At 45.7% G+C, this 115,343-nt stretch carries 91 protein-coding genes, 1 tRNA gene, 1 other RNA gene and 1 pseudogene (1 of these 94 running past the window's edge); 32 read left to right on the top strand and 62 right to left on the bottom strand.

What is annotated here, in order from left to right; all coding sequences use genetic code 11:
* Together typA and B2P60_RS02315 are read right to left on the bottom strand one after the other, a co-directional pair.
* Positions 1-390: the start of a translational GTPase TypA gene (typA, locus tag B2P60_RS02320; protein WP_193006266.1), read on the bottom strand. Its footprint begins 1,461 nt before the window's first position; only the first 390 of its 1,851 coding nucleotides appear in the window; its start codon is at positions 388-390; its stop codon lies beyond the left edge, outside the window.
* Positions 391-743: 353 nt separating this feature from the next.
* Positions 744-1,928, bottom strand: a complete 1,185-nt coding sequence (locus B2P60_RS02315) for an OmpA family protein (RefSeq protein ID WP_286739227.1) — start codon at positions 1,926-1,928, stop codon at positions 744-746.
* 585 nt (positions 1,929-2,513) lie between these two features.
* Here B2P60_RS02315 and B2P60_RS02310 point away from each other — a divergent pair.
* The gene (locus B2P60_RS02310; RefSeq protein ID WP_286739224.1) at positions 2,514-3,242 is read left to right on the top strand and encodes a GspH/FimT family pseudopilin; all 729 of its coding nucleotides are present in this window, start codon (positions 2,514-2,516) and stop codon (positions 3,240-3,242) included.
* A 22-nt stretch (positions 3,243-3,264) separates the two neighbouring features.
* Here B2P60_RS02310 and pdxJ read toward each other — a convergent pair whose 3' ends face one another.
* The 13 genes from pdxJ to coaD all read right to left on the bottom strand — a co-directional run bounded on the left by pdxJ (position 3,265) and on the right by coaD (position 14,567).
* The gene (gene pdxJ, locus B2P60_RS02305) at positions 3,265-4,044 is read right to left on the bottom strand and encodes a pyridoxine 5'-phosphate synthase (protein ID WP_286739221.1); all 780 of its coding nucleotides are present in this window, start codon (positions 4,042-4,044) and stop codon (positions 3,265-3,267) included.
* A 108-nt stretch (positions 4,045-4,152) separates the two neighbouring features.
* On the bottom strand, positions 4,153-4,944 hold the full coding sequence (gene recO, locus B2P60_RS02300) for a DNA repair protein RecO (protein ID WP_286739219.1): 792 nt from the start codon (positions 4,942-4,944) through the stop codon (positions 4,153-4,155).
* Between the two features lie 61 nt (positions 4,945-5,005).
* Positions 5,006-5,971, bottom strand: coding sequence for a GTPase Era (gene era, locus B2P60_RS02295; RefSeq protein ID WP_226949498.1), 966 nt, complete (start codon positions 5,969-5,971; stop codon positions 5,006-5,008).
* A gap of 379 nt (positions 5,972-6,350) precedes the next feature.
* Entirely contained in the window at positions 6,351-7,145 is a 795-nt protein-coding gene (gene rnc / locus B2P60_RS02290; protein ID WP_193006261.1) for a ribonuclease III, read from the bottom strand.
* Between the two features lie 91 nt (positions 7,146-7,236).
* Positions 7,237-7,629, bottom strand: a complete 393-nt coding sequence (locus B2P60_RS02285) for a DUF4845 domain-containing protein (protein ID WP_286739217.1) — start codon at positions 7,627-7,629, stop codon at positions 7,237-7,239.
* Positions 7,630-7,757: 128 nt separating this feature from the next.
* A complete protein-coding gene (gene lepB / locus B2P60_RS02280) occupies positions 7,758-8,660 on the bottom strand; it encodes a signal peptidase I (RefSeq protein WP_286739215.1) in 903 nt (300 codons plus the stop codon).
* A gap of 103 nt (positions 8,661-8,763) precedes the next feature.
* Positions 8,764-10,563, bottom strand: coding sequence for a translation elongation factor 4 (gene lepA, locus B2P60_RS02275; protein WP_193006259.1), 1,800 nt, complete (start codon positions 10,561-10,563; stop codon positions 8,764-8,766).
* 253 nt (positions 10,564-10,816) lie between these two features.
* Positions 10,817-10,893: transfer RNA gene (locus B2P60_RS02270), tRNA-Met, on the bottom strand.
* A gap of 121 nt (positions 10,894-11,014) precedes the next feature.
* Positions 11,015-11,397, bottom strand: an RNA gene (rnpB, locus tag B2P60_RS02265) — RNase P RNA component class A.
* Positions 11,398-11,493: 96 nt separating this feature from the next.
* On the bottom strand, positions 11,494-12,219 hold the full coding sequence (gene bioD / locus B2P60_RS02260) for a dethiobiotin synthase (protein ID WP_349678342.1): 726 nt from the start codon (positions 12,217-12,219) through the stop codon (positions 11,494-11,496).
* On the bottom strand, positions 12,219-13,526 hold the full coding sequence (gene bioA, locus B2P60_RS02255) for an adenosylmethionine--8-amino-7-oxononanoate transaminase (protein WP_404672128.1): 1,308 nt from the start codon (positions 13,524-13,526) through the stop codon (positions 12,219-12,221). The genes bioD and bioA overlap by 1 nt, the downstream gene beginning before the upstream one ends.
* A gap of 199 nt (positions 13,527-13,725) precedes the next feature.
* Positions 13,726-13,974 carry a YfhL family 4Fe-4S dicluster ferredoxin gene (locus B2P60_RS02250; RefSeq protein ID WP_193006256.1) on the bottom strand — a complete coding sequence of 83 codons (249 nt, stop codon included), beginning with the start codon at positions 13,972-13,974 and terminating at the stop codon, positions 13,726-13,728.
* An 83-nt stretch (positions 13,975-14,057) separates the two neighbouring features.
* Positions 14,058-14,567: a pantetheine-phosphate adenylyltransferase gene (coaD, locus tag B2P60_RS02245; protein WP_193006255.1), complete on the bottom strand. Its 510-nt coding sequence runs from the start codon at positions 14,565-14,567 to the stop codon at positions 14,058-14,060.
* 253 nt (positions 14,568-14,820) lie between these two features.
* Here coaD and smpB point away from each other — a divergent pair, with 253 nt between their 5' ends.
* Complete coding sequence (gene smpB / locus B2P60_RS02240; protein ID WP_193006254.1) at positions 14,821-15,297, top strand: SsrA-binding protein SmpB; 477 nt, start codon at positions 14,821-14,823, stop codon at positions 15,295-15,297.
* Between the two features lie 91 nt (positions 15,298-15,388).
* On the opposite strand, the gene rarD is transcribed toward smpB, so the two are convergent.
* Positions 15,389-16,402 (bottom strand): EamA family transporter RarD, encoded by a 1,014-nt coding sequence (rarD, locus tag B2P60_RS02235; protein WP_286739210.1) that lies wholly within the window; start codon positions 16,400-16,402, stop codon positions 15,389-15,391.
* Between the two features lie 234 nt (positions 16,403-16,636).
* Between rarD and B2P60_RS02230 the strand changes: the two genes are divergently transcribed.
* The 4 genes from B2P60_RS02230 (at position 16,637) to B2P60_RS02215 (ending at position 21,415) form a co-directional block, all read left to right on the top strand.
* Entirely contained in the window at positions 16,637-17,104 is a 468-nt protein-coding gene (locus tag B2P60_RS02230) for an Lrp/AsnC family transcriptional regulator (protein ID WP_286739208.1), read from the top strand.
* 231 nt (positions 17,105-17,335) lie between these two features.
* Entirely contained in the window at positions 17,336-19,780 is a 2,445-nt protein-coding gene (locus B2P60_RS02225; RefSeq protein WP_193006398.1) for a YgiQ family radical SAM protein, read from the top strand.
* 287 nt (positions 19,781-20,067) lie between these two features.
* Positions 20,068-20,481, top strand: coding sequence for a hypothetical protein (locus B2P60_RS02220; RefSeq protein ID WP_193006399.1), 414 nt, complete (start codon positions 20,068-20,070; stop codon positions 20,479-20,481).
* A 370-nt stretch (positions 20,482-20,851) separates the two neighbouring features.
* Complete coding sequence (locus B2P60_RS02215) at positions 20,852-21,415, top strand: hypothetical protein (protein ID WP_286739205.1); 564 nt, start codon at positions 20,852-20,854, stop codon at positions 21,413-21,415.
* A gap of 97 nt (positions 21,416-21,512) precedes the next feature.
* On the opposite strand, the gene B2P60_RS02210 is transcribed toward B2P60_RS02215, so the two are convergent.
* From B2P60_RS02210 to B2P60_RS02185, 6 genes are all read right to left on the bottom strand, one after another.
* A complete protein-coding gene (locus tag B2P60_RS02210) occupies positions 21,513-22,367 on the bottom strand; it encodes a MauE/DoxX family redox-associated membrane protein (RefSeq protein ID WP_286739202.1) in 855 nt (284 codons plus the stop codon).
* A 184-nt stretch (positions 22,368-22,551) separates the two neighbouring features.
* On the bottom strand, positions 22,552-25,029 hold the full coding sequence (locus B2P60_RS02205) for a tetratricopeptide repeat protein (protein ID WP_286739200.1): 2,478 nt from the start codon (positions 25,027-25,029) through the stop codon (positions 22,552-22,554).
* A gap of 3 nt (positions 25,030-25,032) precedes the next feature.
* Positions 25,033-27,024 (bottom strand): NAD-dependent DNA ligase LigA, encoded by a 1,992-nt coding sequence (gene ligA / locus B2P60_RS02200; RefSeq protein WP_414706618.1) that lies wholly within the window; start codon positions 27,022-27,024, stop codon positions 25,033-25,035.
* A 461-nt stretch (positions 27,025-27,485) separates the two neighbouring features.
* Positions 27,486-28,499, bottom strand: a complete 1,014-nt coding sequence (locus tag B2P60_RS02195; RefSeq protein ID WP_193006810.1) for a cell division protein ZipA C-terminal FtsZ-binding domain-containing protein — start codon at positions 28,497-28,499, stop codon at positions 27,486-27,488.
* A gap of 206 nt (positions 28,500-28,705) precedes the next feature.
* Positions 28,706-32,653, bottom strand: coding sequence for an AAA family ATPase (locus B2P60_RS02190; RefSeq protein WP_286739192.1), 3,948 nt, complete (start codon positions 32,651-32,653; stop codon positions 28,706-28,708).
* An 80-nt stretch (positions 32,654-32,733) separates the two neighbouring features.
* Positions 32,734-33,537 carry a sulfite exporter TauE/SafE family protein gene (locus tag B2P60_RS02185; RefSeq protein WP_193006863.1) on the bottom strand — a complete coding sequence of 268 codons (804 nt, stop codon included), beginning with the start codon at positions 33,535-33,537 and terminating at the stop codon, positions 32,734-32,736.
* A 490-nt stretch (positions 33,538-34,027) separates the two neighbouring features.
* Between B2P60_RS02185 and B2P60_RS02180 the strand changes: the two genes are divergently transcribed.
* The gene (locus B2P60_RS02180; protein WP_286739189.1) at positions 34,028-34,984 is read left to right on the top strand and encodes a biotin--[acetyl-CoA-carboxylase] ligase; all 957 of its coding nucleotides are present in this window, start codon (positions 34,028-34,030) and stop codon (positions 34,982-34,984) included.
* 85 nt (positions 34,985-35,069) lie between these two features.
* The gene (locus tag B2P60_RS02175) at positions 35,070-35,798 is read left to right on the top strand and encodes a pantothenate kinase (protein ID WP_193006813.1); all 729 of its coding nucleotides are present in this window, start codon (positions 35,070-35,072) and stop codon (positions 35,796-35,798) included.
* A 201-nt stretch (positions 35,799-35,999) separates the two neighbouring features.
* Here B2P60_RS02175 and B2P60_RS02170 read toward each other — a convergent pair whose 3' ends face one another.
* From B2P60_RS02170 to B2P60_RS02115, 13 genes and pseudogenes are all read right to left on the bottom strand, one after another.
* Complete coding sequence (locus B2P60_RS02170) at positions 36,000-37,187, bottom strand: isovaleryl-CoA dehydrogenase (protein ID WP_193006814.1); 1,188 nt, start codon at positions 37,185-37,187, stop codon at positions 36,000-36,002.
* A gap of 43 nt (positions 37,188-37,230) precedes the next feature.
* The gene (locus B2P60_RS02165) at positions 37,231-38,151 is read right to left on the bottom strand and encodes a hydroxymethylglutaryl-CoA lyase (RefSeq protein WP_193006815.1); all 921 of its coding nucleotides are present in this window, start codon (positions 38,149-38,151) and stop codon (positions 37,231-37,233) included.
* Between the two features lie 49 nt (positions 38,152-38,200).
* Positions 38,201-38,401 (bottom strand): acetyl-CoA carboxylase biotin carboxyl carrier protein subunit, encoded by a 201-nt coding sequence (locus B2P60_RS12320; RefSeq protein WP_414706617.1) that lies wholly within the window; start codon positions 38,399-38,401, stop codon positions 38,201-38,203.
* Between the two features lie 339 nt (positions 38,402-38,740).
* A pseudogene (locus tag B2P60_RS02160) lies at positions 38,741-40,303 on the bottom strand (acetyl-CoA carboxylase biotin carboxylase subunit); the annotation flags it as partial.
* Between the two features lie 68 nt (positions 40,304-40,371).
* Positions 40,372-41,178: an enoyl-CoA hydratase/isomerase family protein gene (locus B2P60_RS02155; protein WP_286739183.1), complete on the bottom strand. Its 807-nt coding sequence runs from the start codon at positions 41,176-41,178 to the stop codon at positions 40,372-40,374.
* A 94-nt stretch (positions 41,179-41,272) separates the two neighbouring features.
* Complete coding sequence (locus tag B2P60_RS02150) at positions 41,273-42,883, bottom strand: carboxyl transferase domain-containing protein (RefSeq protein ID WP_286739180.1); 1,611 nt, start codon at positions 42,881-42,883, stop codon at positions 41,273-41,275.
* A gap of 123 nt (positions 42,884-43,006) precedes the next feature.
* On the bottom strand, positions 43,007-44,764 hold the full coding sequence (locus tag B2P60_RS02145) for an AMP-binding protein (RefSeq protein WP_286739178.1): 1,758 nt from the start codon (positions 44,762-44,764) through the stop codon (positions 43,007-43,009).
* 226 nt (positions 44,765-44,990) lie between these two features.
* Complete coding sequence (locus tag B2P60_RS02140; RefSeq protein ID WP_286739176.1) at positions 44,991-46,748, bottom strand: AMP-binding protein; 1,758 nt, start codon at positions 46,746-46,748, stop codon at positions 44,991-44,993.
* Positions 46,749-47,067: 319 nt separating this feature from the next.
* Positions 47,068-48,300 carry an FAD-dependent oxidoreductase gene (locus B2P60_RS02135; RefSeq protein ID WP_230710009.1) on the bottom strand — a complete coding sequence of 411 codons (1,233 nt, stop codon included), beginning with the start codon at positions 48,298-48,300 and terminating at the stop codon, positions 47,068-47,070.
* A gap of 182 nt (positions 48,301-48,482) precedes the next feature.
* Entirely contained in the window at positions 48,483-49,214 is a 732-nt protein-coding gene (locus tag B2P60_RS02130; protein ID WP_198334272.1) for an amino acid ABC transporter ATP-binding protein, read from the bottom strand.
* 177 nt (positions 49,215-49,391) lie between these two features.
* The gene (locus B2P60_RS02125; protein ID WP_193006822.1) at positions 49,392-50,063 is read right to left on the bottom strand and encodes an ABC transporter permease subunit; all 672 of its coding nucleotides are present in this window, start codon (positions 50,061-50,063) and stop codon (positions 49,392-49,394) included.
* Positions 50,060-50,806 (bottom strand): amino acid ABC transporter permease, encoded by a 747-nt coding sequence (locus B2P60_RS02120; RefSeq protein ID WP_193006823.1) that lies wholly within the window; start codon positions 50,804-50,806, stop codon positions 50,060-50,062. The genes B2P60_RS02125 and B2P60_RS02120 overlap by 4 nt, the downstream gene beginning before the upstream one ends.
* Positions 50,807-50,902: 96 nt before the next feature.
* On the bottom strand, positions 50,903-51,886 hold the full coding sequence (locus B2P60_RS02115; RefSeq protein WP_193006824.1) for a glutamate/aspartate ABC transporter substrate-binding protein: 984 nt from the start codon (positions 51,884-51,886) through the stop codon (positions 50,903-50,905).
* 368 nt (positions 51,887-52,254) lie between these two features.
* Here B2P60_RS02115 and B2P60_RS02110 point away from each other — a divergent pair, with 368 nt between their 5' ends.
* Complete coding sequence (locus B2P60_RS02110) at positions 52,255-53,235, top strand: Hsp33 family molecular chaperone HslO (RefSeq protein WP_193006825.1); 981 nt, start codon at positions 52,255-52,257, stop codon at positions 53,233-53,235.
* A gap of 164 nt (positions 53,236-53,399) precedes the next feature.
* Here B2P60_RS02110 and B2P60_RS02105 read toward each other — a convergent pair whose 3' ends face one another.
* The 10 genes from B2P60_RS02105 to B2P60_RS02060 all read right to left on the bottom strand — a co-directional run bounded on the left by B2P60_RS02105 (position 53,400) and on the right by B2P60_RS02060 (position 64,841).
* Positions 53,400-54,878 carry an alpha/beta fold hydrolase gene (locus tag B2P60_RS02105; protein WP_286739173.1) on the bottom strand — a complete coding sequence of 493 codons (1,479 nt, stop codon included), beginning with the start codon at positions 54,876-54,878 and terminating at the stop codon, positions 53,400-53,402.
* Between the two features lie 183 nt (positions 54,879-55,061).
* Positions 55,062-57,287: a PhoX family protein gene (locus tag B2P60_RS02100; protein WP_193006827.1), complete on the bottom strand. Its 2,226-nt coding sequence runs from the start codon at positions 57,285-57,287 to the stop codon at positions 55,062-55,064.
* 264 nt (positions 57,288-57,551) lie between these two features.
* Entirely contained in the window at positions 57,552-58,181 is a 630-nt protein-coding gene (locus B2P60_RS02095; protein ID WP_226949573.1) for a fumarylacetoacetate hydrolase family protein, read from the bottom strand.
* 181 nt (positions 58,182-58,362) lie between these two features.
* On the bottom strand, positions 58,363-59,088 hold the full coding sequence (locus B2P60_RS02090) for an ABC transporter permease (protein ID WP_193006829.1): 726 nt from the start codon (positions 59,086-59,088) through the stop codon (positions 58,363-58,365).
* A 12-nt stretch (positions 59,089-59,100) separates the two neighbouring features.
* Positions 59,101-59,835, bottom strand: coding sequence for an ABC transporter permease (locus B2P60_RS02085; protein WP_193006830.1), 735 nt, complete (start codon positions 59,833-59,835; stop codon positions 59,101-59,103).
* A 432-nt stretch (positions 59,836-60,267) separates the two neighbouring features.
* Positions 60,268-61,074, bottom strand: a complete 807-nt coding sequence (locus tag B2P60_RS02080) for a transporter substrate-binding domain-containing protein (protein WP_286739290.1) — start codon at positions 61,072-61,074, stop codon at positions 60,268-60,270.
* 188 nt (positions 61,075-61,262) lie between these two features.
* Positions 61,263-62,252, bottom strand: coding sequence for a transporter substrate-binding domain-containing protein (locus tag B2P60_RS02075; protein ID WP_414706616.1), 990 nt, complete (start codon positions 62,250-62,252; stop codon positions 61,263-61,265).
* 32 nt (positions 62,253-62,284) lie between these two features.
* The gene (locus B2P60_RS02070) at positions 62,285-63,085 is read right to left on the bottom strand and encodes a transporter substrate-binding domain-containing protein (protein ID WP_286739170.1); all 801 of its coding nucleotides are present in this window, start codon (positions 63,083-63,085) and stop codon (positions 62,285-62,287) included.
* Between the two features lie 310 nt (positions 63,086-63,395).
* Positions 63,396-64,187: an ABC transporter ATP-binding protein gene (locus B2P60_RS02065; RefSeq protein ID WP_193006832.1), complete on the bottom strand. Its 792-nt coding sequence runs from the start codon at positions 64,185-64,187 to the stop codon at positions 63,396-63,398.
* A 339-nt stretch (positions 64,188-64,526) separates the two neighbouring features.
* The gene (locus B2P60_RS02060; RefSeq protein WP_193006833.1) at positions 64,527-64,841 is read right to left on the bottom strand and encodes a hypothetical protein; all 315 of its coding nucleotides are present in this window, start codon (positions 64,839-64,841) and stop codon (positions 64,527-64,529) included.
* A 405-nt stretch (positions 64,842-65,246) separates the two neighbouring features.
* Between B2P60_RS02060 and B2P60_RS02055 the strand changes: the two genes are divergently transcribed.
* The 5 genes from B2P60_RS02055 (at position 65,247) to B2P60_RS02035 (ending at position 70,094) form a co-directional block, all read left to right on the top strand.
* A complete protein-coding gene (locus tag B2P60_RS02055) occupies positions 65,247-66,548 on the top strand; it encodes a glutamate-5-semialdehyde dehydrogenase (RefSeq protein ID WP_286739167.1) in 1,302 nt (433 codons plus the stop codon).
* Positions 66,549-66,702: 154 nt separating this feature from the next.
* On the top strand, positions 66,703-67,455 hold the full coding sequence (locus B2P60_RS02050; RefSeq protein ID WP_286739165.1) for a ribonuclease domain-containing protein: 753 nt from the start codon (positions 66,703-66,705) through the stop codon (positions 67,453-67,455).
* Between the two features lies 1 nt (position 67,456).
* Positions 67,457-67,801 carry a barstar family protein gene (locus B2P60_RS02045; RefSeq protein ID WP_193006836.1) on the top strand — a complete coding sequence of 115 codons (345 nt, stop codon included), beginning with the start codon at positions 67,457-67,459 and terminating at the stop codon, positions 67,799-67,801.
* A 123-nt stretch (positions 67,802-67,924) separates the two neighbouring features.
* Positions 67,925-69,199, top strand: a complete 1,275-nt coding sequence (gene gltS / locus B2P60_RS02040; protein WP_193006837.1) for a sodium/glutamate symporter — start codon at positions 67,925-67,927, stop codon at positions 69,197-69,199.
* Positions 69,200-69,395: 196 nt separating this feature from the next.
* On the top strand, positions 69,396-70,094 hold the full coding sequence (locus B2P60_RS02035; RefSeq protein ID WP_286739162.1) for a ZIP family metal transporter: 699 nt from the start codon (positions 69,396-69,398) through the stop codon (positions 70,092-70,094).
* A gap of 135 nt (positions 70,095-70,229) precedes the next feature.
* Here the strand turns inward: B2P60_RS02035 and glyA are convergent, their stop codons facing one another.
* The 3 genes from glyA to B2P60_RS02020 form a co-directional block, all read right to left on the bottom strand.
* The gene (gene glyA / locus B2P60_RS02030) at positions 70,230-71,486 is read right to left on the bottom strand and encodes a serine hydroxymethyltransferase (RefSeq protein ID WP_230710000.1); all 1,257 of its coding nucleotides are present in this window, start codon (positions 71,484-71,486) and stop codon (positions 70,230-70,232) included.
* Positions 71,487-71,948: 462 nt separating this feature from the next.
* On the bottom strand, positions 71,949-72,452 hold the full coding sequence (locus B2P60_RS02025) for a chorismate--pyruvate lyase family protein (RefSeq protein ID WP_286739161.1): 504 nt from the start codon (positions 72,450-72,452) through the stop codon (positions 71,949-71,951).
* A gap of 39 nt (positions 72,453-72,491) precedes the next feature.
* Complete coding sequence (locus B2P60_RS02020) at positions 72,492-73,871, bottom strand: GNAT family N-acetyltransferase (RefSeq protein ID WP_193006841.1); 1,380 nt, start codon at positions 73,869-73,871, stop codon at positions 72,492-72,494.
* 619 nt (positions 73,872-74,490) lie between these two features.
* Here B2P60_RS02020 and B2P60_RS02015 point away from each other — a divergent pair.
* The gene (locus tag B2P60_RS02015; RefSeq protein WP_193006842.1) at positions 74,491-76,710 is read left to right on the top strand and encodes an NADP-dependent isocitrate dehydrogenase; all 2,220 of its coding nucleotides are present in this window, start codon (positions 74,491-74,493) and stop codon (positions 76,708-76,710) included.
* A gap of 252 nt (positions 76,711-76,962) precedes the next feature.
* Here B2P60_RS02015 and icd read toward each other — a convergent pair whose 3' ends face one another.
* A complete protein-coding gene (icd, locus tag B2P60_RS02010) occupies positions 76,963-78,222 on the bottom strand; it encodes an NADP-dependent isocitrate dehydrogenase (RefSeq protein ID WP_193006843.1) in 1,260 nt (419 codons plus the stop codon).
* 549 nt (positions 78,223-78,771) lie between these two features.
* On the opposite strand from icd, the gene B2P60_RS02005 reads away from it, so the two are divergent.
* Positions 78,772-79,398, top strand: coding sequence for a pseudouridine synthase (locus tag B2P60_RS02005; protein ID WP_286739159.1), 627 nt, complete (start codon positions 78,772-78,774; stop codon positions 79,396-79,398).
* 190 nt (positions 79,399-79,588) lie between these two features.
* Positions 79,589-80,395 carry a CopM family metallochaperone gene (gene copM / locus B2P60_RS02000; protein WP_286739158.1) on the top strand — a complete coding sequence of 269 codons (807 nt, stop codon included), beginning with the start codon at positions 79,589-79,591 and terminating at the stop codon, positions 80,393-80,395.
* Between the two features lie 152 nt (positions 80,396-80,547).
* Here the strand turns inward: copM and B2P60_RS01995 are convergent, their stop codons facing one another.
* Positions 80,548-82,575 carry a M61 family metallopeptidase gene (locus B2P60_RS01995; protein WP_286739155.1) on the bottom strand — a complete coding sequence of 676 codons (2,028 nt, stop codon included), beginning with the start codon at positions 82,573-82,575 and terminating at the stop codon, positions 80,548-80,550.
* Positions 82,576-82,919: 344 nt separating this feature from the next.
* On the opposite strand from B2P60_RS01995, the gene B2P60_RS01990 reads away from it, so the two are divergent.
* Entirely contained in the window at positions 82,920-83,405 is a 486-nt protein-coding gene (locus B2P60_RS01990; protein WP_193006847.1) for an FKBP-type peptidyl-prolyl cis-trans isomerase, read from the top strand.
* Between the two features lie 521 nt (positions 83,406-83,926).
* On the opposite strand, the gene B2P60_RS01985 is transcribed toward B2P60_RS01990, so the two are convergent.
* The gene (locus B2P60_RS01985) at positions 83,927-86,137 is read right to left on the bottom strand and encodes a carboxy terminal-processing peptidase (protein WP_230709989.1); all 2,211 of its coding nucleotides are present in this window, start codon (positions 86,135-86,137) and stop codon (positions 83,927-83,929) included.
* A gap of 482 nt (positions 86,138-86,619) precedes the next feature.
* Here B2P60_RS01985 and nagZ point away from each other — a divergent pair, with 482 nt between their 5' ends.
* Positions 86,620-87,705, top strand: coding sequence for a beta-N-acetylhexosaminidase (gene nagZ / locus B2P60_RS01980; protein WP_286739152.1), 1,086 nt, complete (start codon positions 86,620-86,622; stop codon positions 87,703-87,705).
* 144 nt (positions 87,706-87,849) lie between these two features.
* Here the strand turns inward: nagZ and B2P60_RS01975 are convergent, their stop codons facing one another.
* Together B2P60_RS01975 and B2P60_RS01970 are read right to left on the bottom strand one after the other, a co-directional pair.
* Positions 87,850-89,478, bottom strand: coding sequence for an OmpA family protein (locus tag B2P60_RS01975; protein ID WP_286739150.1), 1,629 nt, complete (start codon positions 89,476-89,478; stop codon positions 87,850-87,852).
* A 400-nt stretch (positions 89,479-89,878) separates the two neighbouring features.
* On the bottom strand, positions 89,879-91,456 hold the full coding sequence (locus B2P60_RS01970; protein ID WP_286739148.1) for a hypothetical protein: 1,578 nt from the start codon (positions 91,454-91,456) through the stop codon (positions 89,879-89,881).
* Positions 91,457-91,836: 380 nt separating this feature from the next.
* Here B2P60_RS01970 and B2P60_RS01965 point away from each other — a divergent pair, with 380 nt between their 5' ends.
* The 6 genes from B2P60_RS01965 (at position 91,837) to B2P60_RS01940 (ending at position 97,290) form a co-directional block, all read left to right on the top strand.
* Entirely contained in the window at positions 91,837-92,445 is a 609-nt protein-coding gene (locus B2P60_RS01965) for a rhomboid family intramembrane serine protease (RefSeq protein ID WP_193006852.1), read from the top strand.
* A gap of 331 nt (positions 92,446-92,776) precedes the next feature.
* On the top strand, positions 92,777-93,742 hold the full coding sequence (locus tag B2P60_RS01960) for a metallophosphoesterase (protein ID WP_193006853.1): 966 nt from the start codon (positions 92,777-92,779) through the stop codon (positions 93,740-93,742).
* Between the two features lie 99 nt (positions 93,743-93,841).
* Positions 93,842-94,414: a 5-(carboxyamino)imidazole ribonucleotide mutase gene (purE, locus tag B2P60_RS01955; RefSeq protein WP_226949570.1), complete on the top strand. Its 573-nt coding sequence runs from the start codon at positions 93,842-93,844 to the stop codon at positions 94,412-94,414.
* A 209-nt stretch (positions 94,415-94,623) separates the two neighbouring features.
* Positions 94,624-95,976: a 5-(carboxyamino)imidazole ribonucleotide synthase gene (locus B2P60_RS01950; protein WP_286739145.1), complete on the top strand. Its 1,353-nt coding sequence runs from the start codon at positions 94,624-94,626 to the stop codon at positions 95,974-95,976.
* Positions 95,976-96,425 (top strand): YaiI/YqxD family protein, encoded by a 450-nt coding sequence (locus tag B2P60_RS01945; protein ID WP_286739143.1) that lies wholly within the window; start codon positions 95,976-95,978, stop codon positions 96,423-96,425. The genes B2P60_RS01950 and B2P60_RS01945 overlap by 1 nt, the downstream gene beginning before the upstream one ends.
* 226 nt (positions 96,426-96,651) lie before the next feature.
* A complete protein-coding gene (locus tag B2P60_RS01940; protein WP_193006856.1) occupies positions 96,652-97,290 on the top strand; it encodes an NAD(P)H-binding protein in 639 nt (212 codons plus the stop codon).
* Positions 97,291-97,465: 175 nt separating this feature from the next.
* Here the strand turns inward: B2P60_RS01940 and epmA are convergent, their stop codons facing one another.
* The 3 genes from epmA to B2P60_RS01925 form a co-directional block, all read right to left on the bottom strand.
* Positions 97,466-98,494, bottom strand: coding sequence for an EF-P lysine aminoacylase EpmA (epmA, locus tag B2P60_RS01935; protein ID WP_193006857.1), 1,029 nt, complete (start codon positions 98,492-98,494; stop codon positions 97,466-97,468).
* Positions 98,495-98,589: 95 nt separating this feature from the next.
* Positions 98,590-99,717: a 4-phosphoerythronate dehydrogenase gene (locus B2P60_RS01930; RefSeq protein ID WP_286739285.1), complete on the bottom strand. Its 1,128-nt coding sequence runs from the start codon at positions 99,715-99,717 to the stop codon at positions 98,590-98,592.
* A gap of 189 nt (positions 99,718-99,906) precedes the next feature.
* Positions 99,907-101,034 carry an AI-2E family transporter gene (locus B2P60_RS01925; protein WP_193006858.1) on the bottom strand — a complete coding sequence of 376 codons (1,128 nt, stop codon included), beginning with the start codon at positions 101,032-101,034 and terminating at the stop codon, positions 99,907-99,909.
* Between the two features lie 802 nt (positions 101,035-101,836).
* On the opposite strand from B2P60_RS01925, the gene B2P60_RS01920 reads away from it, so the two are divergent.
* The 3 genes from B2P60_RS01920 (at position 101,837) to B2P60_RS01910 (ending at position 106,001) form a co-directional block, all read left to right on the top strand.
* Complete coding sequence (locus B2P60_RS01920; RefSeq protein ID WP_286739139.1) at positions 101,837-103,528, top strand: NAD+ synthase; 1,692 nt, start codon at positions 101,837-101,839, stop codon at positions 103,526-103,528.
* Positions 103,529-103,808: 280 nt separating this feature from the next.
* The gene (locus B2P60_RS01915) at positions 103,809-105,083 is read left to right on the top strand and encodes a hemolysin family protein (RefSeq protein WP_193006860.1); all 1,275 of its coding nucleotides are present in this window, start codon (positions 103,809-103,811) and stop codon (positions 105,081-105,083) included.
* Between the two features lie 177 nt (positions 105,084-105,260).
* Positions 105,261-106,001 (top strand): phosphatase PAP2 family protein, encoded by a 741-nt coding sequence (locus B2P60_RS01910; RefSeq protein WP_286739136.1) that lies wholly within the window; start codon positions 105,261-105,263, stop codon positions 105,999-106,001.
* A 113-nt stretch (positions 106,002-106,114) separates the two neighbouring features.
* On the opposite strand, the gene B2P60_RS01905 is transcribed toward B2P60_RS01910, so the two are convergent.
* A complete protein-coding gene (locus B2P60_RS01905; RefSeq protein WP_286739134.1) occupies positions 106,115-106,831 on the bottom strand; it encodes a YggS family pyridoxal phosphate-dependent enzyme in 717 nt (238 codons plus the stop codon).
* A 468-nt stretch (positions 106,832-107,299) separates the two neighbouring features.
* Here B2P60_RS01905 and B2P60_RS01900 point away from each other — a divergent pair, with 468 nt between their 5' ends.
* On the top strand, positions 107,300-108,355 hold the full coding sequence (locus B2P60_RS01900) for a type IV pilus twitching motility protein PilT (RefSeq protein WP_198334255.1): 1,056 nt from the start codon (positions 107,300-107,302) through the stop codon (positions 108,353-108,355).
* A gap of 141 nt (positions 108,356-108,496) precedes the next feature.
* Positions 108,497-109,618, top strand: a complete 1,122-nt coding sequence (locus B2P60_RS01895) for a PilT/PilU family type 4a pilus ATPase (RefSeq protein ID WP_198334256.1) — start codon at positions 108,497-108,499, stop codon at positions 109,616-109,618.
* Positions 109,619-109,799: 181 nt separating this feature from the next.
* On the opposite strand, the gene fur is transcribed toward B2P60_RS01895, so the two are convergent.
* The gene (gene fur / locus B2P60_RS01890; protein ID WP_193005758.1) at positions 109,800-110,237 is read right to left on the bottom strand and encodes a ferric iron uptake transcriptional regulator; all 438 of its coding nucleotides are present in this window, start codon (positions 110,235-110,237) and stop codon (positions 109,800-109,802) included.
* Positions 110,238-110,563: 326 nt separating this feature from the next.
* Here fur and B2P60_RS01885 point away from each other — a divergent pair, with 326 nt between their 5' ends.
* Positions 110,564-110,983, top strand: coding sequence for an outer membrane protein assembly factor BamE (locus tag B2P60_RS01885; RefSeq protein ID WP_198334257.1), 420 nt, complete (start codon positions 110,564-110,566; stop codon positions 110,981-110,983).
* Between the two features lie 48 nt (positions 110,984-111,031).
* Here B2P60_RS01885 and B2P60_RS01880 read toward each other — a convergent pair whose 3' ends face one another.
* The 4 genes from B2P60_RS01880 to B2P60_RS01865 form a co-directional block, all read right to left on the bottom strand.
* The gene (locus B2P60_RS01880) at positions 111,032-111,415 is read right to left on the bottom strand and encodes an RnfH family protein (RefSeq protein ID WP_286739132.1); all 384 of its coding nucleotides are present in this window, start codon (positions 111,413-111,415) and stop codon (positions 111,032-111,034) included.
* Positions 111,403-112,545, bottom strand: coding sequence for a hypothetical protein (locus tag B2P60_RS01875; protein ID WP_286739131.1), 1,143 nt, complete (start codon positions 112,543-112,545; stop codon positions 111,403-111,405). Before B2P60_RS01875 ends, B2P60_RS01880 begins: the two co-directional genes overlap by 13 nt.
* A 239-nt stretch (positions 112,546-112,784) precedes the next feature.
* A complete protein-coding gene (locus B2P60_RS01870; protein ID WP_230709963.1) occupies positions 112,785-113,453 on the bottom strand; it encodes a c-type cytochrome in 669 nt (222 codons plus the stop codon).
* Between the two features lie 315 nt (positions 113,454-113,768).
* Positions 113,769-114,104 (bottom strand): c-type cytochrome, encoded by a 336-nt coding sequence (locus B2P60_RS01865; protein ID WP_193005762.1) that lies wholly within the window; start codon positions 114,102-114,104, stop codon positions 113,769-113,771.
* Between the two features lie 406 nt (positions 114,105-114,510).
* Between B2P60_RS01865 and yihA the strand changes: the two genes are divergently transcribed.
* Positions 114,511-115,281, top strand: coding sequence for a ribosome biogenesis GTP-binding protein YihA/YsxC (gene yihA / locus B2P60_RS01860; protein ID WP_230709960.1), 771 nt, complete (start codon positions 114,511-114,513; stop codon positions 115,279-115,281).
* The last annotated feature ends 62 nt before the right edge of the window (positions 115,282-115,343 follow it).

The raw sequence follows: 115,343 nt of genomic DNA, 5'->3' as shown, positions 1-115,343 counted from the left end.
TAGGCCTTGCTCGAATGCTTTTTGCGTGACAAAACGAGTTTGAGGCATTGGACCATCAACCGCATCAACCACTAGAAGTACGCAGTCAACCATCGACATAACACGCTCAACTTCACCACCGAAATCGGCGTGACCTGGGGTATCGACGATATTGATACGGTATTCAGTTTCTGAAGTTTGGTCTGTCCAGCGGATGGCTGTGTTTTTAGCCAAAATAGTAATACCACGTTCTTGCTCAATATCGCCTGAATCCATTGCACGTTCAGCAATGTTTGCACGGTCGCCAAAAGTACCAGACTGATGTAATAACTTATCAACCAAAGTTGTTTTACCGTGGTCAACGTGGGCAATAATTGCAATGTTACGCAGGTGTTTGATATCGTTCGCCATATAAAATGCTCGTTTCGTCTTAAAAAAATGCAGTAGCAGTAAGCGCCGCTGGATAAACTTTTATCATAAATCAGTTAGACGTTGAATACCTAAATTTGACAACGGCACAATAGGGCAGTTAATCAAACAACTTCAATATAATCAAGTATCTACACTGATAAATTCATCATACAGATAGCTATGCTAAAGTACATTCTGTCAGTTTACAGAATGTTTGGGCAGCTAGTATAACATTATTGCTTCATAAATTTATGTAATAACTTGCTTATATCAATACATAAATAAAAAAAGCCACCCAATGGGCAGCTTTTTTTGTAACTTCATGTTTGACTACATAACCAATTGGCTATTACTTACTGAACAACCATGTCTTTAGTTTGTTCAACAGTCATTGTTTTGTCACCAGTGATGATGGCATAAACACGACGGTTCATAGCACGGCCTTCTTCAGTGTCGTTTGGCGCGATTGGGTTGTCATAACCATAACCAACTGTTGATAGACGGTTTGGAGCAATACCGAATTCGTTAGTTAGCATAGATTTAACGGCAACGGCACGAGCTTCAGACAGACGTTGGTTGTAACGTGCTGAAGGACCAGTTTTAGAAGCATGACCTTCGATACGTGCGGTAGAGTTAGGATACTCGCGCATCTTCTCTGCTACTTTAGCGATTTCAGGCTTATATTGGTTTTTGATAGCTGATTTGTCGTTATCAAAGAACACACGTAGTTCCATTTTCAGCTCATCAGTAATATCTACTGGTACTGGGCAACCGCGCTCATCAACAACCACATTCATTGGAGTGCCTGGGCATGCATCGATGCTATCAGGTACGCCATCACCGTCAGAATCAAGATCAGACTCAACAACCACTACTGGCGTAGTGTCAACTACTGGCTCTTGCATTGGTGGTACTGCGACCGTAGGCGCTAAATGGCCACCTAGTACAACTTCTAGACCGGCCAAGGCCATGCCTTCCCACCAGTTGTTATCAAAGTTATGGATCGCACGAGCTTCACCACGTAGGCTTAGCGCGTCGTTGATGCGATACATAGCACCTAGACCTAGGTTACCGATAGTATCTTTAGTGCCACTAACTTTGTCACCTGAAGAGTCTTTAATCTCAAGTTTAGATTGGCCAGCACCAACTAATACATATGGCTTAAGAGCGCTATCAGTATAACCAGTGAACTCTTCGGTACCAATTAAGAAGTTACCAGAGATCATTTCTTGTTCTGCGTCGAAATTATCAGAACCGTCTTGGCGGATAGCATCAGTGTTTGATACACCATACTCCACTTGGAACTGAGTAGAAGGAGTAAGTTCGATACCTAACGCTGCACCAGTGTATAAACCATCTTCTTTATAGTAACTATCGCCTTGGCCATTGTAATTTTCTAGTAATTCAGCTTGATCATCATCAGCGCCTTCGCTGTAGTGATAACCTAATAATAGTGGGCTAATAGTAACACCAGCATTCGCTGCTAAAGGAGCAGCCGTTACGGCAACCAAAGCTAGAGCAATTTTATTCAATTTCATGGACTTCCTCCAAAGGATAATTTTAGTGATGCGTGAAGCAAAACCGATTTTCAAGATATTCTAAAGTAGACATCTTTTACGCATTTTAAGTTACAAAGCAAAACCAATTAAGAAGTAGCTTAGCGATTATCAATTCAGTTTACAACTTTTTTCGTTAACGAGCTACACATTATTACACGATAATGTTGTAACTAAAACACAATAACCTGCTGAAGTTACCTAGAACTAACACACCTTACGCTTTTTATCTTTTGTATGTCAGTTCACAAAAGATAGCAATCTTAACACTATCTATTGTCTGCGCTTATTTTAATATAGTTAGTAATTTTTCTCTATTACTAAAACCTTTCCTTCACTAATTGAAACATTTTTTGACAGTAGACATATATTCTGTTTATATTAGATCAGTCAACATTATTTCACCCTATAGCCTAGTTGTTTTTTTCTTTAGATCTACACATTGCTATGTCCTTACAAGTCTATTTCAAAATGTTTAGATGAAAAGATAACTAGAGAGACAACGCTAAAAAATGAGCTTGCTCTATTGTATGGCACCAAACTCCTTCTCATAGGTAATAAAACCTTATGACCCCGTTTGATAAGACATCGTTAAGTGATAGAAAACTCTCTACCTCTATCTTGCTCACATTAACTTTAGGTAAGAGTGGTTTGGTTCGTCACAGACTTTGGCAATGTAGGACTCAGGTCTATCGGGGCTTTCGCTATCATTTTACAGTGAGCCAAATTCTCTCAGTAGACAAAAGCGCTTATAGGTATAAAGGAAAGCAAGGTTTTACCTTGGTTGAGCTGATTGTCACCATAGCGGTATTGGCGATTATAATGACGATTGCAGCTCCCGCTATTCGTACACAGTTAGCGCGTATGGAAGCCAAACGTATTAAAAATCAGGTAGAAAACTCACTTACCTTGGCAAAAACGGAGAGTTATATCAGAAGACAGAATATCATTGTTTGTCTGTCTAACGCAGGCGGGCGCTGCCACAGAGACAGCGATAAGACACTTTTATTGTTTATAGACAAAAACGACAATAAAAATTTTGATGCTCAAACAGATCTTTTAATAAGGCAACGCACTTTGAACCCTAAATACGCGAAGCTAAGTTTGCGCGTAGGAGGCAGGCGTCACTACATCAAATTTTGGGGTGATAGTGGCAAACCGCGAGGGCACTTCGGCCATATCAAATACTGTCCAATCGTGGCTTATAATAGCGCAATGTATTTAATATCTTTTAGTCAATCGGGCAAGCTTACGCAAAAACTTAACGAAAACCATCCCACGCAATGTGATAAATAGTAAGATTGGCACGTATTATATTTTAGCTATCTTTGTACATCGCACTTTTCATCATAATGACCGCTTGCTCGATCCCCACGAATATAGCATCTGCAATGAGCGCATGACCGATGTTTAACTCATAAATGCCTTCAATTTGCGCAATAGCCCTGACATTATCACGTGTCAGACCATGACCGGCGTTAATTAAAAGTTTATTATTGATACGTTGGGCAGTGACGACGGCTTGTTTGATTCGTTTTAGCTCAGCATTTTGCACGTCTATGTTGCCTGCCAAGCCCGCCTCTGCATAAGCGCCTGTGTGCAACTCAATAGCATCTGCGCCGCAATCTACGGCGGCAGCAATTTGTGTTTCTTCAGGATCAATAAACAAAGACACTTTACTGCCTGCAGCTTGTAACTGGCTAATATATTCTGTTAACCAAGTTACCTGCCCTGCCACATCAAGCCCGCCTTCTGTCGTCAGCTCTGCACGCTTTTCAGGGACTAAGCACACCCAAAATGGTTTTACTTTATTAGCAATTGCCAGCATCTCATTGGTTGCCGCCATCTCTAGATTCATTCTGGTGGTCAACTGCGCCGCTATCTCATACACATCTGAATCTTGAATATGACGGCGATCTTCGCGCAAGTGTATGGTGATGCCATCTGCACCTGCCTGCTCACAGAGTAAAGCAGCATCCAAAGGACTGGGATAGTTGACCCCGCGTGCTTGACGCAAAGTGGCTACATGGTCAATATTCACCCCTAATAAAGGTTTTCGTGAGGTCTTTTCCGATAGAGATAACGAAGAGAGGGTCATAAGAAATCCTTTTGATAACGATACTCAGTTGACTTATATGTAATGATAAAAAGGTACTATTTCACATGACCTTAATTTAACAGCGGTGCTACTACGCAAATACCCTCTTTACTGTTGATAACGCTGCTGCTGCTGCCATAGCAAACGACTTTGTAGCGGTTGATACTCGAGCAAATGATCAATCAGCTGTCGATGTAGTTTTGACCAGTGATTTAACGTGGCTTCAGTAATGCCCAATTTAGCCATCTGGATAATGTCAGTACCCATCAGAACCGTTTGTCCAGTAGCACTCTCTAAATGCTCAGACTGTCTATTATTCTGAAAGACAGGTACTAAGCCCACGTCAGGCAAAAAACGATAACAACAATCGGGAGCAATAACATCCTCAGCACTGTCATGCGTGAGCGTGAGCGTAAAACCCAGCTCGTTAAATAAATGATGCTCAAACTGCCGTAAACACAACCGCAACTCATTGGCGCTTAAAGGCTGCCTAAGTTGTCGTAGACTGTTCTCATAATGCTGCCACAATACTGGCATTGGGTCTTCAGTAGGTAGCAGGCGCCATAATATTTCATTCAAATACAACGCTGAGTACTGCTGCTGACCAGTAATATTTTCATAAGGCCTAGCGCTTAATACCGCCCCTAATATGTAAGGCACACTGTCTTTTTGCGTCTCATCTGTTTGGGTAGTCGTTTGTGATGCGACACCAATTTGGCTGAATGTCTTTAAATCACGTTGACCCGTGGCAAAGAGCTGTAAAGGCATAAACAGTGGTGCGCCCTTTTTTCCCACGCCATGTATCACACCATGCTGCTGAGAAAAAAGATAATACAAGGCACGCTTTTCTTGGTAGGGGCGCTGATGTAATAAATAACCGACTAACGCTTCATTACGCATTTTTTATTACCTCAGCACCGAGCCTTTATACGATCGTAAAAAGGCGGTTATTCAATCGCTATCAGTATCCTAGACTGGTCAAGGCACGTTCGTCATCAGACCAACCGCGCTTCACTTTCACCCACAGTGTTAGCATGATTTTTTTATCGAAAAGTTGTTCCATATCTTTACGAGCGTCCATCCCGACTTGTTTAATACGCTGGCCTTTATCACCAATGACGATGGCTTTTTGACCACTGCGCTCGACGTAAATAGTCGCGTCAATAAACGTACAAGCCTTACGTGGACGACCTGTTTTTGGATCAGTATGGGCAGGCTCATCCTTGAACGCATCAATCTGTACCGTTAAATCATAGGGCACTTCATCACCGGCACTACGCATGATTTTTTCGCGGATGATCTCACTGGCCAAGAAACGCTCTGAGCGATCAGTGATCTGTTCGGTATCGTAGATAGGTGCCGCAACTGGTAGATGAGACGCAATCACCTCTTGCAGGCGATCGAGGTTTTGGTTTTTTAACGCAGATACTGGCACGATATCGGCAAAGTCAAAACTGTCGTTAAAGGTCTCAATCAGCGGCAATACGCTGCCTTTATCTTTTAAGGTATCTGATTTATTAATCACCAGCACCACGGTTAAGTCAGTATCGCCAAGCTTTTGTAACGTTAGTAAATCATCATCACGCCACTGATCTGAGTCGACAACGAACAACACCAAATCCACGTCTACTAGGGCTGATACGGCGGCTTTATTCATGCGCTCATTAATAGCTCGCACTTCATTACGGTGGATACCAGGTGTATCAACAAACACAGCCTGCATCTCATGGTTTGACAAAATACCATGGATACGATGACGAGTCGTTTGCGGTTTACGTGAAGTGATAGATAGCTTTTGACCCAGTAAGTGATTCATCAAAGTCGACTTGCCAACGTTTGGTCGCCCAACAATGGCAACATAGCCAGACTTAAAATCATCAGCCATACGCGTATGACCGCTTGGGGCAAAGAACTCTTCAATTGCCATGTCATTTTCTAGCGATATATCTTCTGACTGATCGATACTCTTATTCGTTAGAGCAGCATTCGTTAGAGTCGCGTCATCTTGGTTTGGATGCGTCTCTGTGTTGTTGATCATATCGTTGGTACTGTCTTCATTATTTGATGGCACATCAGTACGATTGCTCATAGGTTAATCCTGTAGAGTTTATAACCAGCCAAACGGCACTTCATAGTGGATTGGGTATATCCGCACTAAAAAAATGACATCGTTATCGGCTGGGAAATATTTGAGGTTTTAAAATAAGTAACATTTAATATAAATAGAATAAGTGCTTACTAAAGTAAAAACCACTTAGAAAGATATCGTAAATGTAAAGTGAGGTTTGCCGCCAAATTCATACCCATTAAGAGCGCTTTTTGGCTGAACCTGGCAGTTTGTGTAATTGATTGATCATAAGCTCTGCCGCTTTTTGTTCGGCGATGCGGCGGCTCTCACCAGATTCAGTAATGTCAGGGCAGTTATTGATATTAACATGGCAACGTACGACAAAAATTTGATGCGGCGCGTTACCACGCGTTTCCATCAGCTCATAATGGGGCAAATCAAACTGCTTAGATTGTAGCCATTCTTGCAGTCGACTCTTGGCATCTTTTAATGCTTTTTGATCATTCACGCTATCAATTAAATCCCCGTACCATGAGAGCACACAGTGACGCGTAATCTCCATATCTTGGCTGTCTAAATAGATCGCTCCGATTAACGACTCCACAGCGTCCGCCAATATAGAGGCACGATTGCGACCACCGCCCTTGCGCTCCCCTATCCCCAATATGAGGTGGTTAGAAAGCTCGAGGTTTTGGGCAATAATAACCAATGACTCCTGACGCACCAAAGTCGCGCGCATGCGAGTGAGCCGCCCTTCATTTTGGCTAGGATAACGATGGTATAAAGCTTCACCCACAATCATCCCTAAAAGCGCATCTCCCAAAAACTCTAAGCGCTCATAGTTTTTTTTGCTATCAAATGAGCGGTGTGTCAATGCAAGTTTTGGGAGACTCACATCATTAAACACATAGCCTAACTTGCGTGTTAATACCGTTAAACGCTGAATAAATTCTGCGCTAACAAGCGTATCGACAGACGTGCTATTTTTTTGGGAAGTAGGAACCGCTTGGGAGTGCTGCGAAGTTGGTTTCATGCGAGGCTTATGGTTATCCCTTCTGTTTTACTGGTTTAATAAGTAATCGTAGTTAGTGGTTGGTTACGAAAAAAATGAACGCTCTCTTTCGTTATTCTGCTGTTGCCATCTCGATGTCACCTTCAAAACGATTGACGATATCAACATTGCCAAAAAAGGTATTGGTGACGGCGTACTGTTTATGAATCGCCAATTGTCCCGTTTTTTTATCAGTAAAAGTAAAGACGTCTTCTGCCTTGGTGTCATAGTCACCATTGATAGATAACTGCTTATTGACCCGTTCAACGAACTGCTTGGCCGTCTCATTGTTTTTATTTGACTCTTTAAGCTGGGCGCTTAAGGTCTTGCTCAATTGATAATCGCCAATCTGAGCCGGTACGATAGCAATGATTAATTTGGCAGCAACACCCAAAACGATAATGATTAAAACGATGCTCGTCACACTAGCACCACGCTGCGTGGACAAACCAGATAATTGCTGCATTATAGTCTCTCTCTACTGGTAAATGACTGTTTTTGGATACCTAGGTGCTAGGTAATCTTTGATTAAACAGCAACAATATTAGCACAAAATTATTATCGTTAACTCAACCAATAGAGCTTCTTATACACTTAATCAATCGTGCCATTACGGGTAAAGGTCGGTAAATTTAGCCCAGGTGGTTTATGCATCCAAATATATACCGCCTTACCAGCCAAATTCTCATCAGGCACAAAGCCCCAGAAACGACCATCGGCACTGCGATCACGGTTATCACCCATGACAAAATACTGGCCTTCTGGCACACGAATGCGCCAACTCGTCCCTTCTGAAATCACCACTTCTGGCGATTGCTGTTGTAAAAACGGCGCGTACTGCGAGCTATTCATACTATCTAAGTAGCGCACCAGATGCTTGTTGTCACCTTGCGTCTCTTCAAAGTACCTCGCTTCTTTCTCTTCTTGCTGCCCCAGCGCGGCAGCGCTTTCTTCTGTAAGCACTTGTCCTGGGCCAATTTGACCTGGTAAATAAAGCTGTGAGGTCAATTCAGTATTTGCTGCAAAAGTTACCGGTTTAGTCTCAACTGGCACATCATTGATCGCCAGTGTGCCTTGATCATAGCTGACAGTATCGCCAGGCAAACCAATCACACGCTTGATATAATAAATACTCGGATTTTCAGGATAACGGAATACGGCCACATCACCATGTTCAGGTTCGCCCGTATCCAAAACCTTATTATACGTCAGCGGTAGTCGCACGCCATAGGCGTACTTATTAACCGCAATAAAATCGCCAGTATATAAAGTCGGCACCATAGAAGATGAAGGAATATTAAAAGGCTCAATCAAAAATGAGCGCACTATTAATACGATGGCCAGTACGGGGAAAAAGTCATAAGCCCAGCGTACCAGTAAACTTTCATGACCACGGCCGCGAGTTTTACGCTGTTTGAGCGCCAACTTATCTAATAGCCAAACAATCCCTAAGCCTATAGTCAACGGCACTAAAATTAAATTAAAATCAAAATCCATACCAAATTGCCTATTAACGAGCGGCTTATCTCACAGCTTTGACGATAAGACCAACCACACTTGACGTATTATGTGCAAAAATCAAATAAGATAGAGACAAATACTAACTATCCACTTGTAACACCGCTAAGAAGGCTTCTTGCGGGATTTCTACGTTCCCCACTTGCTTCATACGTTTCTTGCCCGCTTTTTGCTTAGACAACAGCTTTTTCTTACGTGAGACATCGCCACCATAACACTTGGCTAAAACATCTTTGCGCATGGCTTTGACCGTACTACGACCAATAATCTGGCTACCAATCGCTGCTTGAATGGCGACATCGAACATCTGACGCGGAATCAACTCTTTCATCTTGGTCACTAGCTGATTGCCACGGAAACGCGCTTGGTCTTGGTGCACAATCATCGCTAGCGCATCCACTTTATCGCCATTGATCAAGACATCTACTTTGACCAGTTTATCAACTTGATAACGCTCAAAGTTATAATCTAGTGAGGCAAACCCACGAGAGACCGACTTTAGACGGTCAAAGAAGTCCATGACCACTTCACCCATCGGAACATCAAAGATCACTTGGACTTGCTTGCCCATAAAGCGCATGTCTACTTGTACACCGCGACGCTCGATACACAAGGTCATGACATTGCCCAAGTAGTCTTGCGGCACCAAAATCTGACAACGGGCAATCGGCTCGCGGAACTCTTCGATATTATTAGGCTCAGGCAATCTCGACGGATTATCCACATAAATCACTTCGCCGTCTTTCTTTTCAATCTCATAGATCACTGAGGGTGCGGTGGTGATTAAATCCAAGTCATATTCGCGCTCTAAGCGCTCTTGGATAATCTCCATATGCAGCATACCTAAGAAGCCACAGCGAAAGCCAAAGCCCAACGCATCAGAGGTATCCGGTTCAAAAAATAACGAAGCATCGTTAATCTGTAATTTCTGTAGTGCTTCACGGAATTTTTCGAAGTCATTGGCATCTACTGGGAACATACCTGCATAGACTTGCGGGGTAATCTGTTTAAAACCAGGAATACGCTCGACATCAGGCGTTTTGGAATGAGTAATGGTATCACCAACTGGTGCGCCAGCAATGTCTTTGATACCAGCGATAACAAAGCCTACTTCACCTGCTTCTAAAATACCCGTGTCTAAGGGCTTTGGGGTAAACACACCGATAGAGCTGACTGGATGGGCATCGCCGGTCGATTTGATATAAATCTTATCGCCTTTTTTTACCGTTCCTTGGCGCACGCGTACTAAAGAGACCACGCCTAGATAACTATCAAACCATGAATCAATAATTAGCGCTTGTAGTGGCGCGTCGCGGTCACCCGTTGGTGCTGGAATAAACTCGACCAGCGCTTCTAACAGCTTATCAACGCCCAAACCCGACTTGGCAGAGACTCGCGGCGCATCAACCGCGTCAATCCCAATGATGTCTTCAATTTCTTGAATAACACGCTCAGGCTCGACTTGTGGCAAATCGATCTTATTTAACACCGCCATGACCTCTAGACCCTGATCAACAGCCGTATAGCAGTTGGCCACAGACTGCGCTTCTACGCCTTGCGCGGCATCAACGACCAAAAGTGCGCCTTCACAAGCGGCTAATGAGCGCGACACTTCATAAGAGAAATCGACGTGTCCTGGGGTATCGATAAAGTTCAGCTGATAACGCTCACCATTAGGATGATCATAAAATAAAGTGACCGACTGCGCTTTGATAGTGATACCGCGCTCACGCTCAATATCCATGGAGTCAAGTACTTGCGCCTGCATCTCACGATCTTGCAAGGCACCGCACATTTGAATAAAACGATCAGCAAGCGTCGACTTGCCATGATCAATGTGGGCAATGATTGAAAAGTTACGAATATTGGCTAATGCAGTCACAAAGCGCCTACTAAATTAAGGGTGATAGAATAATAAAACTAAAGGCTATTCTAGCAGTTTTCCACTATAAAGTAAGGCGATTTTATTAGCAGTGAGGGGATTTACCAATGAAGTAACCATGGCTTGACTGTGGGCAGAGAGTATTTAACACATTAGTAACGCATAGCAACCATTGTGACACTCATTTATTTTAGGCAAAAAAAAAACCAATCACAAAGGATTGGCTTTTTAAATACTGCAGTCTTACTATAAATGGTGGCGATGAAGAGACTTGAACTCTTGACCTCACGATTATGAGTCATGCGCTCTAACCAGCTGAGCTACATCGCCATTTAAGGATCGGTATTATGCCGATACAGGTGACAGTCGTCAACCCCTAGTTAGCATTTTTTGCAAAAAATATGAATTTTATTCAAATTAAGCGCAAATATTCATATCACGAACAATAAAAAGGTTTGGTAAACCGATAAGCCGGGTTCTGTCGTGGACAATCATTCCTCTAGGCGTATCATCGCTAATACGCTCAAGCAACCTACCCGCATCGAACGCGGGCCGCGCCATGCCGATGCCTATTTGGTCTTGCTACGCGTGGAGTTTACCATGCCGTGAACTGTTACCAGCCACGCGGTGCGCTCTTACCGCACCCTTTCACCCTTACCGATGACATTGACGTCTTGCGACAATCAAATAAGCCAAAGGCGGTCTCCTCTCTGCTGCACTGGTCGTCAGGTTACCCTGCCCAGCCGTTAGCTGGCACGCTGCCCTATGTAGCCCGGACTTTCCTCCCCTGCTCGTCTGTTGCCAGTGTGCAGCGGCGATTGCCTAGTCTACCAAGCGCGCTAGTATAGCAAACCTCACGCTTTGCTGGGAATCTCTTTTTGGTTTATTTTTAGTATACGTACAAATGTATTAGAAACGCGTTAGAAAAATTTAAATAAAATCTTTTGGCAAAGATAAGTCAATATCGTTCGAAGCATCATTCATCTGCTTAGCCAATGTCAACCACTGCGTCTTTGGATAATGCTGGTCTAAATAATTTTGTAAAAATTCCATGGTACTGGTGGCAATTTCAATGTCTGTATTAACATTAAAGTCGACATCATGAATATGGTTGTAGATGACGCTATGCACAGTGAGGCCGCGCGATTTTATGGCCTCCAAACTGAGTAACGTATGATTGATACTGCCCAAACGCCCTGAGGTGACCAAGATTACAGGATATCCTTGAGTCGCAATATAATCCAAGGTTAACAATTGCTCCGTTATCGGCACCAGTAGCCCGCCTGCCCCTTCTAGCAGCACCACATCATAATCCACTTGTAAAGCTCTAGTAGCGTGGGTAATCACCTCAGGATTGACAACGTCGTTAGCAAGGGCGGCAGATAAATGCGGTGAGGCGGGCTTCTCATAGCGATAAGGACAAGTGGTAAAATTCAGATCACACGGCTGCAGATCGATCCCCATCAGTTCGCGATGGGTCACAATATCATCAGCAATGTTCATGGTGCCATTATCTGGATTTATTGAAACGCCTGTTTGCACCAGCTTTTGCGTGATGACGTTCACGCCTTGCTGAGTGAGAGCATGGGCAAGCATGCCTGTCGCATAGGTTTTGCCAATCTCGGTATCGATACCTGAAACAAATAAAACGCTCATCATTGACCTTGCTTTGTTAAATACATGCGTATCACTTTTAGCAGTGCTTGGCATAAAGTCATCAGTTCATCATCAGTAATGACATACGGCGGCATAATATAAACCAGTTTACCAAATGGTCTGACCCAAATACCGTGCTCAATCAATAAAGACTGAAACACGGGCATATCAACATCGGCTTCTAACTCGATAACGGCGACCGCACCAAGACAACGCACCTCAAAGACGCCCTCTAAAGTTGCAGCGACGCCAAGTTGTTGCTCCATAATGCATTGCATATTAGCGGTACGTGCTTCGATATTATAAGACATAATCAAATCAATCGACGCACACGCAACTGCACAGGCCAAAGGGTTACCCATAAAAGTAGGGCCATGCATCAGCGCTGGATAGTCACTATTATGTATGGTCTCGGCAATTTTTCGGGTACATAACGTGGCTGCAAAAGTCATGTAGCCGCCCGTCAGTGCCTTTCCAATGGTCATAATATCAGGACTGATACCAGCATGCTCACAGGCAAATAGTTTGCCACTACGGCCAAAACCGGTGGCGATTTCGTCCGCAATCAATAGCACATCGTGCTCATCGCACAGTTGACGCAGTAATTGCAAATAGTCAGGGCTATAAAAACGCATGCCGCCTGCGCCTTGAATGATTGGCTCAATAATAAATCCTGCCAGCTGCGCGCCATACTCTACAAAGAACTGAGATAGTCCAGTGCGCTCCTCTACTGTCAAAGCACGCTCAAACCCAAGTGGCGGCGCAGGGACAAAGTGTTGCATCGGCAACTGCTTACCATACAAGCTATGCATACCATTAACAGGATCACAGATACTCATCGCGTGCCATGTATCACCGTAATAGCCTGAACGCGTCGAAGCAAACTGCTGCTTATTGGGACGATTGGCGGCTATTTGATATTGCAGCGCCATCTTTAGGGCAACTTCTACGGCGATGCTGCCACTATCGGCATAAAATATGGCGTCAAGTCCAGCCGGCACGATTGAGAGCAGTTTTTTACCCAAGTCTATAGCGGGCTGATGGGTCAGGCCACCAAACATCACATGCGCCATTTTGTCCAATTGCTGTGTAATGGCGGCATTCAGTTTTGGATGATTATAGCCATGCACGCTCGCCCACCATGATGACATCCCATCAATCAGGCGGATGCCGCCTTGGGTGACAATATGGATCCCATCGGCGTGATCAATCACGATATTGGAATAGGTCGGCGGCAGGCTGGCGTATGGGTGCCACAGATGCTGCTGGTCAAAGTCGCTCATTGACTGAAGTATGTCTGTCATCATCGTTTTGTCCCTAAAACACTTTTACATCAACTTTTATATATAGTCAGTCCTAAATCCAATCGATACGCTAATATCGCTGTGCTACTGGTGCAAATTTTTCTTATGTGCTGTTCGCAAGCGTGACAGATGCGGCGTAAAATTTGTCCCAGCAGCCCTGTATCGTGTTCAAAGTGAGTCAACTGTCTGTTTCTTTAGTAACTTATTGACCCGTAATGCGCTTGTATTTGGCAAGCAAATCACTCTCGGTTTCGACATGGTTTGGGTCATGAGGAATACAATCAACAGGACAAATCACCACACATTGCGGTTCATCAAAATGGCCCACACATTCGGTACACAGATCAGGGTCAATGACATAAATATCATCCCCTTCTGAGATTGCCTCATTGGGGCAAGCAGGCTCGCAGACATCGCAGTTGATACATTCATCAGTGATTAGTAGCGCCATAACTGGCTCCTTTTGTGTGTTACTCGTATCAGTCGCAACGGATAATTTTTAACGGTGGTCGTCAGTATAATCAGCACATAAACCTACTTCAGATTCAACTTTTCCACAAAGGCTTGCGAGACACAGGGAGGGACAAATTTATTAACATCCCCCCCCAGTTTGGCAATTTCACGAATCATGGTCGATGAGATAAATGAATAGTTCTGAGATGGCGTTAAAAAAACGGCTTCAAAGTTTTCATCAAGCTCACGATTCATATTGGCCAGCTGAAACTCATACTCAAAATCGGACATGGCGCGCAGACCGCGCAACACTGCCGTGGCCCCTTGCACACGCATAAAATCGACCAACAACCCTTCAAAACCCACGACCGATACTTGCGGCAAATCAGCAAATACTGTTTCGACTAAGGCGACGCGCTCCTCGAAACTAAACAAAGGCTTTTTGTGATGCCCTGAGGCCACTGCGATCACGACCTCGTCGAATAGCTTGGTGGCGCGTGTGACCAAGTCCACATGACCATTGGTAATGGGGTCAAAAGTACCAGGGTATAAAATTTTGGTGTGCAATTTTGAAGAAGTAGGAAGGCTCATAGCTTGGCTAATATGTTCGGTAATATTAGGCCATATGCTAGCAAATTTTGCTCAAACTTAATACTTATCTGCTACATTTGTCCTAACAGCTGAGTTACATTTTTGCCAGAGGCTTTGCTACAATAGTGGGTTCGACTCATCCGTCTTATCATCCCTTTATACGGCAATGCTATTTATGGGGTTAGGGTGAGGAATCAGTAGGACTAGTCAGATAAGGTGCCTGTATTTTTTGGGCCGTCCTTATGGAGAAATTATGTCAAAAAAATCAAAAAAGCCTGACAACCAAATTTGCGCCAACAAAAAAGCGCGTCACGAGTACTTCATTGAAGAAACGTTTGAGGCAGGGTTAGCGTTACAAGGCTGGGAAGTCAAAGCCATTCGCGCCGGTAAGATGACGATTACCGAAGCGTATGTCATCTTTCGTAATAATGAAGCTTTCTTATTTGGCGCGCATATCCAGCCGCTGCTATCTAGCTCAACGCATGTAAGCCCAGACAGCATTCGGACGCGTAAGTTACTGCTCAATCGCCGCGAAATTGAAAAGCTCTTCGGTGCCGTCAATCAAAAAGGCTACGCTTGCGTGCCCTTGTCTTGCTATTGGAAAAACTCACTCGTGAAATGCCAAATTGGCTTGGCACTGGGTAAGAAACAGCACGACAAACGTAAAACGCTCAAAGACCGTGATTGGGAGCGTGATAAGCAGCGCGGCTTTAAACAGCATTTGGGTTAAAGAACCTTTAAGTGTGCCATGAAAAAAGGACGATTCACCATTCATTTGAATCGTCCTTTTTTATTGCTAAATCGCTGTTACTCATAAGGCTTTACACCGTTTTAACCATTTTTCTCATGGGCATTCCTTTATGAGCACCGCACAATTGACGCACACCGTGAGCAATCAAACAGGCAATGCCCAGCCAGATCAACCTGTAACTATAAACCATCGCTGATTCAAACGGGTTGCCCAATACAGTTATTGCCAAGATAAATAACAGCGCTGGCTCTACATAACTCATCATACCGTAAACGTTCACTGGCAGCATCTGGCTGGCATCCACGTTGGTTTTCATGGCTAAGACACTGAGCACGCCCAATCCCATCAGCATCACAATAAAAAATCCTGACCCCGTTACTACCATCACACTGCTGGATGCAAAGAGGAATAAATAAGCCACGGCAAATGGCGCAAAAACCGTCAAATCAACCAGCAATCCAGTCACGGCACCGATGCCTTGTAGCCTACGGAGAATATAATAAATAGGATAGGTGCCACATACCCACAGTGTGGCCCAAGACACGCTTTGCGTGCGTACAATCTCACTACCTACTCCTAACGCTGCAAATGCGACGGCAAGCCACTGTAAACGGCTCAATTTTTCACCAAAAAAAACACAACCAAACACCACCATCATCAGTGGGAATAAAAAATAACCCATCGCCGTTTGCACGCCTTGACCATTGACGGGCGCCCACATAAACAACCAAAACTGGCTCAAGAATATCGGCGTAGGCAAAAGCAGCCACGCCCACTGCTTTACCGTGCGCAAGGCTCTTAACTTATCAACGTGTTGACCCAAGCCACCATTAATAAACAAGTAACCCATGAGCACGGCCCACATCGCCAGCATACGCCAGATGAACACATGCGTGCCTGACAAGGGCGCTAAAAAACTGCTATACGCGTAAAGCACGCCAAACAATACGTTTGACAATACCGCTAGGACCACGCCCAACATTAATGTGCGCTGCTGCGCGCTCCCCGTTGTCCAAATCGCTGGCAAAGGCAAGCGTGACATCGTGGTGGCATTAAATACGTTAGCTAGTGTTGAGTTGGACATATAAGCACCATAGTGTTGAGTGGCTATTAAAAATCAGTGGTTATTTTTTATAGCGACGCGTTGTTTGTTATGGTCTATTCTACTGAAGCGCTAAGATATAATTTCTCTATATATCATTAATATTGGTTAAAATTATTAAATTATCTTCTATAACTGAATTATTTATCATTTTTTAATTTATAGTGATAATGACTATCAACATATCTAATCAGCACGTTTCTTTGAGGGAAACCTATGAGCCAACATCTAGACGATATCGACAAAGCCATTTTAAATTTACTACAGGATGATGCGACTCTACCGCTAAAAGCCGTGGCAGAACGGGTTCATGTCTCTATCGCAACGGCTCAGCGCCGTATTCAAGCCCTGTTAAATAGTGGGGTCATTACCAAGCAAGTCGCAATCGTCGATCCCAATAAGGTCGGTTACGGGCTGACGGCAGTGGTCATGATCGAGATGGAGCGCTCCAATACGTCGATGCAACATCGGTTTGAGCGCTTAATGGATGCCCAATCGCAAGTGATGAGCTGTTATGAAGTATCGGGCGATTTTGATTTTATGTTGATGGTCAATGCCAAAAACATGAGCGATTATCATCAGTTCACCCGCAGCTTGTTAACGTATGAAAACAACGTACGCAATTTTAAAAGTCAGTTTGTGATGAACTTTACCAAGAGTGGTACAAAGATTGTGTTGGATTAGACGATGGTGTTGGATTAAACCTATCTACCAGATTTACTGTCACCGTCTTAGCACTCAAAAACCATAACCGTACTCTTGTAGATTATCTTACGCTATCAATAACTTATCCCTGCCTGAGTCGAATTCATGTTAAAATGAGCGCTTTTAAATTAGCCATCAATCCCAGCATTAACCCAATCGTTAATGTCGGCTATATTTTTAGTACATTTTTTCTAATCAACAGGTCCGCCCATGTCTGCCGATACCATTGCCCGCACCGCCTTTAAACAAGGCACCAAACCTCTTTATGATTACGACAAACATTGGGCGAGCTGCTACGAGCCTGCGCCTTATCTGCCCATGAGCCGCAAAGAGATGGACGATTTGGGCTGGGATGCCTGTGATGTCATCATCATCTCAGGCGATGCGTATGTCGATCACCCAAGCTTTGGCATGGCCATCATTGGTCGCCTACTAGAGTCGCAAGGCTTCCGCGTTGGTATCATTGCTCAGCCCGACTGGAAGAGCAAAGACGCTTTTATGGAGCTTGGCAAACCTGTCTATGCTTATGGCGTGACCGCGGGCAACATGGACAGTATGATCAACCGCTATACCGCTGATCGCAAGATTCGTAGCGATGATGCCTACTCTCCTGGCAACGTGGCCAATAAACGTCCTGATCGTGCAGCTATCGTCTACAGCCAGCGCTGCCGTGAAGCCTACCCTGATGTGCCCATTATCTTGGGCGGTATTGAGGGTAGCTTACGCCGTATTGCTCATTATGATTACTGGTCGGACAAAGTCCGTCGTAGTATCTTGATGGACGCCCGTGCTGATGTCTTGTTATATGGTAACGCTGAGCGTGCCATCGTCGATGTGGTACATGGCCTATCGAAGGGCTATACCTTTGAGCAAATGAGCAAACTGCGCGGTACTGCGTATCTGTTGACCCCGACACGCCGCCATTGGCAAGAAGATATGACCGAAGTCGCGAGCAATGATGTGGATACCGTTGGCCGCGTTGACCCAATTATCAACCCATATGTGATGACAGAAGACGTCGATCAATGCTCCATTGAGCAAGACAAGACAAGCGACTCACCGGTTGGGCAGTCGATGTCTGCGCAGTATCAGGGCTTTGTCGCAGAGCCTGTGACCAATAAAGTCATCAACGCTCATCAAGTGGACGAAGAGACGCAGGTGGTACAAATGCGCGGCTTTAATAAGCCGATGACCGCGCGTAAGCACAAACTTAAGATGCCGCCACGCGAGCAAACAGTGATCCGTCTACCTGACTACGAGCACGTCAAATCTGACCCTGTACTGTATGCGCATGCTAGCCGTATCTTGCATCTTGAGACCAATCCAGGGAACGCTCGTGCGCTCGTGCAACGTCACAGCAGCGGTGCTGGTAACTCACATACCTCCATCGATGTTTGGCTAAATCCACCACCGATTCCACTCTCGACAGAAGAGATGGATTATGTGTTTGACTTGCCTTATGCCCGCTTGCCGCATCCAAGTTATGGCGATGCGCGCATCCCTGCTTATGACATGATTAAATTTTCGGTCAATATCATGCGCGGCTGTTTTGGCGGTTGTACCTTCTGCTCGATCACTGAGCACGAAGGACGCATTATCCAAAACCGCTCAGAAGACTCAATCTTGCGTGAAGTGGAAGCGATTCGCGATACCGCGCCAAACTTTACTGGCGTGATCTCTGATCTTGGTGGCCCCACGGCCAATATGTACCGTCTAAACTGTAAAGACGAGACCATTGAAAAAAACTGCCGTAAGCCCTCTTGTGTCTATCCTGACGTCTGCGAAAACCTGATTACCGACCACAGTAATTTGACCAAGCTGTATCGCAAAGCGCGTGACATTAAGGGCGTGAAAAAGATCCTGATTGCCTCGGGTTTGCGTTACGATTTGGCGGTCAAAGATCCTGAATACGTCAAAGAATTGGTCAGCCATCACGTTGGCGGTTATCTAAAAATTGCGCCTGAACATTCAGAAGAAAACGTCTTATCAAAAATGATGAAACCTGGCATGGGCAGTTATGATAAATTCAAAGCCATGTTTGAGCAGTACAGCCAAGAGGCCGGTAAAGAGCAATATCTGATTCCTTACTTTATCGCCGCCCATCCGGGTACCAAAGATGAAGACATGATGAATCTCGCCCTTTGGCTCAAAAGCCACGGCTACCGCGCCGACCAAGTTCAGGCCTTCTATCCTAGTCCGATGGCGACGGCGACCACCATGTATCACACCCATAAAGACCCCCTACATAAAATCAGCCGTAGTGAAGGTGATATGGACATCGTCAAGTCTGGTAAGCAGCGTAAACTGCACAAAGCGTTTTTGCGCTATCATGATCCAAAAAACTGGGTCATGCTGCGTAAAGCGCTGCAAGACATGGGACGCAGTGACTTGATTGGTAAAAACCGTGGCTGCTTGATTCCACCTTTTAATGCCAGTTTGGAAGGCCGCGATGCCGCGCAAGACAGCTATCAATCAGCGCGCAAAAAGAACAGCCGCCTAGGCAATGACTCAGTGAAGCGTAGTAATAACTCTGCTACCAATAATGCGTCGAACAACACGGGCAAAAATACTGCGAGCAAAAATACCAAAAAGCGCGTGAGTAAAGGTAACTTTCAGACTCAGCACACAGGTCTACCACCGCGTAAAACCAAGTAGTAATAACGTCTGAATCTCGCTCCATAAAAAGCGCCTATCGGCTAACAACCGATAGGCGCTTTTTTATTTGCATGGGTTTATTTGCTCGCTTTATTATTCAAATTTAACTGTCTCCTAAAATACCTTAAATATAACGTTACATTACTCAGAGGTTAAGTAACTCAGCGAACACGTCACAAACAATTTCTAACATTCTCCAACAATCGTATTCGTTACTATATGCGCTATATGCTTAACGCATTGTTAAAAACAAATACACTATAATTTTGCTATCTTTGGAGAAAGCCATGAAGACGTTGTCGAAAATTGCGACCGCCTTACCTGCCCTTGCCCTACTAAGCGCTTGTGCAACTACCGCCCCTACGGCACCAAACGGATCAGACACACCTGCCTCAGAAAGCGTCACTGATGCCGCGTATGATCGTATGGCACCTGCCCCTTATACTTGTACTGACGACAGCAAAATCATGGCAAAACAATCCATCAATAAAAAACAAGTCATGCTAAACGCAACGTTACCTAAAGTGAAGTGGACAGAGCAGCCCATCATTTTAAACGGGGAAGTACAAGGTGATGTAGCAAGCTATGTCAACGATTCAAACCCAGAAGCGGTCTACGCATGGCACATGAAAGGTGACAAAGGCATCTTTGCCATCAAATGGGCGAATGGTAAAGAGTACCAAGTAAACTGCCAAATTTAGTAAACCAATCATCAGTAAACCAATAGTTGGTAAAGAAGCACCATCAATATAAAGCAGCCATCATAGAGTGGCTGTTTTTTTATGCGTGTTCATTAAAAACGTAGATAAGGAAAAGCTATGATAGGAAAGTACGTTTTTGCTAGGACGTATTCTCATTTTAAAAATGGTGTAGATAATATCGAAATATTAACCAACTATTTGCCGTTGTGTGGCAAAATTTAGCCATTTTTAGTCCATTTAGAGGACTATCGATTGAATTAAGGACACGCCCTAGAGGGCTTAACGCTTTTGCCTAGAGAAGTATAAAGAAACCTGTCAAAATAGAGCATATATGACACAGTTTACGACTGATAATACAGAGGATATATCGATGACTAAGCGCCTAATAACTATGATGATCATCACGACTGCCAGTGTGTGGGCGCTGACTGGTTGCGACAACAGTGCTGAGACTAATACTCAAACGCCTGAGATTGCTGAGCAAGCTGCTGAACCAGCCGTAACGACAGCAGAGCCTTCAACATCAACCTCAGCGTCACATACGGTGGACTGGTCGCTAGTCGCCAGTGGTGAAAAGCCTGCTGACCTTGCTAATTATCAGTATCCATTCGCGCTCGACAGCCAAAACGTCCGTGATTATGCAGAGTATTTCGATGTGAGCAACGCCACCGCGCAGCACAATCTGACGGTGAGCATGGCAAGTAATGAAGCACTGTCTAAAGCCTTGGATCAACTCAGTGACACCTACGTCTCACATGAGATAACCGATGGCGAAGACATGAAGCTTGTCATTCATACCACGCCTGATGTCGCTGCCAGTAGCTACGATTATGTGCTGTCCGATGACTTTGCCAAAGGATTGGTGCTACCGATTGAGATTAAACCTGACGGTAAAAAAAGCGAGGCGAAAGCGCATAGTGAAATGCAGGAGTAGCGAGTCTACCGATATGCAGTGATGCGTAGGCATATTAAGATAGGCATGATCATGTTACTTGGGGGCTGTATCCTACGCGAGCGATCACGCCCATTTATTATAGTAAAGCACGCACGAGCATGTAGCCGCCCATCCCAAACATCATGACATTTTCCGTTAAGGAGATAGCGCCTAACGGCACATTGCTATCGCCGCCGACGCACGCACATTTTAGCTCACGCTTATCGATATACACGGCTTTGATGACGGATACGCCACCGATTAAGCCGATGGTAAACGCGACTAGACCCGCAATAGGATTGAGCCAAGGTTGATCGGCAAGCATAGCAATCCCTGCAAACGCTTCTAAAAACGGATAGACATAGGCGTAACGTACCATGCGGCGCGCCAGCAAATCATAACCCAAAAACCCCGTCGTAAACCCTTCCAAATCCTCAAGCTTTTTAATCGCTAATACACACATAGATAGCGCGACAAACCACATGAGCGCTTGTATGGATAATACGCTGATTGAGAATGCCCAGCATAATGCCAAGGTCATGAGGGCAGTAACAGAAAATATGGCAATGATAGGCGCGTAGGTTTTATCATCCTCTTTTTTAGGCTCACTATTGCCTAAAAATACCTGCAAATCATCATTTCCGCCAATGCGCTGGCCATCAATAAAGGTCTGTGGCGTGGTCTTGACCCCAAGCGTTTCTTTAACCAATGTATTCTCATCTTGGGTGGTAATATGACGATCGATAATGTCATAGCCTGCATGCTTGAGCGCGTCTAATGACTTGAGGCCAAACGGGCATAAATGATCGGCCATCACCATACGAAAAATGATGGCGCGTTTGCCATCCCCACCGATATGCTCGCCTTGTAGCGTGTCGATGAGATGCTGTACTTTTTGGTTGTGGCTGGTGTCTATGGTGTCGGTATCAGATTTATTATTATTATCTGCCATAACGCGCTCCTTACGTTTTGCTTATTCGCTTTTTGCTAGTCATCTTGCTGATAACTTTAACTATTATCTTATAAGCATCGGTAAGGGTTATCTGAATCAGTCTTGTTAACTTTGTTAGGTTTAATGATAAGGTAAACTGTACTCTTAATTAAATATTATTGCCTGATTTTCCGTGCTTAGGCAACTATCGAAACACATTCCCTGATACCTCAACGGGTACATCAACACCTTTTAGAATATGGTCGAAGTATCGTTTGTGCTGAAGCGCAGCAGGAGCTATATAGATTTTATCGAGATGTTCTTTCACGCTAGGTTTATACTCGACATATAGAAAACTACCATACTCCATTGTCACTTCAGGCCTATCAACCGAAGTGATATAAATCATCCTACACTCTTGCTCCTCACGAAATGCTGAATGTTTGATGAGATATTTCAAAGGTAAGAGTATCTCGTCCAGTAATATGATTAATTCTTTATATATTGAGCTAGTAAGAGTGAGCTTTAGATTGCTAATTTCTGTTTCTACTTCTGTATAGATAGTCTTTAGGCTGTTATAAGCAGTTTCAAATTTGCTAGTTATTATTGCCATATAGTCTCTATAAAGACCCCACTCATATTCAGCTTGAGACTGCTCTGTACCATTTTTTATTATTCTTTTCTCGCCAAATTCACGAAAAAACGTTAAACGATTTCGTTGTGCTAAATGAAAATACTCTGATGTTGGGTCTAAATAAACGCATCTCATCACTGAATATTTGACTATCTCATTATCATCAGAGGCTTGCACCTTTATGTTATCTAGTTTCGTATCATTTATAGTTGAAGTATTTTTAATAATTTTTGAAGTGTTCTCAACCGATAAATGAGATAGTCCTCCTATAAAGTTCTGAGACTGGAAAAACTCTTTTTTAAAGACTAAGCTCATTCCAGAAGCTTCTTTGTTATCTTGCTTGCCATAAAGTCTAAACTGATTAAGACTATCATGATTGAAAGTGAAACAGCTTATAAAAGCGTGGAATTCTTCATTGAAATCTAATGCAGTAAAATTATTATCTTTTATACCTTTCAGCTTTCTGATAAGCAATTGACCCTCACTAGGATCATTAACATTATTAATTGTATTCAGTCTGAACAAGCTCGGAGTTGTTGCCTTTTGCTCGTTACCTAATAGCAAGTTGCAAGTATATGTCGACGTGTAATGAGCGAGCTTTCTCTCGAAAGGCTTTTCTTCATCAGAATACTTGCTAAAATCTAGAGTCAAAATATCAACTATATCTAATACTGTATTTAACAATTTCAGAGAGCTTAGACCAAAATCTTTTGTTTCAGGAACCTTTATTAGTTCGCAAATTTTTCTGTAGCAATATGCCTCATAGGGATAGGATGACTCAGCGTTAATAAATGCTTGTTCAGCCTCTTTGTATTTTTTTGATACGTGATCACGAATTAATAATAGTCCAGTCTGGTATTGAGCAAATGCGTATACTTGTGGATTATCTAAATAATTTATATTACTCCACCTATCGATCGCTTTCTCTATATTCCCATTTTTTTCAAAATCAGATCCAATCAACCATTGTGCTAAGGAATAAGCTACAGAACTATCTTGATGTTTAATTCTATGCAGTGCTTCTAGTGAACTTGTGTGATTTCCTACTTCATCTAATAAAGAACTAAGAATAAGCTCTGCATTAGCGTAGGTTTCGGGATCATCAGACCGCTCTATACTACATAGTGCTTTAAGCGCATCTCCATAACTATTTCTCTCTTTTAGTATTTTAGCAGTTACGTATTGAGCTTTTGCGTATACATTGGCACTATCTGCATGATTGATACTTTTCAGTATTGCTAAGGCAACTTCCTTATTATTATTCTTGTATAAAGTAACTCCTATGTTAAATTGAGCTTTGGCATACACTTCTGGGTCATCTAAATGTATAATTTTTTCCCATATTTCTATTGCTTTATTATTATCGCCTAGTTCTTGTAATATAGCCCCTATATTAAATTGTGCGTGAGCAAATGCTATTGCATCATCATCTCGTTTAACATTGTAGAATGCCTGCAATGCACCTTGATTGTCATGATTCCCCTTTAATATATTACCAATATTAATTTGTGTACTTGCGTATATTTCTGGACTATCTGAATGATTTACACTTTTCCAAGCTACTACAGCGCCTTCACTATCTTGTTGATCAATTAATACAAGTCCAATATTAAGTTTTGCCTTGGCATACAGATCCGGATGATCCAAATATTCTATATTACTCCAAGCTTCTATAGCTTCTCTATTATTACTTTTTTCTTTTAATGCAAATCCAGTATAAAACTGCGCATTTGCATAAGCTTCCTGATTATCCGAACGAGTTACATTACGCCATGACTTTAAAGCATTTTCGATATTTCCACACTCTCTAAAAGCTATTCCAATATTTACCTGTAATTTGACATACAGATCTGGATTGTCTGAACGCTTAACCTTAGACCAAACCTTTATAGCTTTTTCAGGTTTATTCTTTTTTATTAAGAGCTCTCCAATGGTAGCTTGAGCAGCTGCAAAACACCCTCCTCCATCTTTCTCACGCGTCACAGCCAGCAACTTCTCAACTTCTTTCCGAGTTGCTTCGTCCAGACCTTCCATGTCATCAATATTCATACCCTACTCCCCAACCATCGCCAAAAACTCATCCTCACCCACTATTTTTACACCAAGTTTTTCCGCTTTGGTTAGCTTAGAGCCAGCTTTATCCCCTGCCAGTAGCGCAGTCGTTTTGGCGGAGATGCTACCTGAGACTTTTGCGCCTAGCGCTTGTAGTTTGGCTTTGGCTTCATCACGCGCCATGCTATCGAGCGCACCCGTGATGACCCACGTTTGCCCATCGAGTGGCAGACCTTCTGAGGCGACCTGCTCAACCTTGTCCCAATGCACACCCGCCTCGCGTAATGCGTTGATGACCTCAATATTGTGCGGCGCGCGGAAGAACTTATAGGTCAGCTCGGCAGTGATTTCTCCGACATCGGGCGTTTTTATCAAGGTCTCAATACTAGCTGCCATGAGGCTATCTAAGTCGCCAAACTGCTGAGCAAAATTCTGTGCTGTGCCCTCACCAACACCGCGAATACCAAGCGCATAGATAAAGCGAGCCAGTGTCGTCTGCTTACTGGCTTCGATAGCATCGATGATGTTTTGAACCGATTTTTCACCCAATTTTTCAAAGTTAATCAGCTCGTCCTGATGATTGTGCAGCTGGTAAATATCTGCGACCGTTTTGACCAAACCATGCTCAAAAAAGCTAATCAGCCAGCTTGCGCCGAGCCCGTCGATATCCATGGCACGGCGTGAGACAAAATGAATGAGCGCCTCGGTCTGCTGGGCTGGGCAAAACAGACCGCCACTGCAGCGCGCCAGCGCTTCGTCTTCTGGCAGGACCACAGGCGAGTCGCAGACAGGGCAGGTCGATGGCAGTGTCACTGGCTCAGAATCCTCTGGACGCTGATCGTGCCAGACGCGCGTGACTTTGGGAATGACGTCTCCTGCCCGATGAACGCTGACCATATCGCCTGCACGCACGTCTAAACGCTGAATCTCACCAAAGTTATGCAAGGTGACATTGCTGACGGTGACGCCGCCCACTTTTACTGGCTCAAGCTTACCGACGGGTGTGATTTGTCCCGTTCGCCCCACTTGCCACTCGATATCGTTTAGACGCGTCATGACCGTTTCGGCAGGGAATTTATACGCAGTTGCCCAGCGTGGCTCCCGAGATAAAAAACCCAGCTGCTGCTGCAGTGCCAAATTATTGACCTTAATCACCATCCCATCGATTTCAAACGGCAGATCGCTACGCGCCTCAATCACAGACTCATAATAGGCTTGTGCCGCGCGTGGATTTTGTACCACTTCTACCGCGCTGACCGTAAAGCCAATGTCTGTTAACCATGCGAGCGCTGCTGATTGAGTATCGATACTCTCAGGTAGACCTTGATTGACCGAATAGCCATAAAATGCGAGTGGACGACTGGCAGCCACGCTTGGGTCTAGCTGACGTAGGCTCCCAGCGGCGGCATTGCGTGGATTGGCAAAGGTTTTACCCTCGCTCTCTTCGGCTAGTCGATTGAGACGATCAAAGCCTGCCTTTGGCATGAGCACTTCACCGCGCACTTCTAGCAGCTCGATATCAGCAGCAGCGGCTAACCATAAGGGCAGATTGCGAATGGTCTTGGCGTTTTGGGTGATGTCCTCCCCCGTTTGCCCATCACCGCGCGTGACCGCTTGCACCAACTTGCCATATTCGTATTTTAACGAGACCGCCAGACCGTCCAGCTTTAGCTCCATCTCATATTCAGGATTCTGTTGCGAGACGCTAAGACGGTCATTGACGCGGCGCATAAAATCACGCAGATCATCGTATTCAAAGACATTGCCTAGAGATAGCATCGGGATATCATGGGTGACTTGGGTAAAAGCAGACAGTGGCATATCGCCGACTTGATTGATCGGGCTATCAGGCTGCACCAAATCTGGATAGGCTTCTTCTAGCTCAAGTAAAGAGCAGCGCAATTGATCGTATTCGCTGTCTTCTAAGGTAGGATTGTCGAGCACATAATACGCATAATTATGCGTTTTAATCGCATCGATAAGTGCGCGCATTTGGATAACGATATCGTCGTGTGTGTCAGTGACATTAGAGGATTGCGCAGGTGTTTTTTGAGGGGTTTTACTTTGCGCAGCAGTCGGTAAGATAGGATCAGTCATAGTCGGCGTCTTTACGGTTCAAGATACCGATATGATAACAAGTTTGACAAATACTCGGATGAAATTTTATCAAAAACTACCGCTAATCCTAAATAAAATAAGGACACGCATTATCATGCGCTACTGGGATAAGTTTTTTTTGCTTACTGTGCCTTCGCCGGCAGAGGCTGCGCAAAACCTGTCCCAGTAGCCCTCTAATTATTTTATAGTGGATAAAGTGTCGTGTTATAAAATATATAAACCATAAAAAAGGCAAATAACGTCAATCGCTATTTGCCTTTGAGATATTTGAGATAACGGATAAGCACTTTTAAATGCTGGTTTGCTTGGCCTTTAAGCGCTTAGCCTTCAAGCGCTTAGCCTTCATAGTCGCGGACTTGGTTACGCAGCTGCTGCTTGTATTCAGGGGTGATTGGCTCGTTCTCTTCATCCAGCATAATGGCGTCCAAATCGCTTGCCATCATATAAGCAATGCTCATCATACTATCGAAACTGCGGACGGCTTGTGGATGCGGTAAGGATAAAAACACCACCACGCCATTATAAGTATTGGTCGCCACACTATGCGGATCAAACGGCGCAATACCACTGTCGGTGATGCCCATCATGCTAAACCATAGCATGCCTGTGCCGTCTTTTTGCTCATAGCGATGGAACATATTCATCGCCCCATAGCGCAGACCGTATTTATCAATCAATGCCAACAAATCACGGCCACGGATGACTGCTGCTGGGCGGTCACGATACTGGTGCGGCAAGATGGTGATGTTGATGTTGTCTTTGGCATGGATTAATGGGCCGTTTTGCGCGTCATCAACAGGCTCTGACAGATGCTGATCGAGTATCGGACTATTATTGTCAAAACTTGGCTCTTCTGCGGTATCAATCGATGGCATCAGACTGTCTGTCGCCGACACCAAGCTTGAAAACGCATCAGGCTCTTGCTCGATATGCATCTGCTCAGCGGCTTCTACAAACTCAGCATTATCGGTACGCTGCTGCTCATCTTGCCAGCGGGCATAGTCGGCATTTTCGTTGGTATGGCTATCCTCGCTCCCATCACCGCGTCCAGCCGTCAACTGCGCATCGACATTGGTGTGCGCTTGGGTCAAGGGTTCTTCTTCAACGACCGCATTCAAATAACTACGATCAGGGCCGATACTCGTCTCGCCGGCGACCGTATCATCCAAGTCTGGCTGGTCGACGATATTGCGCTCATGACGCGGTATGATGGGGATACCGTTTTTATCATAATTGACCGCTACCGCCTCAGCATCTTTACGGCGCTTAAAGCTACGAATGACCATAAACAGCCCTGCAAGCACGATAAATGCGGCAATGGCGATCAATATAAACTGAATAGCGGTCATGAGAAACACATCCTAATATATGACAAAAGGGAATACACCAGAGGGAATAAATGGCAATAGTCTAGCATGGCTAATTCATATCGTCACCATATAGTCATCGTTTATCGTCAGCCCGACACACTTGCGTGATATGACAACCTCAGTCCTAACTATACCATTAGCACGGGCTGTCAGTGATCAATTATTTGTGCGATTCAGCCATGCCCTTAATCAGCAAGGTAACGTGCCGCCTCATCAAGTGACACACTGACCAAAGTCGACACACCGGCGCTTGGCATGGTGATGCCCTTTAGCTCATCAGCAATTTGCATCGTCAACTTATTGTGACTGATAAAGATAAACTGCAAGTCATCTGCTAACTCGTGAATTAAACTGGTAAAGCGGGCAACGTTGGCGTCATCAAGTGGGGCATCGACTTCATCAAGCACACAAAATGGGGCAGGATGCTGCTTAAATATCGCAAAGATAAGGCTCAGTGCCGTCAGCGTTTTTTCACCGCCCGATAACACAGCAAGGCGACTGTTACGTTTGCCTTTTGGCTGTGCCATCAAGGTAAGGCCTGCCCGCCACTGCTCAGATTTATGTTGATCAGCGGGTATATGAGCTGGCATATCATCCGTGTTTAAGGTCAAACTTGCTTGCCCGCCACCAAAAACTTTGGCAAATAAACTGGCAAGCTCATTATTGACGGCAGCGAGCGTCTGCATAAACAATGTCTTAGTGGTTTCATCAATCGACGCAATCGCCTGCGTCAAGGTGCCTATACTCGCCGCAATGTCTGCTGTCTGCTGCGCCAATGGCTCTAAACGCTCATTGACTTCCGCCAATTCTGCCACTGCCGCCAGATTGACCGCGCCAATTTTGCCCAATTGCTGCTCAAGCTTTTTGTGTTCCCTCTCAAGCTCAGCGATTTTATCTGGGCGTACGCGGCGATCATGCGCGATAAAATCCGCCAGTAGATTTGAGACACTGGTTTGTTGCTGCGGCGGCTGTCGTAAGTTTGACGGCGCTTTATACTTGTCACTTGCACGATAGTAAGCAGCTAAGGCATCATGCGTCTGGCTGCTGGCGTCATCCAAACGTGCCGCGCTTAGTGCCAGCTCAGTGGCATGATGGGCGAGCTCACTTTGCTGATCTTGTAGCGTCTGTTGTAGCGTATCTAGCGCGGTCTGCTGCTGAGTATAGTTTTGCTTAAGTACCGTCAGCGCGGTCTCACGCTCTGTTAGTAGGGCTTGCTGCGTATCGCGTGCTGTCTGTGCGTCTTGCAATGCCACTTGTAGTGCTGGCAGTTTATTTTGCTGCTGCTCATAACTTGCCTTTAGCCGCTGCTCGCTTTGTAGTGACTTATCCTGCTGCTGAGTGGCCCGCTCAAGGCTGCTCATGATATGTTCTAGACGCATCTCGCTTTGTTGAATACGAAGCTGCAAGGCTTGCCAAGCGTCGTCATCTGCTTGACGCGCGCGGGTAAGCTCACTGCGCTCGGCTTGCAACTGCTGGCTTCTCGCCCGTGCATCCGCTATTTTTGGCGTCAGCGCTGCTGTCTCATTGTGAATGTGCTGCTGCTCATGATGAAGCGTTTGCTGCTCTTGCACCAGTTCTTGTTGCTCTTGTTCAAGTGCGGCTTTATCAGTATTTAGACGGTGGTTATCGGCTTGCAAGCGCTCAGCATTAGCGCGCTGCGTGGTAAGTTGCTGCTGGTATCGATGCTTGTCACGGATGAGTTGCTCAGATTGCGCGCGCGTTTCCTCGACATTGACCGTTACCGCATTATGGTCGCGCTGACTGTCAGCGATGGCTTTTTTCTGATCTTGTATGGTCGTTTCAATCTCATCAAGCGCTTCTTCTAACGCTTGCAAACGGGTGCGCTGCTGCAAGCGCTGCGTGAGGAACTGATTACCGCTGTCATTTTGACCATCTTGCGCACCAGCAAAATTACTGAGGTTCAGCGTGCCCTGACGACTCAGCAGCCAACCATCAGTGCTTAGCAAAATGGCGGAGGCTGGTAGGTTTTTTAAGACTTCCACAAGCGCGTCTAGATTTTGTTCGTCATTTATATCAGCCGATGCCACATACAAATAACACTGCTGCCAAAGCGCCAACGCGGGCTGCGAAATCAGCTCGGATAAAGGCCATACCTTATCAGCCACGGTATCGGACAAAGGCTGGATAAACGGGTCTACGCTACCCTCACTTTGCTCAACAGATAACCATAAACTATGCCCTGTCTCTATGGCCGACGTATCTTGTTTATTGGTACTTTGATTTTGCCCAGTTTGATACGTCAATACCTCTGTGACATGAGGCGCAAGCGCTTGCCATAAGCTAGATACTTTTTGCGACTCTTCATGACTGTTATCCGCGATTGCTTGAGGGTTTTGATTGGCGGCCAGCACGTGGCTGTCTAACCACAGCGCCAATACGCTATCGAGTAGTGGTGCGTACTCTCGCCCTCTTGCGCTTAACTCAATCTGCTCACGCAATGTGGTCACAGCTAATTTATTATAGTCGCTGACCGCATTATTTTTTGAATCAGTCGTTAAAGCAGCAGTTTTTTGCTGAGCGTTTGAGGTTGGTTTGGGATGCAGTATCCGATGCAGGGTCTCATACTCACCTGCCAATAACGCATGACGTTTTTCATGCTCACCCAGCTCGCGCTGCTGCGTTATTAGGCTTTGCTGAAGATGGTGTGCTTGCGGCTGTAATTCCGACAACCGCTCATCGACGCTGTCTTGTTGCCGTTCAATCTGCTGTAGTTGTGTATTTAGCGCGTCAACTTGCGTCTTTAGTGTCTGAGACAAAGCGTGCGTATCTGTATTTTCTGGTACATCGTTATTATCAGAAGGCGATAGTGACTGTTGTAATTGCTGCCACAGATGTTGCCAGTTTTGCTGGCGGCGCTGCCATTTATCATAATTTTGCTGATAGCGCTTTTGCGATTGGGCATTAATCGCTTGCTGCTGCTCAAGCGTACGAGCGTTATCCTGCAAACGCGATAGCTGGTTTTGTGCTTCATGCCACGCGCGTTGTAACGGTTGCTCATTGCGTTTATGCGACTCACGTTTGCAGCTCAGCTCAGTCAGCTGCGGACGCAACTCATTTAGTATGTTCTGCTGCTTGGTTTGCTGCGCCTTTAACTGATTCATGTCAGTGACTGCTTGCTCACGCTGCTCATCTAGGCTGGCTAATTGCTGCTCAACGGCTGTCAGCTGTGAGGTTGCATCGCTCAGCTTGTGCTCAGCTTGTTGATGGCTTAGCTGCTGCTGATAATGCGCACTTTGCGCCTCGTCTTTTAGCCATTGCTCTTGGTTGATGTGAGCGGCAAGCTTATCTTGCTTGGCTTTTAAACTCTCATAGCTGGCTTGTAAGGTGGCGACCTCGGCCGCGCTACGCTCGTGGGCTGCTTTTTGCTGCTGCTGAGCGTGTTTGGCTTGATACAACTGTTGAATGGCGAGCTGCTGCTGAATATCAGCAAGCGTTAAGGCCAGCTCTTCATAGCGCTGCGCACTGGCGGCTTGCTTAGACAGTGTCTTTTGTTGGCGTACCAATTCGCTTTGCATGTCATGCAGACGGGCCAGATTTTCTTGGGTTTTCTCAAGCTTTTTTTGGGTTTCTTCACGGCGCGCTTGATAGCGCGACACCCCAGCCGCCTCTTCAATAAATTCACGCAGCTGCATGGGGCTGGACTCTACAATACGCCCAATCATGCCTTGCTCAATGACGGCATAACTGCGGGCGCCAAGTCCCGTACCCAAGAACACGTCAACCACATCACGACGGCGGCAGCGCGTGCCATTGATAAAGTAATCCGAGCGCCCCTCTAAATTTACCTGACGGCGAACGGATAGCTCTTGATAGAGATTAAACTCATGACGAATGCCTGTCTGCTCATCTTGCGTATGCTCAAAAGTCAGCTCGACACTGGCGACACTTTTGGCCGCTTTGTCCTGCGTCCCAGCAAAGATGACATCACTCATCGCCCCGCCACGTAACTGTTTGGCGGAGGTCTCACCCAGCACCCAGCGAATGGCATCAATGACGTTGGATTTGCCGCAGCCGTTTGGCCCGACAATGGCGGTAATGCCATGACGAAAGGTAAAGGTCGTTGGATTGGCAAAGGATTTAAAGCCTGCCAGCTTTAGAGATTTTAGGCGCATGAAGGATCAGTAAACTTAGCAAAAACAGGCGGCTATTCTACCTGAAATGAGGATGGGTTTTTAGGGTTTGTCTGCGTCAATTAAATCACTCCAATCGCGCTTAATAACAACTGTCCCCCTGCAAATAATAACAGCACCCCAAATGCACGCTTAAGCATAAGGGCCGGCAATACATGGGCAAGCTTGGCACCAACTTTTGCCATCGCAAAGCTAGCCACTGAAATGCACAAAAATCCCGTGACATGCACAAACCCTATCGTGCCCTCAGGCAGATTGACCACGTCTTGGCCAAACCATGCAAACCCTGCCGCGCCAGCCAGCGCAATCGGTAGACCGCACGCCGCAGACGTACCAACCGATTGTTTCATCGGTAGTCCTGCCCAGTTCAAAAACGGTACGGTCAAACTACCACCGCCAATCCCAAAGATAGACGATGCCATGCCAATGCCCGTACCCGCACCAAACTGTACGCCAGTAGAGGGTAAGGGTTTACCCAACTGCTCTTTGTTAGAAAAAAACAGCATCTTTAAAGCGACCAGTAATGCGCCAACACCGATGATGGCCTGCAACGCCTTGCCATCAATCATATCCGCGATACCAGCGCCGACCAGACTACCGATGACCAAGCCCAGCGCCATTTTTCGCCATACTTCCCAGCGCACACCGCCGCGCTTATTATGAGCAGTGAGTGAGCTGATCGAGGTCACAACGATGGTCGCAAGGGAGGTGCCAATGGCCAAATGCGTCACTACTTCTGGCGAAAAATCGTAAGCAGTGAAAATCCAGACCAGTGCTGGTACGATAATCATACCGCCGCCCACGCCAAATAAGCCCGCGCTGACACCCGCAAATGCCCCTGCAATTACAAACCACACATATAACATCATTGAATCAGCCTTTTATCACGCTTGTTTTTTATGATACTGGTATTTTAGAAACCACTTACCTACAGTCGATTGACCTTAAAAAGGATACAGCGCTACTGACAACGCTACTAGTAGAACTCTTCTGTATCATCGAACCACGTTTGCGAACGGCAAGCCATAAAATCATATCAGTAGCACATGACTATGCACGACTTTTTTATTTTAAGCTAAAGATCTTGTGGCGCTCGATTGAATTTGCCAAAACATAATCTGACCTTTATGCTGTCTGTTTTATACTGTTTACTAGTGGCCATTTTTTAGTGGTGATCTTTTTAGTGATGACCGCCTATCAAATAGTGACGGTTTATTATGATGGCTACTCAGTATATCAAAGATTCCCCATGCGACATTAACCACATCGACGAAACTTATGCTGCCACCTGACCATTTATCTGACTATACATCCGATTCCATATCCGATTTCGAGGTATCTGACTCTGAGTCATTCGTGCTGGACCACTTACCTGAGCTCAACCACCGCCACCTTGCCAGTAGCAGATCAACCAACAGCGAGCTGATAGCAGACGTGCAAGATGGCACGCTAAACCCTGCCAAGATGCATCTATTAACCGCAGAAACCCAAAGCTCAGGTCGTGGACAACACGGGCGCTCATGGCAGTCACCGCGCGGCAATGTCTATCTGTCGTTATATCATCCAGTGCACATGCCAGTGAGTGGTTTATTGTCCTTAATTATTGGGGTTGAGCTGGCCAGAATGCCCGTCATCCAGACCTTAAATGAGCAGTTGCAAGCACAAGGTCTGACGCCAATTGGAGTGAAATGGGCAAATGACTTGGGTTTTTACCAGCCGCAAAATCAGACCAAAAACCCAGAACAAACTGGGCTGGATAGCTCAGTAGTGGATAGTGCGGCTTTACATCAGCAAACGTTGCCCTTTCACAAACTGGCTGGCATTTTGATAGAGCCAGTGACACAAGCGGGTAAATTGGTGGGCGTCGTGATGGGCATTGGCTTAAACGTACAGACCGCCCCCAAGCTAACAGCACAAACTGCTGAGGGCATGAGTTATCAAGCGATTAGCCTGCAGGATATTTGTGAGACGCTAAAACTCGATGCCCATACTGTGAGACTACCAAGCCTAAAAACGCTGTACCAGCAAATGAGCAAAGCGTTGATGGCAGCGATGACACGCTTTGAGCATCTAGGGCTGGAGAGGCCAACCGGTCATACCTATTATTTGGACAGCTTTTTAAAGCAGTTTGCCACGATGGATGCGTTGGCAGATCTACGCTTACGCGTCACCCAAGATTACAACAATCAAGAACAAATCGTGATGGGCGATGCTTGCGGTGTCGATACAAACGGATGTTTGCAATTACGCCAAGATAACGGTAAGATTTCTGCGCTTTTTACCGGACGCATCGACGTTATTCATCAGGTTTAAACCGCTTATTTAACGAGCAACCACCGTGAGGCAAGTATCAGCTTAGTGTGTTGATCACAGGCTTACTGGATATAAAGGGAATTTTATGCTCTGGCTTGATCTTGGAAATACCCGCCTTAAATACTGGCTTACCGATGATATCGGGCAGATAGTCGCGCATGATGCCAAGCAACATCTGCAAGCACCTGCCGAATTATTGATGGGTCTGACCGACCGCTTTGAGCGTTATGCACCCGACTTTATTGGGATTTCATCCGTCCTAGGTGACGATCTCAATGTTAAGGTCTCAGACACCTTAAGCCGTCTAAATATCCCGTTTGATTTTGTGCATGTCAATGCAGCGCACCCGCTTATGAATAGCGCCTACAATGACCAGCAGCTCGGCTGTGATCGCTGGCTACAAATGCTAGGGGCGGTCGATAAGAAAAAACGTCAATGTGTGATTGGCTGCGGTACAGCCGTAACGATTGATTTGATCGATCATGCCGAGCATTTGGGCGGTTATATTTTCCCCAGTATTTATCTGCAACGTGAGTCCCTGTTCTCTGGCACCAAGCAAATCACCATCTCTAACGGGTCTTTTGATAGCGTCGGTCAAGGAGTGACCACCCAAGATGCGGTACATCGCGGGATATTATTGTCGATTGTTGGCGCGATCAATGAGATTAGTCATCGACACCCTAACTTTGAAATGATTATGACGGGCGGCGATGCGGCCATTATTGCCCAACACGTCAACCGCCCTGTGCACCTGCGTGATGACTTATTATTAAACGGCTTGGCGCGTTATTTCGACCACAGCAAACAGCCGTAACTTTTTATGAACCTTGTGAAATCAGCATAAAAAAGCAGTACGTTTTAGGTGTACTGCTTTTTTGGTTATCACGATAGTCCATTCTATTTAAAACCGATACAGAGTGAATGGGATGAATTGCCTATGCAAGCACTACATCAAGTAGGCTTAGCAAGTTTCACAAAGGTAGTCGGCCTTTTTGAGTTTGGTATTACTTCGTTTCTACTTAGTTTCGTTAAACAGCTCACGACCGACCAACATACGACGAATCTCGCTGGTCCCTGCGCCAATCTCATACAGCTTGGCATCGCGCCAATAGCGACCGAGTGGATACTCGTTGGTATAACCATTACCGCCAAATATTTGAATGCCCTCGCCCGCCATCCAAGTCGCTTTTTCTGCGCACCATAGAATGACACTGGCACAGTCTTTACGTACCTCTCGACTGTGACCGGCTCCGCGTTGGTCTAGCATGTCGAGGTTCTTACCGACGGTGTATAGAAAGCTACGTCCTGCTTGCAGTACCGTATACATATCGGCAACCTTACCTTGTATCAGCTGGAACTCACCAATGGCTTGACCAAACTGCTTACGATCATGGATATAAGGCACGACATTGTCCATCACCGCTTGCATGATGCCGATAGGACCTGCGGCCAGTACGGCACGCTCATAATCTAGGCCACTCATCAGCACCTTAACGCCTTCATTGAGACCGCCCAAGATATTTTCGCTTGGTACTTCGACATTGTTAAACGTCATCTCACCCGTATGGCTACCGCGCATGCCAAGCTTATCTAGCTTTTGCGCGGTACCAAAGCCTTCCATGCCTTTTTCGATAATGAAAGCCGTCATGCCTTTAGCGCCCATCTCAGGATTGGTCTTGGCATACACCACCATCACATCAGCATCAGGTCCATTGGTGATCCACATTTTGCTGCCGTTTAGCACATAATGACCATTTTTTTCTTCTGCTTTTAGCTTCATACTGACGACATCTGAGCCAGCACCCGTCTCACTCATCGCAAGCGCACCGATGAATTCACCGCTGATGAGCTTTGGCAGATACTTTTGCTTTTGGGCCTCAGAGCCGTTACGTTTGATTTGATTGATACACAGATTGGAATGCGCCCCATAGCTCAGCGCCACCGAGGCTGACGCGCGGCTGATTTCTTCCATGGCGACCATGTGTGCAACGTAGCCCATGTTAGAGCCACCGTACTCTTCAGGAACGGTAATGCCATGCAGGCCGATGTCACCCATCTTTTGCCATAAATCCATGGGGAATTCATCACTGCTGTCGATTTCGCTTGCGCGTGGGGCGATTTCTTTTGCCGCAAACTGCTGCACCACATCACGTAGCGCATCGATATCTTCGCCGAGCTGAAAGCTCAAACCAGGTAAACTCATAACCATTCCTTGTATTTTAATATTTAGTTTTTACAATCGTTTTTTAAGACTGACGTTTATTAATTAGAGCACGGGCCACGTTTGAGCCGTTAGCACGCCCTAAAAATTTACTGATACGCTCGCCTGCCACGACCAATTTATCCAAATCTATTCCCGTGCTGATACCCATGCCGTGGAGCATATAAACCACGTCTTCGGTTGCGACATTACCCGTGGCCCCTTTGGCATACGGACAACCGCCCAGCCCAGCGACTGAGGTATCAAATTCACTGACGCCCATTTGTAGGGCAGCCAAGGTATTGCTTAATGCCTGACCATAAGTGTCATGAAAGTGCCCCGACAGCATCGCGATGTCAGCATGTTCAAGTGCAGCTTGCAGGGCGCGCTGTACCTTGAGCGGCGTCCCTACACCAATGGTATCAGCAATACCAATCTGTTCAGAGCCAATCTCTATCAATCGTTTGGTCACATAAGCCACTTGGCTAGGGTCAATATCGCCCTCATAAGGACAACCGACCGTACAAGAAATGACGCCGCGTACTTTGATGCCGTGCGCTTTTGCAGCAGCAGCAACGGGCGCAAAACGCTCAATACTCTCATCAATACTGCAATTGATGTTCTTTTGGCTAAAGGCTTCACTGGCTGAGCCAAAAATGACGATTTCATCTGGACGATGCACAATAGCATTTTCAAAGCCGCGCATATTGGGCACCAGTACTGAATAGCGAACGTCTGGCTGCCGCGTAGGCGCCAGTGCTTCTAGTAGTGCGCTGTTATCGCCCATTTGCGGTACCCACTTTGGTGAGACAAAGCTAGTAACCTCTAATTTTTTGATACCTGCTGCGACCAAATCATTAATGAGCGCCTGCTTGACAGCCGTCGGCACCATCATCGATTCGTTTTGTAGTCCATCACGCGGGCTGACATCAACGATGGTGACGTGGTCTGGATATGAGTGACTCATGCTTGTCATCCTTTTAGTTATTCGCCTTTTTATAAAGGTCTGTCAGCTACTAGCCTTCACTATCGATGCGCAATAGCTCATCACCATCAGCGACCAAGTCACTTGGGGCAAATAATAGCTCTGCCACCACACCATCAGTCGGCGCGGTAATGGTGTGCTCGATTTTCATGGCTTCGATGACAGCAAGAGGCTCACCTTTTTTGACAGTGTCGCCTATCGCTACTTTAAAGGCAACCACTTGCCCTGGCATTGGCGACTTCAAACTGCCAACCGCTGCCGTGTCCTCACCCACATGTGCCATGATATCAATCAGCGTAATCTCATCGCGTCCACCATCCGTGAACACATAAACCGTCTCATGATGCACCCAGCTTTGAGCACTGATACGTGCGCCCTCTAACCACAAGGTATGATTGTGCGCATCACGGCTGGCATAGCTGACTTGCCCTTCATAAGCCATTTCGGTTTGCGCGGCTACATTACTATTGTTATTGTCCTGCGTATTCGCGATTTCTTTTTCAATGACAAGTGTAAAGCTACTGAGATTTTCGCTGCCTTTTTTACTATCAGCACAATCTGCATTGTGCCAATTGCTGATACGCGCGCGGTAGGACTGCTCATCATAAACCAAGCTAAATGATCGAGTATAATCATTATAAGCACGGAAACCGGTAGGCTTACTAAACGGGTCTGTACTAGAGCGTTGCGCGGTGGCTTCAGTGGCAAGCTGCTGCGTGATAGCCGTCACCACCAGCGTCGATAGGTTAAGTGGATGCTGATCAAAAAGCACCTCGCGCTCGCGCTCTATCAACGCGGTATCCAGATTGGCCCCGCTAAACGAATCGGTATTTAAAATATGACGCAAAAATGCCACGTTGTTTGGCAAACCCACAATACGCGTCTGCGCCAAGGCACGATCAAGTCTCGCAAGCGCTTGCTCTCGTGTGGGTGCATGCACGATAAGCTTGGCAATCATAGAATCATAAAAAGGACTGATGACATCGCCCTCTCGTACGCCATCGTCGATACGCACATCACTAATATTAAAGGTGCTGTGCTCAGGTTTTTGATAAGTAAACAACGTCCCTGTCGCTGGCAAGAAGTTATTGTCAGGGTTTTCAGCACAGATGCGCGCCTCAATGGCATGGCCATTGATGACCAGCTCGTCTTGCGTTTTTGGTAGTGGCTGACCTGCGGCGACCAAAAGCTGCCACTCGACCAAGTCCACCCCAGTGATGGCCTCACTGACCGGATGCTCAACTTGCAAACGCGTGTTCATCTCCATAAAATAAAAATTCATCGAGTCTTCGCGCTGCTCAACAATAAATTCAACCGTGCCTGCACCCACGTAATCAACGGCACGCGCAGCTTCGATCGCAGCGGTTCCCATCGCTTCACGCATGGCAGCATCAACACCGGGAGCTGGCGCTTCTTCTAATACTTTTTGATGGCGACGCTGCACGGAGCAATCACGTTCAAACAGATGCACATAATTGCCTTGGGTATCACCAAATACTTGGATTTCGATATGGCGCGGTTTTAGCGCATATTTCTCGATCAAAACTTGATCATTGCCAAAACTGGTGATCGCTTCACGGCGGCACGAGTCGAGCAGGTCAATAAAATCGCTACTTTGCTCAACGATACGCATGCCTTTACCGCCGCCGCCAGCGCTCGCTTTTATCAAGACAGGATAGCCAATATGATCTGCCTGCTGCTGCAGAAATTCTGCGTCTTGGTTGTCACCGTGATAGCCCGGTATCAGTGGCACACCAGCGGCCTCCATCAAGCGCTTAGACTCAGACTTGCCACCCATAGCACGGATAGCATCAGCCGATGGACCGATAAATACCAAGCCAGCCTCTTGGCAAGCTTGGGCAAAATCTGCGTTCTCACTTAAAAACCCGTAGCCTGGATGGATGGCCTGTGCGCCCGTCTGTTTGGCGATAGCAATAATAGCATCGCCTTTTAGGTAGCTGTCTTTTGGCGCAGAGCCGCCCAGATAGATCGCCTCATCACAGACAGCCACATGCTTAGCACTGCGGTCTGCATCAGAATAAACAGCGACGGTGCTGACACCTAACCGCTTGGCAGTCGCGGCCACTCGGCAAGCAATTTCGCCACGGTTGGCGATTAGAATTTTAGAAAACATAACTATCCCTGTGTCTTATCGTTTTTATTTGACGGCTTGTCTATTTTTTATTGCTGGTCTGCTGTCAGTTAATCTACTGTCAGCCAATCAGGCTTGCGCTTTTGCAAAAAGGCTTGCACGCCCTCCTTACCTTGCTTTGATGAGCGGATATCAGCGATCCCTTTTACGGTATCGGCAATCAACTCATCGGTGATCGGTGCGCCAGCGATTTCGTGTAATAGCTGCTTGCAGGTCTTGACCGCGTCAGGGCTGTTTTTGACGACTTTGGCACAGAATGCAGCCACCTCGTCCTCCAGCCCCTCTTCACTGACCCGCTCATGGATAAAGCCCAGCTGACGCGCTTTTTTGGCATTAAAAACCTCAGCACTTAAAAAATAACGCTGCGATGCTCGTGCGCCTAGCGCTCGGATAACGTAAGGACTGATAGTCGCAGGTGCTAGTCCCAAGCGCACTTCACTCAGACAAAAATTAGCAATCTTAACGGCGATGGCCACATCGCAGACAGCGACTAGTCCCATACCGCCTGCATAGACGTCGCCTTGGATTGCCGCAACCGTTGGCTTGGGACACTCATAAATGGTCTTGAGCATTTGCGCCAATTTATCCGCGTCCGCTAGGTTTTCCTCATAGCTGAAATCTGCCATGGCACGCATCCAGTTCAGATCAGCGCCAGCACAAAACGCCTTGCCAGCAGCCGCTAAAACGATCACTCGCACGTTATCATCAGCGCCAAGCGTGATAAAAACGTCTGTCAGCTCGGCAATCATCTCATCATTAAAAGCATTGCGTATCTCAGGGCGATTCAATGTCACCGTCGCGACATGCTGCTTGATATCTACCAGCAAGCTTTTATAATTGTTTGTCTCTTTTTGCATTGTCTTCTCTTTTTTTAGTCCCTATCCGCTATCTTTACTCACGAATATATTTGTTAAGCGTCGTTGAATATTAAAACTAGTGACTAAGCGTTCACTACATTCTAAAAACACCATAAGTCGTCTCTTCAATTGGTGCGTTGTAGGCTGCGCTCAGTCCTAAGGCTAGTACCTGACGCGTATCAGCAGGATCAATCACACCGTCATCCCATAGACGCGCCGTGGCATAATACGGATGACCTTGCTCTTCGTACATCTCACGAATCGGCGCTTTAAAGGCCGCTTCGTCTTCATCACTCCACGCCTCACCTTTGCGGTCAAAATTATCACGCTTGACGGTTGCCAAGACCGATGCTGCTTGCTCACCGCCCATCACGGAGATACGGGCGTTTGGCCACATCCATAAGAAACGCGGGCTATACGCGCGGCCGCACATACCATAGTTGCCAGCGCCAAATGAGCCGCCGACGATGACCGTGAATTTTGGTACTTTTGCATTGGCCACCGCCATGACCATCTTGGCACCATGACGGGCAATGCCTTCGTTTTCGTATTTACGACCAACCATAAAGCCCGTGATATTTTGCAAAAACACCAATGGGATTTTACGCTTACAGCACAGCTCAATAAAATGCGTGCCTTTTTGTGCTGATTCACTAAACAAGATGCCGTTATTGGCAATGATACCGACGGGCATACCCTCGATATGAGCGAAGCCGCAAACCAGTGTCGTGCCAAAACGTGCTTTAAACTCATCAAATGCACTGTCATCAACGATACGGGCAATGATTTCTTTGATATCAAACGGCTTGCGTTTGTCCGTTGGAATGACACCATATAGCTCTTTGGCATCATAACGTGGCGGCTTGGGTACAATTTGATTGGGAATATTTTTGGCAGGACGATTTAGATGGCTGACGATATTACGGGCGATGGATAACGCATGGGTATCGTTTTGCGCTAGATGATCGACCACGCCTGATAGCCGCGTATGCACGTCACCGCCGCCCAAGTCTTCGGCGCTAACCTCTTCACCTGTGGCGGCTTTCACCAGTGGCGGACCACCTAAAAAGATGGTGCCTTGATCTTTAACAATGATAGATTCATCGCTCATCGCTGGCACATACGCGCCGCCAGCTGTACAGCTGCCCATAACTACGGCAATCTGCGGAATACCTGCCGCACTGAGGTTGGCTTGATTAAAAAAGATACGGCCGAAATGCTCTTTATCAGGGAACACGTCATCTTGATTGGGTAAGTTGGCACCACCCGAATCGACTAGATACACACATGGCAAATGATTTTCTTGCGCGATTTCTTGCGCGCGCAGATGTTTTTTGACGGTCATTGGATAATATGTGCCGCCTTTTACCGTGGCATCATTACAGACAATCATACACTCCGTGCCATTGATACGGCCGATACCTGCAATCACGCCCGCCGCCGGAATATCTTCGCCATACATGTCGTGCGCGGCCATCGGAGCCACTTCTAAAAATGGCGTGCCGACATCCAGCAAACGCTCGACCCGCTCACGTGGCAGCAATTTACCGCGCGCCAAATGCTTGGCTCGTGCGCGCTCTGAGCCGCCTTGGGCAACTTTACGCAGATGCACATACAAATCATCAACGATCTCTTGCATGGCGGCACTGTTTTGCTGAAAATCGCTTGAGTTCGGACTCAATTTACTGGTTATGATAGCGCTCATGATATCCCTTTTCTTTGTTGCATAAATGCGAGTCACTTTTTTCTTTTCGTCTCGACTCATCATAATGATTGTCAATAGTACTGATGCTAAATGGTCTTTAGCACTATAAGCTAACTAGGCAATTTACTCTAAGCCCAACTCTTCTGTCATTTGCTCGATGATTTTATATTTTTGAATCTTGCCAGTGATGGTCATTGGGTATTCCGTCACGAAGCGATAGTAGGTCGGCACTTTATAATGAGCGATATGCTCACTACAAAACTCACGTACTTCCTCTTCAGTCAGGCAGCCAGGCTCTTTTGGAATAATCCAAGCGGCCAGTACTTCGCCATAACGCGCGTCTGGTATACCAACGATTTGTACGTCACGAATTTTTGGATGACGATATAGATAGTTTTCGATTTCTACCGGATAGATGTTTTCGCCGCCGCGGATGACCATGTCTTTACTACGACCGACGATTTTGACATAGCCATCTTCATCCATCGTGGCCAGATCACCGGTGTGCATCCAGCCATCTTGGATGGACGCGCGGGTTTTAAAGCGGCTGCCCCAATAGCCTTTCATCACCGAATAGCCACGTGTGAGCAACTCACCGGTCTCGCCGATCGTGACGATATCGCCCGTTTCTGTATTGATAACCTTAACCTCAAGCGCAGGTTGTACCAGCCCTACGGTCGATACTTGCTTTTCAAGTGGCGTGTGTTCGTTGGTTTGACAAGACACCGGACTGGTCTCCGTCATCCCATAAGCAATGGTGACCTCACTCATGTGCATCTTATCAATGACGCGGCGCATCACTTCTATCGGACAACTGGAGCCTGCCATAATCCCTGTGCGCAAGGTTGATAAATCAAAATTCTCAAATTCAGGATGGTCGAGTTCGGCGATAAACATCGTTGGCACACCATGTAAACCGGTACACTTTTCTTCTTCCACCGCCTGTAAGACAGACAATGGCTCAAAGCCATCATTAGGATAAACGATACAACCGCCATGCGTGAGAATCGCTAGATTGCCAAGGACCATACCAAAACAATGATAGAGCGGTACTGGAATACACAGTCTGTCTTTTTCAGTGAGGTTCATGGCCTCACCGATAAAGTAGCCGTTATTTAAGATATTGCGATGGCTGAGCGTGGCCCCTTTTGGCGTACCCGTCGTACCACTGGTGAACTGCACATTAATGGCATCGGTGTTTTTAAGCTGGGCCTGACGCTCAGCGACGCGCGGATCATTGGCATCACCCTCAGCCATCCATGCAGAGAACTTCTGCATAAAACCAAACTCTTCATCACTGTCTGGTTCATCGATCCAAATGATGCGCTCAATCGTCGGAATCTCAATCAAGTCAAGTTGGGTATAGTCTTTATGATAAATCTCAGGGCATAGCTCACGAATCAAACTGGCGTAATCACTGCTTTTAAAGTGACGCATCAGCACCAATGCGGAGCAGCCCAATTTGTTGAGCGCGTACTGTAGCTCAAAGGTACGATAGGCAGGATTGATATTGACGAGGATGACACCAGCCTTTGCCGTTGCTAATTGCATCAATAGCCATTCTGCATTGTTGTGTGACCAAATGCCGATACGATCGCCAATCTCAAGTCCCATCTCAATCATCGCACTTGCCAACTGATTGACTTTTTCCTGCAGCTGTTGATATGTCCAGCGGATGTTTTGATGGCGTACCACCAGTGCGTCGCGCTCAGGATATTTGGAGACAATCGCATCAAAAAAATCACCAATGGTCGCTTCAATCAGCGGCACATCAGGACCTTTATCGTAGCTTTGGGTCAGCGGGGCATTTGCTGAGCGTACGCCCATGTTGACTTTGGGAATACTATTTAAAATAGCGTCGAAATCAGGAGTTTGCGTCATAACGAGTCCTTTCGTTTTACTTTTTATGTTGCTGATTGGTCGCCTGTGGTCACACCCTCTTCCTTGAACAGGTCTTACCTAGCGTTAGCTACTATACCGTCATAAATGAAACGCTGTCAATAATATCAATACAATATGTATCATTTAATAAGGTAGTGCCGATACTGGTATTAAGTTAAGACAAGCGAATCCCTCATTCATGTTGAATGGAATCTCTCACGCCAGATCACTCTAACGCCAATTCCTTGATCATGTGCTCGGCGATTTTATATTTCTGAATCTTACCAGTGACGGTCATGGGATACTCATCAACAAAGCGAAAGTGGGTCGGTACTTTATAATGAGCGATGTGCTCACAACAAAATTGCCTTACTTCGTCTTCGCTTAAGCTATTAGGCTCTTTTGTAATAATCCACGCGACCAATACTTCGCCATAGTGCTGATCTGGTATGCCCACAATTTGTACATCCCGAATCTTGGGATGACGATACAGATAGTTTTCGACTTCTACTGGATAGATGTTTTCGCCGCCACGAATGACCATGTCTTTACTACGTCCAACCACGGTGATGTAGCCATCTTCATCCATCGTGGCGAGGTCTCCCGTATGCATCCAACCATCCTGAATGGACGCGCGCGTTTTAAAACGACTGCCCCAATAGCCTTTCATGACTGCGTAGCCGCGCGTGAGTAGCTCACCTGTCTCGCCAATCGGGACGATATCACCCGTTTCAGTATCGACAATTTTAACCTCAAGTGCTGGCAGCACCATTCCCACGGTAGACACTCTTTTTTCCAGAGGTGTTTGCGTGCTGGTCTGACAGGAAGCGGGACTGGTCTCCGTCATCCCATAAGCAATAGTCACCCCGCTCATGTGCATCTTGTCTATAACACGGCGCATGACTTCAATAGGACACGTCGTGCCGCCCATGACGCCAGTTTGTAAACTGGATAAATCAAAATTGTCAAACTCAGGATGATCAAGCTCCGCGATAAACATCGTTGGTACGCCAAGTAAAGCGGTGCATCTCTCTGCTTCTACCGTTTGCAGCACTGTCAGCGGATCGAAACCATCATTAGGATAAACCGCGCAACCACCGTGGGTTAAAATGGCTAGGTTACCTCCCACCATACCAAAACAGTGATAGAGCGGTAAGGGAATACACAATCTATCCTCTTCTGTCAGGCGCATTCCTTCGCCTATAAAATACCCATTGTTTAAGATATTGCGATGGCTGAGCGTGGCACCCTTTGGCGCGCCTGTCGTACCACTGGTAAACTGCACACTAATAGCATCGGTGTTTTTTAGCTGGGCCTGACGCTCAGCGACGCGCGGATCATTGACATCACCCTCAGCCATCCATGCAGAGAATTTTTGCATAAAGCTAAAGTCCTCATCGCTGTCTGGTTCATCGATCCAAATGATACGCTCAATCGTCGGAATCTCAATCAAGTCAAGCTGGGTATAGTCTTTATGATAAATCTCAGGACATAGCTCACGTATCATTTGCGCATAGTCACTGTTTTTGAAATGACGCATAAGCACCAATGCCGTACAGCCCAATTTGTTTAGCGCATACTGTAGCTCAAAGGTACGATAGGCAGGATTGATATTGACGAGGATGACACCAGCCTTTGCGGTCGCTAATTGCATCAATAGCCATTCAGCATTGTTATGCGACCAAATGCCGATGCGATCGCCAATCTCCAGCCCCATCTCAATCATGGCACTTGCCAACTGATTGACCTGTTGTTGTAGCTGTTGATATGTCCAGCGGATATTTTGATGGCGAGAAACCAGTGCGTCGCGCTCAGGATATTTGGAGACAATGGCGTCAAAAAAATCCCCAATGGTCGCTTCAATCAGCGGCACATCAGGACCTTTATCGTAGCTTTGGGTCAGTGGCGCGTTTTCCGAGCGTGCACCTACATTGATCGTGGGAGTATTACTTAGAATAGCGTTGAAATCAGGAGTTTGCGTCATAACGAGTCCTTTCGTTTTGCTTGTAGAGGTGCTATTGATACTGGTCAGTAGATCGTTCTTCCTTGAACAGAACTTACACAGCGTTAGCTACTATACCGCCATAAATGAAAATCTGTCAATAATATCAATACAATGTGTATCACTTAATGAGTCATTTAAAATCCTAGCTTAGCAGCAGATAGCACAAAGGCTTGACCGTCATTGGCCATAAAAAAACCAGCCACACCATTTTGGGTATGACTGGTTTAGACGTGACAAGCGACTATTAATCACTTTACTACAGACTTATCTGATAAGACTGCCAGTTTTAAGCCGCTTTCTATGCTTTAGGTGTTGGTGGCGCTTTGATGGTCACTGTGGCGCTAACTTTATGGTTATCGTCGAGCAACTCCATCACCAGCTCATCGGCGCTTTCGCTCGTCACTTGCCAGTTACCCTCAGAACGCGGTACGCCCGTTGCCATCACAGAGATGGCTTTGTTTTTTAGGCGAATCATCGGCGGTTTGTGGTCATAACCGCCATGCTCATGCCCCAAGATGTCATCAGCGATGGTCGCGGCCTGTGCCCGTAACGGCGCAACATAGCGACAGGCGACCCCATTGATCGACATACAGTCGCCAATGGCATAAATATTGTCAGTATTGGTACGCAATGTGGGCGCATCAACCACAATCCCAGTGCGGCGATCAAACTCAACACCAGCGGCAGTCGGCAACTTATCATCAACGGTCAGACCCGTACTGGCAATGACATGATCAACGAGCAAGGTTCCAGATTGCAAATCGGTGCAACTGTCAGTTGACCCTATTGGCTCATAGCTGACTTGCAACTTGCCCTCATTTCCGCTGTCACTGCTACGCGTGACTTCAGACACCTGATAACCACCCAAAAACTGAATGCCTTGTGATTTCACGGCTTGGGCAATACGAGCGGTCGCTTTGGCGGGTAGCATTTGCGATAGTGGTGCGTCATTTAAATCAATCAACGTCACTCGATGCCCTGCTTTTAGCAAGTCTTCTGCAATCTCAGTCCCAACCATGCCAGCACCGACAATAGCAACATGCTGACTGCCTGTCGCTAGCTTTTCTTGGAGCTGTCCAAAGCGTTCGATATGGTTGACGTGCCAGACCAGATCCTCCGGTAGGCTTTTTGGAAAGATAGGATGTGCGCCCATCGCCAGCACCATTTTTTCATAGCTCACCACAGTAGGAGACTCTGTTTGTTCAGTAGTAGCACACTGTACGGTTTGACTCACAGGATCAATATCGAGTACGTGGGTATTGGCAAGTAACGTCACTTGGGCGGTCTTTGCCGCATCACTTCCTGTCGCTCGCACCAAATCTGACGCCCGTTTGTTTTGGCTAATTGCCATCGTCAGCATTGGCTTGTGATAACGATCACCACTATCCGCTGTGATCAAGGTGATCGGAATGTCTGCGTCTTTCGCACGGATCGCATCGATGACATGCCAACCTGCCAAGCCTGCTCCAATAATGACGACACCATTTTCTGTTGATGTGGCCGATGTTGCCGATAGATTTTCTGCGCTCATATTAGCTCCAATATAACTGAGGAATTATTTTAATTATCAAAATATTGACCGCTATTGTATCAGTAAACAGATAGTCACTCACCTACGCATTCAGGCGTGCTGCCTGTGTAAACGTATTCGCAAAAAAAAGCGCCTAATGCTAGACGCTACTTTTCACATAAAAAAACCGTTCAATTTACACGCTAATGATTCAAAATCTTAGACAAAAACAGTTGTGCGCGCTCACTTTTTGCTCCCTCAAAAAACTCCTCCTTGCTACAGTTTTCTACGATATGCCCTTCATCCATAAAAATGATACGATTGGCCACCTGACTGGCAAAACCCATTTCGTGCGTCACACACATCATGGTCATGCCATCACGTGTCAGCTCGACCATCACATCAAGCACTTCTTGAATCATCTCAGGATCAAGCGCCGAGGTTGGCTCATCAAACAGCATCGCCACAGGATCCATCGCAAGCGCCCGCGCAATCGCTACCCGCTGCTGTTGACCACCAGACAACTCCGCTGGATATTTCGCTGCTTGTACGGTCAGACCGACGCGATCTAGATACGCCATGGCTTTTTGCTTGGCCTCACTCTCTTTGCGTCCCAGCACTTTGATCTGCGCAACCGTGAGATTGTCAATGATGGTCAAATGCGGAAACAACTCAAAATGCTGAAACACCATACCCACGCGGCTGCGCAATTTAGGTAAATTGGTCTTCGGTGCCCCAACTGAGATACCATTGACCATGATCTCACCTTTTTGAAAAGGTTCCAGCCCATTTACCGTCTTAATCAAAGTAGACTTGCCACTACCCGATGGCCCACAAACGACGACCACATCGCCTTTATGGACATGGGCGGTACAGTCAGTGAGCACTTGAAAGTCGCCATACCATTTGCTGACACTGTCCATCTCAATGACCATTTCATCACTAGCATGCCCACTGTTGGTGACCAGTCCACCAAAAGCATTCATATACGTATCAGCTTCGCTCATCACTGGCTCCTAACCACATTATTTTTGATAGTCGTCATTAATAATCGTCATTAATAATCGTTGTTCAACAAAATTTTTAAAATTAAAGTACGGACTAAGTTAATCTTAAAACCTTAAACGCTTTTGTAGCTGTTGCACGCCAATGGAGGCGCTCAAACTGATGACAAAATAAACGGCACCCGCCCCTAAAATATAAGGCGTCAGTAAGCCCATTAGCTCACCGCGGACATAGGCGGCGCGAAAAAAATCCGTCAGACCAATGGCAAACACCAGCGTCGTATCTTGGAATAAAATAATACACTGCTGCAAAATCAGTGGCAGCATCTTGCGAAAAGCTTGCGGCAAAATAACCAAGCGCATGGTCTGCCCATAAGTCATACCGAGCGCTTTAGCGGCATTAACCTGCCCACTACCAATCGATTGAATACCGGCACGAACCACCTCTGAGAAGTAAGCGGCCTCAAACATCATAAAGGCCACCACACACGAGGCAAAAGCCGCGTCAAGTTGTAGGTACTTACCTGCTATCCAAAAATAAATCATCGGTACGGCAAAATAAAACCACAGTAGTACCAATAGTAGCGGTACAGAACGGAAATAATTGACGTATAGCTTCGCTGGAACTTCAAGCGCTTTAATACCAGACAAGCGCATCAATGCCAATACCGTGCCTAAGCTGATACCACCAAGAATCGCTAAAAACAGTACTTTTAAAGTGGTGAGCATGCCGCCCATCAAACCCGGATAGGCCGTTGCCAACTCGGTCATCATATTCATTTCTGACCTCCTGCAATCAGTCCAGGCACACGCAATTTACGCTCAATCAAACCCATAATAGCGATCAAGGATAGATTAAACACCAAATAGATAATGGTCGCATAGGTATAAATTTCGATGCTGTTTTGGGTATATTCACTGATGGTTTTGGTTTGGCTAATCAGCTCCATCACCCCCACTAAAGAGGCCACAGAGGCATTTTTAAAACAGTTGGTCAGCTCAGAGCTGAGTGGGGGCAAAATGATACGAAACGCCTGCGGTAACAGCACTTCTTTATACACCTGCGGAATACTAAAGCCCAGCGCATAAGCGGCATTAACCTGCCCATCAGGCAACGACTCAATACCGGTACGTACCTGTTCGACGATACGCGCGGCGGTAAATAGACCCAAACCAATACTCGCTGATAGCATGGCTGAGGTATTTGGCGATAAATCCTTATACCACCACTCTTGAATCGTGGGCGTGAGCCACCCAGGGGCAATATAAAACCAAAAAAACAGCTGAACAAGCAGTGGAATATTGCGAAAAAATGTCACATAAGCCGTACCAATTGTACGAGCGGTCTTATTGGGCAAGGTACGCATGATACCAAAGACAGTACCCACCACCATGGCGATAACCCAGGCAATACTGCCAATCAGTAACAGCCAGCCAAGCCCCGTAATCATCCAATGGATATAAAGCTCGTTACCGATCCCCGTATGCTCAAAGAGCACACCCCAGTTCCAGCTATAATTCATGCTTGTCTCTCCGAGCAGCGACCAAAAAGCCAACGCGCCAGATTAACTGTGTGTGTCAATCCGAGCGCGCAAGCAAGCTATGTTGAAGGACAGTAATTACTGTGCAGGCGCCGCTTTTGGCTGCGCGCTATCATGGGGATTGGCAATCAAGGTTTTTAAGTTGTCAGACATCTCAAAGTTTAGATTGACGTTTTTCGGTGGGATCGGGTTCAAGAACCACTTGTCATAAATGCTATTAATCTCGCCTGAACTAAAGACATCGGTCAGTGCTTCATCGACCACCGCTTTGAACTCTGGGTCATCTTTACGCATCATACAACCATAAATCTCAAACGACTGCGGCTCACCCACAATCACCCACTCATCAGGATTTTTTGCTTTGGCTTTTTCACCAGCCAGCAAGACATCATCCATCATAAAGGCATCGGCGCGGCCATTTTCTAGCATAAGAAAGCTTTCGCCATGGTCTTTTGCTGAGATAATATTGATATCCATGTTGTTTTCGTCATTGTATTGACGAATGTAACGCTCTGAGGTCGTTCCCGCTGTCGTCACTAAGGTTTTGCCTTTTAGATCAGCGAAGTCTTGAATACCAGAGTCTTTTTTGGTCAACAAACGTGTCCCAATTTCAAAGAAACCGTTGGAGAACGCCACTTGCTTTTGTCGCTCTTCGTTATTGGTGGTTGAGCCACATTCAAAATCTACTGTGCCGTTTTGTACCAGTGGGATGCGAGTTTGTGAGGTAATCAAGTTATAACGAACGTTGAGATCTGGCATGTTTAGCTTTTGCTTCACCGCCTCGACCACTTTCATTTCTAAATCATGCGCATAGCCAATAGGCTGATTGGGATCATCAGCGATATAAGAAAATGGAATAGAGGAGTCACGGTGACCGACCACGATGGTGCCAGAGTCTTTGATTTTTTGCAGGGTGCCGTTGGTGTCTGCGGCGGCTTCTGTCGTCGTTGCATCGTCTGTTGACGCCGCATCAGTCGAAGTTTGATTGCTGTTATTACAGCCTACTAGGCCTAGCGCCATAAAGGCGGCCAGCGTCAACGGCTTGGAGAGTAAATAGCTCATGAAATACATCCTTTTATCACAATATTGAACGAGTGTTTTGACACACAGGCCTGACTATTCGACCTTATTGCCACGCATCCGTGTGGTTGTTGCTGTTGTTTATCACAATGCAACTTAATGTTACTGTACAACAAATTAAGGGGTGTAGGTAAACTTTTTTTAAGGAGAGTGACATTTTAAAAATTATTGGGTATTTGCGTTAATGACGGCGTAATAAGAAGACATCACTTATGGACGACCCTTACCTCTACTTATCCCATGCATTCTGGCAATGAGGGGCCATACCTCTCGGAAAACTGCTATAGGCAATTGATAAATCACAAGGAATCCCCATAAAGCTAACAACTTCTTAATACTACAAATGACCTATGACACAAGATACTCAAGCCCCAAATACAGAACGCCAAACCGCTGGCAACCATAGCGACAACGACGTACGCCAACGCTTCTTTATTGAAGATTCACCCGTGCGCGGTGACGTGGTGCGCCTATCACGCAGTTATGCAAGTACCATTGCCCAAAAGCCCTACCCTGAAGCCATCAAACGCCTGTTGGGTGAAATGCTAACAGCCGCAAGTTTGCTTATCAGCACCGTGAAAATTAATGGTCATCTGTCTATTCAATTACAGTCATCAGACAGCGACAGTTTGCTCAATTGGGCGATGGCTGAGTGCGATCAAGACGGCATCATTCGTGCCCTTGCCAGCTGGAAAGGCGAGACTGATGAGCAAGTGCAAGCTTGGGAAAACATGACGCATGCCAAAGAAGCATTTGCTGAACTGGGCGCAATGGGCCAAGGTGTGTTGTTTATCAATATTCAGCCGGAAGGTGGCGAGTCGTATCAAGGTATCGTTGAGCGTAGCCATGACAATTTGGCTGACTGCTTAGCACATTATCAAAAGCAATCGGCGCAGATTCCAACGCTGATTAACTTAGCATCTGACGGCTTACAAGCAGGTGGCATGTTGGTACAGATGCTGCCTCGTACCGCTGAAGAAAACTATGAAGTTGAGCAAAACCAAGATGCGGGTATCGATGATGATTTGTGGACACGTTTGTCTGTATTGACACGCACCCTCAAGTCAGAAGAGCTGACCACACTGGATGCTAACGAGATTTTGTATCGCTTGTACCATGAAGAAAACGTGGTGGCACCCGAGCCGGTTGAGCTATCATTTGGCTGCACCTGCTCACGCGAAAAATGTGAGATGGCAATCGAGCAAATTGGCGAAGCGGAAGCTTTGGATATCGTCGAAGAGCAAGGCGGCACGTTTGAGATGGATTGCGGGTTTTGCGGTGAAATGTATAAATTTGATAAAGACGATGTGGCAGCGATATTTGCTGAGTAGCTCTTTAAAGCCGTTTCATTTTCTAAAATAGTTGAAAGCTCTCTTTAAAACCCCTAAGCGTGGCGCTTGGGGGTTTTTGTTTTTAGAAGTTTTAAAGGATGTCTCACTACTCTATTTGAACCATTTTTATTTTTTTACTATTTTCTATATAGTTAAAAAAATATCTATAGCGCTAACGCCAAACTTTTAGGATAAGAGTATATCCGAGGTTTGTCCACGTAGTCGCTGCGTCCATTGTCTAGTAGCCATGCAACCACTTGCTCACGAACCCTTCTACTATGAATTAAGTTCACATGACTCACGCCATAAAACACCGCTTTATGCCCCTCAGGCACAAATAACGCGTGCTCAGCATCGTCCTCGCCCAGCGCAGAGGCGACCGACACCAGACCATCACCCAAGAGACTGGTCATCTTAGAGTTGTAATGCGTCTCGACCAAAGCGCTAGCGACAAAATAGGTTTTGATACCACTTGGCAAACGTGCAGGATGACGAAAGTCTTGTGGCAGTACGCTGCGTCCCTCTAGCGCCTTCCAATCAGCATCACGGGTACTGCCATGACGCAGATCAATAATACCGGCACTACGCATGTCACCAAGCTTGGCCAGTGAGCCTGCAAACGGCAGCTTGGCGATGATATCCTGTACATGATTGCCAATACGCTCCAGCATCGCACCATGATGCGGCGAGCCGAGCGTGATGAGATTGCCCACTCGTTTTACCCAGTCCAAGTGATCTTGCTCCCCGTAAAACAGCGCACTACGCGCGACCAAGCCGCCCATACTGTGGCCAACCAAATCTATCTGACTGATATTGGGGCTATTATCGACCAATTCTTGCAGCACTTGCGAGAGCTTACGACCACTACGTGAGATACGTCGACCCGTATTATAATCAAGATATAAAACTGTCGCCGCAGGCTGACTGCGATCGATGGCATCGCCTAGGCCATGACCGTCTGTTGATTGCCAGCTCAAATGACTCATGCACAGACCATGACATAAAATGATGACGCGCCCTGATAGAGCCTCGCATTGCGGATTGCCGTCTTTGGCATATAGCACCATCGGTATCGCAAGGGCGTTTTTATGATTCACCAGATGGTCGCCCATGACGCCATTGATCACATTGACCAGTTTTTTTAATGAGTCCGGCAATGGCTGAGCGTTTTTTTGGCTCATGACGGTTTTATACAGTCGCAGCACTGCTGCTAGATTGTTACCTACCTTCAGCATAATGTGGCGTATCGTGCCATAGATACGCCCAGTGATACCGCGCTGCCAATTATTCAGATGCCTGTCATTAAATCGTCCTAAAGGACGCAATATTACTTCTCGGTGGATAGCCTCTACAATATCAGTCACCTCAACCACCCCCATGGTCGCAAGCTGCGCCAATCCTTCAAAGAAGTCAGCCAATGTGACGGGCTTCGTTGTTGTCTCATTGCCATCATCCGCCAGCAGTTTGCCCAACTCTTCCACATCGATTGCTTCGAGTTGGTCGATCTGCTCATACACATCACTGTGTGATGGGACACTGCTGTCTGAGGAAAAATGCGCCTCAAGCTCATGTCGCGTCCGAGCATCGCTATTGGTGCTACCACAGCGAATACTGTCGTTATAAAACAAGTTGGGACTACTCATAGCATTCATGACATTGGCACATTTAGCGAAAAAGGGTAGCTTTCTATACTAGCTCTTAAACCTGATAAATAGAAGAGAGTGATTTGTATATAAGTTTGTTCTCAGAAAAATAAAAACCCCAAGCCGTCACTTGAGGTTCTTACTGTCTAACCATTTAATACCTTTTAGATACCGATAAACTTTTTATGTCGCACTATCTGCTGTATCAAATGACTCTGCCAGTATCACATCGCCATCTTCCTTAGTAATCATCACCGTTGCTGAGCGCGGCGTACTGCCGCCTACGACCGCTCCCCATGTGTTACCGGGATGTTGGATATTAATAAAGAGCGTTTTGAAATCTGGGGTCATGGTAATCCCAGTCACCTCACAGCCTTCAGGCCCAACAAAAAACCGTTTGATATTATCATTACTGGCTGGCATGCCAACTCGCGTTTGTTGCCCCGCCGACGTGGTTATGGTTGTGCCATCGCTGACGTTACCAGGCAGCGCTGCCAGTAACATACAGCTGCTGGTATCGGTATAAGCCCCATCATCCGTCTGAATCCACAACACCCCGCGTGGATCAAAGTACAGACCATCAGGAGACGATAGATCATTACTGGCATTTAATTGCGACAAGTTTTCTGCGGCCAGATCATAAGGCGTGGCAAACAGATAAATATCCCACTCAAAAGTCAGCGCGGTATGATCGCCGCCCGCTTCTGCCCAGCGGATAATATGACCATTATCATTGCCACGCTCTTTGCCCCCCACTTGATAGCTGCGCGGATTGGCTGCGGAAAGCGGTTGCTCCTCATCGACGCCGCGATTTTTATTGTTGGTCAAGGTCACATACACCTCGCCTGTCATCGGACTGACGGACACCCATTCGGGTCGATCCATTTTGGTAGCACCAACCACATCCGCTGCGGCACGGGCAAAGACCAGCACCTCATCTTGTCCATTAAAAGGCAACGCGCTGTTAGAAGCATCCAAGCCATTTTGACCATGGATTAAGGCTTTCCATTCACCACTACCATCTGCATTAAAAATAGCAACATATAGTGTGCCGTCATTTAGATATTTGTCGCCTGCTTTTAGGCCGCCGCCGATATCCGCATTTGACCACATGGCTTTGGAGACAAACTTATAGATATATTCGCCTCGCGCATCATCACCCATATAAAAGACCACGGGCTTGCCTTGCTCAACTGGCGCATACGCACAGTTCTCATGCGCGAAACGTCCCATTGCGGTACGCTTTTGTGGCATAGAGTTTTGATCAAAAGGGTCAATTTCTGTGATAAACCCAAAGGTGTTAAAGCCATTCCGATAATCTTCAGTAGCGTTTACACCAATCGCCGTCATATCCCAACGTGAAAACTCATCTGTTATGGTGGCATCTTTAGCATTAGGCGTGTGCCATAGATATTTTGAGCCGGGAGAATTTTCTGGTGCGCCGTAACGCTCGCGACCATAGTTATGCCCAGCACTTAGTTGACTGGCATCTTGCCCACGCGCAAACACGCCTAAAAAGTTTTCTTCTGTGGTCAGGTATGTACCCCAAGGCGACAATCCTGCACCGCAGTTATTATTAATGCCGCGAGTCTGAAAACCCGTTGGGGCAAACTTAGTCTTCACCAAATCAGAGCCAGCGACTGGACCGGCTAGTTGCGCTGTCGTACTGCTGGTGATACGGCGATTGTATTTTGAATTTGCTACCATCTCATAGCCCATGCCATCCGCTCGGCGGGTCATCTCTACCACTGCCACTCCATGACAGTTGACTTCACGGCGCACATCACTGGCAAGACGACGGTTTTGAAACAAAGGCGCGGCATCATTGTCTCGAATGACATAGTAACCAAACGGACTTAAGTCGCTACTGTTCACGTATTCATGATTCATCACCAGTAGACCATTTTCTGCCGCTTTAGCATCATAGGCATTGCCGTCTTTGCCAAAAAACCACATACCATCATGGTTGTCGCCCATGCGCCATTCAAAGGACTCAGCCGACTGCTCACGATTGTCTTTCCAATCCTCAATCCCAGACATCAGCGGTGTGCCAAGGGGCAATATCATTTCCGCTTTATAACCTTCTGCCACCGTCATGGTTTCGGCCGTTGAGTGCGCTACGGCTGTAAACTTCAAGGTTTCGGGACGTTTTAAGTCACCTTGGGCAGGAATAGCCGCATCATTGCCGTTTTCTATGATAGGCCTGCTACCATTATCATCATCGTCACTACAACCAACCAAAGGTAGCGCCCCAAAAAACGCCGCGGCCGTCAGTCCTGTGCCGCCTTTTAGAATGCTACGACGGTTTAGACGACGATTGATAACGGTCTGAAAATCAGTGTTATTGGTCGGGTTTGAGTCTTCAACGATTTCGTGCGCGAGTTTTGGTTCTTTATTTAACAGTGTCATTATCAGTCACCTTGCAGTTGGCTGGATTGGCGTAAAACGATGAGCGCGACTTAACGTTCCGTCCGCCAAAGTAAGAATTACGCCTAAGTCTACTGATGGTTTATGACAGTACGTTGAAAACTCGATGACAATCTAATGACAATATTTGATGAGGGTGATAGCCATTAAGATACCCCTAAAAGCAACAACCCCCAAGCAATCACTTGAGGGTTGTTGAGAATGCACACTGAGTCGAAAAAATATACTATTGCTGCTATAAAAGACTTAGCGAACTTTTACCTGCCACTCATGGGCACCAAGTGTTAGTTTTAACTGGTCATTTTCTTGCAAGACACCCACGCCACTTGGCGTACCCGTCATGATTACATCACCTGCTTGCAAGCTAAAAGCGTGGCTAATCTCTGCAAGCAACTCATAAACCGAAAACAACATGAAGGCGCTATCGCCATCCTGTCGTAGCTCATCATTGATGGTGAGCTGATAATTTACCTGACTAAAATCAGCAAACGCTTGTGGTTCAAGCCAATCAGCCAGTACACACGCGCCATCAAAGCACTTAGCACGCTCCCATGGATGGCCTTTTTCTTTCAGCTTACTTTGAAGGTCTCGTAGGGTTAAATCCAGTCCTAATGTCACAGCGCCAATCGCTTGCTGCGCTTGTTCAACAGTGGCCGCTGACAGGTCCGCTGACAGCTGAATACACAGTTCCGCTTCGTAGTGAGTGTCGCCATATTTCGCGGGGTCAGGACGGACAATATCATTGCGCACACTGACCACGGACGATGCTGGTTTCATAAACAAGATAGGCGATTTTGGGATTTCATTGCCAAGCTCGCGAGCGTGTTCAGCATAGTTGCGACCGACGCAGACCACCTTACCGATGGGGGCTCGCATGCTATCATTAAAATTGGTGACGCTCGTATCCTCATTGACACTGGCAGCAATCGCATTGGCTAAAGACATGTGTGGTGATTGGCTCATACTAGGCGCTCACAGCAAATTATGGATATTTTGATAAGGCAGACGTCTCGCACTATCTACCCTTTTTTTCTCACGCTATTTTCGTCATAAACACTTAGGGAACGGTGTTGGTCATCACATCTGGCGGAACATAGCTTGCATGGCGATTCATTCTTTTTTCAAACAATCTAAAGCTAAATAAAATCACCCACGACAATAACAGATAAATAATACCTGCCGCGAAGAACAGCTCCATTAAGGTATAAGTGCGCGCACTAATCGTACGAGCGACACCCGTGATATCCATCAATGCGATGGTTGACGCCAGCGCACTGCCTTTTAGCATAAAGATCACTTCGTTACTATACGCTGGAATCACAATACCAAAGGCGCGCGGTAAGGTAACACGTGTGAGCTTCTGCCACTTTGACATACCAATGGCGTCAGCCGCTTCCAGCTCCCCAACGGGAATCGTTTGAATAGCGCCACGAATGATTTCTGCCAAATAAGCACTGGTATTCATCGTAAAGGCAATAATGGCACACCAGTACGCTTGGCTTAGTACGGGCTCCCATAAGAAGGAATTACGTATGGCTTCAAACTGCCCCAGACCATAATAAATCAAAAATATCTGTACCAGTAGCGGCGTGCCACGAAAAAAGAAGATATAAGAAAACGGTAACACCTGTACCAGCCAGTTCTTTGACAAGCGCAACTGCGCTAAAATCAAACCAAAAAACAGCCCGATGATACCTGAGACAACGACCAGCTGTACGGTCAAAACAGCGCCGTTTAGTAACTCAGGAAGACTATCAAAAATAACCTGCCAATTCCAATCCATAGTATCTCTCCTCTATCCTATGGTCGATTGACGATGGGTTGACTGACGGCTCAGCTTTTTAGCATAGCGCGCCGCTGGATTGGCACGCCACTCAAGCCACATCATAAAACCGGTAATCAGCATGGTCAAACCCAAATAAATAATTGCCGCTGCCATATAAAAAGTAAACGGCTGCTGCGTTGATTGGGCCGCCCGCGACGACTGATACATGATGTCTTTTAGGCCCACCACTGATACCAGTGCCGTATCTTTTAGCAACACCAAAAACAAATTGCCCAAGCCTGGCAACGCAATCTGCCAAACTTGCGGCAAGGTGATGCGATAAAACGTCTGCAAAGGACGCATGCCAATTGCTTGTGCCGCCTCATGCTGCCCTATTGGAATCTCTTGGATCGACATGCGAAAAATTTCAGTCGCATAAGCGCCAAACGCAATAGACAGCGCCATCACGCCGCCCCAAAAGGCACTAATCTCTACATATTCGTTATAGCCGAATTTTTTGAGAATCGTCATGAGCAGTATAGAGCCGCCATAATAGATAAACAGCACCAATAACAGCTCTGGAATACCGCGCATGGTCGCCGTATACACAGTCGCAATCTTACGCAGCAGCCAAATATTAGACAGCTTTGCTGTGGCACCGAGTAGCCCCAAAGCCATGCCGATGACTAAGCTGGTCAACGCAAGCTTGATGGTGACGGTAGCGCCGCTCAGTAGGAGCGCGCCAAATCCTTGTAAATCAAACACAATTATCCACTCAGTCTCTTTATATTAGCAATTTGCAAAATATGAGTTAAAAGAATCAGCATCAATCGCTGAGCGCTGCTGACAATCGCATTTTATACCAAATATATATTGGTGCTTTGCGTCATAGAGTGACGTCAAATCAACACGATTGTTGCGGCGGAAATTGACACAGTAGAAATGAGCGCTGATTTTATCATAATCGCTCGCCGCTATGTTAATACTCACACGTAAAAGCAGTGCTTAAATCAACCGTAATTCTCTTAAAAGCCTAGTAAATCAGTCAGATTGACGAAAACGGAGCAGTCAATAGCGATAAATCCTACTGTTTTTTATCGAAAACAAAAAAGGACACCACCATTAAGGCAGTATCCTTCTTATTAAAACAACGCAAGTCCAATCGCTCTAACAGTGACTATTTGAGATGTGTCACAACTACTCCGCCGTTTTTTCTGTCGTTTGCGTGTTTACTGTTGAATCGAGCTTTGGAACCGCAAAATACTTTTGATGAATTTCATCATAAGTGCCATCCGCTTTTATGTTGGCCAATGATTGATTAATCTTCTCTTGCAGTGCATCACCTGGACGTACGGCAATGGCAAAGTTGTCATTGATATCAATCTCTTCACCTTTCAGCGCATAGTCACTACCTGCGCTGGTGCCAAGCCATTCCAAAGCCGGCAGTTTGTCAGATACCATGGCATCAACGCGATTCGAACCCAAGTCCAAAAACGCGTTACTCAGCGTGTCATAAAGCTTCATATTGGCTTTTGGATAGGTGTTCTCTAACCACTGTGAAGAGATGGTCGAGCGCTGGGCCGCAATAGAGTGCGCATTAATATCGCTGCTATCACTCGGATCAAAGGAGCTGTCTTTTTTGGCTAAAAACACCAAAGTATTGCTAAAGTAAGGCTCTGTAAAGCTGACTTGTTGCTCGCGCTCAGGGGTCACTGACATGGCAGCCACGATGGCATCGTATTTACCAGCTTTTAGACCCGGAATAATACCATCCCAATCCTGCGCGGTAATGTCACAAGTCACCTCCATATCGGCACAAATGGCGTTGGCAATCTCCACATCGAAACCGCCAAGGGTGCCATCAGCATTGGTATAGTTAAAAGGCGCATACGCCCCTTCAGTACCAATACGCAGCACATCACCCGTCGTCGCCTCTTGGCTGACAGTATCATTGGCTTCGTTCTGACCATTACTACAACCTGCCAAAGTCAAAAGCGCAGCCATCGCAATCAAGGGTACTGAAAAGCGTCGCGCCTTTGCGCCATGGCTAACGGGTGTGTTCGCGATTGCTTTGTATTGGTCAGAGTAGTGGTTCATGATCTTCCTTGATGTTTCTTGTGAAAATAACACTCATCGCTATTACTCAACTTACTGGAACCCCTCTTAGTGAATCATAGCGATGAGCAACGATATTAGTTAGTAGCCGCTTCTGCTTGTTCTTCGTTCGCGTTGACCGCATCGGCATCAACATTGGCGTCAGCATCTTCAACCACCAATACTTCTTTTACGTCTGTGGTTGCCACGGCTTTTTGAGCAGCGGCCGTTGAGCTGGTGCCAAAATAACTGCCCGTGATTTGATCATAAGTACCGTTTTCTTTAAGCTCAGCCAAGGCTTTATTGAACTTAGCGACCAGTGGGTCGCCTTTACGAAACGCAATACCCATCGCATCTTCATCAGTACTGATTTCTTGACCTTTTACTTCATAGTCTTGACCAGCCTCGGTTTTTAGCCAGTCGATACCAGTCACTTTATCAGACATCATCGCCCGCACACGACCTGAGGTCAGATCCAAATACGCGTTATCTTGGGTGTCATAAAGCTTGATATCAGCGTTTGCATGTTCATCTTGCAAGTACTGTGCGGCGACCGTTGAGCGCTGTGACGCTACAGGCTGCCCTGCCAAATCAGCAACACTAATATCATCGCCTTTCTTACCGATTAGAACGATACCGCTATGAAAGTACGGGTCCGTAAACTCAACCACTTCTTTACGTTCAGGTGTGATCGACATACCAGCAATAATCGCATCGAATTTTTGTGCGTTTAGTCCTGGAATCAGCCCATCCCAATCTTGGGAGATGACTTCACATTCTGCCTGCATTTGCTCACACAGCGCGTCGACCAGCTCAATTTCATAGCCGATTAACTTACCATCAGCATCTGTATAGCTGAACGGCTTGTAGCTTGACTCGGTGGCGATTTTTATGTTCATTGGAGTATCGGTTGCAGTATCAGCTGCCGCCCCTTCTTCTGGCGTTGCGCTATTGTTACAACCAGCCAACATAAGCATAGCTGCACTTAATGGCGCAAGCCAAAGTGCCTTATTCTTCAGCGCTTTGCTGTTTAGAGCTTTGTTTTTTAATGCCTTACTTTTTAGTGACGATGTCATGGATATTGTCATGTCTGCTATTCCTTCATTTTTCAATCAGAAGATTATTGACCAAAGTTCGCTTGCTCAAGACGTGCCAGCTCACCGTTACTACGGATTACGCTAAGTGCCTTATTAAAGTCGTCTCTGAGTGCGTCACCTTTACGAACAGCAATGGCAATATTATCGTTGTTATCGATTTCATCACCGACGATACCAAAGCCTTCAGGGTTGTCTGCCAACCATGATTTGGCCGAGACTTTTTCCGCCAATACCGCATCGCTACGACCAGATTTCAGATCTAAATAAGCGTTGTCATAGTTGTCATACAACTGCACGGTGTTACCATTTTTGCCTTCATAATTGTCTTGAAGATAAGCGCCAGGAGTGGTTGAACGTTGACCACCCAGTGTGGCGTTTTCAATCGCCATAGGATCAAAATCACCATTGGTGTCGGTCAGCCACACCATGGTGTTGGCAAAGTAAGGTTCGGTAAAATCGACCTTTTCTTGACGTTCAGGCGTAATCGACATGCCCGCTACCACTGCATCATACTTTTGTGCCAACAGGCCTGGAATAATGCCGTCCCAGTCTTGCGCCACAATTTCACATTTGGCCTGCATCTGATCACATAGGGCATTGGCAACATCAATATCGTAACCTGCCAAGCTACCATCAGCATTGGTGTAGTTAAAAGGAGGATAAGCGCCCTCCGTCGCAATACGAATGGTCTGGCCAGACGTATCTGCTGCAGAAGCATCAGCATTGGTATCGGTGGTTTCATTAGCAGGTTGACTACAAGCACTCAGCATCAACGCTGCGGTAACGGTCATCGATGACCACAATAGGCGAGAATTCGACATCATACGTTCCTTAAATTCTGATGGGGTTTGATATAGGGTTCTGATATTTAGTTCTCTGACGTCCCTGCCAGATAAGCAATATAGTTAGTAAGAGATACCAGCAGCCGCCATGATGGGCTGCCTATAAACCTTTTGATAATACCTGAGTAAAATATCAAAAACAAACATTTTGCATACCAACTGTCATTAAACCGTAAGAAACAGTTAACACTAAGGAATGAACCGTCATTTTTATATTCTAGATACCGTGAGAGCGGCGATTTTAGGGTGGTAAGAGAGGCTCCACCCTAGATTTTTATCCAAAGGACTGGTGTTAACGGTGCGACGCCATAAAATCTTTCACACGCTCAGAAGTAGGGTTGTCAAAGACCTGCTCGGGGGTGCCAATCTCTTCAATCACACCTTGATGTAAGAACACCACTTTACTTGATACCTCACGGGCAAAGCGCATCTCATGAGTGACGATCAGCATGGTACGCCCCTCTTCTGCCAGCTCACGCATGACGGCAAGCACTTCATTCACCAGTTCAGGATCTAGGGCGGACGTTGGCTCATCAAACAACAATACCTGCGGCTGCATAGCAAGCGCACGCGCGATGGCCACGCGCTGACGCTGACCGCCTGACAAATTCGCTGGATACGCATCTTTTTTATCGAGTAGACCCACTTTATCAAGCAGCTTTTCAGCATCACTAATGGCTTGGGCTTTTTTGATTTTTAGAACTTGCGTTGGCCCTTCTATGATGTTTTGCAAAATCGTTTTATGCGGCCACAAGTTAAAGTTTTGAAAAACAAAACCCACGCGCGCGCGCAAACTTTCTAATTGCTTGACATCCGCCGCTTGCAGTTCGCCTGACTTGGCAGGCTTTAGGATAAGCTCATCATCACCAATAATGATACGACCTTGATTTGGCTTTTCGAGCAAATTAATACAACGTAATAAAGTCGATTTACCAGAGCCAGAGGAACCCAAGATAGAGATCACATCACCATCATATGCGGTGAGTGACACCCCCTTGAGCACTGCCAATGAGCCGTAGCTTTTATGGATGTCTTGTAAATCTAAGGCGATAGGCCGAGTCGGATTTTTTTCAGTATCAAGCATGGTTTAGCAGACTTCCAATAAATATGAGTGAAAACGTAAGTAAAAACAGCCCTAGTATAATATAGGCATTAATCATAGCGTGGCGGTAAGTCCGCTATGTTTGATAAGACAAAGAGAAAAATGTCACATTGTCTCTTATTCAGCGGTAAAAAGGCAAATCTGTTGTGCGCTAGTGAGGGATCACTGAATAATTGTCGTTGTAGTAACTGACATAAAGTAATAACTGACACAAAAAAGCCCAGACTGTGTCAACAGCGCTGAGCTATATTTTATCACTTAAAAGTCTTAGGCGTGGTTTTATCTACACACGGTTTTCTCGGATACCGCAGTAAAAATAATTTAGTAGGTTGAGATATGTTCTGAGTCCTCGGTACCATCTAATACGTCTTCATCATTGGCGGTCACCGCTACGGCATCGCCATTATCCTCTACTGCTATGCCATCATTGGTGCTGCCTATGCCCACATCGACATCGTCGGTGCCGCTTGCAATAGCAGTATTAGTGGCCTCTCCCTCTACCGGCGTCTGGGCATCAACGGTGGTGTCTGTTTCCATTGGGACGTCGTCATTTGTGTCGCAAGCACTTAGGGTTAATGCCGCTGCGACCAACCCAGCCGTCAGCCATTTTTTTTGTGTATTGTTTCTCGTAGCCATGTTAACTCTCCATTACCAGTCGTATGATCATTGATAGCCATCTAGTGTTGGCTTTGTCATACTGTTATCGTATTAGTGCTTACTATACTGACGATCAGTGATGGCTACCTTAGTATTTACGACGCAGTTCTGTTAAAGGTGCGTAACGATACAGTGCTGTGTTGAGCACGCTTAACTTATAAAGGAGGTGAGGTAAGAGTCGTAAAATAGGGCTTCATAAACACTCATAAACGCCTTGTAAAGCGGGTTCTGTTCACAAAATCGTCTTTACTATCGCCTCAATCTCCTCTATGTTAAATAGCATAATGCCATATTGGGCATTCAAACTGCCTTTTTTGCTAAATTTTCGCCTTTTTGGGCACTTTTTTCTGTTCAAAACACTTATTAACATAAGGAAAACGATTTATGAGTCAATCGAACACTACAGACGTTATCACATATATGCAATCTGTCGGCAAGCAAGCCCGAGCAGCTTCACGAGCACTGGCGGCGGCAAATACTGGCGATAAAAACTCAGCGTTGATGGCGATTCATGATGTGTTAAAAGATGCCAAGCAAGATATTTTAGCCGCCAACAAGATCGATATGGATAATGGACAGAGCAACGATTTAGACGCAGCCTTACTTGACCGTCTTGAGCTAAACGACGCGCGCTTTGATGGTATGCTACAAGGTCTAAAAGACGTCGCCGCCCTACCCGATCCTATCGGTGAAGTCACTGATATGACTTTTCAGCCTTCAGGGATTCATTTGGGCAAAATGCGGGTGCCGCTCGGTGTGGTCGGTATGATTTATGAGTCGCGCCCTAACGTGACACTAGAAGCCGCTTCTCTTGCGCTAAAGTCAGGCAACGCCATTATCCTACGCGGTGGCTCTGAGGCGTTTGAATCTAACCAAGCGATTGCCAAGTGTATCTTAGAAGGTCTACAAAAAGTCGGTCTGTCTGAGCACAGTGTACAAGTACTCCAAACGACTGATCGAGCCGCTGTCGGTGAGCTCATCACCATGACTGACTATGTCGATGTTATCGTGCCACGTGGTGGTAAAGGTCTCATTGAGCGTATCAGCCGTGATGCCCGTGTACCCGTGATCAAGCATTTAGATGGCAACTGTCATACCTTTATCGATAGTGATGCGGATGCTGACATTGCCATCAAAGTCAGCGTCAACGCCAAAACTCATCGTTACGGTACTTGTAATACCATGGAGACGCTATTGGTCGATCAATCAGTGGCCAATGAGCTCCTGCCAAAGATTGCTGAAGCGATCGTAGCCGCTGATGATGCGATGCAACTGCGCCTTGATGAGCAGTCACAAGCCATCTTAAACGACAATGCGGCCCTAAAAGGTCATCTCTCTGCCGCCACTGCTGAGGACTGGGACACAGAATATTTAGCGCCTATCTTAGCGGTAAAAGTAGTGTCAGGCATTGACGAGGCGATTGAACATATCAATACCCACGGCAGTCATCATACTGATGTCATCATTACTGACAACTATACCAAGTCACAGCGCTTCATTCGCGAAGTAGACTCAGCAAGCGTCATGATTAACGCCTCTAGCCGCTTTGCCGATGGTTTTGAGTATGGACTTGGTGCTGAGATTGGTATTTCAACTGACAAAATTCATGCCCGTGGCCCAGTTGGTCTCGAAGGTCTTACGTCACAAAAATGGATCGTTTATGGTCATGGTGAGACACGCGCCTAACTTATTAGCACGCCCCCTGTCATCTACCGTCCCACTTACAGTATAATCCCCCAAAAAAAACGCCAGCTCAATTGCTGGCGTTTTTTTATTATTAACAAATACGCGGCGTAAACATTTTTTGCCTCATAACAACATTCTATAGGAAAATGTGCTCATGCAGAGTGGTGTCATTAAACACTGGTATCAAAACAAAGGTTACGGCTTTATCGAGGTGGACAGTCAGAGTGAAGACGTGTTTTTCCACGTCAGTAAAGTGCAACTGTCACAGCCTATCACTGTTGGCCAAAGTGTCTACTTCACGAGTGAACGTAACGCTAAAAACCAATTGCGAGCTACCAAAGTGACGTCCTCTCCACTGAGTATTCATAACAACATTGAGTCAGGTGGACCCCCGCAAACGTCCAAAAACGCCAGTCGCGGCAATCATCATAAAAATCATCGCGGCAGTGACAATGCAAATCACAGTATCACTAATAAGAGAGGCGTAGGCTCTACCCTGTTTAGTTTCATCGCCATTATCGCCGTCGCTGTATATTTTTTGGGAGATTTTAACTCGACGTTGTTTGCGGATAGGGTTGAATCGACGGCCTTGTCGCAAAACGCTGCTGATAGTACAAGCCAAGCCGTAACTGCTGGCTTAACCGGTGATGCCCAGATAGACCATACCATCACCCTGATACAGCAAGGTGGGCCGTTTCCTTATCCTCATAAAGATGGCACGACGTTTTATAATCGCGAAGGCAGGCTGCCAGTCCAATCGCAAGGCTACTACCGCGAATACACCGTTCCCACACCTGAAATGTCGCACCGCGGGCCGCGACGTATCGTCACAGGTGGCCATCCCCCCACTGTCTATTACCTGACTGTTGATCACTACGATAGCTTTCGCCGACTCGAGGTCAAATAATATGAGCCACGCCATCCACTACATTAACCAAAACGGTACAGCACAAGATGCAGGCATTCCGGCACAGGCTGTTAACATACCCGTGGGCGAGACACTGACTAAAAATACATTATTAACGACCTTAGCTGACGCCTGTGATTTTCCCAATTATTGCTCACCTAACTGGGATAGCGCATGGGACTGCTTAACGGACAGCGCAGTGACGCACCTAACGCTCAACTTATCGACGGTGAACAATATCAATCACGAAGACTTTAAGGTCTTTGTAAGCCTTATTGAAGATGCTTACAGAGATTTTGGTAAGCCGCAGCTGTGGGTTATTATGCCGCCTGCGATCGATGTTTAACCCTACAGATAGCGGTTAAATAGGCGAGGCTTAATCGCTAATCATGACACAAACCTGAATTCGAGATAAAACCATATTTATCCCGAATTTGGGTTCATTTATTTGTATAGAAAGGATTAATATATGGAAATTACCTTAAACGGCTATTACACGCTGATACTGGCCACTTTAGTGCTGCTGCTTGGGCGCGTTTTGGTAAAAAGAATTAAGTTCTTAGAAGACTTTAATATCCCAGAGCCTGTGGCCGGAGGCTTGGTTGCCGCGATTGTGGTTTATATTCTCAATATCGTTTGGGGATATAGCTTTAACTTTCACCAAGGATTGCAGACAGCCACCATGCTGATGTTCTTTGCCTCTATTGGTTTAAGCGCTGATTTTAGTCGATTAAAAGCGGGTGGAACGCCGTTATTGATTTTTACCATCGTCGTATCCGTGTTCATTATTTTGCAAGACATCGTTGGTGTGGCGATGGCGAGCGCATTGGGACTTGACCCCCTACTTGGTCTTGTGACAGGCTCTATCGCTCTGACCGGTGGTCACGGTACGGCTGGTGCATGGGGCATCACCCTAGAACAAGAATATGGGGTGGTCGGTGCAACGACGCTTGGTATCGCAGTGGCCACTTATGGTTTGGTCGCTGGCGGTATCGTGGGCGGTCCTGTGGCACGTCGTTTGATTCAAAGACTGGGGCTAAAACCTACCCTTGCCAACCCCAATCCCAGTGACATCGAAAAAGTGGCGGGCGCACAATCACTTTATAGCACCAAGCATGACGAAGACTCAGCGCACAGCAATAAAGAAATTTTTGAAAGACCGGATAGTATGCGCTTTATCACCGCCTCCTCTACCATTGAGACGTTGGCCCTGTTTGCAGCCGCACTGGCTTTTGCCGATGTGATGACAATTGTCGCCCAAGACACATGGTTTGAGCTGCCTACTTTCGTTTGGGCACTGGCAGGTGGCGTCATTATTCGTAACGTCTTAACCATTGTGTTCAATTTTGATATGTTTGATCGCTCGATTGATGTGTTTGGCAACGCCTCTTTGAGTCTGTTTTTAGCAATGGCACTACTGTCCTTAAAGCTATGGCAGCTGACTGATTTGGCAGGTCCTGTACTCGTTATCTTATTGGTACAGACCGTCATTATGATCATTTACGTCTACTTTATCACCTTTAAAGTCATGGGCAAAGACTATGATGCAGCTGTGTTATCAGGAGGCCATTGCGGTTTTGGGATGGGCGCCACGCCAACGGCGATTGCCAATATGCAGGCAGTCACAGATCGCTATCTGCCCTCGCCTAAGGCGTTTTTAATTGTGCCCATGGTTGGTGCCTTCTTCGTTGATATCGTCAACGCCACGGTATTGCAGATATTTACCAAGCTGCCCTTTATGTAAGAATAATCAACCTTATCTCAGCTCAGTTAAATAACATAAGCCCCAATTATATTATAAATAATTGGGGTTTTTATTTGGCGCGGCTTCTTAGTTAAAAATTTGGGTACAAACCGCTGCGTCCTAGTTACGCAATTGATAATGACATAAAAGCTGTTAAGCGTTATCAATATTATAGTCAAAAATATTGGGACGTACTATGTTAATTTTCGCAGTTATTATCGTGGTCTCAGGCGCACTTGTCATAGGCGCGCTTTGGGGACTATATGGCCGTTTACCTAGCTGGTTAGAGGGTAATTTACTGGCTATCGCGGGTGGCGCGCTGATGATATCAGTGGTGATTGAGTTGGTACAACCAGCCGTGAGTGGCAGTGGGATTTGGATAACAGCGGCGTTCACTTTACTGGGCGCTTTGGTGTTTGCAGGGATTGACTATCTGATCGATGAAAAACTCAATTCGGATAGTGGCGCCGGGTTGTTGGCGGCCATTACTCTTGATGGTGTGCCTGAAAACCTAGCACTAGGCGTGTCCTTACTGAGCGGAAATGTGATGCAAGTGGCAGCTTTAGCTGGCTCTATTTTGTTGTCCAACCTGCCAGAGGCGGCAGGCGGTGCCAAAGAAATGCGCAAAAACGGTAACAGCAATAAAAAAGTGCTCATGCTTTGGATCGGTGCGGCTGTTTTATTATCGCTGGCCGCTATCTTAGGTAAAATGCTGCTCAAGGGTATGAGTGAGTCCGTTATTAGCGCTATCGATTGCTTCGCCGCTGGCGCTGTCATTGCTTCGCTTGCAACTGAAGTGTTTCCTACTGCTTTTAAACGTGGCAACCATTGGGCGGGTATCAGTGCTACCATTGGTCTGATCTTAGCGTTGGGCTTAAGCCAGCTTGGTGGCTAATACTGGTTTAATACGCTGACTTTTAGTGAACTGGCTTTTTGGGTTTTACCACACAGCTTTTAAAGCCACAACGTAAAAAACCGCCTAGCAAAAGCTAAGCGGTTTTTTTAATGCTAAATCAGTACAGATTTAAGATTACTGATTTTTTTCGTAAACGGGCAGCTCTTTACAAATCGCTTCTACTTTACTGCGCACCTCGTCAGCCACTTTTTCATCGCCGCGGCTGTCTAGCACGTCACAGATCCAACCGGCCAAATCACCTGCTTGCGCTTCATTGAAGCCGCGTGTGGTAATCGCTGGCGTACCGATACGAATACCAGAGGTCACAAACGGAGACTTTGGATCATTTGGTACCGCGTTTTTGTTGACCGTGATGTGGGCATCGCCAAGCCATTTATCTGCTTCTTTACCAGTCATTTCTTGCTTCACCAAACTGATCAGCATGAGATGGTTTTCAGTGCCACCAGAGATGATTTCATAACCGCGATCTTGGATGACTTTTGCCATGGCTTGCGCGTTTTTCACCACTTGCTGCTGGTACGTTTTGAAGTTGTCTTCTAGCGCTTCTTTGAAGCAAACCGCTTTTGCCGCGATGACATGCATGAGCGGGCCACCTTGATTGCCCGGGAATACGGCTGAATTGAGCTTTTTGGCCAGCTTTTCATCACGCGATAAGATCATACCTGAGCGTGGTCCACGTAGGGTTTTGTGCGTCGTCGTGGTCACAACATCAGCGAACGGTACGGGGCTTGGGTAAACGCCGCCAGCGATAAGACCCGCCACATGCGCCATATCGACCAGCAAGTATGCACCCACTTCGTCAGCGATCTCACGGAAACGCTGCCAATCAACCACTTGTGAATACGCTGAGAAACCCGCAATAATCATTTTAGGCTTGTGCTCTTTTGCCAAACGCTCAACTTCGTCATAGTCAATAAGACCAGTGCCCTCTACCAAGCCGTACTGTACGGCATTGTAGTTCAGGCCTGAGAAATTAATATGCGCACCATGGGTCAAGTGACCGCCAGCATCTAGGCTCATGCCAAGTACCGTGTCATTTGCTTCTAGTAATGCTAAGAATACCGCAGAGTTTGCTTGGCTACCTGAATGCGGCTGAACGTTAACATACTCAGCACCAAACAATTCTTTTGCACGGTCAATGGCCAACTGCTCAACGACATCAACATGCTCACAACCACCATAATAACGCTTACCAGGATAGCCTTCTGCATATTTGTTGGTCAGGTCAGTGCCTTGCGCTTCCATTACCGCTTGTGAGCAATAGTTTTCTGACGCAATCAGTTCAATATGGTTTTCTTGACGAACGCTTTCAGCAGCCATCGCTTCAGCAAGTACAGGATCAAAATCTTTGATAGAAATATCTTTAAACATAGTAATATCCTAGGTAGTGATTGTTATAAAAAACTGTCATTGAAAAAGTGTCATTGAAAAGAAGCTGATAGCCTGTCCACAATAAAAAGCATACTGTGCAACGTCGCTTAAAGTACGGTTGGCACTTTTATACTCGGTCTGATGGTGATTAAATTATTGTGAATGGTGTCTATTAGCAAAAATAAGTAGCAGTAAGCCTGAGCAATTAGCCTGTCAGTCACTTGTCCCTTTCGGCAATAAAGACGACACGCGCTTGCATCGAAATCATCGCTAAAGATTAAGTGTAACATGAAAATTTGTGCAGCGAGCGCAAAAAAACCTCACCCTAAGCTGAGTAGATTAAATGGCCGTATCACACAGATAAATAGCCAATAAAATAAGGGGTTTACCCATTTTTTCTGAGCAACTTTATCTGCTTTATGACCACGGTTTCACAATAACTGTCTATCAAACGTATATTGATCAAGCACGCTCAGACAGAAATGCCGGTAAAAACACTTCACTGATCAGCAGCTTGCGGCCGTACCAGTCATAACGCGTTTGTCGTTGCCAGCCATCAGCAGTGAGCTGAATAAAACGTTGATTGGGCAATGTACGACTGCGCTTAAACAACACATAGCCGATGGGTACGCCCTTGAGCTGTTGCAGGCGACGCGCACGTCCTGTCAGACTCGGTAGCGGAAAGATACTCTGCGCCTGCACCCACGGCCGTTCATCATTGCCATATAGTTGTACCTCGCGCACCCAAGCCAACATAGGACGATTCAGCATGGTGCCTTGTACCCCCAGTTGCTTTTTTTGCGTTATCGACAAGGGGCGATACCCTTCAAAGCTGCGTTTTACGCGCAGCGGCTGCCCTGCTTTAACCTCTAGCATGGCAGTCAGCGAGCCTTCAGCATTGAGCCATGATACTAGCTCATTGGGAGGTGATAGATGGGTAGAACAAGAAAAATGATGGTGGGTCATAGTGTATGGCTAGAAGGCAGTTATTGAGAACAAATAGGATTAATAGTTGTGATTAAAATCTGGCATATTGTCCGCATTAAACGGCAAAGCCGCAAACGCTTGCTGACGATATTGCGCCATATACAACCGATCTTTGGTACAAAAGTCACGAATCGCTGGTACAAAACGCGGATCATAAATACGGTGGATAGAGTGGGTGATGGTGGGAATAAAACCGCGAACCAGCTTATGCTCCCCTTGTGTCCCCGGATCAAAAGACGTCAATCCTTGCTCGATGGCAAACTCAAGCCCTTGATAATAGCACAGCTCAAAGTGCAAACTGTCGTACTCACCAAGCGCTCCCCAGTAGCGACCGTATAAAGTGGCCGTATCACCAACACTGTCGCTAGTAGGGTTATCATACAAGAACAAACTACTGGCAATAATTTCACCACTCGCATCGAGCGCTTGTGCCAACATAAGGTGCGTAGGCAGTGTCGCTGCCAAGGCCTTAAAAAACTCTATTGTTAGATAAGGCTGCTGCCCACGCACTGCATACGTCATCACATAACAGTGATAAAAAGCGTTCCAGTCCTCATCGGTGATGGCATCACCGCATTTGCGCTGGCAGGTGATACCTTGCTCAGCGACCTTGCGACGCTCAGCACGAATGGTTTTGCGCTTTTTGGCTTTTAGGGTGAGCAAAAACGCCTCGAAGTCTGCAAAAGGCTGACTGTCATTGAGTAGGTCTTTATTCTGCCATAAAAACTGACAGCCCTGCCGCTCAAGTATCGGCATGTCGATAGGGGCTGACTCTAGCTCGTTATCTTGGGCAGCTATCGCATGCTCTATGCCAATATCAGTTGGCATGGAGGTGGTCGCCATAGCAGCCAGCTCAGGCGTGACAAACAGCCCATGCCAGCTCGATGCCCCCACTTGCTGGGCAACATCATCGATGCCCGCGATCGCTGTTTTTACAATATTCCCAGTTAAGGTCTCGCCTTTTGCCAACCAAAAACGCTGACCAGTAATGGGTGTGTAAGGCACGCTCGTGACCAGCCGAGGATAATAGTCGACACCATATCGCGCATAGGCTTCTGCCCACGCATGATCAAACACAAACTCACCGCGATGGTGACCTTTGATAAACACAGGCAGCACCGCAATAGGATGCGTTATGGTTGGCGCAGCTTTACTTATGGTTAGCGCAGCTTGACTTGCCGCCGTATTTTTTTCACTGTTTTCACCGTGATCTATCGAGCCGTCTTCGGCACGATATACCAAAATAAATATCGGTAACCAGCCTGCCTGCTCGCCAATCGCACCCGTGTCGATCAATGCTTGCCAAAATGCAAACGACATAAACGGCGTGTCTGGTGTTTGCCAGTCTGTTTGGCCCTGCCAACTGGTGTCATTCATCAGCGCGTACTTTAAATTCATACTCATCGTCACTATAACCGCTGTATATTTATCGTTAATCTGTCTACTAGTGACTTAGCCTAGCAAATTTTTGCTAACTTGCTGTCACAATTTGCAAAAATTTTCTATCTCCCATAAAAAACCACCTACAGTAATATAGGTGGCTATTTTTTATAATGGTGCGACTGTCCTACTGTTTTTCTTGATGTAAATGCCAAGGAAAAGACAGTAGTTGTGTGGAAAAGATGATATCGAAGCGGATGACTGGTAGAATAAGGTTGTTATTAGCTTAATATAATTCAGATACATAGGATATGAGCGAAAACAGTATACTTAGTTCATGATACAAGATTGACATCGTAGCGGAATTATAGTGGATTGACTATAATATACCGTCAGCACCTTACTTTCAGGCAGTTTTACGCAGACAGTCAAAGTGCCGTCTTGAAGTGCCATTTTAATAACTGTTAACCCACGTTAGCAAAAGAAAGACTTTTAGTAGCCTCAAACGTTTAAGAGACTACATGTGATGAACTTGATCTAACCATATAGTTCGCTATAGCACAGTATGATCTAACGATACTTAGCATTATATTTGAGCTTTATTATTCACCACAGCCTATAGGAATACCCTACTAACATGTCAAAAATTATTTATACAAAAACTGACGAAGCCCCAGCGCTAGCGACGCTATCCTTTTTGCCTATTGTTAAAGCGTTTACACAAACAGCAGGCGTCTCTGTGGAGACCAGTGATATCTCTGTCGCCGCGCGCGTGTTGGCCGAATTCCCTGAGTACTTAACGGAAGAGCAGCGTGTACCTGACAACTTAGCTGAGCTGGGTCGTCTAACGCAAGATCCAAACACCAATATCATTAAACTGCCTAATATCAGTGCCTCAGTACAGCAGCTAAAAGCGGCCATTAAAGAGTTACAAAGCAAAGGCTACGCCATCCCTAACTTTCCAGAAGACCCAAAAACTGATGAAGAAAAAGCCATTCGTCAGCGTTATGGTAAGAGTTTAGGCAGTTCGGTTAACCCTGTTTTGCGCGAAGGTAACTCAGACCGCCGTGCGCCAAAGGCGGTTAAGAACTTTGCGCGCAAACACCCGCACTCTATGGGCGAGTGGAAGCAGTGGTCAAGCACCCACGTATCGCACATGCACAGTGGCGATTTTTACGATGGCGAGCAGTCGATCACCTTAGACAAAGCTCGTACCGTACGTATGGAGCTGTTAACTGATGATGGGGCTACCAAAGTCTTAAAGCCAGAGATCGCTTTGTTAGACAAAGAAGTCATCGATCTTATGTTCATGAGCAAAAAATCGCTGCTTGAATTTTATGAGCAAGAAATGGAAGACTGCCGCGAAGCCGGTATCTTGTTTTCACTACACGTAAAAGCCACCATGATGAAGGTCTCGCACCCTATCGTATTTGGCCACGCCGTCAGAATCTACTACAAAGATGCGTTTGAAAAACATGGCGCTTTCTTTGATGAACTAGGCATCAACGTCAACAACGGTATGGCGGATCTGTACGACAAAATCTCTACTCTTCCAGCATCAAAGCGTGAAGAGATTGAACAAGATTTGCATGCTTGCCAAGAGCATCGTCCACGTCTTGCGATGGTTGACTCTTCAAAAGGTATCACCAACTTCCATTCACCAAGTGACGTGATTGTCGATGCCTCTATGCCAGCCATGATCCGCTCAGGCGGTAAAATGTGGGGCGCGGATGGCAAAATGTATGACTGTAAAGCGGTCATGCCAGAGTCTACCTTTGCCCGTATCTACCAAGAAATGATTAACTTCTGCAAATGGCATGGTAACTTTGATCCAACCACCATGGGCACCGTGCCTAACGTGGGCTTAATGGCACAAAAAGCAGAAGAGTATGGCTCGCACGATAAAACCTTTGAATCTAGCGATGCAGGTATCGCTCGTATTGTCGACGTTGAGACGGGTGAAGTATTGCTTGAGCAGCGTGTTGAAGAGGGTGACATCTGGCGCATGTGTCAGACCAAAGACTTGCCGATCCAAGATTGGGTAAAACTGGCCGTCAGCCGCGCTCGCGAATCAGATACGCCGGTCATCTTTTGGTTAGATCCATACCGTCCACATGAGAATGAGTTGATCAAAAAAGTTAAAACTTACTTAAAAGATCACGACACAACTGGCCTACACATTGAAATCATGTCTCAGGTTCGCGCCATGCGTTATACGTTGGAGCGTGTCGCTCGTGGCCTAGATACCATCTCTGCAACGGGTAACATCTTACGCGACTACCTAACTGACTTGTTCCCAATTCTAGAGTTAGGCACCAGCGCTAAAATGCTGTCAGTGGTCCCATTAATGAAAGGCGGCGGTTTGTTTGAAACAGGCGCTGGTGGGTCTGCACCAAAGCATGTGGAGCAGCTGGTAGAAGAAAACCACTTACGTTGGGATTCATTGGGTGAGTTTTTAGCTTTGACCGTGTCTTTGGAGCATTTGGCCAAAAACGACAACAATGCTAAAGCTAAAGTACTGGCTGATACCCTTGATAAGGCGACAGAAAAACTGTTGTTAAATGACAAATCGCCCTCACGCAAAACTGGTGAGTTAGATAACCGTGGCAGTCATTTCTATCTGTCTATGTACTGGGCAAAAGAGCTGGCGGCGCAAGATCAAGACGCTGATCTAAAAGCAAAATTCACACCGCTTGCGCAAACGCTTGAAGACAATGAAGCGGCAATCGTCAAAGAGTTGAATGAGGCTCAAGGCAAATCGGTAGATATCAAAGGCTACTACTACGCTGATGAAAAATTGGCTGAACAAGTCATGCGTCCAAGCACCTTATTCAATGAAGCATTAGCCTCGTTGTAATGAGCTTAGGAGCTGGGCTTAAGACGCTATTTACCAAAGGCTTTTGAGTCCGCTTAATAAAGCATAGAAAATACCCCTTAGATCTAAGATCTTTGGGGTGTTTTTTTGCATCTTAAAAAATAAACAGCACCCTAAATCATGATAAAACACCCATAAAAAAACCGTCTACTTTATGGCAGACGGCTCTTTTTTAACTGACTTTACAGTATCATCATTAGGGCTAGGCTACATGAGTATGAGTACTCAAGCTATTTAGGCATTCATGTGCTTGACGATCGCTTTACCAAATTCAGAGGTACTAAGCAAGATCGCATCTGGCATGAGACGCTCAAAATCGTAAGTGACTGTCTTATTAGCGATGGCGCCTTGGATACCGCTAATAATGAGATCAGCAGCTTCCGTCCAACCCATATCACGTAACATCATCTCAGCAGATAAAATTAACGAGCCTGGGTTTACTTTATTCTGACCCGCGTACTTAGGGGCAGTACCGTGTGTCGCTTCATAGACTGCGATGGCACCCCCTTTGTTAGCGCCTGGTGCGATACCAATACCGCCCACTTCAGCCGCTAGCGCATCAGAGATATAATCACCGTTTAGGTTTAAGGTTGCTACCACTGAGTAATCCGCAGGGCGCATCAAAATTTGCTGTAAGAACGCATCAGCGATCACATCTTTAATGATAATGTCATTACCTGTTTTTGGATTTTTCATCGTCATCCAAGGGCCGCCATCTAACAGCTCCGCTCCGAAACGCTCAGCGGCTATCTCATAGCCCCACTCCTTAAACGCGCCTTCGGTAAACTTCATGATATTACCCTTATGCACTAAAGTCACACTTGGCAAATCGTTATCGATAGCGTGCTGGATGGCTTTGCGTACCAGACGTTGTGAGCCTTCTTTTGATACTGGCTTGATGCCGATACCGCAGTCATCATCGAAGCGAATTTTGGTCACACCCATCTCATCTTTTAAGAAGTTAATGACTTTTTTGGCCTCTTCACTGCCCGCCTGCCACTCAATACCAGCGTAGATGTCTTCTGAGTTTTCGCGGAAAATTACCATATCTGTCAGCTCAGGATGCTGAACGGGGCTTGGCACGCCTTCAAACCAGCGTACGGGACGCTGGCACACATATAAGTCCAGCTCTTGACGTACCGCAACGTTTAATGAACGAAAACCACCGCCGACTGGCGTGGTTAGCGGCCCTTTGATACTGATCACGTAGTCTTTTAAAATCTCTAGCGTCTCGCTGGGTAGGTAGTCACCCTCATAAATTTTAGCCGCTTTTTCACCTAGGTATGCTTCCATCCAAACGATTGATTTTTTACCGTGATAGGCTTTATCCACTGCCGCATCGACTACCTTTATCATGACAGGCGTAATATCTACACCGATACCATCCCCTTCCACAAATGGGATGATGGGATGATTGGGCACATTTAACGATAAATCAGCGTTTACGGTAATTTTTTCGCCATCTCTTGGTACGATAACCTTATCATAGGACATGGATAACACTCCTTGGTTGTATGTTAGGTATCACAAGCGCACTTAGTGCTCTTTTATGCTAGAGATTCTTTTATGCTAAAGATTCTCTTATGATTATACGGCTCTAGTTGCTTGTTAACTGAGCACAGTTTTGATGAGCAAAGCACTTGCGGTATAGTATTGATTTGTCTTAAAAAGTAGCTTCATTTGAGAAGCGGTAAAATCAAAACAATATTGCCAACTGATACTGGTCTAGGCAAACATGAACGATCTTGAAGATGCTAAGCATGAAACATTGTAATAAATACAGGTCTGTTCGACAGTTTCCTTTATATATAGCACGTGTATATAGTATGTTTTTGACTAGCAATCACCATAAAACCACTATTACAACGTGGATTTAATAAGCTAAAGAATCCTACTTATGATGCCCCATTTCTACGGGCACATGTGTAAAATATAGTAATTCAAATTTCTCATCTTCAAGCCTATTTTTAGCAAAAACTTTGTGTCAATCAAATAAAAACGCCCCTAATTCATCAATGATTTATATGTAGGAACCACCATTTTATGTCGACCTCTAGCCTTATTTTATTTAACAAGCCTTATGGGGTGCAAAGTCAATTTCGTGATGACAGTAATAATGACCACACTACCCTCTCTCAGTATTTTACGGATAAGTCGTTGCGAGTGGCTGGTAGGCTCGATGCCACATCCGAAGGGTTACTGATTTTGACAAGTGATGGAAGGGTAAATAAAGCCATTACCCAGCCGCCCACTGCTGCCAATTTTGCCAAAAACAAGCATAAACAAGGTAAAACTTACTTGGTACAAGTCGAAGGCGTGGCAACGACAGCACAGCTTAATGAGCTGGCCTCTGGCGTCACCTTAAAAGACGGCAAGACACTACCGGCGACTGCCACGATAGTAGAGGAGGCAGACTTACCCATCGATTTATGGCAACGCGAGCCGCCTATTCGTGAGCGTAAAAACGTACCCACATCATGGCTCATGCTCACGATCTATGAAGGTAAGAACCGTCAAGTCAGACGCATGACAGCTCATGTGGGATTGCCTTGTCTGCGTCTAATACGCTGGTCGGTGGCAGGTTTTGAGCTCGGTGAGTTAGCAGTTGGTGAGTTTGTGCGTCTTCATTTAAACAATGAGCGCTGTCAGCAATTAGGCATTCTCGATTAATTCCACACCCACTCACCGCCCACTTTAGCGATTGATAGAGTATTTTTAACATAATATAAATATATTACGACCTGTTAAACATAGCGTCTCGAATGGGTAAGGTTTATCTGTTAACATTCAGCACTTAATTGGTTATGTATAATAAGCCTCACTCACTTAATATTTGGTCTTTTTATAATAGGGATATGTCATGATTGCTTCTCACCGTTTTGCTTTGTTGGCCACCAGTATTTCTACGGCGCTACTATTGAGTGCCTGTCAGCCAGCAACAGAGGACAATCAACCTGCTCCGATAGAGGAAGTAACGCCGCCAGTGACTGACACCTCTCATGCTCACCACGAAAACATGGCTGATGAGGGCGTGACAGAAAACGACAGTGGCGCAGACGATACTCATATGACCGATATGCTGAAAGACTATACAAGGTCAATGACCAGAATGCATGAAGAGATGATGATCGGTATGGGTTATAACGACCCTGATACCGCTTTTGCGAAAGGCATGCTCGGACACCATCGCGGTGCGGTAGATATGGCAGAAATTCAGCTGAAATACGGTACGGATGCGGTCATGCTAAAGCTCGCTCAGGATATTGTTGATGCACAGCAAGTTGAAATCGATACTTTAAATAAATGGCTCGCAAGCCACCCTGATGCTGTCAAACCTAAGCCCAATACTGAAGCGATGCAGCAAGCCTATGCGCAAAGCATGGAGACGTTACATGGTGATATGGTCTTGGGAGTCGCTGATCCTGTACCCGACATGGCGTTTGCACGCGGTATGCTACCACATCATATTGGCGCCGTAGAAATGGCGAAAATACAGCTCAAATATGGGACTGATGAGGAGATGCGTCAATTGGCACAAAATATCATCGATACGCAGCAGGCTGAGATTGAGTTGATGCAGCATTGGATTGCAGCGCTTGAGGCGGATAAAGATACAGCAGATGACAAAGTCAAAAACGAAGAGGACAATCAGCTGCCTGCTTCTTAGACGCTGTAATGCCATTTAGACAATACGAAACGTCTAAAAAGACTCGGTCTTGTTCACTCATTCCCCTACTAAATACAGTATTTAGTAGGGGTTTTTGTTTTTACGGGTTGTTATAAACGTTGGCTGAAACCACTACGTCTACATTCGTGGATTTAAACCTGATATCGCTCTATGCCATTAAGCCAAGACTGCCAGCTTGCTTGTACTTGGTCATCATCGCCTTCTGAGCTTGCCACACTTTTTGATAAATGCAGACTTACTTTATGAGGGAATACTGTCTCAGCAATATTGTGGTCTTGGGGGTCAATAGCAGCTTTCGGCCGCACACTGACACACATCAGTTCGTCACGGCGGAAGAAATAACAGTCAACGTCGCGCTCTGCGTTACTAAATGATGCCAATTGCTTATTGTCCGCTTTGATACCGTCAATGGCAATAATGACATCATGCGCTGAAAGTCCAGCTTTGGCAGCCACGCTATCACGTTGCACCCGATTGATCTTAAGTCCAGCGGGTGTTTCGGTACAGCGTAACCCCCAAGGCACATGCTTATCAGCCGTCTCTTTGGTATTGGTCCGCATTTTAATACCGTTTGCTGCAAGCAATGCTTTAATAGGTAGCTCTTCGACGCCATTGACATAACGACTCTCAAAGTCCTCCCAATCCGCTAACGGCATAAACTGCCCAATCACCACCCCCATATCTGCACTACTGATCCCGATGCGCTTATTGTCATTTTGTTTGGCTTGAGCATAAAAAGCTTTGACCACGTCAAACAAACGATAGCGACCAGCGCTCTTTTGTAGCAGCGTCAAATCCAAACATAACGCGACCAGCGCCCCTTTATTATAGTAGCTGATCCCCGCATTGCCTGTGTTTTCATCATTGCGATACAGCTTGATCCACGCATCAAAGCTCGACTCGGCGACACTTTGGTGCACGCGGCCTGAGGTTTGATAGTAGCGATTGATTTGTTCAGCGAGTAGCTTAAGATAGCTTGCCTCATCAATCACGCCGGACGCTTGCAACATAAAGTCATCGATATAAGACGTAAAACCTTCAAACACCCATAATAGTGGCGTGAAAGCCTCGCGGCGCAAATCAACCGTCAGCATAACGTCGGGACGGACGGTTTTGACCCACCATGAATGAAAGTACTCATGGCTACATAAGCCCAAAAATCGCTGATAATCGGCGCTTGGTACTTGTGGCTCATCATGACTTGGCAAGTCGCGGCGCGGCGTAATCAGACTGGTCGAATTGATGTGCTCCAGACCGCCATAGTCCTGACCACTGGAAAACGTCATAAACGTATAATCAGCAAATGGCGCATCGCCCAACCAGTCTATATAAGTTTGGCAAATCTGAGTCACATCTTGCTGTAGCCTCCCCATATTGGCATTATGCTTACCTGAGAGGTAAAAGCTATGGGGTAGCGTCTGATGCTTATCATCATGAACGATAAAATCAAACCTGTCTTGTTCGGCAATCTCAAACGGATAATCAATCAGCTCGTGATAACTGTCTGCCTCTAGCCCGTAACTGGTTTGAGTATCATCGGGTAGAAGATCTTTGTGTTGAACATCACAAAGTGGCCCACCTGGAGGTAGCTGGGTAGCGTTTAGACCACATGCCAATAGCACCCGATGCTCATCTTTGTCTGCCAAAAATGCGTCTGGAACGATTAAGCTTACCTTTATCGGTGAGCGCTCTTGATCGTTCACTGCTAACGCCAAGGAGGTAAAGTTACCGTAGAGGCGCTGCTGATCGACATACGCGGTACGCACGGACAGATCATAGCAGTAGACTTCATACGTCACCGTTACCGTCTGTCCTGCCTGAGCTTGTGATAGCTGCCATGTGTTTTTATCTGTTTTCTGAGCGCGATAAGTCTCAGACTGTTTATCATCATTTGTTATCTGGTAATGCACAGCCGTAATGTTTCTCGCGAACTCACGCATCAAATAACTGCCCGGTATCCACGCGGGCAACCACAGCTGAGGAGCATCCGTTGTGGCCGTAAAGGTGAGCGTTACATCAACCAAGTGCTCAAAAAACCGCTCGAAATCAAATCGATAATGGATATCAGCCTTTATACTGGCACTTTTATTGATATCACCAGTATTGATGTCACTGGTGCTTATTGACTGCTTATTTGGCGTATTGGCAAGTGAAGTCATTGTATGGTTCATCCTTATTTTTATCATTATGGTAGAAGTCCTAGCCCCAAAACGCAACTGGCAAACCACAAACACGCATGACGCCCCTATAAACCACTACCAAATCAACAAAAACAGCGTTTATTTTTATAAAAATGCTATTTATTAAGATTAAATGGCATTTTTTATGGTTTTTACCTTGAAACTTATATGGGCCATCTCAATTAAAGATGCTAACTGCTAAAGTTACTTTAATAAACTGATGATAATTGACTAATGACGTGGCTATTTGGCTTGCCGATTGGATTTTTTAGGTTTATTGCAACCGTATTTAATTTTTTACACAGATATATTTAGGATAACTTATGACTACTATCGCAAAAGACACCGCCGTCAAATTCAATTACACGCTAAAAGACGACGAAGGTAACATCCTTGACCAATCACCAGAAGGTCAACCACTGGCTTACTTGCATGGCCATAGCAACATCATTCCTGGTCTTGAGCAACAACTAGAAGGCAAATCTGCTGGCGAAAAAGTAAATGCCGTTGTTGAGCCTGCTGATGGCTACGGCGAGTATCAAGAGCAAGCGGTACAGCATGTACCACGCGAAAACTTCCAAGGCGTTGATGATATCCAGCCTGGCATGCAGTTTCAATCAGAAGCCGGTGGCCAAGTCATGCTTGTTACCGTAACTGATGTAAATGACAAAGAAGTCACTGTTGATGCCAACCATCCATTGGCTGGTAAGCGTTTAACGTTCGATGTTGAAATCCAAGAAGTACGTGCGGCAACTGAAGACGAACTAAACCATGGCCATGTACATGGCGCTGGTGGCGTTGAGCACTAATCTCTTCTAGAGAGAATGAAAAAGCGTTAGGTTATAAGCGGTTATTGAGCTTATAGCCTACTCTAAAAGGTCAGCGGCTGTGCCTGCTGACTTTTTTTTGGGCTGGTGATTTGTCGCTTTAATGCCAGTTAACGGAGCGTGTCATAAGTAACGCCTCTTTATGAACCACCCTGCCGCGATAAATGACTATTCTGCAGACATAACAAAGCCGTATAACGACAAGCGTTATACGGCTTTTATTACTAACCATCCATGTTAATGTTACGTGATACCTAATCCCGGGGTATCTCATAACTGACAGGCTTCCAGCCTTATCATCCCTAATCAGCAAACCACCTATCCCAGATGCGACCTTTAAGATACCAATCCCTAGTATCAATGAACCGTTTCGTTCAATCGTGCCGTACAGTTATAATCGCAGATTGACCTAGGGTTAGTAAGAGGTCTAAACGTCAATCCATGTAAGCATATGCTTACATGGACCTTAAATACAGATTCTAGGACATATAGCATTCATTTTTCTATAGCTTTTCTTCAGGACTAAGCAATGCTTTGGGTTCAGCGCTAAGCATGAGATAAGCCGCTTCATTGATGAAGACTTCATCCTCCGGCAATTCTGGGCGCTCAGCCGCTTTCATACGACTGCGCTCTTCAAATTTTGCATCCATCGCTGCTTGATAAACATTCCAATTTGAATACGGGCGTTCACCAGTGGCGATCAGACGCTTGTTTTCAGCTTCCAACGAACGCTTTTCAATCAGCTGCATCTTGGCTCGGCGGCTATTGATATCGAGTTTGATGGGCTTTTTCTCATCTTCCATATCACGGATATCATTTAGCGTCGACAAATAAACAAACTGGGGGTTTTGCTCTTGGCGAATTTTGGACTGTTGATTGAGCGTCGCTAGCGTATCAGCCGTGAACTTGCCTTCAGGCTTATAAGGTGCGGTTTTAATAGTATCCCACGGCAGCGCTTTTTTCTGCGCCCGCTCCCCAAAGGTTGCGTCATCATAGATATTGACCAACTCAACATCTGGCACCACGCCCTTATTCTGCGTACTACCACCCGTGACACGGTAGAATTTACGTTGCGTCAACGTAGCAGAACCGAGCGCCAAATTATCCAGCTGGATTTGGGCAGAGCCTTTACCAGTGGTGGTACTCCCAACCACCAATCCACGACCGTAGTCTTGAATAGCAGCGGCAAATATCTCACTAGCTGAGGCTGAGGCTAAGTTAGTGATGACGACCATCTTGCCATCATAAAGTTGCTCGCCGCCGTCATTGTCACGGTAGACTTGGACATTACCGCGATTGTCACGGATCTGCACCATCGGTCCACTCTTAATAAAGAAGCCCAGCATTTTGGCAACCTCATCTAGCGAGCCACCTGGATTATTACGTAGATCGACCACCAAACCATCAATATTTTCCTTATTCAACGCCTTCAACGCGTTTTCGGTATCGATACTGACGCTACGATACTCTTCGCCATTTCGGCGGGCGCGATAGTTCAAATAAAAACTTGGTATCTCAAGAACACCGATGCGTTTTGGTGTTTTATCAATGTTAGGACGCTGTACCTCTATGACGCGCTGAGAAACCCCAGATTCTTCTTGTTCAATAATATCACGAACCACCGTCACGTTACGGGCACTGGCGTCTGGTGTATTAGGCTGACGCACTTTGATGGTCACTGATGTCCCGCGTTTACCGCGAATCATACTAACGATCTCACGCGTTGACCAACCAACTACATCGGTCATGGTCTCGCCGTCTTTTGCGATACCGATAATCAAATCATTGGGCTTAATCTGACCAGATTTAGCGGCTGGACCACCATCTACTAGCGTGACGATACGAGTGTAATCTGGATTTTTACGGTCAGGACGAATAGAAACCCCAATCCCTTCTAACTGTAGACTAGATTGGATCTGCAATTCATTTGCCTGAATCGGCGCATAATAATTACTGTGTGGATCGTACGTTAGCATCGCGGTATTTAAGATAGTCTCCATGATTTCATCATCTTTGAGACGTTCGAACTGCGCTTGCTGCCGCGATAGACGGTTTTGTAAAATCTCACTTGGCGTACGTTGATCGTTGCGTACCAAATCCTGCCCACGCGTGATATCTGGATTGCTTAAAAACACTTTTTCTTTGGCTTTTTCGTCTTCTTGACCCAGCGTAATACTCATCAATTGAAATTTTAACTGACGTGTCCAATAGTCACGCTGCTCTTTTTTGGTCTTAAAATGATTAAGTTTTTCACGGTCGAGTATGATTGTCTCGTTGCCAGTCAAATCAAGATCCGTTTTTAGCATCTTGCTTGCCATTGTAAAATACTCATTTGAGCGTTTACGGTAGCGCTCATAGACTTCTACGCCTGCAGATAAATCGCCACGTTTGAGCCGAGCGCCAAAATCATCGGCATATTTTTTCTTAAACTCATCGACATCTGACTGCAAAAACAAGGTATGGTTTGGATCAAGACTATCAATATACATAGACAAGATCTCACTACCAGTTTTGCTGTCTAACGGCTGATTGAGGTAATGACTGCGATCTAATAAGGCAGCTACTTGACGGGTGGTGACTTTTTGTTCGGGTGTCTGTACGAACCCTTCCGTATTGGTCTCTGCTACGGCGGTGCCATAGCTTTGGGTAAGAATAATACCGGCGATGCCCACTGACGCTGCACTGAGTAACCACTGGGCTGGTTGTTTTTTCATCATATGTACCTAGTTATTTGAAGTTAATAATATTATGTGTTTTTGCTACATGACTGAATCTATGGCGACTTATTAACACTATTTTTTATATACTTCGAGTGTTTTCTTATTTGCCATTATCTATCAAATATTTATTCAATTGCATGCTTTAAACTTTAGTCATAATGACAATATTTTGTTAAAAATCAGTCAATAATATCATGGGTATAAACACTGAACTGTCTCAAACTGTATAAGCAATATTACACGCTACGCTGGCACATACCAAACATTCTGTCATATTTATTATGTCTACCTAGGTCGCTATCCTACTTACAGTAGTAGTCATATTTTAGACCATGACATCGTCAGATTATGCGCCATTCATAATAGCTGTCATAATAAGACACTCTTGATATTAGGCTAGAGAGATATCTTGCCGGCACTCTTATCAAGCAAACTTAACTTATAATATAATACAGCCAATACGTGAGGAGTACGCTATGTACGGCGTCTTAATGATAGATATCGATAGCACCGCCTTAACGCCTGAAGATGTGAGCTTGATCAAACAAGCCCAAGTCGGCGGTGTCATACTGTTTGCGCGTAACGTCACCAATGCCGCGCAAGTACGAACGCTGTGCGATGATATACGCTATCACAATCCTGATATGTTAATTGGGGTCGACCAAGAAGGCGGACGCGTCGCTCGGCTACGTGAAGGCTTTACTTCCTTACCCGCGATGGGCAGGCTTGGTGATCTATTTAATCAAGACCCAAACCGGGCACTTAGCTGTGCTTATGACTGTGGCTATCTGATGGCGGCAGAGGTACTGGCTGTGGGCATTGATCTAAGCTTTGCACCTGTACTCGATAGAGGCGGCATTAGCCAAGTCATCGGCGATCGCAGCTTTCATCATGAGCCGCAGGCCATTACTGCTTTGGCAACCCAGTTTATGCGCGGTATGAAGGCTGCAGGCATGGCAACCACCGGTAAGCACTTCCCCGGTCATGGGGCGATTGCGCCTGATTCCCATGTGTCAGAAGCCATTGATACACGCAGCTTAGATGAAATTATCAATACTGATATGCAACCTTTTGCCCAGACGCTGCCATGGCTAGATGCACTCATGCCAGCGCACGTGATATTTTCGCAAGTAGATAATAAGCCTGCAGGGTTTTCTAAAATTTGGCTAAAAGACATCATTCGTGACAAGATTGAGTTTGATGGCGTACTCTTTTCTGATGACTTATCGATGGCAGGAGCCAAAGCGGCAGGCAATGTCAGCGCCCGCGTAAAAGCCGCTATTGGGGCCGGTTGTGATATTGCACTGGTCTGTAATGATCGGGTCGCGGCCCATGAAGCAGCAGAAGCAGCACAGGACTTGCCTTATCCTAATCAAGATCGGATTAAAACGATGTGCGGTAACATTCCCACATGGCAGGGCGATCTTGAGTCTACTTGTCAGCAGTTTGCTTATTGGCAACAGGCCAAAGACAACATCACGCAGACTTTCTTTGAGACGCAGTCTTCAGCTGATACCAGTACTGCCCCCCCTCAATCGTCAGACCCTACCCACTATAAGTAGCCATAGTAATATTTAAGTCATGTTCAATTTTTATCAATCCCAGCGCATGATGTTTTATGTTGCCAAAATAAAAACCGCCTCTTTATCAGAAGCGGTTTTTTAACATTAGATATTCGTTCGTTATTTTATACAAATAATCGACTATTAGTTGGTAGGATCTAACTCAGTACCTTGAGTCGCGTCATCACCATCTGGTAGTAGATCATCATTGTTACCATCAGTTGGATTTAAATCTGGATCTAATTCATCATCAGTCATGGTTATATCACCACTATCACCTGCAGTCACAGAGATACCTTCGTTACCCGTTACGGTAGAGTCATCATAAACGGTAAACTCAATACGGCGGTTACGGAAACGTCCTTGTGGAGTAGAGTTATCGGCAATTGGATCTGTCTCACCCAGACCTTTTGTGCTCAGTTTGCTAGGATCAGCACCTTGTGACACCATGTACTCTTTTACCGATTCGGCACGTTCACGTGATAGCTCCATGTTATAAGAGTCAGAAGCCAGTTTATCAGTATGGCCAATAATCATCAGCTCCATATCTGGTACTTCTTCCATAATTTGAACCGCACGGTCTAACAACGGCTTATTGACCTCAGGAATAAAGGCTTTATCTAGCTCAAAGTTGATAACCTGTAGACTTAAGGCGCGGGCAACATCACGTGGATCTGGATTTTCCCCAAGGTTATTAAACGCAAGCTCGGCTGCAGTCATGCTACTTTCAATCTCGTTGCGCAAGTCTAATGGACCTTCCGCCATAACAGTCATAGACGGTACTGCTGCTCTCAAGTCATTGACCAGTTGATCTAAAATATCGGCATCAGGTGAGTTAACAACAATTTCTTCACCTTTAATGATCATACTGGCATTTGGTACGCTTCTGATAAGTTGTAGAATCTCAGGCAATTGTGCGGCAGCTGGCATATCAGCGGCAAAGCTATCATCCACGTCAGCACGGCACTTATCAGTTTCACCCGCGGCAAACGTGCTGGTTAATGCATTCATCACTGTTGTTTGCAACGCAGCATCACCCACATTCATACGGCAAGCGTATAAAGTATTGTCTGCACCAGTGGCAATACGCAACGAAGCAGGTACAACATCCGCTGCCACCGCTACTTGCTCATCGCCTACATTTTCTTGCTCCTCAACTACAACTGGTGTCGCTACAGGCTCAGGGTCTTCTTGGCAACCACGCAGTAGGGCCCATGCAAGCGCACCTAAGATAATCAAACCGATAATAGGCAGTAGCGCTTTCATAAAGCTGCCCTGTTTTTCTTCTTCACGTACGAGTGGGGCCGTACTAACGGTATCGGAGATACGCTCACCAGCAGGGGCAGCGGCGACCATACCGGCGGGTAAGACAGTACCTGCCCACGCTGGAATGTGATGCTGATAACTAGAGAGATTGTCATTTAAAAACTGTGGTACTGGGGTATTACCTGCCAAGCTTTTGATTTCGTGAAAAGCAAGGGGTGCGGCCATCGCGATCAAACCACGAGCTTCTGTCGTATCGACGTTATGCTTACTGGCTAATTCACGCGAAATCTGATCGCGGTGTGAACCCTCTGTCCAAACTCGATCGTAGAAACCTTGGTCATCACGGGCGATATTTTCGTTGGCGAAGCGACCATAAGTGTCTTTGTCAGCAAGGCGGGCAGCAAAAATAGCGTAAAACTGCTCAAGCAGATTTTGCTTAGCGGGATTACGATCATCGCCTAAGACGGCTGGCGTGACTGTCCGCGTTAAATGATTAATAATATCCATAATATAATTCCTCCATTAATACTTATTGGTATAATTTGATTAGATTAGTGAAAAATAAAAAAAACAACGTAAAATTTTAATATCAAATTTTTTGATATACGATAAAACCATCACAGTAAACGCTGGCGATGGCTATATTCAACCATTGTTATTATAAAAGTCTTAAGCCCGAGTTCACAATCAACACGTTGTTGTACAAATGATACGTTAGGTAATGTTTCAGTTATGGCACGTAACCAAAAAAGCGTTCAGGTACAAGTCACTAACATATTAACCATAGGTAGCGACAGAAGGAGCGACAAATTATGGAAGCGTTGAAGTAGGTGATGGCTAACCATTCATAAGCTAAAACAAGTGGGCTGTCCTATACCTGAGGACATCCACTTGTAACACTTAGTTTTTACCTCACTTGTGCAGGCTCAGCGACGATGATGGTGCTCGCCATGTCCTCCACTTCTGACTGTGAGATAGGGCCTGATGGTCTATCACTCGTTGGTACGTTGTTAGGGGTACTGCTCAGACCATTATTATTACTATTAAAACCGGGGTTGCTGGGTACCGGCGTAGGCCTCACACGATCGCCAGTATCGTCATCTGGTGCCTGATATTCTCCAGATTCGCCGCCGTTATAGTCATTACTATACTGACGGTTTGAGGTTGTCCGCTCATTTTCAAATTGATTGTTTTCACCATTCATGTCTGCGGTATCATTCATCGCCTCACCCTGATTGTTATCAGGCAATGGTAGAGGCGCTGCGCTATCTACGGTCAGTGCTGGTGCTAAAGTCCGTATATCTGTGGCCAATCGCTGCAGCAACAGATTATCTGGTGCTTCTAACATGAGACGGTCATTTTGCAAATGCAGACGCGCAAACGGTGTGGCTCTCAGCAGGGTCAACACATTGGGCAACACCTCCACTGGTAAATTGGTCAGACTATTTGCGACACCTTTTTGCACAGTCAGCTCACAAATACTCGCTTGCTCGCCAAAACTTGTGCTGAGCGCCTGTTGTAATGTACTTTGTAACGAGTCATCACCAACTGTAGCACTACAGGTATACAGACTGCCACTGTCGTCCACCCCAACGATTAGCTCAACTGGCGTCACTACCTGCGCTACTGGTGCAGGTGCCACAACCACAGGTGCTGGTTCAACAGGCTCTACTGGTGGTGGACTGTTAGGGCGGAAGTATAGCGCCCAAGCAGCCAGCCCAGTGGCCACAACGGCTACTAACAGTAAAAATACTCGTACCAGTAAATCGTTGCGTTGATTACGGGTGCGTACTTTTTCGTGCTTCATGCTGATGTTTTCTGCCTGATGATGAGCCGATGGATTGGCATGAAAGGCATCATTACTCTCCCCAAAGTGAATTTCCGTATTAGCTCTTTCAACATCAGCATTTGCCAGATAAGCCGCTGTGGTGCTTTTGTCTGTCTCAGACTCGTGAAGCTCATTTAAAGAAGGGTCACGCACTGGTACGGTATTAGCGTCTCCTGTAATTTCTGAGTTTATATCTGAAGCATAGCTAACGCTGTGGGCAGCGGTAATAACCGGTGCTGACCATATCGGTAAATACGGACGCAACCTAGCTTGCTCTCCTTGTAAGAACGCGGGTAAAAACTGACCGTTGGCCAATATTGTGAGCTCTCGATAAGCCAATGGCACGGCATTGAAGAGCAACTGTGCGGTAGAGCGTTCATCAATATGAAAACTGGCTGCCAATTCTTGGATAATAACCTGCTGCAACCTTTGATCTGGCCACAACTGTTCCAATAGAGGGACATCTGTAGCAGTGGCAGTGCTAGTCACTTGGTTGGCACGCAGCAGCTGTGAGTAAACCTGTGGCAGTGCCAAACGCGCCGCTAAAATGGCGTAAAATTGCTCCAGTAAACTGACATAAGCCACATTATCTTGGCGATCACCCTCACCTAGCACGGCTGGAGTGACGCTTTTTTCTAGTTGATCAATAATACTCATCGTTGCCTGCCTTTTTCGTCCTTCATCATCCGCCTACGAAATTATGAAGGGTTCATTTTATTTGTTTTATTGCGCTTCCATGCTCTCGAGCATTACCCGCATTCATAACAACACTACCGTCAAGATACGAAGCATTACTTAACTGCTCTCATACCCTGCTATATTATTCACTGTAAAAGCATAAAAAAGCATCGTTTTGTCACATAATAAGTTTTTGCATTATGATAACTACTGTTAGTATGACTTTATTATTATCCGCTACCCCTTAATAATAAAGTCATTGGTCATATTCAGTTTTCACTCAGCCGTAACGCTTAGGCGTTGAATATAGTCAGTTATAGCCATTTGTAACATATCAGGCACGGCCTAAGGATCTCCCTTTGTTAAACCATACGACCCTTATCATTATTATCACGGTTATTGTCAGCTTAGTGGCTTGGCAAAACAAGGCAGTGTTTAATCGACTTATTTTTTATCCACCTGCCGTCAACAATGGCCAGTGGGATCGTTTTGTGACGCATGGCTTTATCCATGCCGATAGTATGCACCTGCTCTTTAACATGTTTACCTTGTACTTTTTTGGTCGTGCTATTGAAGGCCTGTATAAGCCTTTTTTATTCGGTTATGGTTTTGTGGTTTTTTATGTGCTGGCGATTATCATCGCGATGATTCCAAGCTATATTAAGCATAAGAATACGGCCAGCTATTTGAGCCTTGGCGCCTCAGGCGGTGTCTCAGCCGTATTGTTTGCGTTTATTTTGCTGGCTCCGTGGGAAAAAATCTACCTATTTGCAATTATTCCTATCCCAGCGATATTATTTGCAATCGCTTATGTCGCTTATAGTATCTACGCTGATAAACGTGGCGGCTCAAACATCAATCACATGGCACACATGTGGGGCGGCGCGTTTGGCGTTATAGCCACGATTATTTTAGAGCCACAAGTACTACCACACTTTATCAATGCCCTACTGTCGCCTGGTTTTTAGACGTAGATAAAGGATTTTGCTCAAACAGTAGCAACAGCAAATCAAAGCAGTAATAATGGCAATAGCGATAGTTTTAACAACAACTTCTTCAGTCCGTGCGAATATGTGAGTTCAGTATAAAAGCGATACCGTGGGACTGGATGAGTTTTTTACCGCCTCTGTCTGCGCAGGCACAGCATGCCAGAAAAATTTATACCAGTTCCACATCAGAATATGATGTCTCTGTTTTATTTAGAATTGACTATAGCTATCGATGTGGTGGCGTTACTTTACAGGTTGCGGACCTTTATACATTAAGATTTGATAAATAATTAAAATTTGATAAATAATTATGATTATAGATATTATCGGTGACATTCACGGTTATGCAGACAAGCTGGTAGGTCTACTACAGCAGTTGGGCTATCGTCATAACGGCCGTTACTTTGTGCCGCCCGTCGGTCATCGTGCGCTGTTTATTGGTGATTTAATCGACCGTGGGCCCCAGCAGCTAGCCACTTTGGAGATTGTTTTTGCCATGTTGGATGCCGACGTGGCTGATGCGGTGATGGGCAATCATGAATACAACGCATTGGCCTTTGCCACGCTTGACCCTCACGATCCTAGCCAGTATTTGCGCTCGCACAGTGAGGTGCATGTGCGCCAACATGAAGCGTTTTTAGCCGAAATCCCTTTTGGTTCAGACAGCCATAAATACTGGCTACAGCGCTTTTACGAGATTCCTTTATGGATTGAGACTGACTACGCCTGCTTTGTGCATGCCTGCTGGGATATCGATAGCATGGCGGTACTAAAACCTTTGCTGACTGACGATAACTGTCTCACATCGCACGGATTGACAGTCACGGCCAAAGAGCATACCGTCCCGTTTGATGCGCTAGAGCGGGTCCTAAAAGGTGTCGAGACGCCCCTACCGAACGGTCTGGTGATGGTCGATAAAGAAGGCACGAAGCGCACACGCGTCAGGGTCCGCTGGTGGCTAGATGAGCTAAATACGCGCACACTGTACGAGGTGGCACGTGCGCCTATGTCCGCATTGGCCCAAATTCCAAGTGATGCGCTGGCAGAAAACATTGATTTTGCGCTAAAAACGCATAAGCCGGTGTTTGTCGGTCACTATTGGCTGACTGGCACGCCTGAGCCCCTTAGCCCGCAAGTCGCCTGTACCGATTATTCAGCAGCGGTAGACAGCGGCTATCTGACTTGTTATCAGCTTGATACTGAGCGGCCACTGCCCCTAAAAGCCAGTAACTTTATCCAATACAACCATGATGAAGACGCAGGTACAACACAATAAAAACAGCGCCATTCATAAAGCTTTGACAGTAAACCGCAAACTTGGCTTTACGAGGACCGCAAAACTTTTGTATGATGGGCTTTTTGAGGATATCAAAGCATGAGTACAACATCGGCTACCATGTCAGCGACCGTCAATTCTGTTGAGCAAAACGGACCTATCACCTCTCCTACGGGTCAACCAAAAGTTGGCATTATCATGGGCTCACAATCTGACTGGGCAACCATGAGCGCCGCTGCACAGTTGCTAGCAGACTTTGATATCGCCTTTGACTGTGAAGTGGTCTCAGCACACCGTACGCCTGATAGGTTGTTTGATTATGCCAAAAGCGCAAAAGATAATGGCTTACAAGTCATCATCGCTGGAGCAGGCGGTGCCGCCCATCTGCCTGGTATGTGTGCCAGTCAAACGCCACTGCCCGTCTTTGGTGTGCCGGTAAAATCCTCTATGCTGAGCGGTTGGGACAGCTTGCTATCTATCGTGCAGATGCCTAAAGGGGTGGCGGTTGGGACGTTAGCGATTGGTACGGCAGGTGCGTATAACGCTGCCCTTCTTGCCATTCAAGTCTTAGCCTTGCATGATGAAGCGATTGCTACTAAGCTAGATGACCTGCGTCAATCGCAAACCGACACCATTCTTGCTAGCCCAACACCCGGTATTATCAACCATTAATCAATACATTAATCAATAATAGTTATTGAGCATTTATCGCAAATACCGTTGATACCAACGATATGGATAGTCTTAACTTGATATTTGTTTTTAGATGGGTTCTACTTAATACAAGGTGCAGACAATGCACCTTTTCCTATTTTAATAGATTAATCTTTAGCGTTTAATATCCCAAAACCCTTACTCATTTTTAATTTAAAGAGCCTGCCATGACTACAGCAAACGCTTACCCTGTTACCCAAACCATTCGTACCATCGGTATTTTAGGCGGTGGTCAGCTTGGTATGATGCTTGCCGAAGCAGCCATGCCGTTAGGTTATCAGTGTGTGTTTTTAGAAGACAATGCTGACTGCCCTGCCAGCCTGTATGGACGCGTCTTTCACAGCGAACAATTAGAAGCCTTTATTGCGGCAGCGGACGTCTTTACGCTAGAGTTTGAAAACACCCCAACCGCGACGGTCAAGCAGCTGACTGACTTGTCAAAAGCTGGGGATAAACACGGCATGTTTCCGCCACTGATCGCTCTTGATATCGCGCAAGATCGCTTAAAAGAAAAGCAGATGTTTAACGCGCTAGACATCGCCACTGTCCCCTTTAGGGAAGTCAGCTCTGAAGCGGAATTGCAGCAGGCTTGTCACGAGTTGGGGCTGCCGATCGTGTTAAAAACCAGCCGTGGCGGTTATGACGGGAAAGGTCAGTTTGTCATCAAGCAAGACAGCAATATCAAAACCGCTTGGCAGGATCTCAAAGACGCCGTTAGTGGTAAAGGCTCACTGACGCCAACGCCAGCCCCTTTGATTGCAGAAGGCTTTATCAACTTTAGCCGTGAGGTGTCTATTATCGCGGTCCGAGGACAAAACGGTCAGGTACGCTGTTATGATTTGGTCGAAAACCACCATCATTATGGGATTTTGGCCAAAACTCAAGCCCCCGCAGTGGGTACCAGTCACTTGTTTCAGCAAGCAACCAATGCAATTACTACGATTATGAATCATTTAGGCTACGTTGGTGTCATGGCGCTTGAGCTATTTGTGACCAAAGACGAGCGCGGTAATGATGTTTTGCTTGCCAATGAGATTGCCCCGCGCGTCCACAATTCTGGGCACTGGAGCATTGAAGGCGCGATCACCAGCCAGTTTGAAAACCACATTCGTGCCGTCGTTGATTTACCACTGGGCGATACTGACAATGTCCATCCAGCGATCATGATCAACGTCTTGGGACAATATCCTGATATCAGCGCTGTGCTAAATATTGATGGGGCCCATTACCATAGCTACCATAAGGCTGAACGTGACGATCGCAAAATTGCTCATATTACCTTGATGCCTAATGATGTGGCAGATTTAGACCCTGCTTTAGCCAAACTCGTTGCTGTACTGCCCAATAAAGTTGGTCTGGATAAAAAATCGAGCCCTGTCGATAACAAGTCAGCAGCAGTCGATGCTCCTATTAATGCTGAAACTAAAGCCGAAAAAACTTTAGAAGACACAGATGTATCTGCTGAAGGCCGTCAAACAGAGAAACCTGTAAAGGCAACCGTCAATAAGGCTAAGAAATAATGCAGATTTGGGTGGATGCGGATTCAGTGCCATTGATTGCCAAAGACTTGATCATCAAAACTGCTGAGCGTACAAAGACCCCAGCGATATTTGTCGCCAATCAGCCCATTAAACTGCGTAAGTCACCGCTGCTCGTGATGACAGTGGTGCCCTCAGGGTTTGATAAAGCCGATGATTACATCGTGGAGCAGATACAACCGGGCGATCTTGCTATCACCAGCGACATCCCTTTGGCCAATGATATTTTGGACAAGGGCGGTATGGTACTGACGACACGCGGTGTGGTCTACGATAAAAACAACATTAAACAAAAACTCAATATGCGCGACTTTATGGATACCATGCGCGGTACGGGTGTCCTAGAGCTGCAAGAAATGAGTGGTCAAAAACCTTATGGCGACCGTGATAAAAAGGCATTTGCCGACGGTTTAAACCGTTTGGTTCGTTAGCACTGATGATCGCAAGGTGACAGCTATTACATCTACCCGCTCTTGTCTGCTACTTGTTTCTCTATTTCTGTCTTGCCTCCTTGCAAACGGTATACACTCTACAACCAAACACTATGTAATCGGCACGCATCATAACGAAGCGTGCCGCCTTTTCTTGTTACGCTGTATTCAATTTATAGATCTACCATCTATATAAACGATCATACACATAACAATAGGAATAATTATGAAGGTTTTAATCATTGGTGCAAGTGGTCGCGTGGGTTCTGATTTGGCAAAGCAGCTGTTAGCCTCAAACCATCAAGTCATTGGTACCACACGTCAGGAAGAAAAATTATTTGATGCGGACAATTACAGTCAATTGGATTTAGACATCACCGCTGGAAAAGACTCCATCCAGAGCCAACTGGATCAAGACATCGATACGGTTTATTTCGTTGCTGGTTCTGGCGGTAAGGACGTATTGGAAGTGGATTTGCACGGGGCGGTTAAGACCATGCAAGCGGCACAAGACAAGGGCATCAAACGCTATATTATGCTTAGTGCCGTATTCTCATTGGACACCAGCAAATGGGACAACCCAGGTATAGCCGACCTCAAAGAATACTATATCTGCAAACATTATGCCGATCAGTGGCTGGTAAATAACAGTACGCTTGATTACACCATTGTGCAAGCAGGGGCGCTAAAAGAACGCCCAGGTACTGGTAAAATTGCCGTTAATGATGGTGACTCTGGTGAAAACTCGATTGAAGATGTCGCCACCACGTTAGCTGCTGTGCTAAATGCAAACAACACTATAAAGAAAGTCTTTAGTATGCATAACGGTACAACGGCTATTGATGAGGCTATCGCTAGCGTATAAGTCTATTATTGATAAATAATAATTATCGTTAAATAAGTAAAAAAGGGTCGATTCTCATTGGTAGCACCTCCGCTAGCCGATTGAGTATTGACCCTTTTTTTTATGGGTTTTATTTAGCCCCTACTCCTTTACTACACGACTAAAACTTCTGCCTTAAATACGAAAACCAACCCTCCTAAGCTAAGCCGCTCGGAAAACAAATGACCTCCTCCAAGCTGCTGGCACCTGTGATTACCATGAGTAATCTGTCTATCCCAACCGCAATCCCGCTACAAGGTATTAACTCATCAGAGGCGGTAATTAGATGCTCATCGATTGGCATTGGTGGGAGCTGATGACGCTTGCGCAATTGGTTGTCTTTTTCAAAACGCTCCCTCAACGCCTGCCCATCTGCCAGTTCATCATAAGCATTGGCAATCTCCACACCTTTGATGTACAGCTCAAAACGCTTCGCAATCTCATTTCCCTCTTTATCAAGGGCGGTTTTTGCCAATGCGGCCGTAGCAGGCGGATACTCTACAATCAACGTTGGCAAATCGTGTCCCAGATTTGGCTCTACCGCGTGACTAAACAGCAAGTCCAACCAGCTTTGCCGGCGGTCTTGTTCGCTGTCTGTCGCACAACTTGCCTCGCTATTAAAATCAAACCCCAGTAACCCTTTGTCCTCTGCCACCGCTTGTAGCGCAGACAGGCTCGCTGTTAGCGGATGAATGCCAACAAAGTCCATAAATGCATCAACATAGCGATAGTGATTCATCACAATGGGATGCCCATACAGCACTTCTAGCAGTGCGCCAACCTCTGATGCCATATCTGCTAAACTATAATTTGGCTGATACCATTCAAGCATGGTAAATTCAATATTGTGCCTGACCCCTATTTCATTGTCTCGAAACACAGGACAAATCTGATAAATAGGCACCTGCCAGCTGGCCAACACACGCTTCATGGCAAACTCGGGTGACGTATGCAGATAATAAGTACGTGGCTTGTCTTGATAAGTGACTTGAGCGGCAACTGACTGCAAAAAAGTATCGGTATTACCGGCTTGTGACAACAGCGGCGTCTGCACCTCTAGCACGTGTCGCTCAATAAAAAACTGACGAATGCGGTTTATAAATTGCGCGCGCTGCTGCGCCATCGCCAGTGTCATGGTAGGTGCATAGCTCGGCTTATGGAAAAAAGAGTGGTTTGCTTGGCTCATGGTGATCTACTGCAACTGACGAATAATAGGGGGGGGGGTAAACTAAATTTCTACATTGCTTTTCTAAACGGTATTTCTAAGTTGTTTGCACATTTTTACCGCTGCCATTCACGGCGTAAACGATACTCACGGCGCAGTTTGTCAAAGTCAGCGCCACTTACTTGACCATCAACTGCCTTACTTCTCAATGCTGCATCGTCTTGTTGGATATCATAAAACGTGGCCAACCTCTCTGGATGCGTTTTTAACTCCGTCCATAAAAACGTATTGAGCGGTAATAGCGCCTGCATAGATTGCGCAGGTGTGACGGCTAACGTCTCACATAGAGCATCATAGATGATTTGTGTACCACGCAGCTTACCTTCTACCGTATAACCAGCAATGTGCGGGGTAGCAATAGCAAGCTTGGATAACAAATGCTCAGACACTTGCGGTTCATGCTCAAACACATCAAGTACTACTTGCCGCTCAGTACGTGCAATATTGGCTTCAAGATCGCTTGCATGAATGACAGGCCCTCGCGCGCTATTAATCAGCATCGTCTGCTCTGGCATCATGGCCAACGTCTCCGCATTGATCAGATGGCGCGTTGGGTAATCGTTGCTGTCGCTCGCACCCTTAGCATCCGCGCTTTTATTATCCGTATCTTTTTTGTCCGTGAGTGGGACATGTAAGCTGACCGCGTCACTTTTGCTAAGCACCTGATCGAGGCTGGCATTATTGATCTTTGAGGCTGGTAGTAATGGATCATAACCCAATACCTGCCAGCCCAAATCAATTGCATAATGAGCAAGCGTACTGCCAATATTACCCAGCCCAATAATACCCAGCGTGATGGATTGCTGCCAATACTGCGGGCGCAAGGTCAAAATAGCGGTCAATACGTATTGCGCGACAGAGTGCTTGCTACAACCAGCCGCATTAGCAAAAGTAATGTTACGTGCAGTCAAGTAGTCCTGATCAACATGATCGGTACCGATGGTGGCAGAACCAACAAACTGCACACTCTTATTATCAGCCAATAAAGCCGCACCGACTGGGGTCACAGAGCGTATTAATAGGACATCAGGTTGCAAATCTGCGAGTAATTGCGCGTTGATATCACGTCCAGCAGCGGTGATAATATTGACGGTCTGCATCGATGTCTGCCCAAGCGTTGCGCCATTAAAAAATTCGTCCAAGCTCGCGATATTGCTATCGGCCACAATCGTTATATTTTTAATAGTATCCATCCTGCCCTTCTTAGTACTTGCTTAATGTTTACTTAGTATTTCAAAATGACCGCTAGGGATCGTCTATAGAGATCCTTTTATTTTAAAATAACTGTCGTGCCTATCTGCACACTTATTCTAGCTTCACAGTTACTCTGGCTGCACACTTACTCTGGCTGCACACTTACTCTGGCTGCACACTTACTCTGGTTTATCAATTAGGGGAAGAGGCGGGCTAGCAGCTAGCCCCTCTTCTTGTGGCGCAAATATCTCATTTTTGTGATTTGAGATCCATTCACGCCATACCGCCAGTCCGATTGCCAGCACCACAGGGCCGATAAACAAACCAACGAAGCCAAAAGCAGTTAGACCACCCAATACACCGATAAAAATAATGATAAAAGGAATTTTGGTCGCCCCGCTAATCACAATAGGGCGAATGAGATTATCAACCCAACTAATCACTAAGGTGCCCCACAGCGCCAAACCAATCCCTTCGACCGTATGACCTTGACTTAACAACCAAATGGATACGCCGCCCCACACAAAGGGCGTGCCAAATGGTATCAAGGCAATGATAAAGGTGACAATGGTGAGCAAAATAGGACTTGGCGCACCAGCGAAATAGTAACCAACCCCTGCAAGCAGAGCCTGCGCCAATGCGGTCAAACCGATACCGTAAACCACCGCACGTGTGGTCGTACCCACAGAATCAATATAGCCATCAATACGATTGCCAATGATATTGCGTAATGCTTGACGGATTTGGCGAACCAAACTGATGCCATCGCGATAGAAAAAGAACAGCGTCATCAAGGCCATACCAAGCTTGGCAAGACCACTAAACACCACATCAAAGGCGACTTTGCCATAATATAAGTGTGACTGCACCCAAATCCGAAACGCTTCAAGCGTCCCCTCGGGGTTTTTATTGATTCTCCACAGCACGTCTTTCACTTGCTGTCCGATGATAGGCAGATCTTTAATAGAGTCCGGCACATCTAAATAGCCAACTTTGATACGATAGATTAAGTTGCTGATTAGGCTCAATGCTTCTTGTTGTAAGATAAAGACGCCAATGACGAGCGGCACCCCTATAATTAAGGAGATACTCACCGTCATAATAGCCGCACTAAAACTAGGGCTCAGTTTTACTTTTTCATAAAAAAAGTTATAAATGGGAAAAGTCACATACGCTAAAATCGCCGCCCAGAGCGCCGGTACAATAAAAAACTGTACCACCTGAAAACACAATACGAACAACACGACCAATAAGGTAACGGCCAGCAAGCGCTGGATAATAAATTCTTTTGTCCAATTTTCAATCATAGCGTATAAACCAAGAGCAGACAGCAAAGCTCTATCATGACTTCGCTGGCAAGTTTATAAATGTGAGATGAATATCGACTTATAGACCATGCCCATAAACGGTATCCATTAGCGAGGGTGGTAAATCATTACTACATAGATAAAAATCTGCTTTGTGAGCGGCAACTCATAGGGCACGGTAACATATTTACCATCTATCATTCAGACTAAAAAAAGCAGTTATCAGACCTCATTATGCAACAAAATAGGACAATTATATAACGCTATGTTGTAATCTTTACTTACAACTTTCTCTATGCAACCTTACTAGAGAATAACGCCCATACAAATAACGCAAAACGTGGCTTTGTGATGCAAAAACAATGCACTAAACGCCTGTTTTATATTCACGCTGTAAACTGATATCTTGCCAGCTAATTCACTGGCGCGTTCTATTTGTGGCTGCAATTGATGTTATACTAAAGCAATTATTTTAAGCTTTTCAACAGCGTTAAGTGAGTTTGCCCTTATTTATTTTGATGGTTGTACAGACCCAGCAATGTTCAGACTGTCAGCCAAAACCCTCTTTTATCGTCCTTCTCTAGACTATCATAAGATCTACCCTTTAGAGCGGCGCCATAATTTTGGATATTATGCGTAAGCGTTATATAGTGGCTTATGCAAGATTTAAGCTCATCATACAAGTTCAATATTAGAATGGATGTGACTGAGTACTATTTTGAGTTAATGTCGGACTTAATTTGATTTTAAATCAATACTGACCCACCAAATTTTAAACAATATATCGATAGGAACAATAACAATGTCAAAAGACACTGATAACCCCAATATTAATCCCTCAAACGAGGCCAATAAAAGCAATACACCACAAGAAACCGTTACTGTTGCGTTGGCTCAGTCGCATTTTTTGGTGGGTGATATTACTGCCAATGCCGAAAAAATGCGCACACTAGCATTACAAGCCCGCGAGCAAGGCGCAGACGTGATTGTCTTTCCAGAGCTGGCTCTTTTAGGTTACCCGCCTCAGGATCTATTGCTACGTCCAAGCTTGTCAGGCCGTGTGAAAAGCGCCTTATCTAGCTTAAGTGATATCGACGATATCGTGATGATTGTCGGCTATCCTCATGTCGACCATCATGGTACCTTTAACTCTGCTGCCATCTTACATAATGGCCATCAAAAAGGGTTTTATCATAAGCAAGTTTTGCCAAATTATGGCGTGTTTGATGAGCGCCGTTACTTTGATAGAGGCCGTAACCAAGTCCTATTTGACTATAAAGGCATCACCATCGGTCTACTTATTTGTGAAGACTTGTGGGAAAAAGGTCCTATCGCTGAGCTTAAAAAACAAGGTGCTGATCTAGCGGTTAGCTTAAATGCGTCACCTTTTGAGATTGGCAAACAAGACAACCGTAAAACGATGCTTGCCAAACGTAGCCGTGAAAACAATTTGCCTATCGTGTATGTCAACGCCGTTGGCGGTCAAGACGACTTGGTGTTTGACGGTGGCTCTATGGCAGTACAAGCTGACGGCAGCGTTGCCCACGAAGCGCCGCGCTTTATGAACCAGCTGCTTTTAGCCACTTTAGATGTCAAAACCGCTACGTTCGATAGCCAAACTAAAGCACCATTAACACTGAGCCGTGAGTCGGAGATGTATCAGGCGTTGGTCGTTGGCTTACGCGACTACGTCAATCACTCAGGGTTCTCTGGCATTATCGTTGGTCTGTCGGGCGGTATTGATTCGGCATTGACACTTTGTATCGCCGTTGACGCCTTAGGGGCTGACAAGGTGTATGCCGTCATGATGCCGTACGAGTATACCTCTCAAATCAGCTTAGAAGATGCACAAGCACAGGCCCGTCGCTTAAACGTTTCTTATACGGTTTGTCCTATATTTGACGCTGTTGAAGGCATACGTCATACCCTAGCCCCATTGTTTAACAAATCGCCTGCAGACACCACCGAAGAAAATATCCAAGCACGTGCTCGCGGTGTGGTCTTGATGGCCTTGTCCAACAAATTTGGTCATTTGGTCATCACCACTGGTAATAAGTCAGAGTTAGCCGTTGGCTACTCAACCTTATACGGTGATATGGCAGGCGGCTTTGATGTGCTAAAAGACGTATATAAATCACAGGTCTATAAGCTGGCAAGTTATCGCAATCGTTTAGAGGACACGCCTGTCATCCCTGAGCGCGTCATCACTCGTCCGCCATCAGCAGAGCTACGCCCTGATCAAAAGGATCAAGACAGCTTGCCTGATTACGATATATTAGATGCTATCTTAACCTCTTACATCGATGAAGACATGGGTTATCAAGACATCATTGATAAAGGTTTTGATGCAGATATGGTCGCAAAAGTCATTAAGATGGTCGACAACAGCGAATACAAACGTTTGCAATCACCCATTGGTACTAAGATTAGCCATAAAGCTTTTGGGCGCGAGCGCCGCTATCCACTGGTCAATAAGTGGTCGATAAAAGGCTAAGCCAGACGAAATAGTGCGGCTTGCCCAACCTCTGTGATTGAGAGGTTGGGAGATGCCAATAGTCTAATTTCTTTACAGAAAGTTGGTTTTTTTTATGATTAGCTGGGTAATTGCCCAGCTTTTTTAGTTTCTTTTTTTAGTTTTTATAATTAATTTCTACAAACTGGCATTTTTTAACGATAACGCTTTCCTCTTGGCTCTACCCCATTTCTTTTAGCTTCACCACTTTTAACTTCAACTATTATTACTTTTAATCCCTATACTTTTTACCGAGTCTGTCATGAGTTTGCTAACCGCTAGTATCTTCCTTCTTTTATTGCTTGCCCTAAGTGCTTTTGTCTCTGCTGCTGAGATTGCCATCGCAGCAGGGCGCAAAATTAAGCTGCAAATCATGGCAAAAGAAGGAGATGTTCGGGCATTTGATGTGCTAAAAATGCAGGAGCATCCTGGTAGTTTTATCACAGTCGTGCAAGTCGTTTTAAATGCAGTGGCTATTTCTGCGGGGGCTGTGGGTGAGTCAGCCATCAGCCCTTATCTACAGCGCTTGGTTAATAATGAAGCTGTGTCCTCCGTTATATCATTCGTAGTGATCACCAGCTCATTTTCCCTACTCGCCGATTTGATGCCCAGACGTTTGGCCATGTCAAATACTGAAACTATCGCTGTGCGACTCGTACGCCCGATGATGCTGTTGATTTTCCTATTTAAACCTGTGATTTGGGTGTTTGATGGCGCCGCCAATGTCCTCTTTAAGCTGTTTGGCATCTCAACCATACGTCAAGACGATATGACGCCAGAAGACATTTATGCCGTCATGGACGCAGGTGCCGAAGCGGGCGTGCTCAAAAAACAGGAGCATCACCTGATAGAAAACATCTTTGATATGCAAGAACGTACGGTAACCTCGGTGATGAATCCACGCGAAAATATCGTATATTTCGATACCCAGACCAGCACCGAAGCCGTCGTCGAGGTCATGATTGAACAGCCACATAACAAGTTCTTGGTCTGTCATGATGATGACTTGGAGCACATCATTGGTTATGTAGAGTCGCGCAGTTTTTTAGCGTTGGTTCTGAACCAGCAAGAAGTGAGCTTAACCGACAAAGCCTTACTCAAGCCTGCACTCTTCGTCCCTGATACCTTGTCTTTATTTGAAGTGTTAGAGATGTTCAAATCCACGGGGGCGGATTTTGCAGTTATCGTTAATGAGTACGGGCTAGTCGTTGGGGTTATCACTCTTAAGGATGTAATGAGCATCGTCATGGGTGAGCTTGTGACCATGGAAGAGCAGGCTATCGTCCAGCGTACTGATAACTCTTGGCTAATCGATGGTATGACCCCAATTGAAGACGTGGTTCGCGCTTTGGACATCGTCAATCTACCACGCAGTCAAAACTATGAAACCATCAGTGGCTTTATGATGTACATGCTACGCAAAATTCCAAAGAAAACCGATACTATCGAGTATGCCAATTATCGATTTGAAATTATCGCGACCGACAATCTCAAAATCACCCAGTTGCTAGTGACTAAGTTTGAAGATACGGTGTAAGACCTGCCTATTTATGACTTCCCCATTATCTATAAAGGCGAATTAACTTTTTACAAAGGCTGTATGCTGATTGATCAAAGTGACGCCTTTCTGCATCCATACTTAAAAAATGTTAATGTGGGATTTTTTGTGTGCCCATTTTAATAATGATGGGTTTATTGAAAAGGCAAACACATTATGGACGTAGAAAATAAAAAAGTGGGCTTTTTGGCTACCATTTTGATCGTTGGTTTAGGAATAGCCAGTCTTTCCATTTGGCTATTTTCTGAACTGGCAGAAGAACTGCTGGAAAATGAGTTGAGACACTTTGACAATAGTATCATTCGTCTTTTTGCCGCTATAGAAACGCCCACCCTTGATGCGGTTTACGTTTTAATCACCGAGCTTGGGTCGGTCTGGTTTTTGACCACCTTAACGGTACTCATATTGTTATGGCTTTGGTTTAAAGCCAAAGATAAATGGGGCGCGCTTTTCTTTCTTATCGCCGTAGGAGGCAATGGGGCGTTGACGTGGTTATTAAAACAACTCTATGAAAGAGAGCGTCCGTCTATCAATGAAGCAGTCGATGCCATTGGCTTTAGTTTCCCAAGCGGCCATTCGATGGGATCGCTTGTTTTTTACGGGTTCGTCATTTACTGGATTGTACGAAGCACCCAAAAAAAATTGGTCAAAATCTTGGCTTTCATATTTTTTAGCATAATTATTGTGCTCATTGGAACGAGCCGAATTTATCTAGGCGCCCACTTCCCAAGTGATGTTATTGCGGGCTATCTCGCAGGCACCATCTGGCTGACGCTCTGTTTATTGGCGCTCGAATGGATTCAATGGCAAAGCCATAGCCAAGTAAACCCTGTCCATGCGTTGCGGGATCTGTTAATTGCCAGTTTCGGCGCGCTCAAGAAAAAACGTGACCGGTGACCGTTCACAAAAACCCGCACTGATAAAAGAAAAACAGCGAGCGTGCAGGCGATTAACGACTGCGGCTCTGCTTAGAAGGTTTGATAATGGTTACCATAATCTACAGCTAATAATTAATGACGCTCACCAAAGATTGCTGTCCCGACCCGCACCATCGTCGAGCCTTTAGCTATCGCCTCCTCCATATCACCACTCATACCCATACTTAGCGTATCCCAACCATTGAGCTGCGGATGGCTTTGCTTTATCGCGTCAAATAACTGCTGAGTTCGAGCAAACGCATTGGTATCTGTCTTAGCAGGAATAATCATCAAACCGCGCAGTTGCAGTCGCTCATACCCTTTGATGGTGGTTATCAACTCAGGTAACTGCTCTGGCAAACAACCGGATTTACTTGCTTCATTATCAATATTGACTTGAATCAGTACGTTTAGTGGTGGCATTTCTGCTGGGCGCTGATCATTTAGACGCTTGGCAATAATGTCACGCTCAACCGTTTGTACCCAGTCAAAATGCTCCGCAATATCGCGGGTCTTATTGCGCTGGATACTACCGATATAGTGCCACACTATCCCTGCACATTCAGGCCGCTCTTTTAACGTCTCAATTTTTTCGATGGCTTCTTGCAGGTAGTTTTCACCAAAATGCACTTGTCCTTGTTGAGCTAACGTAGCAATCATACCGGCAGGCTTAGTTTTGGAGACTGCCAACAACGTAACGTCCTCAGCCTGCCTGTTACTGTGTTCACAAGCCTGCGTCATTTGCCTGCTAACTTGTTGCCAGTTCTCAATAAGGCTTTGGCTATTCATACTGTTTTCAATATCTTTCATACACCACTCACAAGGATAATTAATTGATTCATTTCAGTCAGCTATTATTGGTTTTTTCAACTATTTTTTATTAAATTCAGTTCGACATAAAATTGATATTTTGATGATTGCAGCTACGGTCTCGGTTTTAAAGTAAAGCTGCGATAGCAGCCCCCTCAGATTTCGCTAACAGAACATCGCTTAAAAAATCTAGGCTTCGAAAACATCGATCGTAGTTCATATATAAAGTAAGTTTAAGAAGGACTAATTTTACATTTTATTAATCGTGTAGATGGTTAAATACCAATAGTCTTGTTATTATATTGTTACATGGTTTGACCCATGCTACTGAATACCATGATAAGGGTAAAAAGCTTCTTTTGTCCTTTATTAAAGTAATTGGCCTACTCACGGGCAACTATCGATTGGCAACCACACACTTTTATACTCTTTTGTCTTACCCTTATTGATTGATAGGAATATCCGATTATGGCTGAAAAAAACAGTTTAAGTATCGAAGACTTGCTGCGCTTTACCGTTAAACATAAAGCATCAGACTTACATATTTCGGCTGGTATGCCAGCAATGATTCGCGCCGACGGTGAAATGACCCGAATCAACATGCCGCCAATGACGCATCAAATGGTTCATCAGCTTATTTATGACATCATGAATGATCGGCAGCGCGCTGATTTTGAAGAGTTCTTTGAAACGGATTTTTCTTTCGAGATTCCTAATTTAGCGCGCTTTCGGGTAAACGCCTTTAATCAAAACCGTGGCGCGGGCGCTGTATTTCGTACCATTCCTTCCAAAGTTTTGACTATGGAAGACTTGGGTATGGGCGATGTCTTCAAACGCGTCTCGGATTTTAAACGTGGCGTGGTGCTAGTCACCGGCCCAACAGGCTCAGGTAAGTCAACCACGCTGGCTGCTATGATTGACTACATTAATGAAAACCGTAAAGAGCACATTTTAACCATCGAAGATCCGATTGAATTTGTCCATGAGTCCAAAAAAAGCCTGATTAACCAGCGTGAAGTTCACCGCGACACCTTAGGCTTCGAGCCTGCATTGCGCTCAGCCCTACGTGAGGATCCCGATGTGATTTTGGTTGGTGAGCTTCGCGACCTTGAAACCATTCGTTTGGCCTTGACTGCGGCCGAAACTGGACACTTGGTATTTGGCACCCTCCACACCAGCTCAGCAGCTAAAACGATTGACCGTGTCATCGACGTGTTTCCCGCCGCCGAAAAAGACATGATTCGGGCGATGCTCTCAGAGTCACTGCAAGCTGTTGTTTCTCAAACGCTCCTCCGCCGGCAAACAGGGGGACGTGTTGCCGCTCATGAAATCATGCTTGGCACACCCGCTATTCGTAATTTGATACGGGAGAATAAAATTGCCCAAATGTACTCTGCTATCCAAACGGGAGCAGGCGACGGCATGATTACCCTAGATCAAACGCTTAAGAACCTAGTGGCCAAAGGCACCATCAGTAAAGACGTTGCCCGCCCTTATGCCAAACAGCCAGAAGCCTTTATGTAGTATTCTTAATCGGCACTCATATGTCGTTATTGATGTAAGAGTGAATGCCACGACAGCCCTTTTTTCTATTGGTCATTATTAGCGATCTTTAACGCATGATTTTATATTTTTTAATCGATTTACATCGAGCACAGGTACGATATGGACATTGATAAACTATTGCAATTAATGATTAATAAAAATGGCTCAGATCTTTTTATTACCGCTGACGTTGCCCCCTCTATGAAAATCAATGGCAAGATTCTGCCAGTGGGCAAAACGCCTTTGACTGCTGAGCAGACCATGAGATTGGTGAAAGGGGTGATGACGCCAAGCCAACAACAAGAGTTTGAAGAGACAAATGAGTGTCAGTTTGCCATTGCTGATGAGGCACAACAGGCACGCTTTCGGGTCAGTGCTTTTATACAGCGTGATATGGCAGGGATGATTTTACGAAAAATTGAGAATAAAATTCCGACCGTCGAGGAGCTGCGTTTACCACCAGCACTAAAAGAGCTGGCCATGAAAAAACGCGGCATTATTTTATTGGTTGGGGCCACGGGTACGGGTAAATCCACCACCCTGGCTGCCATGATAGGGCATCGCAACCAAAACTCTCACGGTCACATTATCACCATCGAAGATCCTATCGAGTTTGTCCATAAGCATCGCGGCTGTATTATTACCCAGCGTGAAGTGGGTATCGATACCCACTCATTTGAAGCAGGACTAAAAAACACCTTACGCCAAGCACCGGACGTGATCTTAATTGGTGAGATTCGTAACCGCGAGGTGATGAGCTACGCCATTCAATATGCAGAAACAGGGCATTTGGTCTTTGCCACTCTGCACGCCAACAACGCTAACCAAGCGATTGACCGTATTATTCACTTTTTTGAAACCAGTCGCCATAATCAGCTATTTATGGACTTATCACTGAACCTACAAGCCATTATTGCTCAGCAGCTCATTCCAACACCTGACGGCAAAGGTCGCCGTGCCGCCATTGAGATTTTATTAAACTCACAACTGATTAGTGATTATATCCGTAAAGGCGAGGTTCATGAAATCAAAGATGTCATGACGCGCTCACGGGATAGCGGTATGCAGACCTTTGACCAAGCCCTCTTGGACTTATATGAGCAAGGAGAGATCACTTATAAAGAAGCCATTCTCCATGCTGACTCTCCTAACGACTTACGTCTCAAAATCAAGCTTAGTAGCAAAAACGGTGCCGCCAATCTCGATGAAGGGGCCGATGGCTTATCGCTGGATATCAGGTAGATCTTTCTATTTTTTTAAACCTGCCGTCAGTGAGTTATGACTGTATAAAAAGTGCCGCCACAAAAAAGCCCTCATTGTCATAACGAGGGCTTTTTCTGTTTTAAACACCAGTATAGTAGAGGAAAAACGTTATTAGAATACAATAATCCCGTTTGCCCCAACACTATAAACTCTGCAGCGACTATTTTTTTATGCTGTCCCTACATTCTTGGTCATCACAAATACCATAGAGCACCAACGAGTGACCTGACAACTTAAAGCCATGCTTTTCTGCTACTTTAAGCTGCTCCTCCTCGATCACTTCGTTGTGAAACTCTATAATCTTGCCACACACATCACAAACCAAGTGATCATGATGTCCTTCTTGAGTAATCTCAAATACTGACAAATTGTTTTCAAAGTTGTGGCGTTCGACGATTCCTGCTTGCTCAAACTGCGTGAGCACACGGTAAACAGTCGCTAAGCCCACATCCTCGCCTTGTTCAATCAGCGCCTTATAAATCTCTTCTGCACTCATATGATGCAGCTCAGCGCTCTCAAGCAGCTCTAAAATCTTGATACGAGGTAACGTAACCTTCAATCCTGCTTTACGTAAATCTTGATTGGTAAAAGAAGCCATAATATCCCTTCTGACTGTGACAGTCTTAGCAAATAAAGAACCAAAAATATGAGATAAACAATAATTCGCGATTATTTTTTATTAAATATAAGTGTTTTAACCGCCCTAGACTCGCTTGACCTAAGTAAATTTCTAGGGTGTCATTTTGTTAAGTATTCTCAGTGCAAGTCTATGAATTTAAAATATAATTAACCCAACAGCTCAGGTAGCGTTTGGTAAATAATGTCGTAAGTGGTAGGAAATTGCAAGTAAATGACGTATCATTTGTCCAAGATTGTCGGTCACACTCGCACCAAATAACACTGGCCGCGCCTAATTCATTTCTTATGAGTCATCTTACCATGATAAAGACATTAACTTTTCGTCCGTCAAGCCCTACAAGTGCATTACGCAAGATTGCCATCACCAGTGTACTTAGCGCTGCTGTCGCTATGTCTGGCTGCTCATTACTGAGTGTTTATAAGATTGATTTGCCACAAGGCACTGCTATTACTCAAACGCAAGCGCAAAAGCTGCAAGTGGGTATGAATCAAAACCAAGTTCTTTACCTCCTTGGTAGTCCAGCCATTAAAGACACGCTTGCGCCTAAGCGTTGGGACTACATTTACGACTATCAAGCCGGTACAGAAGGTCGCCGCCAAGGTATCAAAGACGTCAAAAATGCCAGCCAGCATTTAATTATCTACTTTGATGATCAGGGTCTGGTCAATCGCATCGAAGGTATAGAGAGCCTGCCAGCTTCGTAATTAAAATTAAGACTATTAACTGCTCAACGGGCTTTAAGAGTTACTGACTTAACCACGCGATTTGCTCTTGCGCTGAGACATGGGATCAGCGCTTAAGCTGCGATACACTTCGATACGATCAAAAGGCTGCAGACGATAGCTAAGCGGCTGCTTTTGGGCGTAAATTCCTACATGCCAGCGCTTAGCAGTCGGCGTAGCAATATCTAGCACGTCTTCACACCACCTTGCCAACTCTGGAAACTTTGCTAACCAGCCTGCTTGCATAAGCGCCTCATACAAACTGGTGCCCGCGCTGACTAGTAGGGCTACATAGTGCTGACGCTGGGCATCTTCAGCGTACGCCAAATACACGGTCATAAGAGCATCTTTCCCAGACTGAGGCGCAGCACTATTATTATCTATGTTTCTGTCATCAGCCGTTAGCTTACCCACTGCATCACCCAACCTATCAAGGCTAATAACAGGGCTAATGGCACGACCAAACGGATCGCTACCCGCCATAAATTATAAAACGCTTCATTGCCAAAGTTTAACGACTTGCGCAAATGACTGATTTTCATCTGCCAACCCGCAAAAATCGATAACAATAATACCGCCACACTACTGATAATGACCAAAATTCCAACCAGCCATGTGGTCGGAATGGCAACGACTAAGACTAGCGCTAATACAAAAGTTAATATCAGACTGACCAATAATCCAAACTTATGCGCCAATTGCTGGGTACTATAATGTAGCAAGTAGCTGACCACAAACAGTACCCCTACCCAATATAGCAGCTGTCCGATCGGTGGTAATGACATGCCACTCATCAACAAAGCAACACCCCCAACGAGCAACTGCAATATCCAGATCGGTCGTACCAATTTGGTCGCGCGATACATATTTTTCGCCTGTTTACTGGTAGGCGTTTGCGCATTATGATTGTTGGTATCTACCGCTGTGACCACCTGTTTGGTCACTAAATTTTGACCGAACCAGTATAAGCCCGTACCGGCACCGACACTGACCAACGCGAGCGCGACGGCACGCGCCCACTCAGTTAAGCTGATATCAGTCATGGCAAAATCAATGTTAGGTAAGCCATTTGCCACGCCCAGCAACAGCCCTATGACCATCAGCCCTAACCCTATCGGTAAGGGTGCAACGCCAAGCAAACTCAACAAGACAGCAATCACCATCAAACCCGCCGCGATCGCAAAGCTGGGTACGGCAGGGGCGCTATTAAGCTCAGTCAATGCCGCCAAGATACCTGTGCTAGCACCAGAGATAACTAACGCTGCAATAATGATAGAGACCAATGCCGCTAGCCAACCAAAGCTACGCCATGCTGGGCTGGCATCTGCTTCACGAGTCAGCTTTTGCATCCCTGCAAATGGCGCATCGACACTACGATAGGCTAAGGCTATTTCTGCATACACGACTGGCAACGACACCAGCACCATAGCCACTAGCCACAGTAGCCAAAAATCGATCTCACCAATGGACGCAGGGGCAAACCAACGAAACAGCAGTAACGGAAGCAGGGCTGCAATAAAATAAGAAGCATAACGGATCATCATAAGCTAAATCCAAACGATCTAAAGTGAATAACAATAATGTACCATCATACAAAGCCATAATTAGCATCTGTCAGTGGTTTTATTTTTATAGCTAAATGGGTCTCTGTAATATGAGGGACAAACAGTTATAAAAAAACCCCGAAAACGGGGTTTAATAACTAAATAGTGATGAATATACGACAAGGCTCTTAGCCATTTTACTTAAGAAATGCCTTATATTCACACCATACACTAATGAATTAGTGAATGGCGCTTATGTAGTCTGACAAGATACGAATATCACGATCTGATAATCTCGACGCTACAGTTTGCATCATGCCCATCTCGCCTTCTTTCGCTGCGTCATTGACACGCTTTTGCTCATCACTGTCGATATCATCTACACGACCAGCGGCACGGAACAGTTTTAACTGAGTGGAAATATATTGTGCATGCTGACCACCTAAACGTGGAAACGCGGCCCACTCATTACCATCAGCCTCAGGGCCATGACAGCCTGCACAACCAATAACGTCGCGTGACTTATCACCACCTAAGAACAGCTTAGTGGCTTCTTGAGTGGTCGCAGGATTGCCGAAACCGACACCCCAAGGCGCTTGGTTAGCATAATAACCTGCCACATTGGCCAAGTCTTGCTGAGATAAATTGGCAACTTGTGATTGCATAATACCGTTTTTGCGGTAGCCTGCTTTAAAATCGACCAACTGTTTGTAAAGGTACTTTACGTTTTGGCCACCTAAATTAGGCTGTGCAGGAACAACACTGACACCGTTCACACCATGACAAGCAGCACAAACAGTTTCTGCAATTTGCTTACCAGCATTGACGTCGTACTCAGGAACAATAATAGCAGCTTGTACGCTGAAACTTGCAACGCATAAGCTGGCAGCAGCGATTAACTTTTTCATTGATACAAATCCTACTAGCTCGGCGTAAGCATTATTTAGAGTGATTGTACTGATAAGATACCCAGTATAAACTGCCCTTTTATGAGCGAGGCAGGCATATATTTTTAGGTCTTGCACACAAGCAGTCTGAAAGTACTTACTAACATCAGGGTTTATTTTCGATTATTATAGCAAGACTTTGTAGTATTTGCCTACTTAATCATCGCATCCACCAGTTTTTCTAACGATGAGCGAAAACGCGCCCTAAAAACAAAAAGCGCCAAAGGTCTATAACCCAGCGCTTTATTTATACGGTTTAATGTATTCGCAAGCGAGCTATTTGCTCATATATTCAATCAGCTTGCGATAATCATCATCACTACAGTTATTACAAAGACCGCCAGCGGGCATTTGTGGCATCCCGTTTTTTACTGAGTTGATCAGGGTTGGCATGCGCTTTTGCTTTATAAGTTGTTGCCATTTCGCACTGTCGCCTTTTTTAATGGCATTTAGTGCGCCACTATCGTGACAGGCGGCACATGAGTTATCATAGGTGGTTGCAATATCAGCAGCACCAGCGCTGGTCATCATGGCACTACTGAACAGTAATACCGCACCGCTACCTAATAAAGCACGAAAACTCTGGCGAAAACGTGTGGTGATTGAAAACATAGAACACCTCCTTTTGGTGTGTCATCCGTTTAATCAACCATTCCATTAAACGGTGTTTAGCAAACATTGTAACAATTTATGTCATGTAAAGGTAGATAAATAAAGTTTGGTTTTAGTAACCCTCTGATGAGCACCATAACTTTGCGTATGACCGCCTCATTTTAATGTTATCCTATTATTTATATGCCGTTAATCACAGTTATTTCAATAAGTAAGACAGGTAATAGTATAGAATGGTCACTAATTTTACATGGCTGCTCTTGTGACTAATGCGCCCTATCATTATAACGAGTCACTCCTTTTCGTTTTGTTGTCTACCGGCTTTTTATCCATCGCATTACCTTAATAACCAGCTAGCTAGACTTTTACAACCGTATCCAATTTCTTGAAGATTAATGAGCCATTTATGAGTACCCCGTTTACAGATGTTGCCGCCGAACATGCATTGTTCAACACCAAATCCCGTCAAAAAATTCAGCAAACTGAGTTTATGACGTCAGCGCCTACCTTTCGTCTTTGTCCGCCTGATGTGGGATTAGAGGTTGCTTTTGCTGGTCGTTCAAACGCTGGCAAATCCTCGGCTATCAATGCCTTGACCAATCAACGTCAATTGGCGCGCTCCTCCAAAACACCTGGCCGGACGCAGATGATTAACTTTTTTAGTATTGGCGATACCAATAGACGTTTGGTGGATTTGCCGGGTTACGGTTATGCGGCTGTGCCGCTTGAGATGAAAAAAGAATGGCAGGTTGAGCTAGAAGAATACTTGGTTTCACGCTCAAGCCTTGCAGGGTTGGTACTGATGACGGATATTCGCCATCCGCTCAAGTTTTTTGATGAGCAAATGCTGCATTGGGCCAAAGACGGCGATCTGCCAGTCCACATTTTACTGACGAAAGCGGATAAGCTTAAATACGGTGCGTCCAAAAACGCACTTCTCAATACCCGTAAAAGACTCAAAAAGTTGGGCTTAAACTGCACCATTCAGTTGTTTTCAGCCTTAAGAAAAGAAGGTCTTGATGAGCTAGCTGGCGTGATGGGCAATTGGTATGACTATCAACTTAATGATGAAAAACTCATTGAGTCCGATCTTAGTGAATCCGATGATACTGACAATAGCGATACCGAACAGGCAGACGTTACACAAGAAACGAGTGAACAAAAAGACATTGAGTAAATATCACCTGTCATAAAAAAGGGATTATCGTGATTAACGATTGAACCGACCCCCATAAGTTG

Source organism: Psychrobacter sp. UBA3068, from assembly GCF_002366815.1.
In the GTDB taxonomy this organism is placed as follows: Bacteria; Pseudomonadota; Gammaproteobacteria; order Pseudomonadales; family Moraxellaceae; genus Psychrobacter; species Psychrobacter namhaensis.
The sequence above is the reverse complement of the archived record's forward strand: the minus strand, read 5'-3'. Positions and strand labels throughout refer to the sequence as shown.

Excerpts from the sequence above, each read along its gene's own strand:
- B2P60_RS02315 (WP_286739227.1), bottom strand. The coding sequence starts at position 1,928 with ATGAAATTGAATAAAATTGCTCTAGCTTTGGTTGCCGTAACGGCTGCT.
- B2P60_RS02310 (WP_286739224.1), top strand. The coding sequence starts at position 2,514 with ATGACCCCGTTTGATAAGACATCGTTAAGTGATAGAAAACTCTCTACC.
- pdxJ (WP_286739221.1), bottom strand. The coding sequence starts at position 4,044 with ATGACCCTCTCTTCGTTATCTCTATCGGAAAAGACCTCACGAAAACCT.
- recO (WP_286739219.1), bottom strand. The coding sequence starts at position 4,944 with ATGCGTAATGAAGCGTTAGTCGGTTATTTATTACATCAGCGCCCCTAC.
- era (WP_226949498.1), bottom strand. The coding sequence starts at position 5,971 with ATGGCAATTGAAGAGTTCTTTGCCCCAAGCGGTCATACGCGTATGGCT.
- rnc (WP_193006261.1), bottom strand. The coding sequence starts at position 7,145 with ATGAAACCAACTTCGCAGCACTCCCAAGCGGTTCCTACTTCCCAAAAA.
- B2P60_RS02285 (WP_286739217.1), bottom strand. The coding sequence starts at position 7,629 with ATGCAGCAATTATCTGGTTTGTCCACGCAGCGTGGTGCTAGTGTGACG.
- lepB (WP_286739215.1), bottom strand. The coding sequence starts at position 8,660 with ATGGATTTTGATTTTAATTTAATTTTAGTGCCGTTGACTATAGGCTTA.
- bioD (WP_349678342.1), bottom strand. The coding sequence starts at position 12,219 with ATGAGCGTTTTATTTGTTTCAGGTATCGATACCGAGATTGGCAAAACC.
- bioA (WP_404672128.1), bottom strand. The coding sequence starts at position 13,526 with ATGATGACAGACATACTTCAGTCAATGAGCGACTTTGACCAGCAGCAT.
- B2P60_RS02250 (WP_193006256.1), bottom strand. The coding sequence starts at position 13,974 with ATGGCGCTACTAATCACTGATGAATGTATCAACTGCGATGTCTGCGAG.
- coaD (WP_193006255.1), bottom strand. The coding sequence starts at position 14,567 with ATGAGCCTTCCTACTTCTTCAAAATTGCACACCAAAATTTTATACCCT.
- smpB (WP_193006254.1), top strand. The coding sequence starts at position 14,821 with ATGTCAAAAAAATCAAAAAAGCCTGACAACCAAATTTGCGCCAACAAA.
- rarD (WP_286739210.1), bottom strand. The coding sequence starts at position 16,402 with ATGTCCAACTCAACACTAGCTAACGTATTTAATGCCACCACGATGTCA.
- B2P60_RS02230 (WP_286739208.1), top strand. The coding sequence starts at position 16,637 with ATGAGCCAACATCTAGACGATATCGACAAAGCCATTTTAAATTTACTA.
- B2P60_RS02225 (WP_193006398.1), top strand. The coding sequence starts at position 17,336 with ATGTCTGCCGATACCATTGCCCGCACCGCCTTTAAACAAGGCACCAAA.
- B2P60_RS02220 (WP_193006399.1), top strand. The coding sequence starts at position 20,068 with ATGAAGACGTTGTCGAAAATTGCGACCGCCTTACCTGCCCTTGCCCTA.
- B2P60_RS02215 (WP_286739205.1), top strand. The coding sequence starts at position 20,852 with ATGACTAAGCGCCTAATAACTATGATGATCATCACGACTGCCAGTGTG.
- B2P60_RS02210 (WP_286739202.1), bottom strand. The coding sequence starts at position 22,367 with ATGGCAGATAATAATAATAAATCTGATACCGACACCATAGACACCAGC.
- B2P60_RS02205 (WP_286739200.1), bottom strand. The coding sequence starts at position 25,029 with ATGAATATTGATGACATGGAAGGTCTGGACGAAGCAACTCGGAAAGAA.
- ligA (WP_414706618.1), bottom strand. The coding sequence starts at position 27,024 with ATGCGCGCACTTATCGATGCGATTAAAACGCATAATTATGCGTATTAT.
- B2P60_RS02195 (WP_193006810.1), bottom strand. The coding sequence starts at position 28,499 with ATGACCGCTATTCAGTTTATATTGATCGCCATTGCCGCATTTATCGTG.
- B2P60_RS02190 (WP_286739192.1), bottom strand. The coding sequence starts at position 32,653 with ATGCGCCTAAAATCTCTAAAGCTGGCAGGCTTTAAATCCTTTGCCAAT.
- B2P60_RS02185 (WP_193006863.1), bottom strand. The coding sequence starts at position 33,537 with ATGTTATATGTGTGGTTTGTAATTGCAGGGGCATTTGCGGGTGTCAGC.
- B2P60_RS02175 (WP_193006813.1), top strand. The coding sequence starts at position 35,070 with ATGCTCTGGCTTGATCTTGGAAATACCCGCCTTAAATACTGGCTTACC.
- B2P60_RS02170 (WP_193006814.1), bottom strand. The coding sequence starts at position 37,187 with ATGAGTTTACCTGGTTTGAGCTTTCAGCTCGGCGAAGATATCGATGCG.
- B2P60_RS02165 (WP_193006815.1), bottom strand. The coding sequence starts at position 38,151 with ATGAGTCACTCATATCCAGACCACGTCACCATCGTTGATGTCAGCCCG.
- B2P60_RS12320 (WP_414706617.1), bottom strand. The coding sequence starts at position 38,401 with ATGCCAGGGCAAGTGGTTGCCTTTAAAGTAGCGATAGGCGACACTGTC.
- B2P60_RS02155 (WP_286739183.1), bottom strand. The coding sequence starts at position 41,178 with ATGCAAAAAGAGACAAACAATTATAAAAGCTTGCTGGTAGATATCAAG.
- B2P60_RS02150 (WP_286739180.1), bottom strand. The coding sequence starts at position 42,883 with ATGAGCGCTATCATAACCAGTAAATTGAGTCCGAACTCAAGCGATTTT.
- B2P60_RS02145 (WP_286739178.1), bottom strand. The coding sequence starts at position 44,764 with ATGACGCAAACTCCTGATTTCGACGCTATTTTAAATAGTATTCCCAAA.
- B2P60_RS02140 (WP_286739176.1), bottom strand. The coding sequence starts at position 46,748 with ATGACGCAAACTCCTGATTTCAACGCTATTCTAAGTAATACTCCCACG.
- B2P60_RS02135 (WP_230710009.1), bottom strand. The coding sequence starts at position 48,300 with ATGAGCGCAGAAAATCTATCGGCAACATCGGCCACATCAACAGAAAAT.
- B2P60_RS02130 (WP_198334272.1), bottom strand. The coding sequence starts at position 49,214 with ATGGTCATTGAGATGGACAGTGTCAGCAAATGGTATGGCGACTTTCAA.
- B2P60_RS02125 (WP_193006822.1), bottom strand. The coding sequence starts at position 50,063 with ATGAATATGATGACCGAGTTGGCAACGGCCTATCCGGGTTTGATGGGC.
- B2P60_RS02120 (WP_193006823.1), bottom strand. The coding sequence starts at position 50,806 with ATGAATTATAGCTGGAACTGGGGTGTGCTCTTTGAGCATACGGGGATC.
- B2P60_RS02115 (WP_193006824.1), bottom strand. The coding sequence starts at position 51,886 with ATGAGCTATTTACTCTCCAAGCCGTTGACGCTGGCCGCCTTTATGGCG.
- B2P60_RS02110 (WP_193006825.1), top strand. The coding sequence starts at position 52,255 with ATGACACAAGATACTCAAGCCCCAAATACAGAACGCCAAACCGCTGGC.
- B2P60_RS02105 (WP_286739173.1), bottom strand. The coding sequence starts at position 54,878 with ATGAGTAGTCCCAACTTGTTTTATAACGACAGTATTCGCTGTGGTAGC.
- B2P60_RS02100 (WP_193006827.1), bottom strand. The coding sequence starts at position 57,287 with ATGACACTGTTAAATAAAGAACCAAAACTCGCGCACGAAATCGTTGAA.
- B2P60_RS02095 (WP_226949573.1), bottom strand. The coding sequence starts at position 58,181 with ATGCGAGCCCCCATCGGTAAGGTGGTCTGCGTCGGTCGCAACTATGCT.
- B2P60_RS02090 (WP_193006829.1), bottom strand. The coding sequence starts at position 59,088 with ATGGATTGGAATTGGCAGGTTATTTTTGATAGTCTTCCTGAGTTACTA.
- B2P60_RS02080 (WP_286739290.1), bottom strand. The coding sequence starts at position 61,074 with ATGGCTGCGCTTTTGACTTTGGCAGGTTGTAGTAATGGTCAGAACGAA.
- B2P60_RS02075 (WP_414706616.1), bottom strand. The coding sequence starts at position 62,252 with ATGACAATATCCATGACATCGTCACTAAAAAGTAAGGCATTAAAAAAC.
- B2P60_RS02070 (WP_286739170.1), bottom strand. The coding sequence starts at position 63,085 with ATGATGTCGAATTCTCGCCTATTGTGGTCATCGATGACCGTTACCGCA.
- B2P60_RS02065 (WP_193006832.1), bottom strand. The coding sequence starts at position 64,187 with ATGCTTGATACTGAAAAAAATCCGACTCGGCCTATCGCCTTAGATTTA.
- B2P60_RS02060 (WP_193006833.1), bottom strand. The coding sequence starts at position 64,841 with ATGGCTACGAGAAACAATACACAAAAAAAATGGCTGACGGCTGGGTTG.
- B2P60_RS02055 (WP_286739167.1), top strand. The coding sequence starts at position 65,247 with ATGAGTCAATCGAACACTACAGACGTTATCACATATATGCAATCTGTC.
- B2P60_RS02050 (WP_286739165.1), top strand. The coding sequence starts at position 66,703 with ATGCAGAGTGGTGTCATTAAACACTGGTATCAAAACAAAGGTTACGGC.
- B2P60_RS02045 (WP_193006836.1), top strand. The coding sequence starts at position 67,457 with ATGAGCCACGCCATCCACTACATTAACCAAAACGGTACAGCACAAGAT.
- gltS (WP_193006837.1), top strand. The coding sequence starts at position 67,925 with ATGGAAATTACCTTAAACGGCTATTACACGCTGATACTGGCCACTTTA.
- B2P60_RS02035 (WP_286739162.1), top strand. The coding sequence starts at position 69,396 with ATGTTAATTTTCGCAGTTATTATCGTGGTCTCAGGCGCACTTGTCATA.
- glyA (WP_230710000.1), bottom strand. The coding sequence starts at position 71,486 with ATGTTTAAAGATATTTCTATCAAAGATTTTGATCCTGTACTTGCTGAA.
- B2P60_RS02025 (WP_286739161.1), bottom strand. The coding sequence starts at position 72,452 with ATGACCCACCATCATTTTTCTTGTTCTACCCATCTATCACCTCCCAAT.
- B2P60_RS02020 (WP_193006841.1), bottom strand. The coding sequence starts at position 73,871 with ATGAATTTAAAGTACGCGCTGATGAATGACACCAGTTGGCAGGGCCAA.
- B2P60_RS02015 (WP_193006842.1), top strand. The coding sequence starts at position 74,491 with ATGTCAAAAATTATTTATACAAAAACTGACGAAGCCCCAGCGCTAGCG.
- icd (WP_193006843.1), bottom strand. The coding sequence starts at position 78,222 with ATGTCCTATGATAAGGTTATCGTACCAAGAGATGGCGAAAAAATTACC.
- B2P60_RS02005 (WP_286739159.1), top strand. The coding sequence starts at position 78,772 with ATGTCGACCTCTAGCCTTATTTTATTTAACAAGCCTTATGGGGTGCAA.
- copM (WP_286739158.1), top strand. The coding sequence starts at position 79,589 with ATGATTGCTTCTCACCGTTTTGCTTTGTTGGCCACCAGTATTTCTACG.
- B2P60_RS01995 (WP_286739155.1), bottom strand. The coding sequence starts at position 82,575 with ATGACTTCACTTGCCAATACGCCAAATAAGCAGTCAATAAGCACCAGT.
- B2P60_RS01990 (WP_193006847.1), top strand. The coding sequence starts at position 82,920 with ATGACTACTATCGCAAAAGACACCGCCGTCAAATTCAATTACACGCTA.
- B2P60_RS01985 (WP_230709989.1), bottom strand. The coding sequence starts at position 86,137 with ATGAAAAAACAACCAGCCCAGTGGTTACTCAGTGCAGCGTCAGTGGGC.
- nagZ (WP_286739152.1), top strand. The coding sequence starts at position 86,620 with ATGTACGGCGTCTTAATGATAGATATCGATAGCACCGCCTTAACGCCT.
- B2P60_RS01975 (WP_286739150.1), bottom strand. The coding sequence starts at position 89,478 with ATGGATATTATTAATCATTTAACGCGGACAGTCACGCCAGCCGTCTTA.
- B2P60_RS01970 (WP_286739148.1), bottom strand. The coding sequence starts at position 91,456 with ATGAGTATTATTGATCAACTAGAAAAAAGCGTCACTCCAGCCGTGCTA.
- B2P60_RS01960 (WP_193006853.1), top strand. The coding sequence starts at position 92,777 with ATGATTATAGATATTATCGGTGACATTCACGGTTATGCAGACAAGCTG.
- purE (WP_226949570.1), top strand. The coding sequence starts at position 93,842 with ATGAGTACAACATCGGCTACCATGTCAGCGACCGTCAATTCTGTTGAG.
- B2P60_RS01950 (WP_286739145.1), top strand. The coding sequence starts at position 94,624 with ATGACTACAGCAAACGCTTACCCTGTTACCCAAACCATTCGTACCATC.
- B2P60_RS01945 (WP_286739143.1), top strand. The coding sequence starts at position 95,976 with ATGCAGATTTGGGTGGATGCGGATTCAGTGCCATTGATTGCCAAAGAC.
- B2P60_RS01940 (WP_193006856.1), top strand. The coding sequence starts at position 96,652 with ATGAAGGTTTTAATCATTGGTGCAAGTGGTCGCGTGGGTTCTGATTTG.
- epmA (WP_193006857.1), bottom strand. The coding sequence starts at position 98,494 with ATGAGCCAAGCAAACCACTCTTTTTTCCATAAGCCGAGCTATGCACCT.
- B2P60_RS01925 (WP_193006858.1), bottom strand. The coding sequence starts at position 101,034 with ATGATTGAAAATTGGACAAAAGAATTTATTATCCAGCGCTTGCTGGCC.
- B2P60_RS01920 (WP_286739139.1), top strand. The coding sequence starts at position 101,837 with ATGTCAAAAGACACTGATAACCCCAATATTAATCCCTCAAACGAGGCC.
- B2P60_RS01915 (WP_193006860.1), top strand. The coding sequence starts at position 103,809 with ATGAGTTTGCTAACCGCTAGTATCTTCCTTCTTTTATTGCTTGCCCTA.
- B2P60_RS01910 (WP_286739136.1), top strand. The coding sequence starts at position 105,261 with ATGGACGTAGAAAATAAAAAAGTGGGCTTTTTGGCTACCATTTTGATC.
- B2P60_RS01905 (WP_286739134.1), bottom strand. The coding sequence starts at position 106,831 with ATGAAAGATATTGAAAACAGTATGAATAGCCAAAGCCTTATTGAGAAC.
- B2P60_RS01900 (WP_198334255.1), top strand. The coding sequence starts at position 107,300 with ATGGCTGAAAAAAACAGTTTAAGTATCGAAGACTTGCTGCGCTTTACC.
- B2P60_RS01895 (WP_198334256.1), top strand. The coding sequence starts at position 108,497 with ATGGACATTGATAAACTATTGCAATTAATGATTAATAAAAATGGCTCA.
- fur (WP_193005758.1), bottom strand. The coding sequence starts at position 110,237 with ATGGCTTCTTTTACCAATCAAGATTTACGTAAAGCAGGATTGAAGGTT.
- B2P60_RS01885 (WP_198334257.1), top strand. The coding sequence starts at position 110,564 with ATGAGTCATCTTACCATGATAAAGACATTAACTTTTCGTCCGTCAAGC.
- B2P60_RS01875 (WP_286739131.1), bottom strand. The coding sequence starts at position 112,545 with ATGATGATCCGTTATGCTTCTTATTTTATTGCAGCCCTGCTTCCGTTA.
- B2P60_RS01870 (WP_230709963.1), bottom strand. The coding sequence starts at position 113,453 with ATGAAAAAGTTAATCGCTGCTGCCAGCTTATGCGTTGCAAGTTTCAGC.
- B2P60_RS01865 (WP_193005762.1), bottom strand. The coding sequence starts at position 114,104 with ATGTTTTCAATCACCACACGTTTTCGCCAGAGTTTTCGTGCTTTATTA.
- yihA (WP_230709960.1), top strand. The coding sequence starts at position 114,511 with ATGAGTACCCCGTTTACAGATGTTGCCGCCGAACATGCATTGTTCAAC.